Source organism: Amycolatopsis sp. NPDC047767 (assembly GCF_040704195.1).
Taxonomy (GTDB): domain Bacteria; phylum Actinomycetota; class Actinomycetes; order Mycobacteriales; family Pseudonocardiaceae; genus Amycolatopsis.
In genome coordinates this window covers 1-93,949 of record NZ_JBEYSJ010000035.1, presented here as the reverse complement: position 1 = coordinate 93,949, position 93,949 = coordinate 1, and the positions used below count along the sequence as shown (strand labels likewise).

The window sequence follows — 93,949 nt, the reverse complement described above, 5'->3', positions numbered from 1 at the left end:
AGATATGGGCGTCGGCATGCAAAAACCCCTGGTCACTGACGTGACCAGGGGTTTTGTGCCCCCGGCAGGACTCGAACCTGCGACCTAGAGATTAGAAGGCTCTTGCTCTATCCAGCTGAGCTACGAGGGCCCGGGTCGACGACGGTTGCCGATCTCCAGCACCGGCAGCTTAGTCGTCGCCATCCTCTCGATCGTTCGACACCGTCGAATCGTTTCAGGTCTCGTTCGCCGGATTCGCCGGATGCCACGCCCCTGCCCGGTCCCCGCGCGGGTGATCTTGGTCGTCGCCACGGGGACACGCCGGCGGCGCGTTCACCAGGGGTTCATCGGGCGCTCCGGGCTCGCTCGCGGCCGTTGCCCGCCCACGACATCCCGCCCGAATGGGTGGGATCGCCACGACTCCTCGGCGCGGGCCTCGGCCGGGCGGGGAGAGGGGTGGTTTCGGCAGGTCGGTGGGCGGGGGTCGGGGTGCACGGGGAGCTCCTCGTGGGGTTGGGGCCGGGACTTCGGCCAGACGTGATGAATGGTGGTTGATCGGTGCGCCGGGCTGGCGCGCTGCGACGGTCGTGGCGGGTCGAAACCGATCAGGGCGATCGACTGCGGCCGCTGCGGAGGGTGCCGGCTGCGGTGCTATTTCGGGACGGGGCGGAGCGCAGGGAACGAGACGGGCGGAGGTCGGAGCATCGGTGGCTGGGTTTCGGTCGGGACAGTGGCGCTGGGCTGGGCGGTTTTACGGCCGGTGCGAATCTGGCCCGGCGGTGGGCGGGGAGAGCGGTGGGGACCGGGGTAAGGCCCCGTGGGCGCGCTGGACACGGGGAAGGTGGCGCGCCCACGGGGGTGGGGCCGCTCGGGGGACGGCCCCGGGGGCCGGCGATCGGTGTGGCGGCGCGGTGGGGGCCGCGGGATGACCGATCAGCCGGTCCCGGTCGGGTGGTCGAGGTGGTGGCAGGTCAGCGGCACGGTGGTGTGCGTGCTGCTGGGCTTGGTGGCCGGGGTCGGCGGCTCCGGCGAGGGCAAGGCAGGGCGCCGCAGGGTGAGATCGCTGGTTGGAAGTGCCCTGCGGCGGCTGGCTGGGTGAGCTGTCTGGGGCGGGTTCGCTGGTCGCGAAGCCTCGGAGGAGATCGAGGCTGGTGGGCGTGCGGGCGCCGCGGGGTTGGGTTGTTGGTTGGGCGAGCCCTGTGGTGGCTGGTTGGGTGAGTTGTCTGGGGTGGGTTCGCTGGTTGCGAAGTCCCGGAGGAGATCAAGGTCGGTGGGCGTGCGGGCTTAGCGGGGTGGGGTCGCTGGTTCGGAGTGCCGTGTGGTGGCTGGTTGGGTGAGTTGTCTGGGGTGGGTTCGCTGGTTGCGAAGTCCCGGAGGAGATCAAGGTCGGTGGGCGCATGGGTGCGCCGGGGTGGGGTTGTTGGTTGGGCGAGCCCTGTGGTGGCTGGTTGGGTGAGCTGGCCGGGGTGGGCTCGCTGGTTGCGAAGCCGCAGGGAGTGCCTGTCCGGTGGGGCACGGGTGCGGTGGGGTGAGGTTGTTGGTTGGGTGTGCCCCGCGTTGGGCGAGTCGGGTGGGCTGGCCCGAGGTGGGTTCGCTGGTTGCGAAGGCCCGGAGGCGAGCAAGTCCGGTGAAGTCGTCCCCCGGGGAGATCTCGTTGGTGAGGGCGCTGCGGAGTGGGCAAGTCGGGTGGCTGTGTCACGGGTGAGGCGACCGGCGGTGAGCGAGCAGGGAGCGTTCGGCGTGGGGGCGACCGGATGAGGGCGCACCCGGGTGGCAAGCGTGGGGCGGTGGGGCACCCCGGGGTGGCAAGCGGGGGTGCTTGGCGCCCCGGGGTGCGGTGGGGGCGTCAGTTCCAGATTTTGATGGCGCGGACCACGAAGGGGGATTGCGGAACGTAAGTGCCGCCACCCGGATAGGTGGTGAAGTCTCCCTCGGTCGTGCATTCTTCGCTTTGGTAGATGGTGACGTCGCGGGTCAGGCGGTTGACGAAGGAATGCCCCTCGAATCCCTCGGGCAGGGGAATGCAGTCTTCGGGATTGGCGGTGCGGAGGTCGTAGTGCTGAGTGGTGCCGGAGTAGCTTTCGGTGGTCCAGAGGCACAGTTCGCCGACGGTGCAGGACGGGTCCGGAGTGGCGGAGGCGTGGGCAGAAGGCGCAGTGAAAGCTGCCTGCGACGAAGGAACAGCAGAAGCCGCAGAAGGTGCAGCAGGAGTCGCGGAAGGCGCAGCAGAAGCCACCCCCGTCCCGGCCAGCAAGCCTGCCGTTGCCAGCAGGAGTACGCGGGGCAGGCGCGGCGGCAGGCCGGGCAGGCGGGACGGCGTGGTGGGCCGGCCGGAGTGGCCGGGGAACGTGGGCAGCTTCGGCAGCAGGCGTCGGAACATCGTGGGAACTCCCCCCTCGGTGGCGGCCGGAGGGGCCGCCGTGGAATGTGTGAGTTCCACGATGGCGGGTGGGGGTGGGTTTGTCTGCCCGCATTCCTACGTCTGTGGACAAGTAGTATTCCGTCGCTCGAACGGCGCGAGTTGTCCACAGATCGGTGAACGGTATTGCTAAACCGCGGCCGTGCTGTTTCGGCGGATCAACGACACCGGGAGCTCCACCGGCGGAGGCGGATTGTCGCCGGCCAGCAGGTGCAGGATCAGCTCGCCCGCGGTGCGGCCCTTGCCGGCGAGATCCTGGCGGACGGTGGTGAGCGGCGGCTCCGCCCAGGCGGCCTGCGGGGTGTCGTCGAAGCCGACCACGGAGACGTCGTCCGGCACGCGCAGGCCCAGCTGCCGGGCGGCGGCGACGGCAGCCAGCGCGAGCTGGTCGGACATGCACAGCAGCGCCGTCGGGCGGGGCGTGCCGGTGAGGAGCTCCGCGGCGCTCGCCCGGGCGGTGTCCGCCGACAGCCACGGCGCCTCGGCCACGGCGACGTCGGTCACGCCGGCCGCGGACAGCGTCGACAGGTAGCCCGCCAGGCGCTCGCGGGTGCCGTGGAACGAGCTCGCCCGCGCGGACTCCAGGCCGGAGGGGCCGTCGGGCGACAGCCGGGGCGCGGACAGGATCGCGAACCGCCGGTGCCCCAGCTCCAGCAGGTGCCGCGTCGCCAGGGCGGCCCCGCCGCGGTCGTCGCAGCCGACGCGGGCCGTGTCGGCCAGCAGGGGCTGGTCGATGACCACGAGCGGCAAACCGCGGTCGTGCACGGCCTCCAGCGCGGGGCTGCCGTCGGCCAGTGAGTAGGCCACGGCGATGTCGGCCTGCGCCGCCAGCACGCGCTCGGCCGCCGGCCCGCCGTGCGCTTCGCCGCCGGGCAACAGCAGCAGCGCGTGACCGGTCGGCTCCACGGCCTTCGCGAGCGCATCGAGCGTGATCGACAAGGCCGGGTCCGAGAACGCCGCCGACAGCGACGCGTCGAGCAGGAACGCGATCGCGCCCGTCCGGCTCGTGGCGAGGCTGCGCGCGGTCGGGTTCGGGCCGGGGTAGCCCAGCTCCTTGGCCGCGCGCAGCACCTGCTCCCGCAGCTGCGCGGACAGCTGGTCAGGCCGGTTGTAGGCGTTCGAGACGGTCGCGCGGGACACCCCGACCGCCTCGGCGACGTCGTCCAGCGTCGGACGCCGGCGCCGGGTGCTCGTCATCGGCGGAGCATAGCGCGGCCTTGCCTTGCTGAAGCGCTTAAGTCATTCTGGGCCAAGGACTCCCGGCAGAGAGGCGGCGGAGGATGCGCGATCGGACGGCGGTGTTCGCGGTCTTCGCGCTCAACGGGGCGGCCCTCGGTTCGTGGGCCCCGCGCACGCCCGCCATCGCCGCGCACGTGCACGCCGTGCCCGGCGTCTTCGGGCTTGCGCTGCTCGGTGCGAGCGTCGGGATGCTGTGTGCCGCACCGGTTTCCGGCCGGATCACCGAACGCGTGGGTGCCCGCGCGGCCGTCGCGGGCAGCACCGTGGTGGCCGCAGTCGCGCTCGCCCTCGTCGGGTTCGCGCCGAACGTGCCGTTGCTCGCCGGTGCCCTGTTCGTGCTCGGCGCGGGCGTGGGGTCCCTCGACGTCGCCATGAACATCGCGGGCGTCGCCGTCGAGCGTCGCACCGGCCGCGCCGTGATGCCGACGCTGCACGCCGGGTTCAGCTTCGGTGCGCTCGGCGGCTCCCTGCTCGCGGGCCTGGCCGCGGGCCACGGCTGGTCGCCCGCGCGGCACCTCTCCGTGGCCGCCGTCACCGCCCTCGTCGTGCTCGTCGTCGTGGTCAAAGCGGTGCCGGGGGACCGGCCGCCGAAGGAGACCACGCCGCCGCAACGCGGGAAAGCGCCGATCCGCCGGCCCGCCCTGTGGCTGCTGGCGGCCGTCGCCTTGTGCTCGGCGATCGCCGAGGGCGCGAGCTCCGACTGGTCGGCCCTGCTCATGGTCACCGTCCACGGCGTCGGCCAAGGTGCCGCGGCGCTGGCCTACTCCGGGTTCTCGCTCGCCATGGCGCTGGCCCGGCTCGGCGGCGCGTGGAGCCAGGAACGCTTCGGCGCAACGCGTTCGCTCGCCGTCGGCGCGGGCGTCGCGGCGATCGGCCTCGTCTGCACCGCCGTGTTCACCCCGGCCGCCTTCGCGTACGCCGGCTTCGCGCTGGCCGGCGCCGGACTCGCCGCGGCGTTCCCACTGGCGCTGAGCCTGGCCGGCAGCGCCGGCAAACGCGCCGACGGGGGAGGCGGCGAACGCGAGCTGGCGTTCGTCAGCACCATCGCCTACTCCGGCTTCCTCGCCGGTCCGCCGATGATCGGCGGCATCGCGCAGGCGACGTCCTACTCCGTGTCGTTCGTGGTCGTCGGCCTCATCGCGGCGCTGATCGTGCCGGCTGCCCTCGTCGCGGCCCGCGCGCGGCGGCGCGAGGACCTAGCCCTGGGTCTCCCCGTCCGGTGACTCGCGCCACTGCCCGAACGGCCGGTCGAGCGACCACTTGTCCCCGTCGTGCTCCAGCACTCGGTACTCGCACGTGCGCAGGTTCGACAGCGACTCGAACAGGTCCACGCTCCAGCCGAACAGCCGGCGGCACAGCAACCGCAGCGTGAGGCCGTGGGAGACGACCAGCACGCTGCGGGGGTGAGTTCCGCCACTGTGCAGCAGTTCGGCGAGGAAACCGGCCACGCGGTCGTCCACGTCGGCACCCGACTCGCCGAAGGGCAGCCGGTAGAAGAAGTGGCCGAACTCGTGCCGCCGCTGCCGCTGCACCTCCTGGTCCTGAGGGTCCTGGAGGTTGCCCCAGTCCTGCTCGCGCAGCCTCGGTTCCTGCACCACGCGGTCGCAGTCGCTCTCGATGTTCAGCAGCCGCAGCGTCTCGCGTGTACGCAGGTAGGGGCTCACGTACACCGCAGGGCGCTCGCCGCGTAGCAGTTCCTTGATCTCCGGCCCCGTCGCGGCGGCCTCCGCCCGGCCCTTTTCCGTCAGCGGGATCGCGTGGTCCGGGATCCGGGTGTACGCGAGTTGGTCGACGCTCCCGAGGGACTCGGCGTGACGCAGCAGGATGATCCGCACGAAACCATCATGCCTGGCCGCACCCCCGTGCCGCGGAAAACGAGACCGGCCTAATCTCGAACGGTGAGCACCGACGCAGTGACGAAACCCGAACCGGCAGCGCGACGCAGGACCAGTGTGCTGCCGCTGCTCTCGGTGGGCGTGGTGCTCGCCGCCGTCGTCGCGGTCGGGCTCGTGGCGCTCACCGGCGGCGCCGGCTACCTGATCACCGGTCTGCCCGACCCGGGGCTGGTCACGCGCTACGGCATCACGGTCGTCCGGGTGCTCGCCGAAGCCGCGTCCGTGGTCTGTGTCGGCGCGCTGCTGCTGGCCGCGTTCCTGGTGCCGCCGCAGAAGTCCGGCACGCTCGGGCCCGAGGGCTACGCCGCCGTGCGCGCGGCCGGCATCGCCGCCTGGGTGTGGTTCGCCTCGTCGCTGCTGTCGGTGGCCTTCACCGCGGCCGACGGCGCCGGCAAGCCGTTCCTGGAAGTCCTTTCACCCCAAACGCTCCTGGACCTCGTCGACGCGATCGAGCAGCCCAAGGCGTGGCTGTGGACGGCGCTCATCGCGGTGCTGCTCGCGCTCGGCTGCCGGCTCGTGCTCACGTGGGGCTGGACGGCGGTGCTGTTCTTCGTGGCGGTCGCGGGCCTGGTGCCCGTCGCCGTCACCGGGCACTCGGCGAGCGGCGGCTCGCACGACATGGCCACCAACAGCCTGCTGTTCCACCTGATCGCGGCCGCCCTGTGGGTCGGCGGCCTCGTGGCGCTGCTCGCGCTCGGCTGGCGCCGGGGCGCGCACCTGTCGCTGGCCGCCCGGCGGTTCTCCAAGCTGGCCCTGGTCTGCTGGGTCGTGATGGCGATCTCCGGCGTGATCAACGCGCTGGTGCGCATCAACCTCGGCGACCTGTTCACCACCGACTACGGCCTGCTCGTGGTCGCCAAGGTCGTCGCGTTGCTGCTGCTCGGCGTCTTCGGGCACCAGCAGCGCCAGCGCGGCGTGCGCGACCTCGTCGACGGCAAGGGCGGCGGCCAGCTGCTGCGGCTGGCGGCCGTCGAGGTGCTGATCATGTTCGTGACGCTCGGAATCGCGTCCGGCCTCGCCCGCACGCCACCTCCGGCCGACGCGGTCACGCAGCCCTCCACCACCGAACTGCTGATCGGCTACAACCTCGACGGCGCGCCCACCTTCTGGCGCCTGCTCACCGACTGGCGCTTCGACCTGATCTACGGCACGGCCGCGATCGTGCTGGCCGGGCTCTACCTCGCCGGCGTGCGGCGGCTGCGCAAGCGCGGCGACTCGTGGCCCACGGGCCGGATCGTCGCGTGGCTCGCCGGCTGCCTGGTGCTCCTGATCGCCACGTCGTCGGGCATCGGCCGCTACTCGCCGGCGATGTTCAGCGTGCACATGGGCACGCACATGCTGCTGTCGATGGTCGTGCCCGTGCTGCTGGTGCTGGGCGGGCCCGTGACGCTCGCGCTGCGCGCCCTGCCGACCGCCGGTGCCGGCGCGCCTCCGGGGCCGCGGGAGTGGCTCCTGGCGGCCGTGCACTCGCCCGTGTCGCGGTTCCTGACGCACCCGATCGTCGCGCTGCTGTTGTTCGTGGGTTCGTTCTACGCGCTGTACTTCTCCGGCCTGTTCGACGCCGCGCTGAACTACCACTGGGCGCACCTGGCGATGAACGCCCACTTCCTGCTCGCCGGCTACGTCTTCTACTGGCCGGTGATCGGCGTCGACCCGGCGCCGCGCAAGATCCCGCCGGTCGGGCGGCTCGGGATGATGTTCGCCGCCATGCCGTTCCACGCGTTCTTCGGCGTGATCCTGATGAACATGCAGGCCGTGATCGGCCAGGAGTTCTACACGTCACTGCGCCTGCCGTGGGTCGGCGACCTGCTCACCGACCAGCGCCTCGGCGGCGGCATCGCGTGGGCCGCGGGCGAGGTGCCCGTGCTGCTGGTGCTGATCGCGCTGCTGGTGCAGTGGGCGCGCGCCGACGAGCGCGAAGCCAAGCGCAAGGACCGCCGCGAGGAGACCACCGGCGGCGAAGAGCTGGCCGCCTACAACGCGATGCTCAAGAACCTGGCCGACGGCAAACGGGCGGAATGACCACGCGGATGATGTCGTCCGCGTGATGTGGGCATGACCCTCGGTAGCGCGGTGGTGACCGCCGTCAGGGCGCGGATCGGGCCACTCTACGATCGATGGCATGGCCGAGTTCATCTACACCATGAAGAAGGTGCGCAAGACCGTCGGGGACAAGGTCATCCTCGACGACGTCAGCACCGCGTTCTACCCCGGCGCCAAGATCGGCGTGGTGGGGCCGAACGGTGCCGGTAAGTCCACCGTTCTCAAGATCATGGCGGGGATCGAGCAGGCCAGCAACGGCGAGGCGTTCCTGCAGCCGGGTGCCACCGTCGGCATCCTCATGCAGGAGCCGGAGCTGGACGAGACGAAGACCGTCCGCCAGAACGTCGAAGAGGGCCTCGGCGAGACCAAGCAGAAGCTCGACCGCTACAACGAGATCGCCGAGCTCATGGCGACCGACTACAGCGACGAGCTCATGGAGGAGATGGGCCAGCTCCAGGAGGACCTCGACCACGCCGACGCGTGGGAGCTCGACTCCACGGTCGAGCAGGCCATGGACGCCCTGCGCTGCCCGCCGCCGGACGAGCCCGTGACCCACCTCTCCGGTGGTGAGCGCCGTCGTGTCGCGCTGTGCAAGCTGTTGCTGTCCGCCCCCGACCTGCTGCTGCTCGACGAGCCCACCAACCACCTGGACGCCGAAAGCGTGCTGTGGCTGGAGCAGTTCCTCTCGAAGTACGCCGGCGCCGTGCTGGCCGTGACCCACGACCGGTACTTCCTGGACAACGTGGCCGAGTGGATCATGGAGCTCGACCGCGGCCGCGTCGTCGGCTACGAGGGCAACTACTCCACCTACCTGGAGAAGAAGCGCGAGCGCCTCGAGGTCCAGGGCAAGAAGGACGCGAAGCTCGCCAAGCGCCTCAAGACCGAGCTCGAATGGGTGCGGTCCAACGCCAAGGCCCGCCAGACGAAGTCCCGCTCGCGCCTCGACCGCTACGAGGAGATGGCGGCGGAGGCCGACAAGCACCGCAAGCTCGACTTCGAGGAGATCCAGATCCCGCCGGGCCCGCGCCTGGGCAGTGTCGTGGTCGAGGTCGAGAAGCTGCGCAAGGGCTTCGACGACCGCGTGCTCATCGACGGCCTGTCGTTCGACCTGCCGCGCAACGGCATCGTCGGCGTGATCGGCCCCAACGGCGTCGGCAAGACCACGCTGTTCAAGACGATCGTGGGGCTCGAGGAGCCGGACGCCGGCACGGTCAAGATCGGCGAGACGGTCAAGCTGTCCTATGTGGACCAGAACCGCGCCGGCATCGACCCGAAGAAGACGGTGTGGGAGGTCGTGTCGGACAAGCTCGACTACATCCACGTCGGGCAGACCGAAATGCCTTCGCGCGCGTACGTGAGCGCGTTCGGCTTCAAGGGTCCGGACCAGCAGAAGCCCGCGGGTGTGCTCTCCGGTGGTGAGCGCAACCGGCTGAACCTGGCGATGACGCTCAAGCAGGGCGGAAACCTGATCCTGCTGGACGAGCCGACCAACGACCTGGACGTGGAAACGCTGGGGTCGCTGGAGAACGCGCTGGAGCAGTTCCCGGGTTGCGCCGTGGTCATCTCCCACGACCGGTGGTTCCTCGACCGGGTCGCCACGCACATCCTGGCCTGGGAAGGCACGGACGAAGACCCCGCGAAGTGGTTCTGGTTCGAGGGCAACTTCGAGGGCTACGAGAAGAACAAGATCGAGCGCCTCGGCGCCGAAGCGGCGCGGCCGCACCGGGTCACCCATCGCAAGCTGAAGCGCGACTGACGCCGGGGGCGGGAGTGGAAGCCAGCAGGCACAACCGGTCGAGCTCGCCCGCACCCGCGGGCGGGCGGCTCGCTGCTGCCGGCGGGGCGACCCTCTCCGACCTCGGGCGGCTGATCGAGCGGGCGGACGCGCTGCACCTGCGCGCGCCCGAGCTCGCCTTGGTGCTCGGCGAGCGCGCGGCCGCGCTCGCCGAGGCCGCGGGCGCGGACGAGCAGTGGATCCGCGCCGAGAGCCTCGTGGTCGCGGCGCGCGTGCGCCTCGGCGGTCGCACGTCGACCGTCGGGCGCGCCGTCGCCGCCCTGCGGGCCGCGGAGCACGCCGGGTACACCGACACGGCCGCGCGGCTGCGGATCGACCTGGCCCTGTGCGCGCGCAGCCTCGGCACACCGTTGACCGGGCTCGCGGCGCTGCGGCCCGTGCTGTCGGAGCCGGCGGTTTCGGCCGTGCACCGCGCCGAAGCGCTGTGCCACCTGGTGGGCTGCCTCGCGCAGTTCGGCCGCAAGCCGGAGCTCGACCGCGTGCTCGTCGAGGCCGACAAGCTGGTGGTCGCCGACGAGTCGCTCGACGCCGACACCCGCCTGCTCGTGCGGGCGTTGCTGCGCAACGGAGCCGCGGCCCACCGGCGCCGCCACGGTGACCTCACCGCGGCCGCCGACGCCGCCCGCACCGGCCTCGGGTTCCTCGAGAAGCTCGACAACCCGGCCGATGACGGCGGGCTCGTGCGCGTGCGGCTCGTGCTGCAGCTCGTGAGCACGCTGCTCGACCGCGGCGACACCGACATGGCGTACGACATAGCCGAACCCATGCTGAACGAGCCCGTGCGCGCGGCGGGTGTCGCGCCCACGGCGTGGCTGCGGCTGGCCGTCGCGACGCGGATCCACCTGCCCGCCGGTGCCGGCGACGCCGCGTCCGAGCTGGTGCGCGAAGCCGTGGCGAGCACGGACCGCCACGGGCTGTCCGCGATCACCGCGCGGCTGTGGCTGGAGCTGGGGCAGATCGAGGAACGGTTCGGCAGCGCCGAGGAAGCCATCGCGTGCCTGCACCGCTCGCGCGCGGCGGAACACGTCCACTCGCGTGCTCGCCGCCAGGCGTGCGGGCTGCTCGCGGGCGAGTTCGGCGCCGGCACGGTGGCGCCGCTGGACCTCGACGACGTGATCGCGCGGTCGGCGCCGCAGGGTGGCCGTCCGGTGCCGATGGCCGTGGAGCCCCCGGTGCGCGACGTCGAGACGACGGCGCTGATCCGGGCGATCCCCGCCGAGCCGGCTGCTCCGGAACCGGTCGCCGCGAAGCCAGCCGCCGCGAAGCCGGTCGCCGCGAAGCCGGCCGTGGCGAAGGCTCAGCGTCCGGAAGCCCAGCCGCAGAAGGAAACCCGGTCGCGGACGGAAACCCCGGCGCGTGCGGAAGCACCGCCGCGGCCGGCCGCTCCGGCGGAGACGACGTACGTGCGCGCGGCCGGTTCGGTGCCGGAGAAGCCGGTTCGCAAGCCGGAGAAATCCGGGTCGAAGACGCCGACGTGGTCGTTCGGGCGAGCGGCCGCGGAGTCGGAGGCCGAGCGGACGTCGGTGATCCCGGTGATCCGCGACGAGCCGGAGCCCGTGGCGCCTGTCGAACCGAGCGACCAGGTCGCCCGCTTCACGCTGTCGGCGCCGCGCGCCGAGGCTCCGGACCGCCCGCGCGTCGCCGAGCCGCCCGCAGCGCCGGCCAAGCGGCCCGTGAACGGGTCGCACCCGGCTTCCCGCCAGGCTCCCGCGGAGACGGGCCGCCGGGCGGCACCCGAGCCGCCGGCGGCGTTGCCGGGCTGGGTGAAGCCGTTCAAGAAGCCCGGAGCCGTGCGGGCTCCGAAGCCGGAGCCCGTCGCCGAGGTCGTCCGCGAAGAGCCGGCCCCGCCGATCCCGGCCGTGGCCGAGGACCTGCCGCGCCTGGCGCTGCCGGACCTTTCGGACATCCTGCCCGAGCTGCCGATGGCCCCCGCACCCGCGGACGAACCCGCCGCGCCGCTGTGGGAGAGCGACGAGTGGGCCCGCGAGGAACGTGCCCGCCGCGACGAGATCTCGCGCGGCCGCAAGACCCGGCACGACGCGGAACACGGTTCTGTCGCCGCGCGCTCCGTGCTGGACCGCCTCGGGATCTCCGCGGGCGGCGGTGGCGGTCGCCGGCGAGCGGACGAGGCCGGTGCGCGCGAGGAAACCGCGCGCACGGAGGAGCCCGAGGCCGTCTCCGACGTGACGGACCCGCCGTGGAAGCGCGAGACGCCGGACCTGGCACCGGCGCCGCGGGACGAAGAGGTGTCCGAGGAAGCCGTGGACCCGTGGCTGCCGCGGCTGCGGATGCCGCCGGCGCTGGATCCGCTCGAGGACTTCGACTCGTGGACGCCGACGTCGCAGCCCTTCCCGGAGAGCTACGCGCGGGCGATCGCCGAGGACGAGCCGCCGCCGGACGCCGGGCTGGCCGAGCTGCTGGCCCGCGCGCTGGCCGAGCACCAGGCGGGAACGGCGAGCGCCGCCGCGCTGGTGAAGCGGCTGGGCTCCGAAGACGACAAGAAGCGCCGTCCGGTCAACGGGCACGCTTCGGGAGAGCGCAAGCGCAACGGCGACTGAGGCCGTCGCCGAAGCCCCAGCGCGGACAACGCCCTCTTCGACGTACCCGGAAACCGGTGAGCTCCAGCGGGTTTGCCGACGCCGGCTTCGGGGCACCTCCACCTTGGACCGCCCCCGTGCGGTCGCCCGTCCGGGCGGTTTCGGTGTGGGAATCCTCGCAGTGCCGGAAGGCAACCTTTTCCGGTTTGGCCGCGGGCTTCCGTGCGGCCGCGCGCGGACTGAACCGATCACGAACCCGGTCCGGCACCACCGGACACCCCGGGTGACCGCGGGGCGTGCCCGGGGCCAAGGGATTCCCCCCGGAACGGGTATCACCCGACTCCCGGGTAGCTGAACCGATCAACGCCGAAAGTCCTCGTCCTGTAAGGCAAACGTAAGTCTGGACAACTCCTGGTCTTTGTCACGGGTCCGGCGGGGTCGGATTAGTGTGGGGGAGTCCGCCACGTTGTGGTGACGGACGCGTCTCGATCTCGAAACTGGAGAGTTGCCTCACATGAGCTCGACGGGAGTCTCGTCCCCGCCCGGAACAGATGTCGGTGCCGAGGTCGGCGCGTTGCGTCGCTCGGCCAGCCCGGAGCAGCTCCGGGACGAGCTGATCGACGCCGCGGCGGCGTTGGCGCCCGAGATCGGTGACCTGATCCGCCTGTACTACCGCCACATCCCGGCCGAGGAGATCGTCGGCGACGACCCCGTGGCGCTCGTCGGTGCGGTGCGCTCGCACCTGCAGCTGGCCAAGCAGCGCATGCCGGGACGCCCGGCGGTCCGGCTGCTCAACCCCACTGCGGCGCAGGACGGCTGGACCCGTGAGGCCACCGTCGTGCAGGTGGTCACCGACGACATGCCCTACCTCGTCGACAGCGTGGCGGCCGAGTTCGCGCGCGACGGCGTGCAGGTGCACCGCATCGTCCACCCGATCGTCGTGGTCAGCCGCGACGTCACGGGCGAGCTCGCGGGCCTGCACCCCGACGCCGACCCGGCGAACCCGCCGGCGATGTCGGCGGCCGAGTCGTGGATGTACCTGGAGATCGACCTCGTCACGGACCCGAACCGCGCCCGCGAGCTGGACAACCGGCTGGCCTCGGTGCTGGGTGACGTCCGCGAGGTCGTCGAGGACGCCGACAAGATGGCGCAGACGGCGTGCTCCGTGGCGGAGTCGCTGGAGCAGCACCCGCCGAAGCTGCCCGACCCCTCGCAGGTGGAAGAGGGCGCCCGCCTGCTGCGCTGGCTTGCGGACGGCCACTTCACCTTCCTCGGCTACCGCCGCTACGAGCTGGTCGAGAACCCGCACCCCGACTCCGACGAGCCGGCCCTGCGCGCGGTCCTCGCGTCCGGCCTCGGTGTGCTGCGCCAGGACAGCCTCGCTGCTCGCAGCCTCACCGCGGGCCCGGACGACTACGCCAGCGCGCTGTCCCCGACGCTGCTGGTGCTCACGCAGGCCAGCGCCCCCTCGACCGTGCACCGCCCGGTGTACCCGTACTACGTCGGCGTGAAGACGTTCGACGACGAGGGCACCGTGACCGGCGAGCACCGGTTCCTCGGCATGTTCACCACCACGGCGCTGCACGAGAACGTGCTCGACATCCCCGTGGTGTGCAAGCGCGTGCGCGAGGTCATCCACCGCGCCGGCTTCCCGATGGAGTCGTTCTCCGGCCAGCGCATGCTGGAGGTGCTGCAGAACTGGCCGCGCGCCGACCTGTTCTCCGCCGACACGGATTCGCTCTACGCCACCACCACCGGCGCCATCACGCTGTCGGACCGCCGCCGGCTGCGGCTGTTCCTGCGCCGCGATCCGTACGGCCGCTTCTACTCCTGCCTGGTCTACCTGCCGCGCGACCGCTACACGACGCGTTCGCGGCTGGCGATGCAGAAGGTGCTGCTGGAGGAGCTGGAAGGCACGCAGCTCGAATACAGCGCGCGCATCGGCGAGACCGTGCTCGCGCAGGTGCACTTCATCGTGCACACCGACCCTGCGCACCGGATCGAGCCCGACACGCTGCGGATCCAGGAACGCCTCAACACCGTCGTGCGCAGCTGGGACGACCGCATGGTCGAGGCGATCCTCGCCGAGCGGCGCGAGCGCGCGGGCGACGGCCAGCCGATCGGCGTGATGGGCGAGGAGTCCGCCGTCGACCAGGGCCAGCGCTTCGCCGCGGTGTTCCCCGAGGGCTACAAGGAGGACTTCACCGCCGACGAGGCGCTCGCCGACCTGCGCAAGCTCGACACGCTGGCCGACGAGGGCGACCTGGCGCTGTCGTTCTACCTGCCCGCCGACGCCGAGCCGGGCGAGCGCCGCTTCAAGCTCTACCTGCGCGGCGAAGGCGTGACGCTGTCGAAGGTCCTGCCGCTGCTGCAGGCGATGGGCGTCGAGGTCGTCGACGAGCGGCCGTACGAGCTGTTTCGCGAAGACGGCGGCGCCAGCTGGATCTACGACTTCGGCCTGCGCATCTCGGCGAAGTACCTCGACGAGAGCAGCACCGTCGCCCTCGACGCGCTGCGCGATCGGTTCCAGGACGCGTTCCACGCGGCGTGGCGCGGCGACGCGGAGGTCGACGGCTTCAACGGCCTCGTGCTGCGCGCCGGCCTCACCTGGCGCCAGGCGGCGGTGCTGCGCGCGTACTCGCGTTACCTGCAGCAGGCCCGCAGCCCGTTTTCCCAGGAATACATCCAGAACACGGTGCTCAAGCACACCGAAGTGGCCACGCGGCTGCTGAACCTGTTCGAGACGCGCTGCGACCCGCAACTGTCCGATGTGGACCGCAAGACGCGCGAGGACTCGCTCGTCGGCGAGATCACCGCGATGATCGACGAGGTCACGAGCCTCGACGAGGACCGCATCCTGCGCCGCCTCATGGCCGTGATCAACGCGACGCTGCGCACGAACTACCACGTGACCGGCGCGGACGGCGCCACGCGGCCGTACCTCGCGATCAAGCTCGACCCGAGCGGCGTGCCGGAGCTGCCGGAGCCGCTGCCGAAGTTCGAGATCTTCGTGTACTCGCCGCGCGTGGAAGGGGTGCACCTGCGCTTCGGCGAGGTCGCGCGCGGCGGCCTGCGCTGGTCCGACCGGCGCGAGGACTTCCGCACGGAGGTGCTCGGCCTGGTCAAGGCGCAGGCGGTGAAGAACGCCGTGATCGTGCCCGTGGGCGCGAAGGGCGGCTTCGTCGTGAAGCGCCCGCCGGCTCCCACCGGGGACGCGAGCCTCGACCGCGACGCGCAGCTCACCGAGGGCATCGCGTGCTACCGCATGTTCATCTCGGGCCTGCTCGACCTGACGGACAACCGCGTCGAGGGCAAGACCGTGCCCGCGCCGGGCGTGGTGCGCCACGACGCCGACGACAGCTACCTCGTCGTCGCGGCCGACAAGGGCACCGCGAAGTTCTCCGACATCGCCAACGAGGTCTCGGGCCAGTACGGCTTCTGGCTCGGCGACGCCTTCGCCTCCGGCGGCTCGGTCGGCTACGACCACAAGGCCATGGGCATCACCGCCAAGGGCGCGTGGGAGAGCGTGAAACGCCACTTCCGCGAGCTGGGCAAGGACACCCAGACCGAGGACTTCACCACCGTCGGCATCGGCGACATGATGGGCGACGTCTTCGGGAACGGCATGCTGCTGAGCGAGCACATCCGCCTGGTGGCCGCGTTCAACCACATGCACGTGTTCCTCGACCCGAACCCGGACGCCGCGTCGTCGTTCGCCGAGCGGCGCCGGCTGTTCGACCTGCCGCGCAGCTCGTGGGACGACTACGACCGCTCGCTCATCAGCGAGGGCGGCGGCATCTACCCGCGTTCGGCCAAGACGGTCCCGATCAGCCCGCAGGTGCGCGAGGCGCTGGGCATCGACGAGGGCATCACGCACCTGCCGCCGATGGAGCTCATCCAGGCGATCCTGCTGGCGCCGGTCGAGCTGCTGTGGAACGGCGGCATCGGCACGTACGTCAAGGCGGAGACCGAGACCCACGGCGACGCGGGCGACAAGGCCAACGACGCGATCCGCGTCAACGGCAACCAGCTGCGCGTGAAGGTCGTGGGCGAAGGCGGCAACCTCGGCCTGACCCAGCTCGGCCGGATCGAGTTCGCCCGCTCCGGTGGCAAGATCAACACCGACGCGCTCGACAACTCGGCCGGGGTGGACTGCTCCGACCACGAGGTCAACATCAAGATCCTGCTCGACCACCTCGTGGCGACCGGGGACCTCGAGCACACGCGGCGCAATTCGCTGCTGGAGGAGATGACCGACGAGGTCTCCGACCTGGTGCTGACCGACAACTACCGGCAGAACGCGGTGCTCGGCGTGAGCCGGGCGCACGCCGGTCCGATGGTGTCGGTGCACGCGCGGCAGGTGTCGTCGCTCGTCGCGAAGGGCGCGTTCGACCGCAAGCTGGAAGCCCTGCCGACGTCCTCGGAGTTCCGCGCGCTGGAGAAGGCGGGCGAAGGCCTGTCGTCGCCGGAGCTCGCGACACTGCTGGCCCACGTGAAGCTCGACCTCAAGGACGAGCTGCTGGCCAGTGAGCTGGTCGACTCGGAGGTGTTCACGCGCCGGCTGCCCGAGTACTTCCCGAAGCCGCTGCGGGAGCAGTTCTCCGACGCGATCACGCAGCACCCGCTGCGCCGTCAGATCATCACCACGCTCGTGACCAACGAGCTGGTGGACGGCGGCGGCATCTCGTTCGTCTTCCGCCTCATGGAGGAGATGAACGCGACGGCCACCGACGCGGTGCGCGCGTACGCCGTGGTCACCCACGTCTACGACCTGCCGAAGCTGTGGGCCGAGATCGACGCGCTCGACAACGTGGTGCCCACCGCGGTCGCCGACGCGATGGTGCTGGAGACGCGCCGGCTGCTCGACCGCGCCGCCCGCTGGTTCCTCACCAACCGCCCGCAGCCGCTCGCGCCGCTGGCCGAGATCAACCGCTTCGGCCCCGTGGTCGGGGAGCTCGGCCCGAAGCTGGGCGACCTGCTGCGCGGCCGCGAGCTGGAGTCCGTGGAGGAGCACGCCGGCAGGCTCGTGGCCGACGGCGTGCCCGCCGACCTCGCCCGCCGCGTGGCGCTGCTGCTGCACAGCTACGGCCTGCTCGACGTGGTCGAGGTCGCCGAGCTGGCCGAGCAGCAGGTGGGGCTCGACGCGCTGCACAGCCCGGCCGACACCGCCGAGCTGTACTACGCGCTCTCGGACCACCTGGACATCGACAAGATGCTCACCGAGATCAGCAAGCTCGAACGCGGCAACCGCTGGCACGCCCTCGCGCGGCTCTCGCTGCGCGACGACGTCTACGGCTCGCTGCGCGCCATCACGCTCGACGCGCTGCGCCACAGCGACCTGGACGTGGCAACCGACGCGAAGATCTCGCAGTGGGAGAAGACCAACGCGTCGCGGCTGTCGCGCGCTCGCGTGGCGCTCGACGAGATCACCCGCTCCGGGCGCCTCGACCTCGCGACGCTGTCGGTGGCGGCGCGCCAGATCAGGAGCACGGTGCGGTGACCTACGTTTCGCACGTCCGGCCGCGCTGGTCGGACATGGACGTCTACGGGCACGTCAACCATGCCAACATGGTGACGCTCCTGGAGGAGGCGCGGATCCCGGTGCTGTTCGGCGACGCGGTGAAAGCCGGCCTCACCGAGCTGCCCAAGGGCGTGGTCGTGGTGAAGCTCGGCGTGCACTACCGCGCGCCGATCGTCGTCACGCCCGAGACGTCGGTGCGGGTGGAGATCACGCTCACCGAGGTCAAGTCGGCCACCATCACGCTGGCCTACGTCGTGCACACCGGGCCCGAGGAGTCGGATCCGGTGGCGGTGACCGCGGAGACCGTGCTGGCGCCGTACGACACCGTCAAGCTGCGGCCGCGGCGCCTTTCCCCCGAGGAGACCGAGTTCCTCAAGAAGGTGTTCGCCGATGCCTGAGCTGCGCATCCCCGACGCGGGCGACCGCGACACGCTCGGCGCGTTCGTCGCCCGCGCAGTGCGGCTCGACGGCAACACCGCCGTGCGGCTGCGCAACCGCGCTTCCGGCGACGGCGGCGTTGTCGAAGCGTGGACGGCCACGCCGTTCGAGGTCCTCGCCACCCGCGCGGTGGCGGGGACCGTGACCCCGGCCGACATCACCGTGTCGGGCAACGAGCTGCTGGCGGCCCTCACGGTCGCCGGCGGCGAGGTCATGGACCCCGGACCCGCGCGCGACCTGCTCTGGCACGCGGAGCTGCCCGCGCCGGGCCGCTGGCAGCTCGTGGACGACCTGCCGGTCGGCGTGGTGTCCGACCTGGCCGACCGCGGCGTCACGCTGGCCCGCGACAACGTCGGCCCGCACGGCACGCCGCCGGCGTCGCTGATGGACCAGGCCGTGCTCACGGTCACCGGCGGCGAGCTCGAGGTGAAGGTGCAGCTGCGCTGTTTGTTCGCCTTGTCCGGTATGGGGCTGTTCGACTCGTCGATCGACGGCGACGTCGTCCGCGTGACGGCCACGGACTCGTGGCTACGGCTGGATGCCCGATATGGGGCGGTGCTGAAGCGCAGGCATGCGTTGTTGCCCCTTCTGTTCTGAACGGATCTTCGCCATTCCCGGGACGAGCCTCGCCATTCCGCGGGGCTCGTTCCGGTCACATTGTCTGTTCGCTTTGTCTGGAATAAGCGCGCGGAAGGCACGCGCCATTGCCCGTTCGCTTCTGATTTCCTTGCGATTCCCTTGCGGCCGTGGTGCTTTCCCGGCGGCGGTGCGAGGGTGGGGACATGACCGACCCCGACGGTGACCCGACGGCGGATTTCCTCGCCGGCGTACGGGCCGAGCAGACACCGTGGCGCACCGACCGCCCGGTGGCTGCCGAGGGGCCCGAGCAGACGGGCCAAACCGTGCGCCCCGGGCGTTTTTCGCGGGTCGGCCGAGCCGTGGGTGAGGCTGCGCCGTATGTGCAAGCCGCATTGTTCGCGGCGTGGATCGCCACGTCAGTGGCCGATTCCGGCGACGGTTCGGGCGGAATGAACGGAGGCCAGAACGGTTAGGTGGTCCCCGTGGACCGAAACTCCGGGTAGAGTCGGTGCCGGATGAGCCGCCGATGTCCGATTCGGCGCGACCTCGAACACCGCACCGCCGGTTGTCGTGGCTTATTGCGCGCACGCGGTCCGCAGGCCGTTTCCGCCCGCCAGAGCCGAATTGCCGACGGTGGAGGGGAGACCCATGCTCCTGTCCGGTCCCGATCGTCTGACAACCGAAGCCGTACACGAAGACCCACTGGTGCTGAGACGCGCGCTGGTCGGCTACGTACACGCGGTGGCCGAAGCCGTGGACGTCTCCGCGGAGGGGACGTCGTGCGAGGTTGCCGACACAGTCACCGCCTATGTGGCGCTGAGCCGCCGCTCGCCGCGTTACCCCGGCCGTGACCTGATGTTGCTCTGGAACTCCCGGCAGGGCTGGACGCTTTCCGTGGAGACGAGGCCGGCCGAGGCGCCCCTCGTCGTCGCGCGCCTGGGCGGAGACGTCGTGCCGGAGCCCGCCCTCGTGGGCCGGTTCGTCGCCGAGGTCGTCTCGGCCCCCGGCAACAGCTCGTGGACCACGCCGCCCAGCCGTGCCGCCGCCGATCGGGGCGAGCTGGCGGCTCGGCTGGAACGACGTGTCCGTCCCGTCGTCAGGCGGTCTTGAGCTTTCGCGCCAGCCGCTCCCGGCGGGGCCAGCGAACCTGAGACGCCCAGTTCAGCTTCTCGAACAGCCAGATGAGCCGAGCCGAGGTGTCCAGCTGGCCCCGGCCCACGCCGTGGCGGGCGCCGGTCGGGTCGGCGTGGTGGGAGTTGTGCCACGACTCGCCGAACGACAGGATCGCCAGCGGCCAGAAGTTGGCCGAACGGTCCCGCGCCTCGAAGGGGCGCTCACCGATCATGTGGCACAGCGAGTTCACCGACCACGTCACGTGGTGCAGCGCCGCCACCCGCACGAGCCCGGCCCAGAAGAACGCCGTGAGTGCGCCCCACCAGCTCATCGTGGCGAGGCCGCCGATCAGGGCCGGCGCCAGCAGCGTCACGGCGGTCAGCACGGGGAAGAGGCTGTCGACGCGGCGGATGTCCGGATCGTCCAGCAGGTCCGGGGCGAAGCGGCGCGAGTTGGTCTTGTCGCGGTCGAACAGCCAGCCCATGTGCGCGTGCCAGAAACCCTTGGCCAGCGCGGCGGGCGTCGTGCCGTAGCGCCACGGGGAGTGCGGGTCGCCGTCGCGGTCGGAGTACGCGTGGTGGCGGCGGTGGTCGGCGACCCACGAGATCACGGGGCCCTGCATCGCCATGCTGCCCGCCACGGCGAGTGCGATCCGCAGGCCACGGCGGGCGCGGAACGAGCCGTGGGTGAAGTAGCGGTGGAAGCCGATGGTGATGCCGAGGCCGCTGAGGTAGTAGAAGCCGACGGCGAGGCCGATGTCGAGCCAGCTGAGCCCCCAGCCCCAGGCCAGGGGCACCGCGGCGACGACCGCCAGCAGGGGGAGCACGGCGAACAGCTTCACGAGGAAGGCTTCGGTGCCCGTCTTCTGCCCGGCGAGCATGGGCTCGGGTGCGGGCCGTTCACGGACGGCGGTTGCCGTGCTCGATGAGGTGGGGGCAGGGGAAGGAAGGGTGTCGCGAGGGGTGTCGATGCTGGAACGCTCCTGTCGAGCTGGTCCGATCACTGCACTCTGCAGGACCGAGGCCGGTTCGACGGTGTGCCCGGGCGGCATTGCCGTTGCGGGGGCGCACACCGTTCGTGCGGTCCGGCCCCGGAGGGCCGGCCTTGACCTTCTCGGTCAACGAACGGTGCGCCGGCAAGGTTCCCGGCGGATTTCCCGGAACTTCCCCGAGAACGGCCGAAGGGCCGGTGCACGTGGCACCGACCCCTCGGAGAAACCGTTGTGACGTCAGAGAATCGTGACGGCAGTGGCCTGCGGCCCCTTCTGGCCCTGGCCGATCTCGAACTCCACGCGCGCGTTCTCCTCCAGGCTACGGAACCCGTTGCCCTGGATTTCGGAGTAGTGCACGAACACGTCGCCACCGCCGTTGTCCGGCGTGATGAAGCCGAAGCCCTTTTCGGCGTTGAACCACTTCACGGTGCCTTGCGTCATAAATGTCTCCACCACTGAAAACGATCGAGGTACCACTTCGGCACCCGGGTCGAAGACCGACGGTTTGATCTTCCGGTGAGGGAGAACCACTACGCCCGCGCATCTTGCGAGCGTGGCTGCGGGGAGTACCCACCGCACGAACACAAAATATGACCGCGGCCAGTTAACCACGTCCGACGCGGTCGCACCAGCCCACTGATCAGGTGGGCAACCGTGGCCGGAACCAGTCCACACTGTCTGTCCCTTGTGGACTCAAGGCGTGCCGGCGCTGGTGCTGACCAGTGCTTCATTGTGCCCGCGGGTGCACGTCGTGTAGCGTCGGTCACGTCGAGAGAGTTCTTCCGTGCGCCGGCAGCAGAGCCGGCGCCGTCTTCGGCCGACCGCGAGGCCCGAGCCGGCTGCTCGGTCCGGCCGTCGTCCCACCCGTCTTTCGACGACTGCATTTCACAGAGGAGCCTGATGCGCTCGGAACGTCGTCCGCTGTCCCCCGACACCAGTGAGTTCGCCCGAGCCCGCGTCTCCGCGGAGCTGGGCCTGCGCCACCAGCGCGACCAGGCGGCCCGGACCGTCGCCGGCCGTGCCCGCGACGTGGACGACCTGCGTGGCCTGCTGGCCATGCTCGGCCTCGAGGCCGGAGCCCGCGGCTAGCTCCTCCTCATCACCAGGTTCAGACCAGCCACGCCGCCGAGTCCGGCGGCAGCCTGCCGTCCACGAGCGGGCTGCTGGACAACAGCAGCTCGCCGGGCGGCAAGGCGATCGAGCTCGCCGACGTGTTCAGCGCGCAGATCAGCCCGCCCTTGCCGCCGCGGCGGAACGCGAAGCAGCCGGCGGGCGCGCCGTACCACTCCAGCTCGTCGCCGACGCGGAAAGCGGCGTGCGTCTTGCGCAGCTCGACGGCCCGCCGGTACAGCGAGAGTGTGGACGACGCGTCTTCCAGCTGACGTTCCGCCGTCAGCCCGGCCCACTCGGCCGGCATCGGCAGCCACGTGCGCGGGTTGCGCGAGAAGCCGAACGGCGGCAGCGAACCCTCCCACGGCATCGGCACGCGTTCGGGATCCCGGCTGAACTGCGGGCCCTGGCTGCGCGCCCGGGGGTCGGCCATCGCCTCGGGCGGGATCTCGACGTTCGGCAGGCCCAGCTCTTCGCCGTTGTACAGGTAGACCGCACCCGGCAGCGCCAGCTCCACCAGCGCCATGGCCCGCGCGCGCCGCAGCCCGGCCGCGCCGCCGCCGTAGCGGCTCACGGTGCGCCACACGTCGTGGTTGGACAGTGTCCACGTGGCGGGCGCGCCGGCCGCGCGCGGCACGGCCGGCGACCGCTCGATCGACGTGCGCATCGCGTCGGCGTCGAAGTGCGTGAGCACCAGCCGGAAGTTGAACGCCAGGTGCAGCTCGTCGGGCCGCAGGTAGCGCGCGAGGCGTTCCTCGTCGTGCACCCAGATCTCGCCGACGGCCATCGTGTCCGGGTACTCGTCGAGCACCTTGCGGATCATCTGGTGGACCTCGTGCACGCCGTCGTCGTCGAAGCGCGGGTCGAAGTGCTCGCCGCCGCCGAAGCCGGCCGCGCGCGGGTCCATGTCGGGCAGGCCGGGCGGCTTCGCCATGCCGTGGGCCACGTCGATGCGGAAGCCGTCCACGCCGCGGTCGAGCCAGAAGCGCAGCGTGCGCTCGAGGTCGTAGCGCACGTCGGCGTTGGCGTAGTTGAGATCCGGTTGCTGCGGGGCGAACAGGTGCAGGTACCACTGCCCGTCGGGCACGCGCGTCCACGCGGGCCCGCCGAACACGGAAACCCAGTTGTTGGGCGGTTCCGAGCCGTCGGGGCCGCGGCCGTCGCGGAACACGTAGCGGTCGCGCTCGGCGCTGCCGGGCGCGGCGGCCATCGCGGACTTGAACCACGAGTGCTGGTTGCTGGTGTGGTTCGGGACGATGTCCACGGTCACCTTGATGCCGCGCCTGTGCGCCTCGGTGAGCAGCACGTCGAAGTCGCCGAGCGTGCCGAACATCGGGTCCACGTCACGCGGGTCGGACACGTCGTAGCCGTGGTCGGCCATGGGGGAGCGGTAGAACGGCGTGAGCCACAGCGCGTCGACGCCGAGCAGCTCCAGGTACCCCAGCCGGCTGCGGATGCCTTCGAGGTCGCCGACCCCGTCGGCGTCGGAGTCGGCGAACGAGCGCACGTAGACCTGGTAGAAGACGGCGTCGGACCACCACGCCGGGCGGGGCCGGCCCTCCGGGGACCGCCGGTGGCCCGCCACCGGGCGTCTCATCAGACGAAGCTGTTCATCATGCTGTGCGCCGCCATCTCGAGGTAGGCCCACAGCTGCTCGCGGTACGGCTCGGGCAGGTTCTCCTCGTCGACGGCCACGCGGATGGCGCGCAGCCACGCGTCACGCTCGATCGGCCCGATCTTGAACGGCGCGTGGCGCATCCGCAGCCGCGGGTGGCCCCGGCGGTCGGAGTAGGTGTGCGGGCCGCCCCAGTACTGGATGAGGAACAGCCGGAAGCGCTCCTCGGCCGGGCCGAGGTCCTCCTCCGGGTACAGCGGGCGCAGGATCTCGTCGGTCGCCACTTCCTGGTAGAAGCGCGCCACGATCCGCCGGAACGTCGGTTCGCCGCCCACGGCCTCGTACAGGTTCGCGGGTTCGGAGCCACTCACAGTCGACACCCCTCCATCTTGCCCTTACCGCGGCTACTTGTCGGCGCCCGGTGCGGACAGGTACCGCCCGAGCGGCGGCTCGAAGCCCGCCTCCTCGAGCGCGGCGAGCAGGTGCGCGCGCAGCGCCCGCTGCACGGCCCACTGCTTGCCGGGCCGCACCTTCACCGTCAGCCGCAGCTGGATGCCCTCCGGTGTGACCTTCTCCACGCCCAGCATCTCCGGCGGCTCCATCACGTTGACGGCCAGCGCCTCGCTCTCGGCGGCCTTCGTGGCCGCCCCCATGAGCACGGTCGTCGCGAGGTCGACGTCGGCGGAGTAGCCCAGCGGCACGTCGACCACGGCCACGGCGAAGCCCTGGCTGGAGTTGCCGACGCGCAGCACCTCGCCGTTGCGCACGTACCAGACGGTGCCGCCCAGGTCGCGCAGCGTGGTGATGCGCAGGCCCACGGCCTCGACGGTGCCGGTCGCCGGGCCGATGTCCACGACGTCGCCCACGCCGTACTGGTCCTCGATCATCATGAAGATCCCGGACAGGAAGTCGCGCACGAGGTTCTGCGCGCCGAACCCGAGGGCGACGCCGACGATGCCCGCCGACGCGATGATCGGCGCCAGGTCGATGCCCAGCTCACCCAGTACGAGGATGAACGCCAGGCCGTAGATGAGGAACGTGGCCATCGACTTCAGGACCGAGCCGATGGTCGCGGCGCGCTGCCGGCGCCGCTCCACCACGGCCGGGCCGAGCACGTCGGGGGCGCGCTCGCGCAGCGGTCTCAACAGGGCGGGCAGCTTGCCGTTGCCGCCGCGCGGCAGCGTGGTCACGCGGTTGATGACCCGGCGTGTGAGGTACCGCACCACGAACGCGAGGACCAGGATCAGGATGATCCGCAGGGGCTTGGTGACGACCCAGCCCGCCGAACCGGCGAGCCACTCGTTGTGCGTGATCGAAAAGACTTGCGAGCACCACGTGCTGGGGTCGGAGATGCACGCTGGCGGGGCGCTGAGCACGGCGTTCACGGGGTCGAACAGTCCTTCCGTCGCTTCGGTTCACCCAACGGCAAGTGGATGTTGGGTCGCGGGCACGTGACACGTCACGTAACACACGTGCACTTTGGGGCTGATGTGTGGTCGACTATGCCTGCACCGGTGGAGGTGGTCGAGTGCCAGACCGACAACCCGTCCCCCTCGGCGGCGCCGGCCAAGCCATGGCCGAGCAGTCGCCGGAGACGGTCCTGCGCGCCTGCCCGGGAGGTTCCGCACCCGGCGGAACGAACCCGGCCGGGCCGGGGACCCGACCAGGGGGAGTTTCCCGTCCGCCCGGACAGCGTAGAGGCCGGGACCCGGCGACCCCGCCCTGGGGCCGCCGTCGCGTATTGCTGCTGAACGCCACCTTCGAGCCCCTCACCGCGTTGCCCATGCGGCGCGCGGTGGTGCTCGTGATGTGCGGGAAGGCGGAAGTCGTCCACGGCGACCCGGGTGGCGTGGAGCTGCACGCCGCGACCGTGTCGCTGCCCGTTCCGTCCGTGATCCGGCTCAGCACGTACGTGCGTGTGCCGTACCGCGCGAAGGTGCCGCTGACCCGGGCCGGGCTCATGCACCGCGACCGGTACCGCTGCGCCTACTGCGGTGGCCGGGCCGAGACGATCGACCACGTCCTGCCGCGCAGCCGCGGCGGACCGCACAGCTGGACCAACTGCGTGGCCTGCTGCGCCAAGTGCAACCACCGCAAGGCCGACAAGCTCCTCTCGGAGCTGGGCTGGCGCCTGCGCGTGGTGCCGAGGGCGCCCCACGGCCCGCATTGGCGCCTGCTGGCGCACTCCAAGGAGGCCGACCCGTTGTGGCAGCCGTACTTGGGTTCGGCGGCCTGACGGGCCGCTGAGACGTCGGCGCCCCGGCTGCCTGTGCGGCGGCCGGGGCGAGCCGATGAGTCGCTGAGCCGTGCCCGCGCGTGCTCCGCGCGGCGGCTTCCTCTCGCGCGCCCTCCGTCCGGGTGCGCGCGTTCTGCTTTCGTCAGGCGGCCAGCGCGAAGTCGGCCTGCGAGGTCACGCGGGTGCCGTTGGTCACGCGCGTGCCGCGGGTGACTCGCGTGCCCCTCGTGACCCGGGTGCCGCACGTGACGCGCGTGCCGCCGGTGACGCGGGTGCCCCGGGTCACGCGGGTGCCCCTCGTGACGCGGGTGCCGGCCGTGACGCGGGTGCCGCGGGTGACTCGCGTGCCGCGGGTGACCCGGGTGCCGCGCGTGACTCGCGTGCCCCCGGTGACGCGGGTACCGCGAGTAACCCGAGTACCGCGAGTAACCCGAGTACCGCGGGTAACCCTTGTGCCGGACGTCACACGCGTTCCGGTCAGGAATTCGGTCTCGCTGGGTGACGAAATCGGCTCGGTGATCGCCTGAGCGGGGGGCTGGACGCTCTGCATGAGGTGGCCTCCTGGGACCGGTGCGTGACCTGCTGGGGCTGAGGAGCGGACCGCAAGGCCCGTACAGGTGAAAAAGCTACGAGCATTTCAGTGCGCCGACAAGACGGGGGCGACCGGTACGGCCGCCTGTACGTTGAGTTGCAACCTTTCGGCCCGCCCGGCTTCGCCCCAACGTTCCAGCGCGGGCGAGCCAAGCGGCGGACGGACGGTCCCGCACGACGAGCGGTCGCCTTCCGGCGCGGCGCCGCGCGGTGGCCACCAGGGCCATCCGATACGCTCACCGGCGTGAACGTTGTCGAGACGATCCTGGTCTACGCGGTCATCCCCCTGGCCATCTACTTGGTGGTCGGTGCGGCCACCCTGCGGAAGAAGTTCTCGGGGACGCCGCGGTACCGGCCGGGACAGCCGTGGGAGTACCCCGCGATGTGGTGGACCGCCAACCCGGAGGGTGTCGGTGCGGGTCACCACGCCGTCGATCCGGACTCTGTGGTGCCCTCGGGCACCGTGACCGCTGCCGGAGGCGCACGTGGCAAGTGGTGAACTCGCGCACTCGGCCACTGCGGTCGACGTTGCGGAGAAGGACCTGCCCTTTGGTGAGGTGATCACCAACAGCGGCCGCCGTTCGGCGGCCAAGATGTACGAGCCGGCCGAGCCGACCAGCCCGTTCTCGGTGCAGCAGCTCGCTCGCCTGGACGAGGCGCTGACCTTCGCGACGCGCGAGTCCGGCGTCGCCTTCAGCGTGTACCTCGGCGACCTCGGCGAGGACACCCGCGCCGCGGCCGAGAAGCTGCTGGCGTCGACCGAGGACCCGGCCAACGCCGTGGTCCTCGCGGTCTCGCCCGCGCAGCGCGCGATCGAGATCGTGATCGGCGAGCGCTCGCACGTCCGCCTGCCCGACCGCGGTGCCAACCTGGCCGTGGCGAGCATGGTCGCGTCGTTCAAGGAGGGTGACCTGGTCGGTGGCCTCGTCAACGCCCTGCGCATGCTGAGCGACCAGGCCGGGCCGGACCCGAAGCACTGACGTCTTCCTGACGCACCGAAGGGGGCCTCCTCGAGAAGTCGAGGAGGCCCCCTTCGGCGTTTCCGGGTGGGCCGCTCGGGCGTGAGCGGCCCACCGCGGTCAGACCTGGCTGTCGAACTCCCGCGCGGCGAGCGCGCGGACGATGCCGGCGCGACCTTCGGACACGAGCCGGCGCAGCGCGGCCGGGTGCTCGCCCTTGAGCCATTCGTCCGACGCCGCCACCGTGGCGGGCTCGACGGCCCACGACGGGTAGAGCCCGATCACGGTCGGCTGGGCGCGCTCGCTGGAGCGGCGGGCCCACACCTCGTCGATGACCTCGAAGTACCGCGCGACGTAGCTGCCGAGCAGCTGCTTCTGGCCCGGGTGCGAGAAGCCCGAGATGAGGGCGTCGCTGACGGCGTTGGGGATCTCGTCGTCGTAGACGGCGCGCTGCCACGCGTCGGCCTTGGCCTCGGCGGTCGGCTGCAGCGCGCGGCACCGCTCGGCGTGGCGGCGGCCCGCGGCCGTGTCGTCCTTGGCCAGCTCGGCCTCGATGTCCGCGGTGCCGGCCTTGCCGTGGGCCACGAGCGCCTGCAGCAGACGCCAGCGCAGGTCGGTGTCCACGGTGAGGCCGGGCAGCGGCGCGGAGCCGTCGAGCCAGCCCGCGACGACACCCAGCGTCGCCTCGTCGAGCACGCCACCGGCCAGCGAGTTCACGAACGCCAGCTGGTGGTCGGACCCGGCCTCGGCGTTCCGGGCGAGCTCCAGCAGCCGCCCGGTGAGCGCCGGCCAGCCCTGCTCGGCGGCCCACTTCTGGTCCGCGTACGAGTTGAGCGCCGTCTGCGCCTGCAGCAGCAGCCGCTGCACCACGCCGACCTCGCTCTCGGCGTGGATGCCGCGCGCCACCAGCGTCACGAAGTCGCGGGCCTTGAGCTCGGCCTCGCGCGTCATCTCCCACGCGGCCGACCAGCACAGCGTGCGGGGCAGCGGCTCGACGATGTCGGCGATCCGGTCGATCAGGGTGGTCAGCGACGCCGGGTCGAGGCGCATCGTGCAGTAGGTGAGGTCGTCGTCGTTGACCAGCACGAGCTTGCCCGCCGGCTTGCCGACGAGCGCGGGCACCTCGGTGCGGTCGCCCGACACGTCCAGCTCCACGCGCTCGGTGCGCACGACCTTGCCCTCGACGTCGTCGTACACGCCCACCGCGACGCGGTGCGTGCGCAGCTCACCGGCGCCCGGCTTGGCGCCCGTCTGCACCACGGCGAACGACGCGAACGTGCCGTCGGCCGCCACCTCGTAGCGCGGGCTGAGCGAGTTGAGGCCGGTCGTCTCGAGCCACTGCGCGCTCCACCACGACAGGTCGCGCCCGGACGCCTCTTCCAGCGCGGCCAGCAGGTCGGCCAGCGTGGCGTTGCCCCACGCGTGCTTTCCGAAGTAGACCTTCAGGCCGTCGAGGAAGTGCTCGATGCCCACGTAGGCCACGAGCTGCTTCAGCACGCTCGCGCCCTTGGCGTAGGTGATGCCGTCGAAGTTCACCTCGACCGCGTGCAGGTCGACGATGTCGGCCGCGATCGGGTGCGTGGAGGGCAGCTGGTCCTGGCGGTAGGCCCACGACTTCTCGATGTTCGCGAAGCTGGTCCACGCGTTCTTGTACTCGGTCGCCTCGGCCTGCGCGAACACGCTCGCGAACGTCGCGAACGACTCGTTGAGCCACAGGTCGTCCCACCAGCGCATGGTGACCAGGTCGCCGAACCACATGTGCGCCATCTCGTGCAGCAGCGTCTCGGCGCGGCGCTCGTAGGCGTAGCGCGTGACGCGGCTGCGGAAGACGTAGTCCTCCAGGAAGGTCACGGCGCCGGCGTTCTCCATCGCGCCCGCGTTGAACTCCGGCACGAACAGCTGGTCGTACTTGGAGAACGGGTAGGGCGTGCCGAACTTCTCGTGGAAGAAGCCGAAGCCCTGCTTGGTCTCCACGAACAGGCGGTCGGCGTCCATGTGCTCGGCGAGCGAGGCGCGGCAGTAGATGCCGAGCGGAATCGTGCGGTGGGCGTCGGAGAACTCGTCGCGCCACTCGGCGTACGGGCCGGCGATGAGCGCGACCAGGTACGTCGAGATCCGCTCGGACACGGCGAAGTTCGTCACGCGGGCGCCGTCGGGAGTGTCCTCTTCGGTCTCGACGAGCGCGTTGGACACGATCTTCCAGTCGCGCGGCGCGTGGACCGTGAGCTTGTACACCGACTTCAGGTCGGGCTGGTCGAAGCAGGCGAACATGCGCTTCGCGTCCGCGGTCTCGAACTGCGTGTAGAGGTACACGCCGTTGTCGACCGGGTCGACGAAGCGGTGCAGGCCTTCGCCGGTGTTCATGTACCGGCAGTCCGCGGTCACCACGAGCTCGTTGTCCGCGGCGAGCTCCGGCAGCGCGATGCCCTTGTCCTCGACGTAGGTGCTCACGTCGAGGTCGGTGCCGTTGAGCACGGCGGAGCGGACGCCCTCGGCGACGACGTCGATCCACGACGACTCGCCCGGCCGGGTGGCGGAGAAGCGCACTGTGGTGGTGGAGAGGAAGGTCTTCTCACCGGGACCGCCGTGGCCGTCGGTCAGGTCCAGCACGATGTCGTAGGACGCGACATCCAGCAGGCCGGAGCGCTGCTTGGCTTCGTCACGAGTCAGGTTGGGGGCGGGCACGGGCACCTCTGGTCTTCGATTCCGGTTGCGGTTTTCGGGCTGTCGAGCATCCAATCATGCGAAGCGGTCCTCGGGCGACGGGGAACAACCGGGCCTGTCGCGCGCGTTGGCCGTCATTGGGGGATACCCCGCTGAAAAAGGCATGCCTGCCGACGTCGACCCTCGCGAGGAGCTCGTTGAGATGACCGCTGCGTCCCAGCCCACCAAGGTGGACTTCTACTTCGATCCGATCTGTCCGTTCGCGTGGATCACCTCGCGGTGGATCCTCGAGGTCGAGAAGCACCGCGAGCTGGACCTGAACTTCCGGATCATGAGCCTGTCCGTGCTCAACTCGGGCCGCGAAGAGCTGCCGGAGCGCTACCAGGAACTGATGGACAAGGGCTGGCGTCCGGTCCGCGTGGCCACCGCGCTGGCCGCCGCGAAGGGCGAAGGGGTGCTGCGCGACTTCTACACGGAGTTCGGCACGCGCTACCACAACCAGGGCAACAAGGACTTCGACGTCGTCCTCAAGGAGGCCCTCGAGGCCGTCGGCGCGCCGCCCGAGCTGATCGAGGCCGCCGACTCGACCGAGTACGACGAGGCGTTGAAGAAGAGCCACCACGAGGGCATGGACCCGGTCGGCATGGACGTCGGCACCCCGACCATCCACATCGACGGCGTCGCGTTCTTCGGCCCGGTGCTCAGCTCGATCCCGAGGGGCGACGACGCCCTGAAGCTGTTCGACGGCGCCGTCGCGATGGTGAGCTACCCGGACTTCTTCGAGCTCAAGCGCACCCGCACGGGTGAGCTGAACTTCGACTGACGGCTCAGGGGGTCGCGAGTGCGGCCCTCGTGACGCCGGCGGGGTAGGGCGAAGCCGCGATGGCTTCGTCCGCCCCGCGGGCGCCGGCCGCCACGGCGGCCTTCAGCTCGTTGAGCCGGCGCAGCCCGTCGCGGTGCTCCCGGACGAACCCGGGACCCACGGGCTCGCCGTGCCCGGGCACCACGATCCGCGGGTCGAGCGCGAGGATCGCCTCGAGCGCGCCCGGCCATTCGCCCAGGTGCGTCTCGTCGCTGAACGAGTACTCCGTGAAACCTTCGGGCCCGTGCTCCACCACGTCGCCGGCGAAAACGACACCCGCGTCGGGCACGTGCACCACCAGGTCGTGGTTGGTGTGGGCACGGCCGGGGTGCACGAGCGCGACGGTGCGGCCGCCGAGGTCGAGCTCGGCGCGGTCGGTCACGAGCCGGTCGGGTGGCATGAGGCCGGTCCGGTCGAGGGCGTCGGCGGTCTCCGGCTTGCCTTCCGCACGGTAGTGCGCGCTCCACCTCGCTTTCGCGGCTTCGCCGTGGTCCAGCAACTCGCGCAGGCAGCGCTCCTGCGCCCAGACGTCGCACGGCAGGAACGGCGTGGTGCCGAAACTGTGGTCGAAGTGCGCGTGCGTGTAGACGACGCTCCACGGCAGGTCCGTCAGCTCCCGCACGGCCGCGGCCAGCTCCGCGCCCTGGTCGACGTCGCCGCGCGTGTCGATCACCAGGCAGCGCTCGGTGCCGATCACCAGGCCCGTGGTCAGGTCGAGCTCCTCGTAGCGGCGCGCGTGCACACCTTCGGCCACTTCGGTCCAGGTCATTGCGCCTCCAGGATTTTCCCGCGCACGGTGGGCGCGGTGGTGCTGACGTCCGCTTGGGCGGCGAGCTCGACGTCGTTCGCGTGGCCCGCCGCGGCCAGTTCGCGGCCGGACGAACACGTGCGCAAGGCCTGGGCCACGTCGGTGCCCGCGTAGGCGGCGGCAGCGAGAGCGGCTTCCGCCGAGAGCGTGCCGCCGTGGCGGGCGAGTGCCGCGACGATCGCACCCGCGCCCAGCTGGTCCTCCACGCACGGGCGCAGCGGTCCGAAGTGCTGCTCTTCGCCCAGCAGATCGATGCCCCAGCGTTCGCCCGCCGGGATAACGCCGACGGGCCGCCCGGCCGCCAGCTCGTGCGCCTTCGCCGTGACGGCCGAGGCGTTGCGCAGGCAGCCGGCCAGCACGTGCGCTCTTGTGGCGGCGGCCGCGGCGATCAGGGTGGCGCCGTTGGGCGAGGGCAGCGCGAGGAGTGTGCCCGACGGGATGTCCGTCACAGAGGAGGGCCGCAGCGTCCACGCTTTCTCGCCCGCGACGACCGCCCCCGCGGCGCGCGCTTCGGCGACGCCGCGGTCGTCGCGCCAGCGCACCGGCAGCACCCGGCCGCCGCGTGCGATGACGAGATCCGTGGTGGTGCAGAAGGAAAGCACATCGACCACCACGAGCACCGCGCACGCGCCGCCGAGCGCCGTGATGCCTTCGGCGCCCCATTCGAGCCGCACGTCGTGTCCAGGCTGTTTCCATGTGTCCACCCCCAGAGCATGCCCGCCATGGGCGGTGATGGCAGACTCGCCGCTGTGCGTGTCTACTTGGGATCCGACCATGCCGGTTTCGAGCTGAAGAACCACCTGGCCAGCCACCTCGCGGGCCAAGGGCACGAAGTCGTCGACGTCGGTCCGCACACCTACGACCCGGTCGACGACTACCCCGCCTACTGCGTGGCCGCGGCGCTGCGCGTGTCCGGCGACGAAGGCAGCCTCGGCATCGTGATCGGCGGCTCGGGCAACGGCGAGCAGATCGCCGCCAACAAGGTGCCCGGCATCCGCGCGGGTCTCGGCTGGAGCGTCGAGACGGCGCAGCTGTGCCGCGAGCACAACCACGCCCAGGTGCTCGGCGTCGGCGCGCGGATGCACACCGTCGAGCAGGCCACGGAGATCGTCGAGGCGTTCCTGGCGACGGAGCCGTCGCCGGAGGAGCGCCACGGGCGCCGGATCCAGCAGCTGCTCGACTACGAGCGCACCGGCACCCCGCCGCCCCTGCCGGAAGCCTGATGCCCGAAGGGCACACCCTCCACCGCCTCGCCCGTCTGCACAAACGCCGCTACGCCGGCGCGCCCGTCTCGGTGTCCAGCCCGCAGGGCCGGTTCGCCGAGGAAGCGGCGAAGCTCGACGGGCAGGTGCTGGAGTCGGCCGAGGCGTACGGCAAGCACCTGTTCCACGACTACGGTCCACACGGGACGGTGCACGTCCACCTCGGCCTGTACGGCACGTTCGGCGAAACGCCGCTGCCCGAGACCGAACCGGTGGGCCAGGTGCGGATGCGCCTGATCGGCCGCACGCACTGGACCGACCTGCGCGGCCCCACCCGGTGTGAGCTGCTCGACGCGGCCCAGGTCGACGCGATCAAGGCGCGGCTCGGGCCCGATCCGTTGCGCCGCGACGCCAAGCCCGACCTCGCGTGGGACCGGATCTCGCGTTCGCGCACGTCGGTGGCCGCGTTGCTGATGGACCAGGTGGTGCTCGCCGGCGTCGGCAACGTGTACCGCGCCGAGGTGCTGTTCCGCCACGGCGTCGGCCCGATGGTGCCCGGGCGCGCGCTCGACCGCGGGCTGTGGGACGCGATGTGGGCCGACCTGGTGACGTTGATGCGCCACGGCGTGCGCATCGGCCGCATCGACACGGTGGCGCCGGAGCACATGCCGGCCGCGCAGGGCCGCGCGCCGCGCGACGACCGGCACGGTGGCGAGGTGTACGTCTACCGGCGCGCCGGGATGCCGTGCCTGGTGTGCGGTACGCCGGTGGCGCACCAGGAGCTCGTGGGGCGGAACCTGTACTGGTGCCCGTCCTGCCAGCCCGCCTGAGTCACGCGGTGAGGCCGTCCAGCAGCAGGTCGAGCCGCTCGGCCAGCGCGGCGGCCAGGTCGAACGGCGGCGCTTCGTCGGCGAGCCAGCGGCGGAGGGTGTCGCCGTAGATCGCGGTGACCACTTCGGCCACCGTGCGCGGCGGGAGCTCCGCGCGTAGTTCGCCGCGTTCCTGGCCCTGGTGGATCGTGGCGATCGTCGCGTCGGGCACCGGGTGCTGGTGGGCGACGACCTCGTCGTGGCGCAGGCTCACGTGCAGCATGCGGGTGAGGGTGCGTTCGCGCTCGTTGACGGCCGCCAGCGCTCGGAAGTAGCGGTGCAGCCGCGTGCGCGCGGGTTCGTCGGAGTCGTCGACGGTGAGCAGCTGGTCACGGCGATCCTGGCCCCAGGCGACGAGGAAATCGCGCTTGTGGGGGTAGTGGTTGAGCACGGTCTGGCGCGCGACGTCGGCTTCGGCGGCGATGTGGTCGATCGTCGTCGCTTCGTAGCCGTGCGCCTCGAACAGCTCGAGCGCGGCCGTGAGCAGGCGCGCCCGCATCCCGGCCCGGTTCGCTTCCCGCCGTCCAGTCACGGTGCCAGCTTACCGAAGTTTGGTCTTGAGGCTAAACTTAGGCTGGAGACTAAACTTCGAAGGAGCTGACCATGCAGGTGGACATCCGCGACAAGGTCATCGTCATCACCGGCGCGGCGCAGGGACTGGGCCGCACGCTCGCGCTGGGCCTGGCGCGCGAGGGCGCGCGGATCGCGGTGCTCGCCCGCAGTGCGGCGAAGGCGGCGGGCACCGTGGACGAGATCGTCGCTTCGGTGCCGGACGCACCGAAGCCACTGGCCGTCGTGGCGGACGTGTCCGACGAGGACCAGGTCCACGCCGCGGCCGAGGCCGTCGACGCGCACTGGGGCCGCGTCGACGCCCTGATCAGCAACGCCGGCTGGATGCCACCCGCCGGCACGATGCGCGTGCTGGACTTCGAGCTGGCCGACCTGCGGCGCATCCTCGACAGCAACCTCGTCGGCTGCTTCCTCGTCACCAAGCATTTCGCGCCGCTCATGATCCGCGGGGGCGGCGGCCGCATCATCTACGTCGGCAGCATGGTCGGCACCCAGGCCGGCCCCGGCGCCGGCGCGTACGGCGCGTCGAAGGCCGGCGTGCACCTGCTGAGCAACGTGGTGCACCAGGAACTGGCCGACCATGGCATCCGCACCGTCGCGCTGGCGCCCGGCCTCACGGTCACGCCGGGCATGCGCGTGGCCGCCAGCGAGGAGCACATCGCGCGCGTCAGCGCCCGCTACCCGGGCGGCCGCGTCGGCCAGCCGGAGGACATCGTGCCCTTCGCGGCCTTCCTGTGCAGCCCGGCGGCCGAACACCTGTCGGGCACCCTGGTGGGGATCCGGCCGATCACGGGGTGAGTCCGATGTGGACTGGGGTGGGGGAATGGTTGGTGCGCCCCGGGTTTGCGCGGCAACCGGCTGAGCTGGTGCGGGTCGGCGCGCGGTGGTCAGCCGCGGGTTTCCGTTGAGCTGTATCGGAGCTTGTCTGGCCTGGCGCTGTTGCCGGGCGCGGTTTTCCGCGCCCGGCACGGGGCGTCGGGCTGGTGCGGACCGGCGCGTGGTGGTCAGCCGCGGGTTTCCGTTGAGCTGTATCGGGGCTTGTCTGGCCTGGCAGTGTTGCCGGGCGCGGTTTTCCGCGCCCGGCAGGGGGCGTCGGGCTGGTGCGGGTCGGCGCGCGGTGGTCAGCTGCGGGTTTCCGCCGAGCCGTACCCGGGGTTGTCTGACTTGGCGCCGTTGATGGGCCTCGGCTGTTGGCAGCGTCTGGTTGAGTCCTGTCGGGCCGGCGCCGCCGGTCAACTGTGCGCTCAGGCCCGGCGGTGCTGGGCTCGGCTGGTCGGCGCCGTTGCCGGGCCTCGGCTTTCGGCCGTGCTTGGTCGGGCCGGGCCGGGTTGTCGGTCTGGGCGCGGCCTGCTCGAGCCCGGCGCACCCGTGGCTTTGCCGAGTACCCCGAACCGGCCCCGCAGCAGCCCCTGAATGCGGTGAAGGGCACCTCGCGGGAACCGGAGTCCCGCAAGGTGCCCTTCACCGACGTTGCCGCCGGCTAGAAGTCGAAGCCGCCGCCGCCGAAGCCGCCGCCGTCGAACCCGCCGCCGTCGAAGCCGCCGAAGTCCTGGCCGCCGCCGTCGTAGCCGCCGCTGTCGCCGCCGTCGAAGCCGCCGCCATCGCCACCGTCGCCGCCGTCGCCGCCCTGGTCGCCGGACTCGAGGGCGTCCTGCTGGCCGGCGTCGTAGCCCGATTCCCAGGCCGAGGCGCTCGCGATGCCGCTCATGCCGGAGAACATGGCGCTGAACAGGAACATCGAGCCCAGGCCCCACGCGCCGGCCACGAGCGCGGGCTTCCACCACGGCTCGCTGTACCAGCCCTGCGGCACCGGACGTCCCGCGACGCGGCCGCCGGGGTAGTAGTACGGCGTTTCCTGGCCGGGGTCGGGCGAGGCCTCGTAGTGCTGGCCCTCGACGTCGACCTTGCGGTGCTCGGTCACCTTGCCGGCGCGCTCGCGCTCGGCCTCGTCCGGCAGCGCCGGGCCCGGGTCGAGGCCCATGGCCGTGCGGGCGGCGCGGACGTAGTACAGGCCTTCGAGCGCGGTTTCCTTGACGAGCCGGGCCTGCTCGACGGTTTTCGCCTGTTCGAGCTGGGAGCCGGCGGCGTTGTAGCGCTCGCTGGCGTCGGCCATCGCCTGCTGGGACGCCGTGTCGGTGCCGGAGATGTTGAGGACCTGTCCGCCGAGGCGTTCGACGAGGCGGCGCGCGTCGGCCTTCGCGTCGTCGAGCTGCCGCTGCCGCGAAGCGGCCTGCGACCGGGCGAAGTACAGCCCGCCCCCGACGATCACGACGACGAGCACGATCAACAGGATCGCGGTGCCCATGGGTCACTCCACGTGGTGAGCTTGTCTCGGCGGCCCCGCGGCCGCCTTTGAACCGGACAACGCGGACAGTACGCTGAGGGTTCCCGAGAGGTGACGGGGAGCACCTCTGGCCGGGCAAAGTAGAACACGTTACAGTCGGGTCATGAAGTTCTCCCTGTCGATCGCGATGAACCCCCTCGATCAGCTGGGCGAGCTCGCCCGCGCCGCCGAGGAGGCCGGATTCTCCTCGATCGTCCTGCCGGATTCCCTGTTCTACTCGGAGAAGGTGTCGGCGGACTACCCGTACACGCCCGACGGCAGCCGGTTCTGGACCGAGGAGACGCCGTGGGTCGACCCGCTGGTGGCGGCCGCGTCGATGGGCGCGGTGACCGAGCGGCTCGAGTTCTACACCTCCGTGCTGAAGCTCGGCTCGCGCAACCCCGTGCTGCTCGCGCGTCAGGTGAACTCGGTGGCGGCGCTGACCGGCGGCCGGTTCGGTCTCGGGCTCGGCATCGGCTGGTCGCCGGAGGAGTTCGAGTGGTGCGGCGCGCCGTACGAGCGGCGCGGCAAGCGCTTCGACGAGGCCATCGAGGTGCTGCGCCTCATCCTCGACGGCGGCATGGTCGAGTTCCACGGTGAGTTCTTCGACTTCGACAAGCTGCGCATGAGCCCGACGCCGCCGAAGCGCGTGCCGTTCTACATCGGCGGCCACACGGACATCGCGCTGCGCCGGGCCGCGCGCGTGGGCGACGGCTGGTCGTCGGCGATGATGACGCTCGACCAGCTGCGCGATACGATCAAGCGGCTCAAGGAACTGCTCGCCGAACGCGGGCGCGAGGCCGATCCGTTCGAGTTCCAGGCCGTGTGCGTCGACCGCTTCGGGCTCGACGGCTTCCGCGAGCAGGCCGAGGTGGGCGTGACCGACGCGATCACCATGCCGTGGGTGTTCGAGGGTCTCGGCTTCGACGCCGAGGTGGGCCCGAAGGTCGACGCGATCCGCAAGTTCGGCGACGAGGTCATCGCCAAGTTCCGTGAATCGGGGGCGTGACATGAGTGTCGAGGTCAGCTGGGACGTCGACGCGGACCAGCCGCCGGCTCGCCTGGCGTCGTTCCGGTCCATGACGTCCGTCGCGGCGGGCGACAAGGACGCGTGGCTCGCGCTGTTCGCACCGGACGCCGTGGTGGAAGACCCGGTGGGCCCGTCGATGTTCGACGAGCAGGGCAAGGGCCACCACGGCCACGAGGGCATCGGCTCCTTCTGGGACCTGACGATCGCCCACGTGGAGCGCTTCGAGTTCGTCATCCGCGACTCGTTCGCCGCGGGCGCCGAGTGCGCCAACGTCGGCACCATCACCACCTACCTGCCCGGCGGCTACCGCGTCGACACCGACGGCGTCTTCGTCTACCGCATCGGCGACGACGGCCTGATCACCTCGATGCGCGCCTTCTGGGAAACCGAACGCGCGATGGCGACGGCACGCCAGGTCTGAGCCTTTCCGGTCGCTTCAGGACGCGCTCATGCGCTCGTCGGCGTAGGCGCATTGCGTTTCGATGACCTCGCGGAGGTGATCGAGGGCCGCCACCGGGTCGGCGAGCGGCGACGTCGTGCGCAGCCACCGGGCCCAGGCACCGTTCTCGCCGAGGAACGGGGCCGAGTGCCCGGTGCCGAGCCGCGCGTCCAGGTACGCGAGCGCGCCCAGGGCCGAGTCCTGCTCGCCGCGGTCGGTGCTCGGCAGGAACGCGCGGAGGTACTCGACCAACAGGCGCGCGTCTTCGTCCGCGCCGAATCGGGCGAGGGCAAAGCAGAACCCGCGGCCGGCGTAGATGCGTTCGTTCGCGAGGAGCAGCTCGCCGATCCGGTCGCGGTGCGCTACTCGCCGCGCGAAAGCGATGAGCCACGACGCCGTCAGCTGCGCGCGCCATTCGTAGCCGAGCAGCAGCTCGAGCTCGTCGTCGGTGATCCGGAGCGCGTCCTGCGCCAGCGTGCGCCCGAGCGTCTCGCGCTGCGCCGGGTCGCTCAGGAAACAGGTGTTGGCCAGGTGAAAGTACCGGCGGCCCGGCGTCACGTACTTCTCGACGACGGCGTTCAGCGCGGGCTCGTGCCGGTGGTCACGCATGCGGGGATTCTGCCCGCGCTCGCCCCTGCCCGCGACGGTGTTTCCTGGCAAGATCGCCCGTCGGGAGTTGCCGAACACCGGGAGGCGTCATGGTTGCCGGACATCCGCTCGGCCCGCCGGCGCACGAGCAGCACTGGGTGGACCTCGCGGCAAACCTGGCGCGAGAGTTCGCGCTGACGGCCGCCGAGCGGGACCGGACGGGCGAGCTGCCCGTCGGGAACCTCCGGAGGCTGAACGCGAGCGGGCTCGACGTCGCCTTGCTGCCGGCGGAGTACGGCGGCCAGGACCTCAGCTACCGCAGCTACGGTGCGATCGTCCGGGTGCTGAGTGCGGCGTGCCCGTCGACGGCGTGTGTGTGGGTGATGCACATCGGCGCGGCGGCGGGGCTGGTGGAGATGGCCGAGCCGGACGTGGCGCGGTTCTTCGCGCAGCGGCTGGCGGCCGGGGCGCGGTTCGCGAACGCGTTGAGCGAGCCGGCCGGCGGGAACCTGTTCCTGCGGTCACAGCAGCCCGCGGTGGAGGTCGAAGGCGGGTTCAGGCTGAGCGGCGAGAAGCGCTTCTCGTCCGGGTGCGAGATCGCCGATCACTTCCTCGTCAACGCGAAGATCGACGGCATCTCCACGTTCTTCGGGCTCGACGCCGACCCGGCGACGATGACGTTCCGACCGAGCTGGGACGCGATGGGCCTGCGCGCGAGCGGCAGCCAGCTGATCCGCTTCGACGGCACGCTCCTGCCCCACGAACGCCGCTGCCCGCCGTCGAAACGGCGGCGCCCCAACCACATCGGGGCGGGGGTGGCGGCGTTGTCGCTGGGGGTGGCCGACGGTGCGCTGGCCGCGTTGCGGGAGCACGCGCGCGCCCGGCAGGTGGTGCCCGGCGGCGGGACGCTGGCGGAGCAGCAGTGGGTGCGCTTCGGCGTCGGCGAGCTGGAGAGCCGGCTGCAGGCGGCCGCGATGTTCGCGCAGCACATGTGCTGGCTCGCCGACGAGAACTCGCCGGAGTTCCTGCCCGCGACGATGCGCGCGAAGCTGCTGGCCAACGACGTCGCGCGCGAGATCGCCGACCTCGGCGTGCGGGTGGGCGGGGGATCGGGCTACCTGAAGACGTCGCCGATCGAGCGGTGGTTCCGCGACGCGCAGGCGGGCTGGCTGATGGCCTACTCCGCCGAGGTCTGCAAGGACGTGATCGGCTCGCAGGTGCTGGGCGACGATGCCTGAGCGGATGCTGTTCAACGCGTTCCACATGTTCGCGGTTTCACACCACGCGCAGGGACTGTGGGCCGAGCCGGACAGCCGCCAGCTCGGCTACACCGACCCTTCGACGTGGCTGGACCTCGCGCGGACGCTGGAGCGCGGCCGGTTCGACACGCTCTTCTTCGCCGACGTCCTCGCCCCCTACGAGACCTACCGCGGCTCGCGCGACGCCGCGGTCCGCGAGGGGATGCAGTTCCCGACCGGCGATCCCTCCGTGCTGATCCCGCTGCTCGCCTACCACACGGAACACCTGGGGTACACGTTCACGCAGAACATCCTGCAGGAGCACCCGTACCCGTTCGCCCGGAAAGTGTCCACTCTGGACCACCTGACGGGCGGGCGGGTGGCGTGGAACATCGTCACGTCGTTCCTGCCGGGCGCGGGCCGCAACCTCGGGTACGGCGGGCTGCCGGGCCACGAGGAACGCTACGGCCGTGCCGAGGACTTCACGCAGGCGGCGCTGAAGCTGTGGCTGCACAGCTGGGAGGACGGCGCGGTGCTGCGCGACCGTGTGCGGCGCGAGTTCGCGGATCCGGCCAAGGTGCACGCCGTGGTCCACAATGGACCCTACTACCAGCTCGACGGACCGCACCTGAGCGAGCCGTCGCCGCAGCGGGTGCCGGTGCTGTTCAACGCCGGCGTCTCGCCGGCCGGCCGCGCGTTCGCCGGGCGGCACGCGGAGTGCCTGTTCATCAACTCCCAGGACCCCGCCGAGGCGGCCCCGATCGTCGCCGACGTGCGCCGGGCGGCGGCCGCAGCGGGCCGGAACCCGGCGCACGTCAAGGTTTTCGTGCCGCAGTCGTACCTGCTCGCCGGCACTGAGGCCGAAGCCCGGCGGCGCCACGCCGAGCTGCTGGAGCACCAGACGGTGGAGGGGAACCTGGCGCGGGCGTCGGTGTTCGCCGGCCACGACTTCGGCCTCGACGACCCGGACGCGCTCGTCGGCGACCTGCGCGGGCGCGAGGTGTCGGAGCCGGTGCGCAAGCTCCTCGCCACGACCACGCGGGACGACTGGACGCTCGGCGAGCTGATCCTCAGCCGCACCAACAACCGCGTCGTCGGGAGGCCGGAGCAGATCGTCGAGAACATCGCGCGCTGGCGCGACGCGGGCGTCGACGGGATCAACCTCGAGTACGTGATCTCGCCGACGAGCTTCACCGAGTTCGTCGACCACGTTGTCCCGCTGCTGCAGGCGCGTGGTCTCATGCAACGCGAGTACCGGCCGGGCACGTTGCGGGAGAAGCTCTTCCCCGGCGCCGGCCCGGTGCCGCCGCGCGATCACCCGGCGTGGGCGCTCAGGCCGCGCTGTGGGCCAGCCAGTGGTCGACGAGATCCCGGTCGCCGGTGATCGTCACGTCGTCGGCCGGCCGGCGACGGGTGAGCACGAGCAGGAGGTCGGTCAGCGGGCCGGAGAGCGTGACGTCGGCGGGGGTGGTGGCGCGCGTCCACTCGATGCCGTCCGGGGTGCGGGTGACGTGCCAGCCCTCGGCGTGGTCGGGGAGGAACCGCAGGGTCTGCCCGGTGCCGCTGAGCCCGGCGACGTCGGGTTTGAGCGTCCGCGTGGCGGGGTTCGCGAGCAGGCCGAACCAGTCGCTGATCACGTCCTCGGCCAGGTCCGGGGCGACTGAGAACGCGGGGCCCGCCGCGTCGGCGTGGTGCACGACGGTGTCGTTGACCAGGCGGCGCAGCCAGAACCCGGCCGGCCCCTGGCCGAAGAACGTCCACACGGGACTGTCGCTGGTGGACACCGCGTCGATGAGATCGGCGGCTCCGGCTTGCAGCCAGCCGGACCAGCCGGCCGGGTCGCCGGGGTCCGCGTCGAACGGGTCGGGCACCGGCGAGGGGCCGGAGCGCACGATGCTCGCCGCCCAGCGGTGCGCCTGGCCGACGTGGCCGACGAGCACGCGCAGCGGCCAGTCGGGGCACGTCGGCACGCGGGCTTCGGGGTCGGCGCCGGCCGTGGCTTTCGCGAGGGCGGCGGTGTGGTGGTGGAGCGCGTCGGCGAGTCGGGTGGTGTCCATGGGCCGTACCGTAGGAACTCCATCCGGCTGGAGGTTCTACCGATGGTGACCGGGGTCACACTGGGGATCGGCGACCTGGCGCGACGGACCGGCGTGCCCGTCCGCACGATCCGCTTCTACTGCGACGAAGGCCTGCTCGAACCCACCCGCAGCGCGGGCGGCCACCGCCGCTTCGCCGAGGAGGCCGTCGAGCGGCTCACGCTCGTGCGCCGGATGCGCGGCCTGGGCCTGGGGCTGCCGCTGATCACCGACGTCCTCGCCGGCCGCCGCTCCCTGGCCGACGCCGTGGCCGCCGAACGCGCCGCCCTGGACCGCGAAGTCGCGACGCTCGCCTGGCGCCGGTCCGTCCTGCGCGCCGTCGAGGACGCGACCCCGCTCGACCGCCCGGCGCGGCTGGAGCTGCTGTCGGCCGTGGAGGACGGGTACGCCGCCCACGACGTCCTCGTCCGCCTCTGGCACCCCATGACCTCCGGCCCCGTCCCCGCCGACTCGGCTCGCATGTTCCTGGCCATCAGCGCCCCGCCGCCCCCGGAGCTGCCGACGCCCGCACAGGTCGTCGCCTACGCGTCGCTGGTGCTGCTCGCCTCGGACCGCTCGTTCGTCGACGCCCTGCGCACCAGCACCCTCGTCAACCACGACCGGATCCCCGACCTCGCCGCCCTGCACGCCGAGGTCGCGCAGGCCTGTGAGCTCGCCTTCCCCGCCGTGACGTCCGGCACCCGCCCGGCGCCGGGCCCGGCCCTCGACCGCTTCGTCGCCGCCCACGCGGCCGCCCTGCGCACCACCGACACCCCGGCCTTCCGCCACGCCCTCAACCACCGCACGGCCCCCGACCGCGACCCGCGCGTGCGCCGCTACTGGACCCTGGCGGGCGAGGTCACGGGCGAACCGGCCCCGATGGGCGTCACGCACACCTGGCTGCTGGACGCGCTGAACGCTTCGGCCGGCTGAACGGAGCGAGTTCCGGTGAAGGTGAACCCGAAGGCCGTGCTGCTCGCGCCGGTTGTCGTTCTGCTGGCCGCGTGCGGCCCGACGGCGAAGGCGATCGATCCGCTCCAGCCGGGGTGGGCGCCGTCCGCGTTGCTCGCCGGCGCGGGCGGCTTCTACGTCAATCCTGACAACCCAGCCGCGAACTGGGTGCGGACAGCGCCGCCCGGCCCGCGCACGGACTCGATCCGGGCGCGGATCGCCACGAGGCCCGCGGCCACGCTGATTGCTGAGCCCGCGGCGACCGCCTCCTCGCACGTCCGGGCCGTGGTGACCGCCGCCGCGGCGGTGCGGCGGCAGCCGATCCTGCTGCTCGACGCGGATCGGGCCGGTGCGTGTGCGGACGGGGGCGCGGGGTGGTTCGGCGAGGTGGCGCGAGGACTGGGGGACGACCGCGCGCTGGTCGTCGTCCGGGGGCGTGAGTGCCGACCGGGTGCCGCTGCCCACGCTCTGGCGGCAGCGGCCCACACGACCGTGCTGCTCGACGTGTCCGATGCACCGTCGCCGGACGTTGCGGCGCAGCGGGTCGCGGTGGGCGGACCGGACGTCGACGGGTTCGCCACCAACGTCGGCGGCTACGCGCCCGAACGCGTGGCCCTCGCGACCAGCCGCGCGATCGGCCAGGCCCTCGCCGCGAGCACCGGGAAACGCGACTACCTCGCCGTGATCGAGAGCAGTCGCAATGGCCGGCCGGTGTCCGGTGCGTGCAACCCGGCCGGTGCGCAAATCGGGCTGTACGAGTCGCTCTCCGCCGACGGCGCCCCGCAGCAGCTGTGGCTCACCACGCCCGGCATTTCCGACGGGCCGTGCGGAACCGCCCTGGCCGGCCGGGCCGGCGACTTCGTCCCGGACCTCGCCGCCGCCCTCGCTCAGCGGTGAGTCCCAGATCTTGGACAGACTCGCCAGACGTCTGACGTCCAACCTATTCTCGCGGCGGACGAGGGCGAGGAGTGGTGCATGTCCGAACGTGATCGGGCTCGGTTGGCGGAGCCGGCGCAGCCGCAGGATTTCCCGGACAGCCCGTTGAGCCGGGTGTTGCGGCAGCCGTTGCTGCTGGGGGTGTTCCTGCCGCTGCAGACGGGTGGATGGTCGCAGTCGACGTTGCCGCGCGGGACGGACTGGACGTTCGACTACAACCGCGCGCTGACGCAGCAGGCGGAGAAGTTCGGGTTCGACATCGCGTTCGGGCTGTCGCAGTGGCTGCCCAAGGGCGGGTTCGGCGGGGAGACGCACTACCGCGAGAACTTCCTCGACCCGTTCGTCTCGGCGATCGCGCTCGCGTCGGCGACGGAGTCGATCCTGTTGCTGGGTACGGTCCACGTGCTGTACGGGCCGTGGCATCCCTTGCACCTGGCCAAGTTCCTCGCCACGGCCGACCACATCTCGGGCGGGCGCTTCGGGGCGAACATCGTCACCGGGTACGCCGACACCGAGCCCGCGATGTTCGGCCAGCTCAAGCCCGAGCACGACAAGCGGTACGCGATGGCCGACGAGTTCGTCGCCGTGTGCAAGGACCTCTGGGCGGGCGAGGACAACCTCACGTTCCACGGCGAGCACTACTCGCTGCAGGAGGCCTACGCGTCGCCGCTGCCGAAGTACGGGCGGCCGATCCTGGTGTCCGCCAGCGGTTCCCCGGCGGGTTTCGCTTTCGCGGGCCGCAACTCCGACCTCGTGTTCATCTCCAGCCCGGCGGGCGAGAACATCGACCGCGCGCTGGAGGCGTTGCCGGCGCACGTGGAAAAGGTCAAGCAGGCCGCGCGGGACCAAGGTCGCGAAGTGCGCGTGGTGATCAATCCCACGGTCGTCTCCGCGCCCACGAGCGCCGAGGCGCACGCGCGGTACCAGGCGATCATGGACCACGCCGACCTCGGGGCGATCGGGGCGTTCACCGACCGCCACACCGCGGGCGACAGCCAGTCGTGGCTCGAGCACTCCGCCCGTGGCCGCGCGGTCGGCGGGCACCTGCACATCGTCGGCTCGCCCGAGGAGGTCACGGACAAGCTGCGCCGCCTGCACGAAACGGGCATCGACGGCGTTCAGCTGACGTTCTACGACTACCAGCCCGAACTCGACTTCTTCGGCACGCAGATCGTGCCGCTGCTGGAAGAGGCCGGGCTGCGCAAGAGTGTTACGAATCCCTGACTGTCCACGCGGGACCGGTCGCCGCGGCCGGTCCCCCGCCTACTCTGTGCGAAGACAGAGGAGGTCACCCTGATCACGTTGGTGCTGATCGGCTTGGTGGGCGGGCTGATCACCGGCATTTCGCCCTGCGTTCTCCCGGTTCTGCCGGTGTTGTTCATGACGGGCGGGGCGAGCGGCGCGCGCAAGACCGGCACGGCACCGACGCGGCGCCGGCCGTTCCTCATCGTCGCGGGGCTGGCGTTGAGCTTCAGCCTCGTCACGCTCCTCGGCACGCTCGTGCTCGCCGCGCTGCACCTGCCCGGTGACGTGCTGCGCTGGGCGGGCCTCGTGGTGCTGGTGGTCCTCGGCGTCGCGATGATGTTCCCGCGCGTGCAAGACCTCCTGGAACGCCCGTTTGTCCGCCTGGGCCGCAAATCCGTGCCGGGTGACCGCGGTGCGTTCGTGCTCGGGCTGGCGCTCGGCACCGTCTACGTGCCGTGCGCGGGGCCGGTGCTCGCGGCCATCACGGTGGCCGGCGCGACGCACACGATCGGCGTGTCGACGGTCGCGCTCACCGTCGCGTTCGCCGTCGGCACGGCGATTCCGCTCCTGTTCTTCGCGATGGCCGGCAACCGCGTCGCCGAGCGGGTGAAGGCGTTCCGCGACCGGCAGCGGCAGGTGCGCATCGCCGCGGGGATCGTGGTGATCGGGCTGGCCGTCGCGCTCACGTTCAACGTCACCGACGCCCTGCAGCGCGCCATTCCCGACTACACCGCCGGGCTGAACCAGGCCCTCGGCGCGGACAAGGTCGGCGGCGGCGGCCTGCAGGCGTGCGACCCGTCCGACGAGCTGCAGGACTGCGGCACGGCGCCGCAGCTGGCCGGGATCAGCCAGTGGCTGAACACACCCGGCGGCAAACCCGCCGCGCTGCAAGGGAAAGTCGTGCTCTACGACTTCTGGGCCTACTCGTGCATCAACTGCCAGCGCGCCATCCCGCACGTCGAGGCGTGGTACCAGCGCTACCACGACGCGGGCCTGGAGATCGTCGGCGTCCACACGCCGGAGTACGCGTTCGAGCACGTCCCCGCCAACGTCGCGGCCGGCACCGCCCGCCAGCACATCACCTACCCCGTGGCGATCGACAACGACTACGCCACCTGGAACGCGTTCAAGAACGAGTCCTGGCCCGCCGAGTACCTCGCCGACGCCACCGGGCACGTCCGCCACGTCTCCATCGGCGAAGGCGACTACGACGGCACCGAGTCGCTCATCCGTGAGCTGCTGACCACCGCCAACCCGAGCCAGACGCTGCCGCCGCGTACCGACGTCGCCGACGACACCCCCACGAACCCGTTGCAGAGCCCCGAAACCTACCTCGGCTCCGAGCGCAGCGGCGCCGGCGGCGCGCCCGTCGAGCTCCACGGCAAGTGGACCACCGCCCCCGAATACCTGACGGCCGGCGACGACGCCTCCCTCACCCTCACCTACGACGCCTCTGCGGTCTACCTCGACGTCGGCGGCACGGGCACCGTCACGGCCACCGCCGGCGGCGTCACGAAGACGATCCCGGTGTCCGGCAGCCCGGACATCCACGCCGTCGTGCAAACCCCGACGCCGCAACAGGGCACGGTGACGCTGAAGCTGAGCCCGGGGCTGCAGGCCTACTCGTTCACGTTCGGCTGACGTTCCGCAGCAGACCCGAGCCGAGGTCGGTGAGGCAGTGGCGCACCATCGTGCCCTCGCGGTGGCTGGTCAGGAGGCCCGCCGAGCGCAGGATGGAGGCGTGGTAGCTGGCCGACGCGGGGGAGACGCCGACGCGCCGGCTCAGTTCCGTGGTGGTGCGCCCGCCCGCGGCGGCGGTGAGCAGGTGGGCGCGGGTCTTGCCGAGGAGGGTGGCGAGGGCGGCCGAGGGGTCCGTCGCCGGGGCGTGGCCGAAGGGGTATTTCCGCGGGTCCAGGGCCATCGGGTAGACGATCACGGGCGGCAGCGCGGGGTCGGCCAGCACCGTCGGCGCGCCGTGGCAGAAGAACGACGGCACGAGCCGGACGCCGCGGCCGTCGAGGTGCAGGTCGCCGGTCACGTGGGTGCCGTGCAGGACCAGGGCGTCGCCGGAGCGCGTGAGCAGCGGGTGCAGGCCGGTCAGCAGGCCGTCGACGCCGGAGTCCAGCAGGGCGCGGGCGCGCAGGCGGCGGTCGTTCTGCTCCGTCGCCTTCGCCCCCGATGGCAGCCGCCTCGCCACCGCCGGCGCCGACCACGCCGTGCGCTTCTGGCTCACCGACGCCGCGGCCGCGGCGCGGACGATCTGCGCGTCGTCCGCGCCCGGCATCGGACGGCGCGCGGTCAGGCGCCATGGTCGAGCGGTCACGGGGCGGTCGCCGCGGCACCCATCCTGGGGACGCCACGGCGGGGGGACAAGCTTTTCGAGCGTGCTCGAAACGGTCACCACCGGCCGCGGTGCACGACCTCGTCGAACGGGCGGCGAGTGGGGTTCTTGATGGGCCGCAGCGGCCGGTCGGCGGGATAGCCGATGGCCAGCATGAGCGACACGACGTGGTCGGCCGGAACCCCGAGGATCTCCCGCGCCCGGTCCTGGTCGCCGATCGAGGAGTGCCCGGTGCCGATGCCGAGGTCGGCGGCCGCGAGCATCATGGCGTAGGTGGCCTGCCCGAGGTCGTACTGGTCGAGCACGCGTGTGCGGTCGTCGGCCGGTTCGGGCACCACCAGCACGATCGCGGCCTGGGCGCCGGCGAGGTGCCCCGCGCCCTGCCAGACCGTGGAGAGCTCACGCAGCTGCTCGCGGTCGGTCACGACCACGAAGTCCCAGTGCTGGCGGTTCGACGCCGAGGGCGAGCGCCAGCCGGCCTCGGCGATCCGCGTGAGGTGCTCTTCGGCCACCGGCTCGCCGGTGTAGCTGCGGACGTTGCGACGAGCGCGGATGGCGTCCCAGGTCTCCATGGCGTTCTCCTCTTCACGCGGCGGGCCGGTGCCGGACCAGGCTGTCACGGCGGGGTCGGAGAAGCCAGACGGCCGTTCGGCAGGACGACGCTGCCGGAGAACCGGTGCGGCGGTGCGAGGTGCGTCCGGCTCACGGCCTGCTGGAGAATGCGGTGGGCCGGCGTGGTCTCGCGTGGTCGGGCGGATTTCCGGCGACGGCTTTCTTTCGCGTGTGGACTGTCCGCTGTGGACGCGGGAGCTTACTTCGCCGCGTGGCGCTCGATGATCGCGATCATCGAGTCCAGGCCCGCTTCCAGTGCCTTCGTGGAGCGCTGCGCCTGGGCCAGCACGAGACCACCCTGCAGCGCGGCCAGCATCGCCAGCGACAGGTGCTCCGCGTCGGTGTCCGCGCGCAGCACGCCGTGGTCGATCATGTGCCGGAGCCCGTCGCGGATGGCCTCGGCCCAGAGGGTGAAGCTGTGGGCGAGGGCGGCGCGCGCGCCGGCGTCGTGTTCGGCGAGCTCGCCCGAGAGGGTGGCGAGCGGGCAGCCGCCCTGGCAGTGCAGGTCGTGTTGCAGCTGCACGAGCGCGTCGCGCCAGGCGCGCAGGGCGGCGAAGCTGTCGAGCCGGGACAGCAGGGCGTGCTGGCCGCCGACGATGCGCGTCGTCTGGAACTCGATGACGGCCCTGGTCAGGGCGCCTTTGTCGGCGAAGTAGTGGTAGATCTGCGACGAGCTGACCCCGGCGGCGTCGCGTACGTCGGGGGTGCTGGTGCCGGCCACGCCGCGTTCGGCCATCAGCTGGGCGGCCGCGGACACGATCCGGTCCCGGGTGGCCTGCCCACGTGCGGTCAGGCGGGCCGTCGCCGTCTCTGTCATGCCCCCAGTCTACGGAAAACCCGGCTAACTGGATTTGACTATCCAGTTCGTGGCCGGTACTACTGGATCGAGCTATCCAGTTCTGCCGGCCGGCGGAGCTGGCGGGGACGTCGAAAGGCTTGATGTGACCACCACCAGCAGCACCATCGCCGAACGGGTCGAGGCCCTGCAGGAGGGTCTGGCGGGCAAGATGCCGGCCGGGGCCGTGGCCGCGTTCGGCGGTGAGCAGGCCGCGCTCGATGCCGCCGGCGTGCCCGCGGGCGTGCTGTCCGCCGGCGCGCCCATGCCCGACGGCGACCTGCTCGACGCGCACGGTGCCGCCACCACGCTGACCGCGGCGCGCGGCGGCAAGCCCGCCGTGGTCGTGACCTACCGGGGTGCCTGGTGCCCGTTCTGCAACGTCGCCCTGCGCACCTACCAGGAACAGCTCGTGCCCGCGCTCGCCGGCCGCGGCATCGAGCTCGTGGCCATCAGCCCGCAGAAACCGGACGGCTCGCTGACCATGGCCGAGAAGAACGAGCTCACCTTCACCGTGCTGTCCGACCCGGGCAACCAGATCGCCGCCGGCCTCGGCGTGCTCACCGCCCCGACCGACGAGGTCCGCGAAGCGCAGCAGTCCCTGGGCCTCGATCTGGCCGACATCAACGCCGACGGCACCCGCGGCATCCCCATGCCCACCGTCGTCCTCGTCGACGCCGAGGGTTTCGTCCGCTGGATCGACGTGCACCCCAACTACACCACCCGCACGGAGACCTCGGACATCGTCGCGGCTCTCGAACTGCTCTGAACGGCGGCATGCGCCCGCTTTCCCGATGCGGGAGCCGGGCGCACAGCCGTCCGCCGAAGACCGAAGGCACCGGGTTCGCCCGGTGCCTTTGTCGTCCCCGGCGCGGGCGAAAACCGTTGCGCCGCGGCGGTTATTGTCCCTCCACCCGCCGTCCTTTGACGGTGGCTCCCGCCCTGGCGGCGGCCACAGATCGTCTTTCGGGTCCACCACCCGGATCGCCGGATCCGGGGTGCTCGACCCGACTGTGCGTTTAATCCCCTGTGAACGGTTGGAGCACGTCCGCGCTGCCCGTTGTTCGGCTGGCGTATACCGACGTGGGTGAGCCTGAGCGCGTCGGTCGGGGACCGCTGGAATAAAGGAAAACGATGGCCGAGCCTCGGTTCGAGATGGTGTCCATCTCGGTTGCTGGACTGAATGGACGAGCGCATTCCGATTCGGGGTGGGCCGTCATGTGGCGTTTTCTCTCAGCCAACAACCGCAGCATCGCACAGTCGGTTAATTCCTTCCCTGACGGTGATTCCTGCGCCCACGCGGTGCAGACGCTCAAGGCCGGCCTCAAGCTCGCGCAAGTTCTGACCGTGCGCGACGAGCAGGGGATGTGGCTCTGGCAGCTGCGCCTGGACGGAACGCCGGTCGGCGTGTCCAGCCGCAAGTACCGCCGTCGTCTCCACGCGATCAATTCGGGTAGTTCTTTTCATCAACTGGCCGAATCCAGCCGCGAGATCAACCGAACGCGTGTTCGTCCGTAGTTAATGTTTTTGCCCGGCCTGCGACAGCTGTCCGGGTAAAGCTGCGCGAGCGTGATTCGGAGAGGAGGGGACATGACCGGTGTGCTCGAACACGCCGGCGGGGAAACTCAGGCCCGCCGGAAGACCGGAAGACCCGGCGGCGCCGACCGTTTCTTCCGCCTGGCACTGCTGGGTGCGGGGCTGCTGGTGCTCACGATCATGGTGGTGGTGGGCGGTTTTCTGCTGAAGAACGGAAGCCAGGCACTCGGCCGGGCCGGACTGTCCTTTCTCACCACGCAGGCGTGGCAGCCCGACTCCGGCAACTTCGGCATCGCCGCGGTGCTCGTCGGCACGCTGCTCATCGCCGCAACCGCGCTGTGTGTGGCTTTTCCGCTGGCCTGCGGGGTGGCGCTGTACATCTCGGAGTACGCACCGCCGCGGCCGAAGCGGGTGCTGATCAGCCTGGTGGACCTCATGGCCGCCGTCCCGAGTGTGGTCTACGGCCTCTTCGGCGCGGTGTTCCTGCAGTGGAACCTGCTTGACGTGCCACGCTGGCTCTCGATCCACCTCGGCTGGTTCCCGCTGTTCACAGTGGACGGTTACGACGCGAACGACCCGCTGAGCAGCCAGACGGTGTTCGCCAGCTCCACCTTCTTCGCCGGCCTGGTGGTCGGGATGATGGTGATGCCGATCACCTGCTCGGTCATGCGGGAGTCGTTTTCCCAGGCCCCGCCCGGAGAACGGGAAGGCGCCTACGCGCTCGGCGCCACGCGCTGGGGCATGATCCGCAGCGTCGTGCTGCCCTACGGCCGCGGCGGGATGATCGGCGGCACCATGCTCGGCCTCGGCCGCGCGCTCGGCGAGACCATCGCGGTGTACATGATCATCGCGCCCGTCTTCACCATCCAGCCGCACGTGCTGCAGAGCGGGGCGAACTCCGTGTCGGCGCTCATCGCCCAGCAGCGGGGCGCGGCCAGCCCGTTCGGCCTCTCGGCGCTGATGGCGGCCGGTCTCGCGCTGTTCGCCCTCACGCTCGTCGTCAACTTCGGCGCGTCCGCGATCATCGCGCGCAGCCGCTCCGGACAGGGGAGTGAGGCATGACCGCCCTGGACACCCGGGAAACCCCGGAAATCCCCGAGCTCCCCGAGTTCGACGACGCACCCGAGGCGCCCGAACGCCGCCGCGTCACCCGGCCCGGCCGGCGCGCCGACACGGTGAACGTGGTGGGCGCGCTCGTCGCGGCCATCGCGCTGACCGCGATCGTGTTCACCCAGCTCGCCCCGTTCGGCGGCGCCATCGGGTTCCTCGCGATCGCGTGGGTGCTGTTCCTCGGCCTCTACGCGCTGCTGGTCTCCTTGACTGACAACGCCTTGACGGTCCGCGACCGCCTGGTCTCCGCGGTCGTGCACAGCCTCGCCGCGTTCGCCTTGCTGTCGCTGATCACGATCGTCGGCTACCCGCTCGTGCGCGGCATCGACGCGTTGAGCCACTGGAACTTCTTCACCGACGACATGGCCAACGCCGGCCCGCTCGACCCGCTGAGCCAGGGCGGGATCATCCACGCGGCGGTCGGCACCTTGGAGCAGATCGCCATCGCGCTCGTGCTCACCGTCCCCTTGGGACTCACGTGCGCGGTGTTCCTCAACGAGACCCGCGGCTTCTTCTCCCGGCTGGTGCGCACGATCGTCGACGCGATGACCGCGCTGCCGTCCATCGTGGCCGGCCTGTTCGTCTACGCGGCGCTGATCCTCTCGCTGGGCCTGGAGAAGTCGGGGCTCGCCGCGGGGTGCGCGATCAGCGTGATGATGCTGCCGATCGTGATCCGGGCCTCCGACGTGGTGATCCGGCTCGTACCGGGCTCGCTGCGGGAGGCGTCGCTCGCGCTGGGCGCCGGGCAGCTGCGCACGGTGTGGCACGTGGTGCTGCCGACCGCGCGCTCGGGCCTGACCACGGCGATCCTGCTCGGCACCGCGCGCGGCATCGGCGAGACGTCCCCGGTGCTGATCACCGCCGGGTTCACCGCCTACCTCAACGCCGACCCGCTCTCGGGCCCGCAGATCTCCTTGCCGCTCGCGACTTTCTCACTGGTCACCTCGCCGGAGGAGGCCATGAAGGCCCGCGGGTTCGGCGCCGCCGCCGTGCTGATGCTGCTGGTGCTCGTGCTGTTCGTGATCGCCCGGCTGGCGGGCGGCCGCCCGGCCGGGGAGCTGACCCGCGGCGGACGCCGGCGCCGCGAACGTGCCTCGGCCGCCGACCGCGAACGCTTCATTCGGAGAATGCAGGGGGAACAGCAGTGAGAAGCCGGATCTTCCGCTGGGTCGGGCTCGCGCTGGCGCTGGTGCTGCTCGGCCAGAGCACCGCGTTCGCGCAGGGCTACGTGCCCATCAGCGGCGCGGGGTCCACGTGGAGCTCGAACGCGCTGGACCAGTGGCGCAAGAACGTCGGCCAGTACGGCATGCGGATCAGCTACGCCGCGACGGGTTCCACGGACGGGCGCAACCAGTTCAAGGCGGGCCAGGTCGACTTCGGTGTGTCGGAGATCCCGTACGGCCTGACCGACGCCGGCGTCACCGACGCCGCACCGACCAACCGCGGCTTCGCGTACATGCCGATCGTCGCCGGTGGCACGGCGTTCATGTACAACCTGCACATCGGCAACACCCGGGTGACGAACCTGCGGCTGTCGGGCAAGACGCTCACCCAGATCTTCACCGGCGCCATCACCACCTGGGCCGACCCGGCGATCAAGGCCGACAACCCGGGCCTGACCCTGCCGGCCCGCAAGATCATCCCGGTGGTGCGCTCGGACGGTTCGGGCACCAGCGCGCAGTTCACCACCTACATGGCCCGCCAGTACGGCTCGCTGTGGGACGCCTTCTGCCGCAAGGCCGGGCGCTCGACCCCGTGCGGGTTCACCTCGAACTACCCGCTCGTGCCACCGATGATCGGGCAGTCGGGCTCGCTCGGCGTCACCAACTTCGTGCGCCAGGACCAGAGCGAGGGCGCGATCACCTACGTCGAGTACTCCTACGCGCGCAACGCCGGGTTCCCCATCGCCAAGGTGCTCAACCAGGCCGGGTACTACATCGAGCCGAAGGCGCCGAGCGTCGCGGTCGCGCTGCTCTCGGCCCAGATCAAACCGGACCTGACCCAGGAGCTCGGGAACGTCTACACGAACCCCGACCCGCGCACGTACCCGTTGTCCAGCTACAGCTACATGATCCTGCCGACCACGCCGACGGCGCCGTTCACCGTCGAAAAAGGACGGACGCTGTCGGACTTCGCCTACTACTTCCTGTGCGAGGGCCAGCAACAGGCCGATCAGCTGGGCTACTCGCCGCTGCCGATCAACCTGGTGCAGGCCGGCCTCAACCAGGTGGCCCGGATCCCCGGTTCGACGAAGAAGCCCACTGACATCACGAAGTGCCACAACCCGACCTTCTCGCCGGACGGCACGAACCTGCTCGCCAAGAACGCCCCGCAGCCCTCGCCGTGCGACAAGATCGGCGTGGTCCAGTGCACCACCGGCACCGGCGGCGCGAAGTCCTCGACGCCGAACAACGGCGCGGGCAGCCACTCGAACACCACTGGCGGACCGGGCGGCACCGCCGGCAACGGCCCCGGCGGGACGGCCGGCACCCCCGGGAACACGAGCTCGACCCCGGGCGCGCCGGGCACCGCCAACGGTCCCGGCGGCGGCGCGATCGACCCCGACACCGGCCTGCCCGTCGGCACGCAGAACCTCGCCGACGGTGGCTCGTCGGTGCCCGTGTCGCTCGCCCAGCGCGACGACGCCACGGCGGCGCTGCTCACGTCCGTGGCCGTCGCGCTGCTGCTCGGGCTCGTGATCGGCCCGCCGTTCCTCGCCCGCCGCCTCACCAAGGACAGGGACCGGTCGTGAAGTACCTCAGACTCCTGCTGGCCGCCTTGCTCGCCCTGGCCGCGCTGCTCGTGGCCGCCCCCAGCCAGGCCGAGACCGGATCCGCGGTCACCGTGTCGGGCACCGGCGCGTTCTCCTCGCTGAAGGTGACGGTCAGCCAGACCACCGACCTGATCAACCAGACCGTGCGGGTGACCTGGACCGGTGGGCAGCCGACCGGCCCGTCGGGCAACTTCGCCACCGACTACCTGCAGATCATGCAGTGCTGGGGCGACGATCCGGCCGGTCCGAAGCGGGAACAGTGCCAGTACGGCGGTCTCGCCGCGCAGGGCTCGCCGGTCGCGGGCGCGTGGACGCGGCTGCGGCAGGTCAGCTACGGCACCCTGAAAGACGGGCTGGAGACGATCAAACCCGCGGACGGCAAGCAGGCCGTGGTCCCGTTCACGTCCGTCTCCGGCGTCACGACGACCTCGACCGGAGAGTTCTTCACCGCCGGCACCACCAACGAGGTCCCGCTCGCCAAAACCCGGCTCGACGGCGGCGGCGAGGTCGACTTCGAGGTGCAGACCGCGCTCGAGGCCGACGGCCTCGGCTGCGGCACCGTCGTCAACGGCGCGCCGCGCGGGTGCTGGCTGGTGATCGTGCCGCGCGGCGACCGGGAGGTCGACGGCACCGAGGTCGGTGTCGGAGACAACCGGCCGCAGCTGGACTCGTCGCCGTTGAGCCAGACGAACTGGAACAACCACATCTCGGTGCCGCTGAAGTTCCAGCCGGTGGGCGACTCGTGCCCCCTGGGCGCGGCCGAGCGGCAGACCTCGGGTGACGAGTTCCTGTCCGAAGCCGTGCTGCGCTGGCAGCCGACGCTGTGCGCCGGCGGCGGCACCGTCTACGGCTTCACCCAGGTGCCCGACGGCGTCGCTCGCCAGACCGTGGTGTCGGACAACCCCGGCCTCGCGTTCATGACCGATCCGGTGCCACAGGACCAGGTCACGAAACCATTGGTGTACGCGCCGATCGCGTTGTCCGGGTTGAGCATCGCGTTCATCACCGAGCGCCAGTCGGCCGGCGAAGGCGTGGTGCCGCCCGAGGTGTGGCAACGCGACGGCGAGCAGATCACCGAGATGAACCTCAACCCGCGGCTCGTGGCGAAGCTGCTCACCCAGTCGTACGTGCTGTCTTTGCCCACGCGCCAGGACTACCTCAAGGGCAACCCGGACTCGCTCACGCTCGATCCGGAGTTCCTCCGGCTCAACCCCGACTTCAAGGACTCCGGCCGGCTGATGTCTGCCGTGGACGCTCTTGTGCCCACTGTGGACATGGACGCCACCACCATGCTGTGGAACTGGATCAAGGCCGACAAGGACGCGTCCGACTTCGTCAACGGCGTGCCCGACCCGGACGGCATGAAGGTCAACCCGTCCTTCCGCGGCACGAGCCTGCCGGTGTCCAACTTCCCGCGCTCCGACCTGACGTGCGCCGGCACGGGGCTGCTGGCCAGCTGCGCGCTCGACCTGCGCCCGCTCGCCAACGACATGCACGAGGCCGGCCGCGCCATCAGCCGCGGTGACACGCTCGGCAAGGCCCCCACCGGCTTCGCGACGCCGACGGGCGCGCCGGAGCTCAAGGCCGTCGACCGCGAACCCCAGGGCCAGCGCAGCCTGCTGGCCGTGGTCGACACCCCGACGGCCGAGCGTTACGGCCTGCCCACGGCCAAGCTGCGCAACTCCTCGGGCGCGTTCGTCGCGCCGACCGACTCGGCGATGCTCGCCGCCGTCGCGGCCGCGAAACCCGGCGCGGTCAAGGATGTCCTGCACCTGGACCCGACGACGACCGCCGCCGACGCGTACCCGCTCACGAACCTCGCCTACGCCGCGACCGCACCGTCCGCTTTGGACAAACAGGCCGGGGCCGACTACGCCGCGTTCCTCAAGTACGCGGTGGGGAACGGCCAGAAGCCGGGAATCGAGGCGGGCACCCTGCCGGCCGGTTACGTGCCGCTGCCCGAGGCGATGCGCGCGCAGACCGTGGCCGCTGCCGACACGATCGCGGCCCAGTCCGGCCAGACCACCCCGCCGCCCCCGTCCGGCGACCAGACGTCCGGTGCGGGCGCGGGTGGCGCCAGCGGCGGCGACCTGCCCCCGGCGTCGGACGGCTCGGGCGGCACCGGCGGCGTGGGCGGCACGCCCGGCACCGGCGCCGGACCTCCGCCGAACGCACCGGGCGGTGCACCCCTGGCCGTCAAGGCACCGCCGACTTCCACGGCCGACCAGCAGAACGTGGCGCAGACACGGCCCACCCCGGGCTCGCCCGTCGGGTTCGTGCGCTACCTGCTGGTGATCCTGCTCGCGGCGGGCGCAGTCGCCGTCGCCTCCGGGCCCGCGCTGACGCGCCTGAGCAAGCGGATGGGGAGGTGATGTCCGCGGCCCGCCGGCCCGGGAGTTGCCGCTCCTGAGCTCGACGGGCCGGGTGCAACCGGCAAGACCGGCGTCACGACCGCAAAACGGCGACGCCGGCAGGTCCGGACGACGAGTCCGGGCATTCCTGCTGCGAAAAGGATACCTGAAGTGAGCAGAAGAAAAACCCTCGTCACGGTCGCCGCGGCGGCCCTGGTGCTCGGCCTGAGCGGGGTGGCGCAGGCCGACCCGAGCGGCACGCCGACCTTCCGCCAGCTCGCGGGTGTCGGCTCCGACACCACGCAGGGCGTGGTGAACGGCCTCGCCGACGCGATCACCGTCGGCGGCACCAAGATCATCGCCTCCTACGACGCGGTGGGCTCGGTCACCATCACCACGAAGGACGCGTCGACGCCGAACTGCACCATCCCGCGCCCGGCCAACTCGGGTGAGGGCGTCAACGCCCTGGTCGCCTCGCTCGACAACGGCACCAACTGCGTGCAGTTCGCGCGGTCCTCGGCCAACAACTCGTCGAGCTACGCCGGCAAGAACCTCACCTACGTGCCGTTCGCCGTCGACGCCGTGACCTACGCGGTGCGCTCGGACAGCTCGATCTCGAAGAAGCTGACCACCGCGCAGCTCAAGAGCATCTACAACTGCACCGCCCCGGGCGTCGGCACGACCTACAAGCCGCTGCTGCCGAAGTTCGGTTCGGGCACCCGCGCGTTCTTCCTGTCCTCGCTGGGCCTGACGAACGCCGCGAACTACACCACCACGTTCCCGTGCGTGCACGACACCGACCCGACGAACGCGCCGATCGAGGAGAACACCGGCACGTTCCTGACGGACCCGGCGAACGTCGCGCCGTACTCGATCGCCCAGTACCAGAGCCAGATCAACGGCGTGGTCCCGGCCGTGCAGGGCAAGGCCGTGCTGGCCACGCTCAACGGCATCTCGCCGACGTCGCTGAACACCTCCTCGTCGTTCAAGCGGGACGTCTACAACGTCATCCCGAGCGCCCAGGTGGGCAACGCGCCGTACGCCGGCACCTTCGTCGGCCCCGACTCCGCGATCTGCGCCGCCGGCGACGTGATCACGAAGTACGGCTTCGGCAAGGCCGCCAACTGCGGCGACACCAGCATCGTCACGCCCTGACCCGGAAAAGGACCTCTTCCATGAGCACCAGATCCCTGCTGCGCCGCGTCGCCGTGGGCGGTGTCATCGTCACCGCCGCGCTGGCGGCGATGGGCACGCTCTCGACGGCCTCGGCCGCCGTTGCGCCGGGCACGCTCGGCACCCTGACCCTGAGCCCGGCCACGGGCGTCGACACCACCGCGGGCGTGGCCACCACGTCGGCGGGCTGCCCGGAGACCTCCGACGCGTACTACCTGTACGTCTTCGGCCCCGGCGGCTTCACCAACGGTCTCATCGCGACGACCACCACCGACGTCGGCCTGTCCCACACGGACGGCTTCCCCGTCCAGCTGGGCCTGTCGATGAAGGACATCGCGCTGGACAACAGCACCACCGTCCAGCCGGGCCGCTACGACCTGGTCGCGAGCTGCATCGACTCGTTCTCGCAGGAGGTGCAGGGCACCTTCACCCAGGCGATCTACTTCACCGACGCCACGCACTACCAGAGCACCGACCCCGACGCGCCGGTCTCGACCAGCACGTCGCTCGCGGTCTCGCCGGCTTCCCCGGCCACGCAGGGCAGCCCCGTCACCCTGACCGCCACGGTCACCCCGGCCTCGGCCGGCGGCACCGTGCAGTTCAAGGACGGCGCGGCGAACCTGGGCAACCCGGTCGCCGTCAACGGTGGCACCGCGGTGCTGACCACGTCGGCGCTGACCGCCGGCAGCCACTCGCTGACCGCCGTCTTCACCGGTGGTTCGCAGAACGTCGGCGGCTCGACGTCGGCGGCGGTGACCTACCAGGTCAACGCCCCGGTCGCGACCCCGACCACGACCGCGCTCTCGGTCACGCCGAGCGGCACGGCCCAGCAGTTCAGCACGGTGACGCTGAACGCGTCGGTCAACCCCGCGGGTGCGGCCGGCTCGATCCAGTTCACCGACGGTGGTGCGAACCTGGGCAACCCGGTCGCGCTGTCCGGTGGCACCGCGACGCTGAACACCTCGACGCTGGGCGTGGGCGACCACACCTTCACCGCCAAGTTCGTCCCGGCCAACCCGGCGGCGTTCGTGGCCTCGGAGTCGGCCGGTGTGCCGCTGTCGGTGACCGCCTTCGCGGGCGTGGCCACCTCGGAGAACATCACCACGACCGTCAACGCGGGTGAGCTGCTCATCAGCGTCGACAACGAGAACGTGACCCTGCCGTCGCCGACGATGCTCCCCGACGCCTCGATGCTGCAGACCTCGGGCCAGCTGAACCCGGTCACGGTCACCGACACCCGCGCCGGGAACCCGGGCTGGAACGTCTCCGGCCAGGCGACCGACTTCGGTGACGGTGCTTCGCACGCGATCAACGCCGCCAACCTCGGCTGGACCCCGGTCCTGGTCGACAAGGTGGCCGCGCAGAACATCACCGCGGGCCCGGCCGTCGGCCCGGCCGCGGCCGTGGAGCCGGGCGCGGCCGCTCCGGCGGGCCTCGGCCTGGCGGGTTCCCGCACCCTCGCCACCGCCGCTTCGAACGGTGGCAACGGCACGGCGCACCTCGGCGCCGGGCTCTCGCTGAACGTGCCGACGTCGACCGTCGCCGGCACCTACACCGCGGTGCTCACGCTCACCGCCATCTGATCACCGGGTCTCCGGCGGCGCGGTGCCGGCCGCCCGCCGGAGACCCGGCCCCCAGTCGTTCTTCCGTCCGAAGGGAAACGCCGATGCGCCTCGTGGCACTGGCCGCCGCGCTCCTGCTGGGTTTCGCGCCCGCCGCCACCGCCTCCGCCGCTCCCGCCGAGGCGCACCCGTCTTCTCACCTCGGTGCCGAGGCCGCTTTCCGCCCGGCCGCCCAGCCGCCCGCGGGGGACCGGCGCGTGACGTTCGGCGTGCGCCCCGCCACCGCGAAGGCGCCGGACAACCGGCCGAGTTTCGGTTACGGCGCCACACCCGGCGCCGTCGTCAAGGACTACGTCGCCGTCTCCAACGTCGGCACCACCCCGGTGACGCTGAAGATCTATGCGAGCGATGCGTTCAACACCCCGGAGGGCGGGTTCGACCTGCTCGCCGCCGGCAAGAAGTCGGTGGACGCCGGGGCCTGGACCAAACCCGCGCAGACCAGCGTCTCACTCAAGCCCCGGTCGGTCTCGATCGTCCCCTTCAGCCTGACCATCCCCGTGAACGCGACCCCCGGTGACCACGCGGCGGGCCTCGTCGCCGCGCTGACCACCGAGCAGACGGGCGCGAACGGGCAGCGGGTCTCGGTCGAGCAGCGCGTCGGCGCGCGCATCTACCTGCGCGTGACCGGGCAGCTCACGCCGCGGCTCGCGATCACCGGCCTCACCGGCACCTACGACCCGACGCCGTTCGGCCGCGGCGACGCGACCGTGAGCTACACCGTGCGCAACACCGGCAACACCCGCCTTTCGGGCACGCAGCGCGTGGGCGTGAGCACGCCGTGGGGGACCACTGTGGACAGTGCCGCGCTGCCGCCGATCCCGGAGCTGCTCCCGGGCGGGCTGTTCAAGGTGACCACGAAGGTCTCCGGCCTGCTGCCCGCGGGCTGGCTGAACGCGACCGTGCACGTCGACCCGCACCCGGTGGCCGGGTTCACCGACCCGGTGGAGCCCGTGGAGGAGACCCTGACGCTGAGCGCCGTGCCGTGGGCGTTCCTCGGCATCCTCCTGGTGCTGGTCCTCGGCGTGCTCGCCGTGGTGTTCACGCGGCGCAGACGTCGGCGCGGTGGCACGACCGAAGCCCCGCCGGCGGAGGAGGTGGCCGAACATGCGGCTGCGCACTGAGCTCCTGCTCGTCGCGGGCGGGCTGGTCCTGTTCGCGGCGCCCGCCCAGGCGGCGCCGATCGGCGGCCTGGTCGTGACGCCCGGCGAAGGCCAGGACGCGTCTTCGATCCGCATGCACACCAGCGCCGGCTGCCCGGCCGACGCCGACGCGTACTACGCGAGCCTGCGCGGCAAGGGCATGCCCGCGGCGGGGCAGGTGGTCGTCGCGAACACCGACGTCGGCCTGTCGCACACGGGCGGCTTCGACGTGTTCCTCGCCCAGACGCTCAAGGACTTCGCCGCGGACAACGGAACCTCGCTTTCGGGCAAGTACGACGTGACGCTGTACTGCATCGACTCGTTCAGCCAGGAGAGCAAGGGTGAGTTCACCGCGTCGCTGAAGTTCGACAGCCCGGTGAAGTACGCGGCGCTCGGCGCGGCGAAGGGCCCGAACCGGGCGCCCGAGACCACATCTTCCGCGCCGCCGCCCTCGTCGCGCGTCGTGCCGCCGACGTCGGCCGTGCCGGCCGGGCCCGGCGCGGGTTCGACCCCGGTCCCGCTCCCGGGATCCGGCAGCAGCGGCGGGCCGCGGACGAGCGCTCCGGCGCCGGAAAACGCGGCCGCACCGCCGGAACCGTCGACGACGCTGATCGGCGCGTTCGCCCTCGTGGCGGGCGTGGGCCTGGTGGTCGCCGCGGTGGCGCTCGCCGCGTGGGTGGTGCGCCGGCGTGCCCGGTGAAGTGCGGTTGTCCCCTGAACAGCGGAAGGAAAGCTTTCATGCGTAAGCGTCAGCTCGTGGTGGCGGGTGCCTCGGCGGCCGCGGCGGCGATCGTCGTGGTGACCCTGGTGACCTCCACCGCCTCGGCCGCGCTGCCCCCGCCGGGCAGCCTCGGCACCCTCACCCTCGAACCGCCCAGGGGCACCGGGGCCACGGCTCCCGTCGTGCGCACGTCGCAGGGCTGCACCCCCGACTCCGACTCCTACATCGCCCACGTCTTCGGGCCCGGCGGGTTCGCGCCCGGGCTGGTGGCGACGTTCGGGCTGCAGGACGTGGACTTCTCCACCACGCAGCCCTTCCCGGTGCAGTTCACCAAGGGCATGACCGACATCGCCACGGACAACCAGACCGAGGTCGTGGCCGGCACCTACGTGGTGCAGGTGTCCTGTATGGACTCGTTCTCGCAGACGTCGACCGGCACCTTCACGACGAACATGTACTTCACGGACGCGACGCACTACCAGTCGACGGACCCGAGCGGGCCGCCCGTGTCGACGACGCCGACCACACCGACGTCGGTGAGCACCTCGCAGCCGACCTCGACCTCCACCACGACGTCGACGTCCACGGCCACCTCGACTTCTACGACGACTTCGAGCCCGGCGTCGACCACGACCACGCCGTCTACTTCGGACACTCCGACGACCACGGCGACCACGACGTCGCCGACCACCACGAGCACCACCACCACTGGCGCCACGGGCACGCCGACGTCGACCACGACCACGGGCACCACGAGCACGAGCGCCACGACCACGACCACGACAACTTCGACGGGTACCTCGACGCCGACTTCCACCTCGACCCGCACGTCCACGAGCTCGCCCACCTCGACGACCACCACCACCCCGCGGACGTCCACGACTTCGCCCAGCACCACCACGCCGGCTTCCACGACCGCCACGACGACGTCCTCCGGCACGGTCTCCGACACCGAGACGACCTCGGCGACGGACATGTCGTCGAGCACGTCCACAAGCGACACTTCGGTGACCGTCCCGCCCGGCGACACCGGCACTCCCGGCTCGGGGGGCAGCGCGGGGGAGAACGTCGGTACCGACGTGCCGGGCCGCACGCTGGCCTACACCGGGTTCGACCTCGGGTTCTTCGTCCTGGCGGCGGCCGTGCTGATCGGGCTGGGCGCCGTGGCGCTCATCGCGGTCCGCCGGCGCAGGGCGGATGCCCGCCGCACATGGTGACCATCGAGACGGACGTCGCCGCACCGCCGACGGGGAAACCCGCGGCGGTGTGGGTGACCGGGCAGGCGCTGTCGATCGTCGGCGCGCTCATGCTGTGCCTGGTCGTGCAGATCGCCGTGATCGGGCAGCTGGCGCACAACCGCGACCAGGACCGGGCGTACGCGGCGTTCCGCGACCAGCTCGCCAACGCCACCGCGCCGGCCGGCGGCTACGACCCCGACGGGCACCCGCTGGAGCCGGGGACGCCGGTGGCGGTGCTGACGGTGCCGCGGATCGGGGTGCGCGAGGTCGTCGGCGAGGGGTCGACGTCGGAGGTCCTGAAGTCCGGGCCGGGGCACCGCCGGGACACGGTGCTGCCGGGCCAGGCGGGCACGAGCGTGGTGCTCGGCCGGCGCGCGGGGTACGGCTCGCCGTTCCTGGATATCGGCAAGCTCAAGCGCGGTGACCTGATCAGCGTCACCACCGGGCAGGGCAAGCACGAGTACGAGGTGCTGGGCGTGCGCCACAGCGGCGACCCGCAGCCGGCCCCGCCCGCACAGGGCCAGGGGCGGCTGACGCTCGTCACCGCCGACGGCCCGCCGGGCCTGCCCGCCGACGTCCTGCGCGTCGACGCGCGGCTGCTCACCCCGGCCGTCGGGATCGGGGGCGTGCTGCCGGCGTCGGCGATGAGCGAGTCGGAGCAGGCGCTCTCGGGCGACCCGGCGGCGATGGTGCCGCTCGTGCTGTGGGGGCTGCTGCTCGTGGTGAGCGCGGCCGGAGTCGTGTACGTCCACCAACGCGTCGGCAAGTGGCATTCGTGGGTGATCGGGGTGCCGCTGCTCGGCGCGCTCGGCGTCACGGTGGCCGACCAGGCGGCTTCGCTGCTGCCGAACCTGTTGTGAGGAGACCAGGATGACCATGCTGCTGCCGTCGGTCGAGGAGACCACGTCGATCGAGGCGCGCGCGGTGTCCGCGTGGTTCGGCGACCGCAAGGTGCTCGACCGCGTGTCGCTGACCATGCCCGCGCGGTCCGTCACCGCGCTGATCGGCCCGTCGGGGTGCGGGAAGTCGACGTTCCTGCGCATCCTCAACCGCATGCACGAGCTCGTGCCCAGCGCCACGCTCGCCGGTGAGGTCCTCCTCGGGGGCGACGACATCTACGACCCGTCGTGGAAGCTCACCGACGCGCGCCGCCACATCGGCATGGTGTTCCAGAAGCCCAACCCGTTCCCGGCGATGTCCATCTTCGACAACGTGACCGCCGGCCTGAAACTCACGGGCACCAAGGTGCGCAGCTCCGAAAAGGACGATCTCGTCGCCGAGTGCCTCATCAAGGCCGGCCTGTGGAAAGAGGTCCGCGACCGCCTCCGCCAGCCCGGCGGTGCGCTGTCCGGCGGCCAGCAGCAGCGCCTGTGCATCGCCAGGGCCCTCGCGGTCCGCCCGAAGGTCCTGCTCATGGACGAGCCGTGCTCGGCGCTCGACCCGACGTCGACGCGCCGCATCGAGCAGACCATCGAGGACCTCAGCGGCGAGGTGACCATCGTGATCGTCACCCACAACATGCAGCAGGCCCAACGGGTTTCCGCGCAGTGCGCCTTCTTCCTCGCCGAAGAGGGCGCGCCCGGCGGCATCGTGGAGGCCGGCCCGACCACCACGATCTTCGAGTCACCCCACGACGACCGCACCGCCGACTACGTCCACGGCCGCTTCGGCTGAGCCCTACTCGCCGTCGTCGTTGAGGATGACCGTCGGCGGCGTCCCCTTCGCCTTCACGTAGAACACGGCCAGCTTCGCCGGCTCCGTGGTGCTCGCGTTGCGACTCACGACGTGCACGTCGGTGGGGGACTCGAAGAAGACGCCCCCGGTGTTGACGGTCTGCAGCTTGCCGCCTTTCACCTGCGTGACAACACTTCCCTGGAGGACGTAGACGAACAGGTCGCAGTTGTGCCGGTGCACCTGGGAGGCCTCCCCGGGCGCGAAGTCGACGATCTCGATCATGCCCTCCTTGCCCGGGATGTCGGGCAGGGCCTGGGTCATGAGCCGGGTGACGGCACCGGCTTTCGTCTGGTGCTCTGCCGGGCCGCCGCTGCTGGGGCTGCCGGCGGCCGGCGCCAGGTCGGCCGCTCGACCCGAGCCGCACGCTGCCACGCCGGCCAGTGCCAGCAGGGAAACCAATGTTGTCTTGACTGTCCTGTTCATGGTCCGCACTCCCGCCCGGTAGTTGATCTCCCTCTCGACCGTAAGGTCGGGACGGCACCGGAACGCGGGTCACTTCGGCTCAAGATCATTGGGCCACTTCGCAGGGATCGTTTCGCTCCTGGGACCCGCGCACTCCGGCGCAGACTTTGCGGCTGGCGGGTCTGCGCCGGAGTGCCACGCTTCAGGCTCGGGGGTCCCCGATCGAGCGAAGGCCGAGCGGGTCGTGGATGACGGCGCCGGGATCGTAGTGCCGGGCGATCTCGCCCAGGCGTGCGGCGACATCGGGCGCGAAGAACCGGTCGACGGCGCGGTCGTCGGCGCTCGCGAAGGTGCGGAACGTCCGTCCCGTCGCGGCCGGCTTGAGCGCATCGAGGACGCGCCCCTGCTCCTCGGCCAGGGCGGCCACGTCCTCGGGCCGGAAGATCAGCCCGACGCTCTCGAGGAAGTACTCGCCCTCGACCCGGTCGAGGGCGGCGGGTGCCTCGGCCGGCCGGTTCAGGGCTCCGCCGAGGCGGCGGAACTCGACGACGGACAGCGGGCTGCCCTGCGGACCGAGGTCGGTCACCGCGCTCAGCGCCGACTCCGGCAGGTCGTCCAGAATCTCGGTGCGGATCACGACCGGCGCGCCGTCGGCGGGGACGCCGGCCAGGTCGAGGTCGTCGGGCGTGCGGGGCCGGGTGGAATCGAGCATCGGCTGGGCGACTTCGAGCATCGGAAGCAGCAACCGCCGCGCCTCGTCCGCCGTGCCCAGGTGGCAGACCGTCAGGGTGACCGCGCGCTGCCCGCGAATCGGCTCCGGCACCGAGGGCAGCGGCGGGAACTGGTGCACGCCGATCGCCGTCGTCATTTCCTCCGGCAGCGTCGAGGACCACGTCCGGTAGGCGGCGAACAGGTCGAGTGCCGCGTCGACCGGCCAGATCAGGTCGCCCGCGAAGAGCTCGGGAACCGGAGCGAGCTCGATCTCCAGCTCGGTCACGATGCCCGGCGGGGTGCCGCCCCCGCGCAGCGCCCACCACAGGTCGGCATGGTGCTTGGCCTCCACGCGCAACCGCTGCCCTTCGCCGGTGACCAGCTCGGCGGAGACCACTCCGTGCGCGGCGAGGCCGTGCCGCCGGGCGAACAGCCCGAGCCCTCCGCCCAGGGTGTACCCGGTGACCCCGGCGCTGGGGACGTTCGTCGCCAGGCCGCTGAGGCCGTGCGGGGTGCACGCTTCCTGCAGATCTTGCCACCGCACCCCCGAACCGACGCGGGCCCGGCGCCGGGCCGGGTCGATGGCGATCGCGTTCAGCTCGCCGGTGCGCAGCAGAAGGGCGCCGTCGTAGGAGTCGATCGCGCCGTGGCCGGTGCCCTGCGGTGCGACCCGGATGCCGTGCTCGGCGGCGAACTTCACCGTGGCCACCACGTCCTCGACGCCGGTGGCCGCCACGACCGCGGCCGGACGCTGCTCGACCGTCAGGTTCCACGGCTTGCCGGCGCGCTCGAACCGTTCGTCATCGGTCCCGATGACCGCGCCCTGCACATTTTGCGCCCATTGCGCCAGATCTCTGATAACCATGTGCGCGATGCTGACATGCGAATCCGGCGGAGCGGAATCCCATGAACAGGGGATTCGAACGGGAATCCGTCCGGAACAGCCGGACACAGTGGACGGTGGTGCCGGAAATAAACCTCGATCAAAGTATAGGGGTGTCGGGAGTCACTTTGCCCGGCGGTCATTTTCCGCATTATTTTGGTGGCGGGTACCTGGGGCGGGGAAAGGACTCGGATGACGCCGGTGACCGCCGACGCGTACGCGGCGATCGAGCGGATGGCGGGCACGCGGTCGACGTGCGAGGCGTTCCAGTGGTCCGCGGTGCCCGAGCTGCGCCGGATCGTGGGCTTCGATTCGATGTGCTGGAGCCTGATCGATCCGATGACCTGGGCTCCCTCGTGGACCGTGGGTGACAACTCGGTCCTCGGGTTGCAGCAGCGCCGGTTGCAGACTTCCTGGGCGTCGTCGGGCGAGTACCGGGAATTGACCGGCCGGGGCTTCGCCTTCACGAGCGTCGACGCCGAAGGGCTGCCACGGCGCGAGTCGTACTGGTGGGAAATGGGTGAGCCGGGCGGACTTCGCGACGGGCTCTCCGTCGCCCTCGGCGCGGACGGCGCCTGCTGGGGGATTTTGCATCTGTTCCGCGATCACGACGGTCGCCGGTTCTCCGCGGCCGACGTTGACGCGGTCCTGAAGATCGCGCCGACCCTGGGCCGCCGCCTGCGGCGGAGCACGATCGATCCGGCGGGGGAGCGCCCGAGCGGCGACGAGGCCGGAACGCTGATCCTCGATCGCGGCCTGGCCCCGGTGGCGTCGACGCCGGAGGCGGACCGCTGGCTCTCCCGCCTTCCGCAGCCCGCCCCCGGGGGTGATCCCCTCCCCGGGTTCGTCTACGCGATCGCGGCCCGCCTCGGTCCCGATGTCCTGCCACCCTCGACACCCCAGCTGCGCATCCGCGCCGACGACGGAACCTGGCTTCTCCTGCGCGGCGAGGCTGTCCGGCGGCTCGGCACTGGGCGACGGGGCCATCGCGGTGACCATCGAACCCGCCTGCCAGGCGGATTTACGACCGCTGTTGATGCGGGCCCACAAACTGTCCGCGCGCGAACGGGAGGTCGCGGCCCTGGCCGCGAAAGGCCTCACGAATGTCGAGCTGGCGAGCGCCTTGTTCATCACCCGCCACACCGTCGCCGACCACCTGAAGGCGATCTACGACAAACTCGGGGTCAACAGCCGAGGCGAACTGACCTCGGTGCTCGGCGGATTCCGCTGACCTGCCGAAGGTGAGCCCGAGCGGATGAAGTGGGGAATTTCGGCACCGTTCTCGGATCCTCGATCGGCGGTGAACGGGGCGTGCAACCTGGACGCGATGCCCTTCACGAGGATCAGCGTGCCGGACCGGATCCGCTTCGACACACCGGATCCGATCGTGCTGGCACTCCGTTGTCCGTCGGGCCGGCACTTCTGTTCCGAATCCCCGGATCGCACGGCCGCATTGTTCGACCTCGTGCGCGACAACTGGGCTTCGGCGCGACGGGACGGGGCGCCGTTGCTCATCGCCGAGATCCACGTCGCACTCGGACGACGCCGAATAGTCGATTCCGCTCGGGCCCGGCTGTAACACTATTTCCGGTTGGGCCCCGAACTCGCGCGAAACGCGTTGGCTTGAGGTGACGCGGCCGGATCGCTCCGGCCGCGTCACACCGGCGCGGGTCAGGCCGGGCGGACGGCCGCGATCGCGCTGACTTCGACCCGCAGGTTCGGCGGGACGAGGCGTGACACCTCGACGGTCGTCGAGGTCGGCATCCGCTTGAAGTACTCGCGCATGACCTCGACGACGATCTCATTGTCCCGGTCGACGTCGACGAGGAACTTGCCGACGTTGATCACGTCCGCGATCGTCGCTCCCGACAGGGCGAGGACGTGCTCGAGATTGGCGAACAGCCGGTGCATCTCGGAGCGCAGGTCCGTCGGGTCGTCAGGGTTCTTCGGGCCGCCGAGGACGCCGGAGACGTAGATCAGATCCGCGCCGGCCGGAATCCGGATCGCCGGGACCAGGGGCAGGCCGGAGACGCCGGTCTTCTCTCCCGTTTCGTCGATCACGGTGAAGGGCTTGTCGTCGGTGGTCATTCGTGAACCTGTGTCCTTTCTCGTGGGGTGAATGGGAACCGCTCAGATGGGCATGACGAACTCGTCGTCGCCGAACAACGCCCGGCCGTAGATCTCCGTCGCGATCTCGGGCTGGATGAGGCCGTGGCGGCTGGCGGCCTCGGAATCGCGCCAGATGCGCTGCAACGGGTTGCCCGTCGCGAAGCTGCCGGCGCCGTTCATCGTCAGCGTGCGGTTGATCGCACCGCGGCTGTAGGTGATCGCGAGCCCGGTGTCCATCCGGATGCGAGCGCGGACGACCAAGCCGGGCTTCGCGCCTTCGTGAGCGAGGCGCACGATGTCGTCACACGCGCGCCGGGCGACCATCGTGGCGATGTCGACCGACGACACCGCCTCGGCGATCCCGGTCCGGTTGGCCGGCGCGTCCACGGCGTGGTCGTACTTCGAGTACATCACCGTCCGCCGCGGCAAGTTCGCGAGCGTCAGGTCGACGGCGGCCTGCGCGAGGCCCAGCTGGGCACCGCACAGCACAACGCCGAGGACCGGCAGGAACGACTCGCGGTGAACGGGTGCCTCGGACGAGGTCGCGTAGACGTCGGCGGCGAGGTCGTCGTACCGCTGGACGCGGTGATCGGGAACGAAAACGTCGCGGGCGACGAGCGTGTTGCTGGCGGTGCCGCGCATCCCCACGACGAACCAGGTGTCCACGATCTCGAGCTCGTCCATGGGGAACAGCGCCAGGCTCTGCACGCGATTTCCCTCGTCGTCGGGCGTCATCACGCCGAGGTGCGCCCACTGCGAGTGCGCCGAGCCGCTGGCGAAGGGCCACTTGCCGCTGACCACGTAGCCACCGTCGACGCGGCGGACGTCTTCCACCGGGTTCAGGACGGTGCACAGGCGCGCGTCCGGGTTCGTGCCCCAGACGTCCTGCTGGGCCTGTTCGGAGTAGGTGGAGGCGATCCAGGCCGCCGAGTTGATCAGCGCGTGGACCCAGCCCGCGGAGCCGTCGCCGCGGGCGACCTCCGCCGTCGTCTCGACGAGGGTGCGGACATCCGCCTCGAGCCCGCCGAACCGCTTCGGAACGCAGAGACGGTAAAGGTCCGCGGCCTGCAGCGCGTCGACAACCTCGGGGGACAGGGTCCGGTTGTCGTCGGCGAACTGCCCGCCTTGCCGCAGCACGTCCCGCAGTCCGGCGGCGCGCGCGACGAGCTCGTCGGACAGCCGGCGCGAGTCGGGAATGACGTCAGAATCGATACTTGTCGCCATCAGTACCTCTCAGGAGGGTGCCGCTCCTGCTATCCGAGCGACTTGAAAGTTCAATTGCAAACGTTAGCAGAAATATCCGCCGGATTTGCAAGTAAGATGGATGGAAACGATTGCAGTCGAACGCGTATCAGTCTTGCCCGATTGATCGCAGGCTTCGAACCGGCGGCCCTGGGAAGTGGTCAGGCGGAGACGCGGTGCAGGACCACGACCGGGATGACGCGAGTGGTCGTGCCGTGGTCGGGGAAGCCGGTGGTGCCGGCGGTGAGCCGGGCGAAGTTGTCCGCGAAGCGAGCGAACAGGGCGTCGCGTTCGGGGCCGGATTCGAGGGGTTCGGCGGTTGCCTCGAAGGTCTCGGCGCCGACTTCGACGGTGACGGCCGGGTTGGCCTTGACGTTGTGGAACCAGGCCGGGTTGGTGTCGGCGCCGCCGTTGGAGGCGATGACGACGATCCGGTCCCCGTCGGCCAGGTGGCTGAGCGGGGTGGTGCGCACCGTGCCGGTCTTGGCGCCCGTGGTCGTGATCAGCGCCATGTCCATGCCGGCGAACATGCCGCCGACCTTGCCGGCGTTGGCGCGGAACTCGTCGATGACGGTGGAGTTGAAGTCGGCGGCCGAAGTCATGACCGGTCCTTCCGGTTCGGGGGTTCTCGGGGCGCCGTGATCTTGGCACGCCGGCGTCCACATCGGACGATTCGCGTCCCGCGGTACCGGACACCGAGCGGCGTCACCGGGCACGGTGACGGGGCGCGGTCGGCGGCGGTCGACTTCCGAGCGGGTTCCTCTTGTGTCGGTTCCGCCCGGAGCAGCGCGGGTGAACTCCGGGTGGGTCTCCGAAGTCTGTGCCTGGAGGCCACGGTGAACACCTTGCCGCAATCCGGCGGGCGCACCGCTTCGGTGAGCGAGAGCTACACCGTGACCGTGTTCGCGAAGTCGGCTACGGCCTGTGCGCGGGTCACCCGGCACCACCGGGTCGGCGCTGATGTGGCGACGGTCCGCGACCGAGGTAAAACGACGTGCGAGGCCCCGTCCGCCGCCAAAGGCACCTGTCGGGCCCTCTTCGGCCTGGAATTTCGCAGCGGCCCCCAACAGCCCCGGCGAGGTTCGTGGCGGCCTGAGTTGACTAGCCCTCCGCAGCGTTTTACGGTTTCGGTAGCCAGAGTTTGCTTTCTGTAGCTCGGAAAGCCGTCCGTATCCGCAGTCAAGCGGGCCGGGAGGGCGCGCATGACGACCTACGAACCCCGAGACGTGCGACCAGGGATCGCGGCGCTGGCCGAGCGCCTGCGGGCGGCGTTGGGTCGCGATTCGGTCATCGACGATCACCAGCGGCTGCGCACCTACGAGTGCGACGGCCTCGCGCACTACAAGGTCACGCCCGCGCTCGCCGTGCTCGCGCGGGACACGGCCGCCGTCGTGGAGACTGTGCGCGCCTGCGCGGAGGGCGGCGTGCCGTTCGTCGCGCGCGGGTCCGGCACGGGCCTCTCCGGTGGCGCGCTGCCGCGCGCCGACGGGGTCCTCATCGTCACCTCGCGGATGCGGCACATCGTCGAGATCGATCGCGAGAACCAGCGTGCGGTGGTCGAGCCGGGGGTGATCAACCTGGACGTCTCCCGGGCCGCGAAGCCCGAGGGCTACTACTACGCGCCGGATCCCTCGAGCCAGCAGGTGTGCTCGATCGGCGGCAACGTCGCGGAGAACTCGGGTGGCGCGCACTGCCTGAAGTACGGGTTCACCACCAACCACGTCACCGGGATCACCTTCGTGACCGCCGACGGCGAAGCCGTGCGACTCGGTGGCAAGGCGCCCGACCCCACGGGGTACGACCTGCTCGGGGCCATCGTGGGTTCGGAAGGCACGCTCGGCATCGCCACCGAGGTGACGGTGCGGCTCACCCGGCTGCCGGAAGCGGTCCGCACGCTGCTCGCGGCCTTCCCGAGCACCGACGACGCCGGCGCGGCGGTTTCGGAGATCATCGGTGCCGGAGTCGTGCCCGCGGCGATCGAGATGATGGACGCGCTCGCGATCGAGGCGGCCGAAGCGGCCGTGCACTGTGACTACCCCCGTGGTGCGGGTGCGGTGCTGATCGTGGAGCTGGACGGACCGGCCGACGAGGTCGAGCGGCAGTTCGAGGAGGTCGAGCGGCACTGCCGCACGCACCGGGCCTTCGAGATCCGCATCGCCGAGGACGACGTGGAACGCGCGTTGTTCTGGAAGGGGCGCAAGTCGGCGTTCGCCGCCGTCGGGAGGATCAGTCCCGACTACATCGTCCAGGACGGTGTCATCCCACGCACGGCGTTGCCCGAGGTGCTGCACCGGATGACGGAGCTCTCGCGCAGCAGCGGCGTCCGGGTCGCCAACGTCTTCCACGCCGGGGACGGCAACTTGCACCCGCTGGTGCTCTTCGACGACGCGGTGCCCGGCGAAGCCGAGCGCGCCGAGGAGGTTTCGGGAGCGATCCTCGACCTCTGCATCGAGTACGGCGGATCGATCACCGGCGAGCACGGCGTCGGTTCGGACAAGGCGAAGTTCATGCCGCGGATGTTCACCGAGGCGGACCTCGACACGATGCAGCTGGTGCGCTGCGCGTTCGATCCGGCCGGACTGGCCAATCCCGGCAAGGTGTTCCCGACGCCGCGGCTGTGCGGCGAGGTGCCGGGCCGGCACAAGGGCGCGCATCCCTTGCAGGAAGCCGGAATCGCCGAGGTCTTCTGATGAGCGGGCCCGATCCGGCGGTGCTGGACGCGCTGTGTACGGCGACTGCGAAGCACGCCCGGCCCGCAGAGGCAGGCGACGAGGTCGACGGGATCGCACCGGCCTTCGTCGCGGCACCGGGCAGCACCGCGGAAGCGGCGGAGGTCATGCGGATCGCCGCCGGCAACCGCCTCGCCGTCGTCGCCCGAGGCTCGGGCACGAAACTCGGCTGGGGTCAACGGCCCGCGAAGGCCGACCTGGTCGTGGACACCGGCCGCATGGACCGCGTCGTCGAGCACCGCGCCGGCGACCTCGTCGTCCACGTGGACGCCGGCCTCCGCCTCTCGACGCTGCAGGAGCGCCTCGCCCCCGCGGGCCAGCGGCTCGGGCTCGATCCGGTGCTGCCGCCCGGTGCGGCCGGCTCCGGAACGGCAGGCGGGCTCATCGCGACCGCCGCGTCCGGCCCGCTGCGCTTCTCCCACGGCGCGGTGCGCGACCTGCTCATCGGCATCACGGTCGTCCGAGCCGACGGCGTGGTGGCGAAGGCCGGCGGAAAGGTCGTGAAGAACGTCGCGGGCTACGACCTCGGTAAGCTGTTCGCCGGCTCCTGGGGCACGCTCGGCCTGGTCACCGAGGCGGTGTTCCGGCTGCACCCGCGACCGGTGCTGGCCCGCTGGGTCGTGGTGCCGGTGGACTCGACAGGCGTCGCGTACGAGCGTCTGCGCCGGGTTCTGCACGCCCAGCTCGTGCCGAACGCGGTCGAACTCGACCGCCCGGCCGGCGCGACGGGGACGCTCGCGGTGCTCGTCGAGGGCTTCCCGCAGGGAGTCGCCGGCCGGGTCGGGAAGTTCCTCGAACTGCTCGGGGCCGGCGCCGAACCGCGCGACGCCGCGCCGGAGTGGTGGGGCCGAGCCCCCTGGCAGCGAGACGGCGTGGCCCTGCGCCTCACACACCAGATCACCGGCCTGCCGGCCCTGCTGAACACACTCGACGAGCAGGCGCGGCGCCACCGTCTGCCGATCTCGGCCCGTGGCTCGGCCGGCGTCGGTCTCCTGTACGCCGCGGTGCCGGGTGCCGCCGAGCCCGCCGTGATCGCCGAGCTGGTCCAGGTCTTGCGCGACCGGTCGGCCACCTGGGGTGGGGATGTCGTCGTGCTGGACGCTCCGCCTGCGGTGAAAGCGGCGCTCGACCCGTGGGGGCCGGTACGGGGGTTGAGCTTGATGCGTCGGGTGAAAGACCAGTTCGATCCGGAGCACCGGCTCGCTCCCGGGCGTTTCGCAGGAGGGATCTAGATGTCCGAACCTGCCTTCGATGACCACCACCCGCCGTCCGCGGCGCTCATCGGTGACTGCGTGCACTGCGGGTTCTGCCTGCCGACCTGCCCCACGTACACGTTGTGGGGCGAGGAGATGGACTCGCCCCGCGGGCGGATCTACCTGATGGAAATGGGCCTCGGCGGCGAGCCGATGACACCCGAGATGGTGCAACACTTCGACGCCTGCCTCGGCTGCATGGCCTGCGTGACCGCGTGCCCGTCCGGGGTGCAGTACGACAAGCTCATCCAAGCCACCCGCGCGCAGGTGGAGCGGCGTCACCACCGCCCCGCCCGCGACCGGCTGATCCGCCGCGCGATCTTCAGCGTCTTCCCCTACGCCAAGCGGCTGCACGCCCTGCGCGGCCCGTTGCGGGCCTACCAGGCCACCGCGCTCAGTCGCCGGTTGCGCCGCGGCGGCCTGCTGCGCAGGACATTCCCGGCGCTGGCGGCGCTGGAGTCGCTGGCACCGGAGCTCGAGCCGTTCGAGCAGGTTCCGGAGCGGTCTTCCGCCCAAGGTGCGAAGCGAGGCACCGTCGGCATGCTCCTGGGCTGCGTGCAGCGGGAGTTCTTCCCCGGCGTCAACGCGGCGACCGCCCGCGTGCTGACCGTGGAAGGCTTCGACGTGATCGCGCCCGCCGGGCAGGGGTGCTGCGGTGCGCTGAGTGTCCACAACGGACGGGAGGAAGAGGCGCAAGCATTCGCCCGCAAGCTGATCGACACGTTCGAGGCCGCCGGGGTCGATCAGGTCGTGGTCAACGCCGCCGGCTGTGGTTCGGCGATGAAGGAGTACGCGGACCTCCTCGCCGACGATCCCGCCTACGCCGAGCGCGCGAGAGGATTCGCCGACGGAGTCCGTGACATCACGGAATTCCTCGTGGAGCGGGGAACGGTGGCGACCCGCCACCCGCTGCCGGTCATGATCGCGTACCACGACGCCTGCCACCTCGGGCACGCGCAGGCGATCCGCACGCAGCCCCGCGCGCTCTTGCGGGACATCCCGGAGCTTCTGCTGCGGGAGATCGCCGAAGCCGAACTGTGCTGTGGTTCCGCGGGGATCTACAACATCCTTCAGCCCGAGGCCGCGGGGGAACTGGGCGATCGCAAGGCACGCAACGTTCTCGCCACCGGCGCACCCCTGCTGGTGACGGCCAACCCGGGCTGCCTGATGCAGCTGGCCGCGTCCGCCGAGCGGCTCGGCGCGCAGCTGAAGGTCGCCCACACCGTCGAGGTCCTCGACGCTTCGATCCGTGGCCTGGCAGCGGACGCTGTCGGGCGGTCCCGCTCCGGGGCGTAAGCCGGCAAATCCCCCGTTGTCGTCCTCAACGATGAGGTGACGCATGTACACGCAGATTCTCGATCCCGTTGCGGGTTCACTCGCTTGGTCGTCGCTCGTGGCGGCCATCCCGCTGATCGTGCTGTTCGTCCTGCTCGGCATCCTCCGCATGACGGCGTGGCTCGCGGCGCTGATCTCACTCGCGGTCGCGCTCGCGATCGCGATCTTCGTCTACCCGATGCCGGCCGGCCCGGCGTTCCTCGCGGCGGCAGAAGGTGCGGCGTTCGGGTTCTTCCCCATCCTGTGGATCGTCATCAACGCGATCTGGATCTACAACATGACTGTCCACACCGGACATTTCGACGTGCTGCGTCGCTCGTTCTCGCGGGTCAGTGACGACCAGCGGATCCAGGGTGTGATCGTCGCGTTTTCCTTCGGCGCGCTGCTCGAAGCGCTGGCCGGGTTCGGCACCCCGGTCGCCATCACCAGCGTCATGCTGATCGCGCTGGGCTTCCGGCCCTTGAAGGCCGCGGTGGTCGCACTCGTCGCCAACACCGCACCCGTCGCCTTCGGCGCTCTCGCCGTGCCGATCACCACGCTGGCCACCGTCACCGGCCTGCCGCTGCACGACCTGTCCGCAATGGTCGGACGCCAGACCCCGCTGCTGGGGTTCGTCGTCCCGCTCGCGCTCGTGTTCATCATCGACGGCACCCGCGGCGTCCGCCAGACCTGGCCGGTGGCGCTCGTCTGCGGCGTGGTCTTCGCGGTCGCGCAGTTCGCGATCTCGAACTACGTGAGCGCACCGCTCACCGACATCATCGCCTCGCTGCTGAGCGCCGGCGCGGTCGTCCTGTTCCTGCGGGTCTGGCAGCCGGTCGAGCGGTTCACCGAGACCGGCGCCCCCGAGGTCACCCGCACCGGCGCCGGCACGGACAGGTCCGCGGAGGCGAAGGCGACCTCGACGGCTACGATCGACCGGCAGGCTCCCCGGGCGGGCCGCGACGGTCCACCGCGCGGAGGCGGCGACGGTGACACCGAACCCGGCCGCCGCGACAGCGGCGCCGAGGTGTTCCGCGCCTACTCGCCCTACCTGATCATCATCGCGGTGTTCGGGCTCGCGCAGATCCCGGCGATCCAGCACGCGCTGACCAGCGTCACGCGCACCTTCGCCTGGCCCGGGCTGCACATCACATCCGCGAGCGGGAAGATGTCGACGCTGCCGATGTTCAAGTTCGACTGGCTCGCCGCGGCCGGCACACTGCTCATCATCGCCGGGCTGCTCACGATTCCCGTGATCCGCATCCGGCCCGTGACCGCGCTACGCACCTACTTCGCCACGTATCGCCAGCTCGCTCCCGCGATCGTGACCGTGATGGCCGTGCTCGCACTCGCCTACGTCATGAACGCGAGCGGGCAGACCACGACGCTCGGCACGTGGATGGCCGGCGCCGGCGGGATCTTCGCGCTCATTTCGCCGATCCTGGGTTGGCTGGGCGTCGCCGTGACCGGCTCCGACACGTCGTCGAACTCGCTGTTCGGCGCGCTGCAGGTGGTCGCCGCGCAGAAGGCCGAGCTGAGCGCCACCCTCCTCGCCGCCGCGAACTCCTCCGGCGGGGTGCTCGGCAAGATGATCAGCCCGCAGAACCTCGCCATCGCCGCGGCGGCCGTGGGCATGTCCGGACGGGAGGGCGACCTCTTCCGCAAAGTGTTCCTCTGGAGCGTGGTCTTCCTCGCGGTGATGTGCGTGCTCGTCTACCTGCAGTCCAGCCCTGTGCTCTCGTGGATGGTGCCCTGAACGCGGATGGCGTCGGGTGTGGCCGACCGGTCTTGTCACTGTCGCGCCCGACATGACCGGTGTGGCATTCGTAGGTGGTAAGGCACTGGGCGTTGCGGGGCGGCCTGCGCGGCGCGCTCGTTCCCCTTTTTGTAGTGACGGATGTCCCGCATCAGTCCGTCGATCAGCTCGTCGAACTTCGCATCGTCCGGCCGAAGCCGTTCGAACTGCTTCAGCTCGTCGCCGTTCCAGAGGTACTTCCGCTCCGCCGGGTGCATGAACTGCTCCTCGGCGACCGAGTGGCGAATGAGCTCGCGGAGCGCCGGACGAGAAATCGGTTCACCTTCGCGTGAGGGGGGTCGAAATCGGGCCGGAACAGGTGTAGGCAGGAGTCGCGGTGGGTCGTGGAGGTGTCGGATGGACACTGGTGGGCTGCCGGGGCGGGGTTCGTCCGCGCAGGTGGCCGTGCTGAGCGAGACCGGGCGCACGCGGGTAAGCCGGGTGTTCCTCGGGAAGCGGACTGTGGTGTGCAAACAGCCGCTGGGCCCGGACGCACCCGAGCGGCTGCGGCACGAGCGGGCGATGCTGGAGCGGCTTCGCGGGGTTCCGAATGTCGCCCAGCTGCTGGACGCGCCGCGCTATGCGGGGTCGATCGTGCTGGCGGACGCCGGCGGCCGAAGCCTGGCCGGACGGGCGGAGCCACTTCCCGTCGACGTCCTGCTCGGGGTCGGGCTCGGGGTGGCCCGAGCCGTGGCGGCCATGCACCGGCGCGGGGTGCTGCACCGCGACATCACCCCCGCGAACATCGTGCTTTCCCCCGAGGGCACCCCGTGCCTGCTCGACTTCGCGCTCGCCGCCTCCCTCACCGACCCCGGCCCACCCTTCCCCGGCCACAGCGACATCGTCGGGACACTGGCCTACCTCGCGCCCGAGCAAACCGGGCGGACCGGCCGTCCGCTGGATCAACGCAGCGACCTCTACGCGCTGGGTGCCACGCTCTACGAACTGGCAACAGGCGCGCCGCCGTTCGGCTCCGACAACCCGCTGCGACTGGTCCACGACCACCTGGCCCGGGTACCTGCGCCCCCGGCCGAGGTGAACCCGGCCCTCCCCGCCCCGCTGTCCGAGATCATCGCGCACCTCCTGGAAAAGGAACCCGACCACCGCTACCAGACCGCGGAGGGTGTGGCGCACGACCTGGAACGGTTGCGTGACGCCCGGACCGGGCGCGCGTCGGAACCGATCCCGATCGGGCACCACGACTTCCCGCGCCGGCCCTTCGCCCCGGCACGGCTGGTGGGGCGCGACATCGAGGTGGCCGCGTTGCGGGCGGCGTTCGAGGACGCGCTGACGGGCCGGTGCCGGGGAGTGCTGATCGGCGGTGCGGCCGGAGTCGGTAAAACGGCCCTGGCCCACGAGCTACGGCCGGCGGTCACCAGCCGGGGCGGCTGGTTCCTGGCCGGCAAGTTCGACCAGTACCGGCGCGACCTGGAATTCGACGGGGTGTTCCAGGCGTTCCGCTCGCTCGGCAGGTTGCTCCTGGCCCAGCCGGAGAGCGAGCTGGCCCAGCTCCGGCTACGGATCACCGACGCAGTCGGCCCGAACGCGGGCCTGCTCACCGCCGTCGTGCCGGAGTTCGCCGCCCTGCTGGCCGTGCCGCCCGATCCCGGCGATCTCCTCACCGCACGAGTGCGCGCGCAACACAACAGTGTTCGCATCCTGCGCGCGGTCGCCTCCCCGGACCGGCCGCTGGTGCTGTTCCTCGACGACCTGCAATGGGCCGGCCCCGGCCCGCTCGGCTTCGTCGACCTGTTGCTCGACACCGACCCGATCCCCGGCCTGCTGGTGGTGGGCGTGCACCGGGACAACGAGGGGGAAACGGCACAGCCACCGACGCTGTCGCGGTCACGCGACCGGGCCGGCGTGCGTTACGTGCAGCTGGAGAACCTGCCCACCCCCAGCCTGATCGCCCTGGTCGCCGACATGCTGCACGCCGAAGCAGCCGCCGCGACCGGCCTGGTCGGGGTGATTGCACCGCACACCCGCGGCAACCCCTACGAAACCGTGCAGCTGCTCACCGCGCTGGCTCACCACGGCGTCCTCACCGCGACCTCCGCGGGCTGGCAGTGGGACCCCGCGGTAGTGCGCGCCCGCCTGGGCCCGGCGGAGGGCGGCGACCTGCTGACGTCGCGGATCCGGGCCCTGCCGCCGCCGTCGCGGCAGCTGGTGGAGGCGATGGCCTGCGTGGGTGGGCAGGTCGAGACCGAGGTGCTGCAGACCGCCACCGGCGAAGCGGCCGACGTGGTGGCACAGCGCCTGACTCCGCCCGCCGACGAGGGCCTGCTCGTCCTGGAGCGCGACGCCGTGCGGTTCCGCCACGACCGCATCCGCGAGGCCATCCTGCGCGGGCTCAGTCCCCAGCGGCGAAGCGCCTTGCAACTGGCCATGGCACGACGGCTGGCCCGAGCACCTGACCTGTTCGCGGTCGCCGCCGAGCAGTACCTGGCGGTGCTCGACGCGGTCGAAGACCTCACCGAGCGGCGAGAGGTGACCGAGCTGCTGCAGCGCGCGGCCGGCCAGGCCGCGCTGATCGGCGATCACGCGCTGGTGAACGCGCTCCTGGTGGCCGCGTTGCAGGTGGTCGACCCCGCGCAGACCGCGGTGGCGCTCGAGCTGCGCAGGACCCGGCAGGCGGCGCTGTTCAGCTTGGGCCGCCTGGGAGAGGCCGACGACGAGTACCGGGAGATCGAACGGCTCTGCCCGAGCACACCGGACCGCACGAGCGCGATCGCGATCCACGTGCGCAGCCTCAGCTACCAGGGCCGGTTCGGGGAGGCGATCAGCCTCAGCCTGCAGTCGCTGCGGGAGTGCGGGCTCGACGTCCCGTCGGCGGAGCGGCTCCCCGCCGAAATCGACCGGGGGTTCGCGCTCCTCCACCACTGGCTGGAGCACAGCGACCCCGCCGACGACCTGGCCCGGCCGGATCTCACCGACTCCGTGCTCCTGGACGCGACCGACGTGCTCGACGCGGCGTTCCTGGCGGCCTACTTCGCCGCCGATTTCGCCTCGGTCGCGTGGATCGGGCTGGAAGGCTTGCGGATCTGGATCGACCACGGCCCCGGCCCCACCTTGCTCGGGCCCGCCGGCGCCGCCGCCTACTGCGCCGTGGCGCAGCGCGGCGACTACGTCGGGGGATACCGAGCGGCACAGCGGCTCCTGGCGTGGGCCGAGGCCCGCGGCGCCGAGCCCGGCATGTCGCGGGCGCGCCACCGGTCCGCCCTCTTCAGCTGCTGGCTGGAGCCGATCGAGAACGGAGTCCACGAAGCTCAGCGGGCCCGGGACGGGTTGATCGCCGAGGGCGACCTGACGAACGCCGGCTACACCTTCCTCTTGACAGTGCGGTCCCTGGCGGACTGCGCCCCGTCGCTGGAAAGCCTCCTCGCCGAAGTCGACAGTGGACTGAACTTCGTGCACCGGACCGGCAACGAGCAGACCGGACAGGTGCTCGAGACCTACCGCTGGCTGGCCGACGTGCTCCGCGGCGACAGCCCTGCCGACCCGATCACCCTCGACCGGTTCACCGACAACCCGCTCGCGCTTCTCCACGCGCATCTCGCTCGCGCGATCGCCGCCGCCGTCTCGGGGGATCTGGACAGTCTGATCCGGGAGAGCGCGGCGGGAATGCGGCTGCTCCCGGTTGCCGCCGGCTTCTACCCCACCGCCGTGGTCCGCTCGCTGCACGGGCTGGCCCTCGCCGAGCGCGCCCGCGCGGCCGACGGCGACGAACGCTGCGCGCTGCTGTCCGAACTGGACGAGGTGACGGGCTGGCTGGCCGCCCGGGCCGCGGACGCCCCGGACAATTTCCTGCACCTGCTGCGGTGGATGGAGGCCGAGCGGGCCTGGGCGGCGGGTAATGTGCAGGCCGCCGAGCTGGCGTTCGACGCGGCCCGCAGCGAGGTCTCCCGCCGCGCCAGGCCCTGGCACCGTGCGTTGATCACCGAGCGCGCCGCGCGCTTCCACCTGGCCCGCGGTCTGGACCACGCCGGTCGCGAACTGCTCGCCCAGGCCCATCGGCACTACGCCGCCTGGGGCGCGAGCGCCAAGGTCACCCAACTCGACTGGGCCTACCCCACGCTGCGACGACACTTCGAGGCCAGCCTCGGGCCGGCCCTGAACCAGCCCGGCGAGCTGCTGAATCAACCCGGCGCAGTCACCACGGGCACCCTCGACCTGCTCGGCATTCTCTCCGCGTCCCAGGCACTGAGTTCCGAGACCAGCATCGAGCGCCTGCACGCGCGCGTCGTCGAGGTGCTCAGCGCGATGACCGGGGCCACCGACGTCCGCCTGCTGCTGTGGAGCGACGACCAGCAGAACTGGCTGCTGCCCGAAACCACGGGCACCCCCGGTCACGACCGCGCGGTGCCGATGTCGGTGCTGCGTTACCTCCGCCGGACCGAGACACCACTGGTCGTCGATGACGTCACCCACGATGAACGCTTCGCCCACGACCCGTGCTTCACCGACCTCTCCGGCTGCTCGCTGCTCGCCGTACCCATCCTCAGCCGCGCCGTCCTGCGAGCCGCGCTGCTGCTGGAAAACCGCCTGATCCGCGGCGCGTTCACCGCCGACCGGCTCGACGCCGTCAAACTCATCGCCGGCCAACTCGCCGTTTCCCTCGACAACGCCCAGCTCTACACCCAGCTCACCGCCTCCCGAGCCCGCATCGTCACCGCCGCCGACCAAGCACGCCAACGCATCGAACGCGACCTGCACGACGGCGCCCAGCAACGCCTGGTCACCCTCACCCTCCGCCTGCGCGCGATCCAAGCCGAGATGCCACCGGACACCGGCCACCTCGCCATCGAACTCGACAACCTCGCCGGCGAAACCATCGGCGTGCTGGACGAGCTACGCGAAATCGCCCACGGCCTCCACCCCGGCATCCGGGCCACCGGCGGAATCGCACCGGCCGTCCGCGCTCTCGCCCGCCGCTCGCCGATCCCGGTCGAGCTCGACCTCCACCCGCTGCCACCTCTGCCCGAGCCCATCGAAGTCAGCGCCTACTTCATCATCGCCGAAGCCCTGACCAACGCGGCCAAACACGCACGCGCGTCCTCGGTCGCCGTCACCATCGATCCCGACCCCGCCACCGGCGTCCTGCGCATCACGGTCCGCGACGACGGCGTCGGTGGCGCCGACCTCACCCGGGGCACCGGGCTGCTCGGCCTCAAAGACCGCGCCGAGGCCATCGGCGGCCAGCTCCACCTCGAAAGCCCACCCGGCGCGGGCACCGCCCTGCACGTGACCCTTCCCCTTGCGGGACCGGAGCAGAGATCACCCCGGCCAACCAAGGCACCGTCGTCACCATGACCGGAGCTGACCTGCGGCGGGCGCGGGACCATCCGTGAACCAGCACGTCCGCGACAGCTGCGAAATCAGCCCTACCGGACAAACCGAAGTGGGCCTCTTGGTGAACACCTGATCATGGCTTCAGGCAAGGTTCGCGATCCGATCCGTCCTTCTTCACGAACCGGCCAGACGCCTTCGAGAGCGTCGGCCCATGAGAATCTTCCCCACCAGGTCCGCTGCGGCGCACCCGAGCTCGCGCCACGGCAATCGCACGCGTCTCGCTGTCATCGCGTGCGCGTCCCTCGCCGTGGCCGGCATCGCCTCCACCGCTGTCGCCGCGACCCTGGCCGACCCGGCTCCGATCGAGGTCCAGGCCGGCCCGGCGGCGCAGTCCCCGAAGGACAACGTCAAGACCCCGGGCGCCGACCACCGCGACGCTTCGCTGGTGGCTGCCTTCGAGCAGGTCGACCAGAACACCGTCTGGACCAAGTCCGGCTCCATCCCGCAGACCTGGCAGCCTGCCGGCGTCGACTACGAGCAAGAGGGCTTCAAGTACTACAACGGCCGTTACTACATCTCGGTCTACGACCACACCGCCAACGACGGCCACCTCGTCATCCTCGGCAAGAACGGCACCCTCATCAAGGACATCGCGTTCGTCGACGGCGCCCGCACCCACGCCGGCGGTTTCGAGGTCTACGGCGACTACGCGTATGTCCCGCTCGCGGTCGACTCGCCGCACAGCTCGGCCGACATCCTGCGGATCAACATCAAGACCTACCAGGTCACGACCCTCTTCACGGTCGACTACGACCACGTCGGCGGCGTCGTCTACGACCCGGTGAAGAAGACCCTGGTGGGCCAGAGCTGGGACTCGCGGACCTTCTACGAGTGGACCCTGAAGGGGAAGCTCGTCGGCACCTGGAAGAACCCCTCGGACTACGTCGGCTACCAGGACTGCCAGTACGTGCCGTACGAGAAGATGCTCTGCTCCGGTGCCGCTGAAGGCATCCAGTCCCACGGCGGGTTCGACCTGATCGACCTCGAGGACCCCGACCACGCGATTCTCAACGGCTACCCGACGAAGATCGGCGGCGGCAACGCCAACGAAATCCTCGCCACGCCCACCCCGGACGGTGTCGTGTTGACGCAGTACGCCGCGGGCGATTCGATCGACACCTACACCACCACGGTCCACGAGGCAGGCTAGACCGTGTGCTGCACGGAGGTGGTTGTCGCGTGGCGGATCACCGCCGAGCGGCAGACGATGGCCAACGTGCCGTAACGAGTGGCAGGCTTGGGATGGGTGAGCCCGCGGTCAAGTCCCCGATGGCGAAAATCCCGTACCTCATGGACAGGTCCGCGGTCTCTGTCCACATTGGCTCGTTCATGCGCCCGCCCATCGCTGTCCCCGCCCAGCGATTGCCGGACGCCGCGATGGGGTAGGCGGCGAGCCCGGATGACGACGAATCATCCGGCCTGCGTATAACGGCTTGTACTGAGACGAAAACCGAGACGGCGGGGTCTCTCCACCCGGAGAAGCCCCGCCGTCTCGCTGGTCGAACCAATTGCCTGAGTCGGGATGACAGGATTTGAACCTGCGACCCTCCGCTCCCAAAGCGGATGCGCTACCAAGCTGCGCCACATCCCGATGCCCGCCACCCGCCGGAACGTGGTCCGGAGGGGGTGTGCGGCACCAGCCTAGCCCTCACGCTAAGCTGGGCCAGCCTCCGGGTCCACTGGGTCCCCGAGGGGCGCTGCGGGTGTAGCTCAATGGTAGAGCCCTAGTCTTCCAAACTAGCTACGCGGGTTCGATTCCCGTCACCCGCTCCATATCCGTTCACCTGCGAAGACGAGGCCGCGTCGGCCTCGAGGCGGGTCGCGATCACGTCCAGGAGCAGGTCGGTGTCCACCGGCTTGGTGATGTAGTCGTCGGCGCCCGAGGCGAGGGTGCGTTCGCGGTCCTCGGCGGTGGCCTTGGCTGTGACGGCAATCACGGGCAGGTCCTCGTGCGCAGCCTCGGCACGGATGGCCGCGATGGTGGCGTTGCCGTCGAGCTCGGGCATCATCACATCCATCAGCACCAACGCGGTGTCCTCGTGGCGTTCCAGGGCGCGGATGCCCGCGACGCCCGTGTCGGCGTAGATCACCTCGAGGCCGGCCTGTTCGAGCACCGCGGCGAGGGCGAAGACGTTGCGCAGGTCGTCGTCGACGATGAGGACCTTCTCGCCGTTGAAGCGCTTCGGGGCGCTGTCCGGTTCGGTCACGGTGATCGTGCTCGGCAGGACCGGAAGCTTCGGCTTGGGCCGCACCGGGACGGCGGGCGCGATGAGGTTCGCGGCGCCCACGGGCAGGTACAGCGTGAACGTGCTGCCCTTGCCTGGTTCGCTGCGCACCCGCAGTTCGCCGCCGATGAGTTCCGTGAGCTGCTGGCTGATCGAGAGCCCGAGGCCGGTGCCGCCGTACTTGCGGCTGGTGGTGCCGTCGGCCTGGCGGAACGCGTCGAAGATGATCGCCAGCTTCTCCTCGGGGATGCCGATGCCGGTGTCCTCCACGGCGAACGCGATGATCCCCGCCGCCGACTGCAGCGCCTCCTGCTCGACCTCCTCGGCCGACGCCATGCGGATGTGCAGCCGCACGCCGCCCTCGTCGGTGAACTTGGCGGCGTTGGACAGCAAGTTGCGCAGCACCTGCTGCAACCGGTGTTCGTCGGTGTGCACGCTGCCGGGCACGGGCGGATCGATGCGGACCGCGAACTCCAGCCCCTTGTCCGCGGTGAGCGGGCGGCACAGGGACTCGACGTAGTTCACGAGCTCCGGCAGCGTCACGTCCGACATCTGCAGGTCCATGCGCCCGGCCTCGACCTTCGCGAGGTCGAGGATGTCGTTGATCAGCTGCTGCAGGTCGCTGCCCGCCGCGTAGATCGTGCGGGCGAACTGGATCTGCTTCTCCGTGAGGTTGCCCTCCGGGTTCTCCGACAGCAGCTTCGCGAGGATCAGCGCGCTGTTGAGCGGAGTTCGCAGCTCGTGCGACATGTTCGCCATAAACTCGGTCTTGTACTGCGACGCCACGGTGAGCTGCCCGGCGCGCTCCTCCAGCTCCTGGCGCGCCTGCTCGATCTCGATGTTCTTGACCTCGATGTCGCGGTTCTGCTGGGCCAGCAGCGCCGCCTTCTCGGCCAACTCCGTGTTGGAGCGCCGCAGCTCGCCCTGCTGCGCCTGCAGCTGCTCCGACCGCGCGCGCAGCTCCTGGGCCAGCCGCTGCGATTCGGTCAGCAGCGCCTCGGTGCGCGAGTTCGACAGGATCGTGTTCACGTTGACGCCGATGGTGTGGCGCAGCTGCTCCAGCAGATCCAGGTGCACGGCGGAGAACTCGTTGACCGACGCCAGTTCCAGCACACCGAGCACCTCGCCCTGGAACAGCACGGGCAGCACGATCACGTTCACCGGCGGTGCCGAGCCGAGGCCCGAGGACACCAGCGCGTACTCCGGCGGTGCCTCGCGCACGAGGATCGTCTGCCGGTCGACGGCGGCCTGCCCGATCAGCGACTCGCCGAGCGTGAACCGCAGCCCGGCGCGCGACTGCGCGAGCCCGTAGGCGGCGATGCAGTCGAGCACCTTGCGGCCGGGGTCGCTGCCGTCGTCGTGGGCCAGGAAGAACGCGCCCTGCTGCGCGCTCACCAGCGGCGCCAGCTCCGACAGGATGAGCGTGGCCACGGACGCGAGGTCGCGGTGGCCCTGCATCCGCCCGCCGAGGCGCGCGAGGTTGGTCTTCAGCCAGTCCTGCTCGCGGTTCGCCGACGTCGTCGACTTCAGGTTCGCGATCATCTGGTTGATGTTGTCCTTGAGGTCCGCCAGCTCACCGGACGCGTCCACGGTGATGTGGCGGGTCAGGTCGCCCGCGGTCACGGCCGTGGCGACCTGGCCGATGGCGCGCACCTGGGTGGTGAGGTTGCCGGCCAGCTGGTTCACGCTCTCGGTGAGCCGCTTCCACGTGCCGGACACGCCCTCGACCTCGGCCTGACCACCGAGCTTGCCCTCGGTGCCGACTTCGCGCGCGACACGCGTGACCTCCGACGCGAACGCGGAGAGCTGGTCGACCATCGTGTTCATCGTGGTCTTGAGCTCCAGGATCTCGCCGCGCGCGTCGACGTCGATCTTGCGCGAGAGGTCCCCTCGCGCGACCGCCGTGGTCACCTGCGAGATGTTGCGCACCTGGCTGGTCAGGTTGTGCGCCATGAAGTTGACGTTCTCGGTGAGGTCCTTCCACGTGCCGGCCACGCCGGGCACGCGCGCCTGGCCGCCGAGGATACCTTCCGTGCCGACCTCGCGCGCCACGCGCGTGACCTCGTCGGCGAACGCGCGCAGCGTCTCGACCATGCTGTTCAGCGTGGCCGCGAGCGCCGCGACCTCACCGGCGGCGTCGATGGAGATCTTCTTCGACAGGTCGCCGTTGGCCACCGCGCTCGCCATGGTCGCGATGCTGCGGACCTGCTCGGTGAGGTTGTCGGCCATGCCGTTGACGTTGTCGGTGAGGTCCTTCCACGTGCCGGCCACGCCGGGCACGCGCGCCTGGCCGCCGAGCTTGCCCTCGGTGCCGACCTCGCGGGACACCCGCGTGACCTCGTCGGCGAACGCGGAAAGCTGGTCCACCATCGTGTTCAGCGTGTTCTTGAGCTCCAGGATCTCGCCGCGCGCGTCGACGCTGATCTTCTGCGTCAGGTCGCCCTTCGCGACCGCGGAGGTGACCTGCGAGATGTTCCGCACCTGGTCGGTGAGGTTGTTGGCCATGAAGTTGACGTTGTCGGTGAGGTCCTTCCACGTGCCGGCCACGCCGGGCACGGTCGCCTGACCGCCGAGCTTCCCCTCGGTGCCGACCTCGCGCGCGACTCGCGTGACCTCGTCGGCGAACGCGGAAAGCTGGTCCACCATCGTGTTCAGCGTGGTCTTCAGCTCGAGGATCTCGCCGCGGGCGTCCACCGCGATCTTCTTGGTCAGGTCGCCGCGCGCCACGGCCGTGGCCACCTGCGCGATGTTGCGGACCTGCGCGGTGAGGTTGTTGGCCATGAAGTTCACGGACCCGGTCAGGTCGCGCCAGATGCCGGCGACGCCGGGGACCTGTGCCTGGCCGCCCAGCATGCCTTCCGTGCCGACTTCGCGCGCCACGCGCGTGACCTCGTCGGCGAAGGCGGAGAGCTGGTCGACCATCGTGTTCATCGTCGTCTTGAGCTCGAGGATCTCGCCGCGCGCGTCGACGGTGATCTTCTGCGTCAGGTCGCCCTTCGCCACGGCGGTGGTCACGTGGGAGATGTTGCGGACCTGGTCGGTGAGGTTGTCGGCCATCTGGTTGACCGAGTCGGTGAGGTTGCGCCAGGTGCCGGCCGCGCCCGGCACCTCGGCCTGGCCGCCGAGCCGGCCGTCGCTGCCGACCTCGCGGGCGACGCGGGTGACCTCGTCGGCGAAGGCGGAGAGCTGGTCGACCATCGTGTTGAGCGTGGTCTTGAGCTGCAGGATCTCGCCGCGGGCGTCGACGTCGATCTTCTTGGTCAGGTCGCCCGCCGCGACCGCCGTGGCGACCTGCGAGATGTTGCGGACCTGGTCGGTGAGGTTGTCGGCCATCAGGTTCACCGAGTCGGTGAGGTCGCGCCAGGTGCCGGCGACGCCGGGCACCCGGGCCTGGCCGCCGAGCCGGCCCTCGCTGCCGACCTCGCGCGAGACGCGCGTGACCTCGTCGGCGAAGGCCGAGAGCTGGTCGACCATGGTGTTGATGGTGGTCTTGAGCTCGAGGATCTCGCCGCGGGCGTCGACGTCGATCTTCTTGGTCAGGTCGCCGCGCGCCACGGCGGTGGTGACCTGGGCGATGTTGCGGACCTGCTCGGTGAGGTTGTCGGCGAGGAAGTTCACGGAGTCGGTGAGGTCGCGCCAGGTGCCGGCCACGCCGGGGACCTCGGCCTGACCGCCCAGGCGGCCCTCGCCGGCGATCTCGCGCGAGAGGCGGATCACTTCGGCGGCGAAGCGCGAAAGCTGGGCGAGCAGGCCGTTCACGGTCTTCGCGAGGTCGGCGTACTGACCCTGCAGCGGCTTGCCGTCCAGCTGCAGCGCCATCGGCTGCGACAGGTCGCCCTCGGCCACGGCGCCGAGCACCCGGTCGAGCTCCACCACGGGCTTGCTGACGTCCTCGATGAGCCCGTTGACGGTCTCGACGGCGGTGGTCCAACCACCGGGGCCGATCTCCGCGCGCACGCGCTCGGTGAGCCGGCCCTCCTGCCCGACGGCGCCGCGCACACGCATGAGTTCCGTCACGAGCCGCTGGTTGCGCTCGGCGATGTCGTTGAACGCGCCCGCGAGCTGAGCTGCGATCCCGTCGCCGCTCGCCACGAGCCGACGGCGGAAGTTGCCTTCGCCGAGGTCACGGACGGCGGCCAGGAGCCGCTCCAGCGCGGCCGCCTCACCGGCGGGGATGCCCGTGCCACCGGTGATCTCGTCCCGCTCGGAACCGGTTGTCATCTGTGCCGACCCTCTCCACCACGCGTGTGCCAGCCATGGTCGTCGACCCAGCGTGCCACGGTTCGCCCTACACTTCGAGCCAGTCCGCCCGCTCACGCTGTGCCAACCTTGTACTGACGACAAGTCGGTCGACCCGGAGGCAGGAGGTTCGTGCATGGTGTCACGGCCCGCTCCGGCGTCGGCCCTGCCACCCGGCGCCGAGCTGCCCGAGTACGGGGGGTTCTGGCGTTCGGTGCTCGAAGACGTGCGGGACCCCGTGTTCGTCCAGGACCCGGCCGGCGCTGTGCGCTGGGCCAACGCGGCCGCGCGCACGCTGGCCGCCGAAGGCCCGCCCGTGCTCGACACCGTGACGGAGACCACCGGCCGCATCGACCTCGGTGAGGTCCGCCGCGCCGCGCACGTGCGTGCGCTGCCCGAGGGCTGGCGCGTGTGGACCGTGGTCGACGACAGTCCTCGCCGTCCTGAGGAGTTCCTCGCGGAAGCCGGTCCGAAACTCGCGGCGGCCCGCGGCCGCCACGGCACGGCGCGCGTGATCGCCGAGCTGGCCGCGTCGGCGCTGGGCGACTGCGTGTTCGTGCTGCTGCCGACCACCCGCGGCCGCTGGGAGTGGTGGAGCTGCGAGGACCACGGCGCGCCCGGCCACGGCCGCATCCGGCGGGTGCCGGCGCAGCACGCGCCGGCCGTGGCCGAGACCTTCGCGGCCGTCGGCCCGCCCGAGGTGCGCGTGGTGCCGGCCGCGGAGGTGGCGACGATGCCCGCCGCGGTGGCCGAGCGGTTCTCCGGCCACGCCGAGGTTTCGGTGGTGTCGCTGGGCGTCGACGAGGGCGGCGTCACGGGCGCGGTGCTGATCGGGCGGCGCTCGGAACCGGCGTTCGGCGCCGGGCAGCCGCGGGCGATCGAGGCGTTCGCCACGGCCGCGGGCACGGCGCTGGCCAACGCGCAGCGCTACGCGCGTCAGGAAGAAGCGACGCGCGGCCTGGAGACCACGCTGAAGCCGACCCCGCCGGCCGAGGTCGAGGGCGCCACCTTCGAGCTCTGGTACGAGCCGGCCGGCGGCGTTCTCGGGGTGGGCGGAGACTTCTACGACGTGCTCGCCCGCGACGACGGCAGCGCGTTCGTGGTGGTCGGCGACATCTGCGGCAAGGGCGCCGAGGCGGCCGCGCTCACCGGCCGCGTGCGGCATTCGCTGGCCGCGCTGCAGCTCGTGGAACGAGACGGGCGCACGATGCTGCGCCTGCTCAACGAACTGCTCATCGCCGGCGGCTCCAACCGCTTCGCGACGCTCGTGCTCGGCTCGGTGGTGCCGGCGGAGTCGGGGCTCGACGTCACGCTCGCCTCGGGCGGGCATCCGGCGCCGCTCGTGCTGCGCCGCGACGGCGGGGTCGAGGAGGTGAGCGTGCCGGGCACGCTCGTCGGGATCTCGCCGCAGGCCCGCTTCGCCGAGGCGACGGTGCACCTCGACGAGGGCGACGTCTGCCTGCTCTACACCGACGGCGTCACGGAAGCGCGCAACCGCACGGAATCGGCCGAGCTGTTCGGCGACGAGCGGTTCCACAGCGTCCTCGCCGACTGCGTCGGACTCCCGGCGCACCGGGTCGTCGCGCGGCTGCGCGAGGCCGTGCGCGCGTGGCTGGGCAACTCCGGCCACGACGACATCGCCGTGCTCGCGATCGAAGCCGCGACACGCGCGGATTGAGCGGTCCGCCACGCGGGTAGCCGGGGACCAGTCACTTGGACCCGGATGGAGGGAAACCCGATGGGGAACGCACTTCAGGGCCGCAAGGTGGCCATCCTGGCCGCCGACGGCGTCGAGCAGGTGGAGCTGGAACAGCCGCGCAAGGCGGTCACCGCCGAAGGCGCGACGGCGGACCTGGTCTCGCTCGCCGACGGCGAGATCCAGGCCATGAACGGCGACATCGACAAGGGCGCCACGTTCCCGGTCGACCGGCTCGTCGCCGACGTCTCCGCGGACGACTACGACGCCCTCCTGCTGCCCGGCGGCACGATGAACCCCGACAACCTGCGCCGCGACCCGGCGGCCGTGCGATTCGCGGGCGACTTCGTGCGCGCGGGCAAACCCGTCGGCGTGATCTGCCACGGACCGTGGACGCTCGTGGAGGCCGACGTTCTCCGCGGTCGCACGCTGACGTCGTTTCCCAGCGTGCGCACGGACATCCGCAACGCGGGCGGCACTGTCGTCGACGAAGAAGTGGTGGTGGACAACGGTCTCGTGTCCAGCCGGAACCCGGACGACCTGCCGGCCTTCTGCGCGAAGGTGATCGAGGAGTTCGCCGAGGGGCGCCACCCGGTCGGCTGAGGCTTGTCATCGACACGCGCAAAGCAGTGGCGCTCTTCCGGTCCGCGGGGGACCCTTGATGGGTCCGAGCCGTGCGATCCGGGAGGAGGTGACGCGATGACAGTGCATTCGAGGCGATACGGCCGGTGGTGCCGGGAGCACTTCGACACGCCCGCCCCTGCCGGGGACAAGGCCGTGAAGGAGGTTCAGGTTCCTCAGCCGGAACCTCCGGGGCCACCCGCGCCTCCGGCGCCGCGGAAGCCGAAGGGCTGAATTCCGCGCCGTCCGGGGGCAGGCGGGCAACCTGGGTGAGAGCCGGACGTCTGCCGATCATGAAATCCACCCGGTGCGCCGCCGTCGTCGCGGCCGCACTCGCCGTGCTGGCCCTCGTCCCTGCCTCCGCCACCGCCGCTCCTGCCGTTCCCGCCGGCTTCGCGCCCGCGTCCACGAGCTGGACCGGGCCGGAGCACGGCTTCGTGCTCGGCTACACCGACTGCGGCGAGCCGGGCTGGTGCCCGGTCCTGCTCGCCACGACCGACGGCGGCGCGCACTGGCGGCGGCTCGGCGCGCCGCCGATGTCGTTGCCGGACAACCACAACCACGTCCGGCTCGTCGCCGCGAGCACTGAGCATCTGTACGTCACCGACGGTTCCCGCATCCTCGCCACCCGCGACGGCGGCCGTCACTGGTTCACCGTCCTGGTCGCCGGCGGCGGGCAGCGGTACGTGTCGGCGCTGGCCGAGACGGGCGGGCGGATTTTCGCCGTGGTCACGAGCAATTCGTACGGCAACACCACGTCCGTGTACTCGGGCCCGGCGGGCGGGCCGGTGCTGGCGCCGCTGCCGGGGTTCGAGGTCACGGGCGGGATCACCTACGGCGATGTGGCCACCGCGGGCGGGGTGCAGATCGCGCTGGGCGCCGACTACCGCACCGAGGAGTACTGGACTTCGCGGGACGGTGTCGTGTTCACGCCCGCTTCGCCGCCGTGCCCGTCGGGGACCACGGCGTCGCTGGGCGGGGTGCGGGCTGGGCAGGTGATCGCGTTGTGCAGCAGCAGCCCGGGTTCACCGCAGCCGGGTTCGTCGGAGCGGCGGATGTGGCGCGCGCCGAGGCTGGGCGGCACGTTCAGCGGCACGGCCTACGCGCCGGCCGTCGGCATCACGCAGGGCTTCGGCGCGGCGACCGCCGACACCGCGACCGTCGCGGCCGAGGGCGGCGGCGACGGCTTCCTCCACCACACCACCGACGGCGGCCACACGTGGACCACCGCGGTGCTGTCTGATCGGGGCGTGGGGCTGTCGGATCTGGCCTTCGTGGGCGACGGCGTCGGCGTGGTCGTCGACGGCCTGCCGGACGCCGAGAGCGGCTCCGCTGTGTATCGGACGACCGACGCCGGGAGCACGTGGGTAGAACTCTCGTTCTCCTGAGCGTTACTGCAGGTGGAGCAGGCTGCGGGGAGTGGGTTCCCGGGGTGAACCCGGTGTCGTACCCTGTGCACTGTCCGTGGCGCGAAGGGGGCAGTGGTGGTTTCGGGGACCTCGACGCGCTTCGACCACGACCGGCCCAGCCTGGCCCGCCTGTCCGACGCTCTGCTCGGCGGCTGCGACCACTACGAAGCCGACCGCGTGATGCTCCAGCGCCTGCTCGCCGTCGCCCCGGGCGCCCAGGCCATGGCGCGCGAGCACCGCGAATGGCTCATGCGCGTGGTCCGCCACCTCGCCGCCGACCGGGGCATCGACCAGTTCCTCGACCTCGGCTCCGGCATGCCCACGGCGGAGAACACCCACGAGGTCGCCCAGCGCCACAACCCCGACGCACGCGTGGTGTACGTCGACAACGACCCGGTCGTCCAGGTCCACGGCCGCGCCGTCCTGGAGACCAACGACCGCACCCACGTCTCCGGCGCCGACCTCACCGACCCCGGCGCCACCCTCGGCGACCCCATCGTCTACCGCCACCTCGACTTCGACCGCCCGATCGCCCTGCTGCTGTGCTCGATCGTCCACCACATCGACAACCTCGACCGCGCGCAGTTCATCGTGCGCAGCTACGTCGACCAGCTGGCCCCCGGCTCGTACCTCCTGCTCACCCACCACTACACACCCCCCGCGGACCCCCCTCGCCAGGCCCTGGCGCACCTCATCGACTCGACCTTCCAGGGCACGGGCCTCGGCACGGTGCACCGCTCGCGCGAGGAGATCGAGTCGTTTTTCACCGGGCTGGAGCTGCTGGAGCCGGGCCTGGGCCCGCTGCACGAGTGGTGGCCGGACGGTCCGAGGATGACTCCGTTGGGGGATCTGAACTACCTGACGTTGGGTGGCGTGGCGAGGAAGCCGGAGTCTTCCTGACGGTTTTCCCTGGCGTAGTGGACCACCGGCCAGACCTGGCCACCGACCTCCTTCGTGGGCGGGCCTTCGACGCGGCCGAAGTCGGCGTGCTCGGCCACCCGCCGCGAAGCGACGTTGTCGGCGTGCGTCCAGAGGCGGATCTCGGTGCCGGGCCACGCGGCGCTCACCCGGCGGCACAGCTCGGCGAGCGCGCGCCGTGCGACTCCGCGGCCTCGCGCGGAGGCTGCCACCCAGTAACTGACCTCGGCGACGGCACCTCTGCGCTCCGCCGCGACGTTGGCCAGCCGTTCGCCGGACCCGGCGGCGATGGCGACGAAGCCGAGGGCGTTCTCGTTGTGGCGCAACGCCTCCAGCGCGCGCCGGAACTCCGCGACCGTCAGCGTCGCCCGTTCCGTGGTGAAGCGCAGCGTGTCGGGGTCTTGCACCTGCGCGACGTACCACGCCGCGTCGTCGGGCAGCCAGTCCCGCAGCTCGATCTCCATACCGCACCGTAGAACGAAAAACGGGCGGCTCCCACGTGGGAAGCCGCCCGTTTCAACACGATCTCACGCCACGTCGAACGTGTCCGGGTCCGGACCCGTGCGCAGGCCGCGGTCGAGCGCGGACAGGCTCGCCACCTCGGCGTCGGTGAGGGTGAAGCCGAAGACGTCGAAGTTCTCGGCCACGCGGGAGGGCGTGACGGACTTCGGGATGACCACGTTGCCCAGCTGCAGGTGCCAGCGCAGGACGACCTGGGCCGGGGTGCGCCCGTGTGCGGCGGCGACGTCGGCGACGGCCTGCTCGCCCAACAGGTCGCCGCCCTTGGCCAGCGGGCTCCAGGCCTCCGTGGCGATGCCGTGGTCGGCGTGGAAGGTGCGCAGTTCCTGCTGCACGAGGTACGGCGACAGCTCGATCTGGTTCACGGCCGGCACCACGCTGCCCTCGTCGAGCACGCGGCGCAGGTGCGCCGGCTGGAAGTTGGACACGCCGATGGCGCGCACGCGGCCGTCGGCGTAGAGCTTCTCCAGCGCCTTCCACGTGGCGACGT

Annotated in this window: 80 protein-coding genes and 3 tRNA genes; 51 read left to right on the top strand and 32 right to left on the bottom strand. The window is 71.3% G+C overall.

What is annotated here, in order from left to right; translation table 11 throughout:
* Positions 1-56 precede the first annotated feature (56 nt).
* The 3 genes from AB0878_RS40375 to AB0878_RS40365 all read right to left on the bottom strand — a co-directional run bounded on the left by AB0878_RS40375 (position 57) and on the right by AB0878_RS40365 (position 3,595).
* Positions 57-130: transfer RNA gene (locus AB0878_RS40375), tRNA-Arg, on the bottom strand.
* Positions 131-1,825: 1,695 nt separating this feature from the next.
* Positions 1,826-2,287: a peptidase inhibitor family I36 protein gene (locus tag AB0878_RS40370; RefSeq protein ID WP_366586694.1), complete on the bottom strand. Its 462-nt coding sequence runs from the start codon at positions 2,285-2,287 to the stop codon at positions 1,826-1,828.
* A gap of 240 nt (positions 2,288-2,527) precedes the next feature.
* On the bottom strand, positions 2,528-3,595 hold the full coding sequence (locus tag AB0878_RS40365; protein ID WP_366586681.1) for a LacI family DNA-binding transcriptional regulator: 1,068 nt from the start codon (positions 3,593-3,595) through the stop codon (positions 2,528-2,530).
* A gap of 83 nt (positions 3,596-3,678) precedes the next feature.
* On the opposite strand from AB0878_RS40365, the gene AB0878_RS40360 reads away from it, so the two are divergent.
* Positions 3,679-4,860 carry an MFS transporter gene (locus tag AB0878_RS40360; protein ID WP_366586679.1) on the top strand — a complete coding sequence of 394 codons (1,182 nt, stop codon included), beginning with the start codon at positions 3,679-3,681 and terminating at the stop codon, positions 4,858-4,860.
* Here the strand turns inward: AB0878_RS40360 and AB0878_RS40355 are convergent.
* Entirely contained in the window at positions 4,834-5,472 is a 639-nt protein-coding gene (locus AB0878_RS40355) for a histidine phosphatase family protein (RefSeq protein WP_366586677.1), read from the bottom strand. The genes AB0878_RS40360 and AB0878_RS40355 overlap by 27 nt on opposite strands.
* Before the next feature lie 63 nt (positions 5,473-5,535).
* Here AB0878_RS40355 and AB0878_RS40350 point away from each other — a divergent pair, with 63 nt between their 5' ends.
* From AB0878_RS40350 to AB0878_RS40315, 8 genes are all read left to right on the top strand, one after another.
* A complete protein-coding gene (locus AB0878_RS40350) occupies positions 5,536-7,554 on the top strand; it encodes a cytochrome c oxidase assembly protein (protein WP_366586674.1) in 2,019 nt (672 codons plus the stop codon).
* A 100-nt stretch (positions 7,555-7,654) separates the two neighbouring features.
* Positions 7,655-9,331 carry an energy-dependent translational throttle protein EttA gene (ettA, locus tag AB0878_RS40345; RefSeq protein ID WP_366586672.1) on the top strand — a complete coding sequence of 559 codons (1,677 nt, stop codon included), beginning with the start codon at positions 7,655-7,657 and terminating at the stop codon, positions 9,329-9,331.
* Positions 9,332-9,345: 14 nt separating this feature from the next.
* On the top strand, positions 9,346-11,928 hold the full coding sequence (locus tag AB0878_RS40340) for a hypothetical protein (RefSeq protein WP_366586669.1): 2,583 nt from the start codon (positions 9,346-9,348) through the stop codon (positions 11,926-11,928).
* Positions 11,929-12,421: 493 nt separating this feature from the next.
* Positions 12,422-17,407: an NAD-glutamate dehydrogenase gene (locus AB0878_RS40335; protein WP_366586667.1), complete on the top strand. Its 4,986-nt coding sequence runs from the start codon at positions 12,422-12,424 to the stop codon at positions 17,405-17,407.
* On the top strand, positions 17,404-17,826 hold the full coding sequence (locus tag AB0878_RS40330; protein ID WP_366586665.1) for a thioesterase family protein: 423 nt from the start codon (positions 17,404-17,406) through the stop codon (positions 17,824-17,826). Before AB0878_RS40335 ends, AB0878_RS40330 begins: the two co-directional genes overlap by 4 nt.
* A complete protein-coding gene (locus AB0878_RS40325) occupies positions 17,819-18,463 on the top strand; it encodes a hypothetical protein (RefSeq protein ID WP_366586663.1) in 645 nt (214 codons plus the stop codon). Before AB0878_RS40330 ends, AB0878_RS40325 begins: the two co-directional genes overlap by 8 nt.
* A 185-nt stretch (positions 18,464-18,648) precedes the next feature.
* The gene (locus AB0878_RS40320) at positions 18,649-18,918 is read left to right on the top strand and encodes a hypothetical protein (protein WP_366586660.1); all 270 of its coding nucleotides are present in this window, start codon (positions 18,649-18,651) and stop codon (positions 18,916-18,918) included.
* 232 nt (positions 18,919-19,150) lie between these two features.
* Complete coding sequence (locus AB0878_RS40315) at positions 19,151-19,555, top strand: DUF6292 family protein (protein ID WP_366586657.1); 405 nt, start codon at positions 19,151-19,153, stop codon at positions 19,553-19,555.
* On the opposite strand, the gene AB0878_RS40310 is transcribed toward AB0878_RS40315, so the two are convergent.
* The gene (locus AB0878_RS40310) at positions 19,542-20,438 is read right to left on the bottom strand and encodes a fatty acid desaturase (protein WP_366586655.1); all 897 of its coding nucleotides are present in this window, start codon (positions 20,436-20,438) and stop codon (positions 19,542-19,544) included. The genes AB0878_RS40315 and AB0878_RS40310 overlap by 14 nt on opposite strands.
* Before the next feature lie 348 nt (positions 20,439-20,786).
* Positions 20,787-20,990: a cold-shock protein gene (locus AB0878_RS40305; protein ID WP_366586653.1), complete on the bottom strand. Its 204-nt coding sequence runs from the start codon at positions 20,988-20,990 to the stop codon at positions 20,787-20,789.
* Between the two features lie 459 nt (positions 20,991-21,449).
* Here AB0878_RS40305 and AB0878_RS40300 point away from each other — a divergent pair, with 459 nt between their 5' ends.
* Entirely contained in the window at positions 21,450-21,638 is a 189-nt protein-coding gene (locus AB0878_RS40300; RefSeq protein ID WP_220242999.1) for a hypothetical protein, read from the top strand.
* Positions 21,639-21,657: 19 nt separating this feature from the next.
* Here AB0878_RS40300 and AB0878_RS40295 read toward each other — a convergent pair whose 3' ends face one another.
* Genes AB0878_RS40295 through AB0878_RS40285 form a run of 3 tightly spaced genes read right to left on the bottom strand, consistent with a single transcriptional unit; the run spans position 21,658 to position 24,659 of the window.
* Entirely contained in the window at positions 21,658-23,256 is a 1,599-nt protein-coding gene (locus tag AB0878_RS40295) for a glycoside hydrolase family 13 protein (protein WP_366586650.1), read from the bottom strand.
* Positions 23,256-23,645 carry a globin gene (locus AB0878_RS40290; protein WP_360608026.1) on the bottom strand — a complete coding sequence of 130 codons (390 nt, stop codon included), beginning with the start codon at positions 23,643-23,645 and terminating at the stop codon, positions 23,256-23,258. Before AB0878_RS40290 ends, AB0878_RS40295 begins: the two co-directional genes overlap by 1 nt.
* 33 nt (positions 23,646-23,678) lie before the next feature.
* Positions 23,679-24,659, bottom strand: a complete 981-nt coding sequence (locus AB0878_RS40285; protein ID WP_366586647.1) for a mechanosensitive ion channel family protein — start codon at positions 24,657-24,659, stop codon at positions 23,679-23,681.
* A gap of 398 nt (positions 24,660-25,057) precedes the next feature.
* On the opposite strand from AB0878_RS40285, the gene AB0878_RS40280 reads away from it, so the two are divergent.
* Complete coding sequence (locus tag AB0878_RS40280; RefSeq protein ID WP_366586692.1) at positions 25,058-25,510, top strand: HNH endonuclease; 453 nt, start codon at positions 25,058-25,060, stop codon at positions 25,508-25,510.
* A 142-nt stretch (positions 25,511-25,652) separates the two neighbouring features.
* Here AB0878_RS40280 and AB0878_RS40275 read toward each other — a convergent pair whose 3' ends face one another.
* Positions 25,653-25,796: a hypothetical protein gene (locus tag AB0878_RS40275; protein ID WP_366586645.1), complete on the bottom strand. Its 144-nt coding sequence runs from the start codon at positions 25,794-25,796 to the stop codon at positions 25,653-25,655.
* A gap of 549 nt (positions 25,797-26,345) precedes the next feature.
* Here AB0878_RS40275 and AB0878_RS40270 point away from each other — a divergent pair.
* Both AB0878_RS40270 and AB0878_RS40265 read left to right on the top strand, forming a co-directional pair.
* On the top strand, positions 26,346-26,600 hold the full coding sequence (locus tag AB0878_RS40270) for a hypothetical protein (RefSeq protein WP_220242995.1): 255 nt from the start codon (positions 26,346-26,348) through the stop codon (positions 26,598-26,600).
* A complete protein-coding gene (locus AB0878_RS40265) occupies positions 26,587-27,081 on the top strand; it encodes a DUF5130 family protein (protein ID WP_366586642.1) in 495 nt (164 codons plus the stop codon). The genes AB0878_RS40270 and AB0878_RS40265 overlap by 14 nt, the downstream gene beginning before the upstream one ends.
* A gap of 99 nt (positions 27,082-27,180) precedes the next feature.
* On the opposite strand, the gene pepN is transcribed toward AB0878_RS40265, so the two are convergent.
* Positions 27,181-29,745: an aminopeptidase N gene (gene pepN / locus AB0878_RS40260; RefSeq protein WP_366586640.1), complete on the bottom strand. Its 2,565-nt coding sequence runs from the start codon at positions 29,743-29,745 to the stop codon at positions 27,181-27,183.
* Positions 29,746-29,926: 181 nt separating this feature from the next.
* Between pepN and AB0878_RS40255 the strand changes: the two genes are divergently transcribed.
* Positions 29,927-30,547, top strand: a complete 621-nt coding sequence (locus tag AB0878_RS40255) for a DsbA family protein (protein ID WP_366586638.1) — start codon at positions 29,927-29,929, stop codon at positions 30,545-30,547.
* Between the two features lie 4 nt (positions 30,548-30,551).
* Here the strand turns inward: AB0878_RS40255 and AB0878_RS40250 are convergent, their stop codons facing one another.
* Complete coding sequence (locus tag AB0878_RS40250) at positions 30,552-31,355, bottom strand: MBL fold metallo-hydrolase (RefSeq protein ID WP_366586636.1); 804 nt, start codon at positions 31,353-31,355, stop codon at positions 30,552-30,554.
* Complete coding sequence (locus AB0878_RS40245; protein ID WP_366586634.1) at positions 31,352-32,098, bottom strand: 2-phosphosulfolactate phosphatase; 747 nt, start codon at positions 32,096-32,098, stop codon at positions 31,352-31,354. The genes AB0878_RS40250 and AB0878_RS40245 overlap by 4 nt, the downstream gene beginning before the upstream one ends.
* 45 nt (positions 32,099-32,143) lie before the next feature.
* On the opposite strand from AB0878_RS40245, the gene AB0878_RS40240 reads away from it, so the two are divergent.
* Together AB0878_RS40240 and AB0878_RS40235 are read left to right on the top strand one after the other, a co-directional pair.
* The gene (locus tag AB0878_RS40240) at positions 32,144-32,617 is read left to right on the top strand and encodes a ribose-5-phosphate isomerase (protein WP_364173345.1); all 474 of its coding nucleotides are present in this window, start codon (positions 32,144-32,146) and stop codon (positions 32,615-32,617) included.
* Entirely contained in the window at positions 32,617-33,426 is an 810-nt protein-coding gene (locus tag AB0878_RS40235) for a DNA-formamidopyrimidine glycosylase family protein (RefSeq protein WP_366586631.1), read from the top strand. Before AB0878_RS40240 ends, AB0878_RS40235 begins: the two co-directional genes overlap by 1 nt.
* Position 33,427: 1 nt before the next feature.
* On the opposite strand, the gene AB0878_RS40230 is transcribed toward AB0878_RS40235, so the two are convergent.
* Positions 33,428-33,997 carry a TetR/AcrR family transcriptional regulator gene (locus AB0878_RS40230; protein ID WP_366586629.1) on the bottom strand — a complete coding sequence of 190 codons (570 nt, stop codon included), beginning with the start codon at positions 33,995-33,997 and terminating at the stop codon, positions 33,428-33,430.
* A 71-nt stretch (positions 33,998-34,068) separates the two neighbouring features.
* Here AB0878_RS40230 and AB0878_RS40225 point away from each other — a divergent pair, with 71 nt between their 5' ends.
* Positions 34,069-34,833 carry an SDR family oxidoreductase gene (locus tag AB0878_RS40225; protein WP_366586627.1) on the top strand — a complete coding sequence of 255 codons (765 nt, stop codon included), beginning with the start codon at positions 34,069-34,071 and terminating at the stop codon, positions 34,831-34,833.
* Between the two features lie 682 nt (positions 34,834-35,515).
* Here the strand turns inward: AB0878_RS40225 and AB0878_RS40220 are convergent.
* A complete protein-coding gene (locus AB0878_RS40220) occupies positions 35,516-36,340 on the bottom strand; it encodes a hypothetical protein (protein ID WP_366586625.1) in 825 nt (274 codons plus the stop codon).
* Positions 36,341-36,482: 142 nt separating this feature from the next.
* Between AB0878_RS40220 and AB0878_RS40215 the strand changes: the two genes are divergently transcribed.
* Positions 36,483-37,367, top strand: a complete 885-nt coding sequence (locus AB0878_RS40215) for a TIGR03619 family F420-dependent LLM class oxidoreductase (RefSeq protein WP_366586623.1) — start codon at positions 36,483-36,485, stop codon at positions 37,365-37,367.
* 1 nt (position 37,368) lies between these two features.
* A complete protein-coding gene (locus tag AB0878_RS40210; protein ID WP_366586620.1) occupies positions 37,369-37,809 on the top strand; it encodes a nuclear transport factor 2 family protein in 441 nt (146 codons plus the stop codon).
* A gap of 15 nt (positions 37,810-37,824) precedes the next feature.
* Here the strand turns inward: AB0878_RS40210 and AB0878_RS40205 are convergent, their stop codons facing one another.
* A complete protein-coding gene (locus tag AB0878_RS40205) occupies positions 37,825-38,436 on the bottom strand; it encodes a DUF6000 family protein (protein ID WP_366586617.1) in 612 nt (203 codons plus the stop codon).
* Positions 38,437-38,525: 89 nt separating this feature from the next.
* On the opposite strand from AB0878_RS40205, the gene AB0878_RS40200 reads away from it, so the two are divergent.
* Together AB0878_RS40200 and AB0878_RS40195 are read left to right on the top strand one after the other, a co-directional pair.
* Complete coding sequence (locus AB0878_RS40200) at positions 38,526-39,653, top strand: acyl-CoA dehydrogenase family protein (RefSeq protein ID WP_366586615.1); 1,128 nt, start codon at positions 38,526-38,528, stop codon at positions 39,651-39,653.
* Entirely contained in the window at positions 39,646-41,037 is a 1,392-nt protein-coding gene (locus tag AB0878_RS40195; protein WP_366586613.1) for an NtaA/DmoA family FMN-dependent monooxygenase, read from the top strand. The genes AB0878_RS40200 and AB0878_RS40195 overlap by 8 nt, the downstream gene beginning before the upstream one ends.
* Here AB0878_RS40195 and AB0878_RS40190 read toward each other — a convergent pair.
* Entirely contained in the window at positions 40,985-41,710 is a 726-nt protein-coding gene (locus AB0878_RS40190) for a maleylpyruvate isomerase family mycothiol-dependent enzyme (protein WP_366586611.1), read from the bottom strand. The two genes, AB0878_RS40195 and AB0878_RS40190, sit on opposite strands and share 53 nt — an antisense overlap.
* A gap of 42 nt (positions 41,711-41,752) precedes the next feature.
* Between AB0878_RS40190 and AB0878_RS40185 the strand changes: the two genes are divergently transcribed.
* The 4 genes from AB0878_RS40185 to AB0878_RS40170 all read left to right on the top strand — a co-directional run bounded on the left by AB0878_RS40185 (position 41,753) and on the right by AB0878_RS40170 (position 46,501).
* Entirely contained in the window at positions 41,753-42,661 is a 909-nt protein-coding gene (locus AB0878_RS40185; RefSeq protein WP_366586608.1) for a MerR family transcriptional regulator, read from the top strand.
* Positions 42,662-42,676: 15 nt separating this feature from the next.
* On the top strand, positions 42,677-43,576 hold the full coding sequence (locus AB0878_RS40180; RefSeq protein ID WP_366586606.1) for a glycoside hydrolase family 6 protein: 900 nt from the start codon (positions 42,677-42,679) through the stop codon (positions 43,574-43,576).
* 78 nt (positions 43,577-43,654) lie between these two features.
* A complete protein-coding gene (locus tag AB0878_RS40175) occupies positions 43,655-44,839 on the top strand; it encodes an LLM class flavin-dependent oxidoreductase (RefSeq protein WP_366586604.1) in 1,185 nt (394 codons plus the stop codon).
* Positions 44,840-44,920: 81 nt separating this feature from the next.
* Positions 44,921-46,501 carry a cytochrome c biogenesis protein CcdA gene (locus AB0878_RS40170; RefSeq protein ID WP_366586689.1) on the top strand — a complete coding sequence of 527 codons (1,581 nt, stop codon included), beginning with the start codon at positions 44,921-44,923 and terminating at the stop codon, positions 46,499-46,501.
* On the opposite strand, the gene AB0878_RS40165 is transcribed toward AB0878_RS40170, so the two are convergent.
* The 3 genes from AB0878_RS40165 to AB0878_RS40155 all read right to left on the bottom strand — a co-directional run bounded on the left by AB0878_RS40165 (position 46,488) and on the right by AB0878_RS40155 (position 48,630).
* Positions 46,488-47,183, bottom strand: a complete 696-nt coding sequence (locus AB0878_RS40165) for a winged helix-turn-helix domain-containing protein (protein WP_366586601.1) — start codon at positions 47,181-47,183, stop codon at positions 46,488-46,490. The genes AB0878_RS40170 and AB0878_RS40165 overlap by 14 nt on opposite strands.
* A gap of 74 nt (positions 47,184-47,257) precedes the next feature.
* On the bottom strand, positions 47,258-47,773 hold the full coding sequence (locus AB0878_RS40160) for a nitroreductase family protein (protein ID WP_366586599.1): 516 nt from the start codon (positions 47,771-47,773) through the stop codon (positions 47,258-47,260).
* 239 nt (positions 47,774-48,012) lie between these two features.
* Positions 48,013-48,630: a TetR/AcrR family transcriptional regulator gene (locus AB0878_RS40155; RefSeq protein WP_366586597.1), complete on the bottom strand. Its 618-nt coding sequence runs from the start codon at positions 48,628-48,630 to the stop codon at positions 48,013-48,015.
* Positions 48,631-48,754: 124 nt separating this feature from the next.
* Here AB0878_RS40155 and AB0878_RS40150 point away from each other — a divergent pair, with 124 nt between their 5' ends.
* The 10 genes from AB0878_RS40150 to AB0878_RS40105 all read left to right on the top strand — a co-directional run bounded on the left by AB0878_RS40150 (position 48,755) and on the right by AB0878_RS40105 (position 61,052).
* Positions 48,755-49,417, top strand: a complete 663-nt coding sequence (locus AB0878_RS40150; RefSeq protein ID WP_366586594.1) for a peroxiredoxin-like family protein — start codon at positions 48,755-48,757, stop codon at positions 49,415-49,417.
* Positions 49,418-49,782: 365 nt separating this feature from the next.
* Positions 49,783-50,166 carry a hypothetical protein gene (locus tag AB0878_RS40145; RefSeq protein ID WP_366586591.1) on the top strand — a complete coding sequence of 128 codons (384 nt, stop codon included), beginning with the start codon at positions 49,783-49,785 and terminating at the stop codon, positions 50,164-50,166.
* 72 nt (positions 50,167-50,238) lie between these two features.
* Positions 50,239-51,246, top strand: coding sequence for a phosphate ABC transporter permease subunit PstC (gene pstC, locus AB0878_RS40140; RefSeq protein ID WP_366586589.1), 1,008 nt, complete (start codon positions 50,239-50,241; stop codon positions 51,244-51,246).
* Complete coding sequence (gene pstA / locus AB0878_RS40135; RefSeq protein WP_366586586.1) at positions 51,243-52,442, top strand: phosphate ABC transporter permease PstA; 1,200 nt, start codon at positions 51,243-51,245, stop codon at positions 52,440-52,442. Before pstC ends, pstA begins: the two co-directional genes overlap by 4 nt.
* Entirely contained in the window at positions 52,439-54,046 is a 1,608-nt protein-coding gene (pstS, locus tag AB0878_RS40130; protein ID WP_366586584.1) for a phosphate ABC transporter substrate-binding protein PstS, read from the top strand. The genes pstA and pstS overlap by 4 nt, the downstream gene beginning before the upstream one ends.
* Entirely contained in the window at positions 54,043-56,439 is a 2,397-nt protein-coding gene (locus tag AB0878_RS40125; protein WP_366586581.1) for a hypothetical protein, read from the top strand. Before pstS ends, AB0878_RS40125 begins: the two co-directional genes overlap by 4 nt.
* A gap of 150 nt (positions 56,440-56,589) precedes the next feature.
* On the top strand, positions 56,590-57,573 hold the full coding sequence (locus AB0878_RS40120; RefSeq protein WP_366586579.1) for a hypothetical protein: 984 nt from the start codon (positions 56,590-56,592) through the stop codon (positions 57,571-57,573).
* A 20-nt stretch (positions 57,574-57,593) separates the two neighbouring features.
* Entirely contained in the window at positions 57,594-59,174 is a 1,581-nt protein-coding gene (locus AB0878_RS40115; protein ID WP_366586577.1) for an Ig-like domain-containing protein, read from the top strand.
* Positions 59,175-59,257: 83 nt separating this feature from the next.
* Positions 59,258-60,334, top strand: a complete 1,077-nt coding sequence (locus AB0878_RS40110; RefSeq protein WP_366586574.1) for a DUF916 domain-containing protein — start codon at positions 59,258-59,260, stop codon at positions 60,332-60,334.
* Positions 60,318-61,052 (top strand): hypothetical protein, encoded by a 735-nt coding sequence (locus tag AB0878_RS40105; RefSeq protein ID WP_366586571.1) that lies wholly within the window; start codon positions 60,318-60,320, stop codon positions 61,050-61,052. Before AB0878_RS40110 ends, AB0878_RS40105 begins: the two co-directional genes overlap by 17 nt.
* Before the next feature lie 241 nt (positions 61,053-61,293).
* Here AB0878_RS40105 and AB0878_RS40100 read toward each other — a convergent pair whose 3' ends face one another.
* Both AB0878_RS40100 and AB0878_RS40095 read right to left on the bottom strand, forming a co-directional pair.
* Entirely contained in the window at positions 61,294-61,458 is a 165-nt protein-coding gene (locus AB0878_RS40100) for a hypothetical protein (RefSeq protein ID WP_366586568.1), read from the bottom strand.
* Positions 61,459-61,548: 90 nt separating this feature from the next.
* On the bottom strand, positions 61,549-62,076 hold the full coding sequence (locus AB0878_RS40095; protein WP_366586565.1) for a hypothetical protein: 528 nt from the start codon (positions 62,074-62,076) through the stop codon (positions 61,549-61,551).
* A 4-nt stretch (positions 62,077-62,080) separates the two neighbouring features.
* On the opposite strand from AB0878_RS40095, the gene AB0878_RS40090 reads away from it, so the two are divergent.
* Genes AB0878_RS40090 through AB0878_RS40080 form a run of 3 tightly spaced genes read left to right on the top strand, consistent with a single transcriptional unit; the run spans position 62,081 to position 63,985 of the window.
* Complete coding sequence (locus tag AB0878_RS40090; RefSeq protein WP_366586563.1) at positions 62,081-62,290, top strand: hypothetical protein; 210 nt, start codon at positions 62,081-62,083, stop codon at positions 62,288-62,290.
* Positions 62,284-63,171 (top strand): class E sortase, encoded by an 888-nt coding sequence (locus tag AB0878_RS40085; RefSeq protein WP_366586560.1) that lies wholly within the window; start codon positions 62,284-62,286, stop codon positions 63,169-63,171. The genes AB0878_RS40090 and AB0878_RS40085 overlap by 7 nt, the downstream gene beginning before the upstream one ends.
* Before the next feature lie 10 nt (positions 63,172-63,181).
* Complete coding sequence (locus AB0878_RS40080) at positions 63,182-63,985, top strand: phosphate ABC transporter ATP-binding protein (RefSeq protein ID WP_366586558.1); 804 nt, start codon at positions 63,182-63,184, stop codon at positions 63,983-63,985.
* 3 nt (positions 63,986-63,988) lie between these two features.
* On the opposite strand, the gene AB0878_RS40075 is transcribed toward AB0878_RS40080, so the two are convergent.
* Together AB0878_RS40075 and AB0878_RS40070 are read right to left on the bottom strand one after the other, a co-directional pair.
* Positions 63,989-64,468 carry a cupin domain-containing protein gene (locus AB0878_RS40075; RefSeq protein WP_366586556.1) on the bottom strand — a complete coding sequence of 160 codons (480 nt, stop codon included), beginning with the start codon at positions 64,466-64,468 and terminating at the stop codon, positions 63,989-63,991.
* A 181-nt stretch (positions 64,469-64,649) separates the two neighbouring features.
* Positions 64,650-66,023, bottom strand: a complete 1,374-nt coding sequence (locus tag AB0878_RS40070) for an FAD-binding oxidoreductase (protein ID WP_366586554.1) — start codon at positions 66,021-66,023, stop codon at positions 64,650-64,652.
* An 895-nt stretch (positions 66,024-66,918) separates the two neighbouring features.
* Between AB0878_RS40070 and AB0878_RS40065 the strand changes: the two genes are divergently transcribed.
* Positions 66,919-67,272 (top strand): helix-turn-helix transcriptional regulator, encoded by a 354-nt coding sequence (locus AB0878_RS40065; RefSeq protein WP_366586687.1) that lies wholly within the window; start codon positions 66,919-66,921, stop codon positions 67,270-67,272.
* Positions 67,273-67,368: 96 nt separating this feature from the next.
* The gene (locus AB0878_RS40060) at positions 67,369-67,620 is read left to right on the top strand and encodes a hypothetical protein (protein WP_366586552.1); all 252 of its coding nucleotides are present in this window, start codon (positions 67,369-67,371) and stop codon (positions 67,618-67,620) included.
* Positions 67,621-67,712: 92 nt separating this feature from the next.
* On the opposite strand, the gene AB0878_RS40055 is transcribed toward AB0878_RS40060, so the two are convergent.
* The 3 genes from AB0878_RS40055 to AB0878_RS40045 form a co-directional block, all read right to left on the bottom strand.
* Positions 67,713-68,129, bottom strand: a complete 417-nt coding sequence (locus AB0878_RS40055; RefSeq protein ID WP_366586549.1) for a Rid family hydrolase — start codon at positions 68,127-68,129, stop codon at positions 67,713-67,715.
* A gap of 42 nt (positions 68,130-68,171) precedes the next feature.
* Positions 68,172-69,374, bottom strand: a complete 1,203-nt coding sequence (locus AB0878_RS40050) for an acyl-CoA dehydrogenase family protein (RefSeq protein WP_366586547.1) — start codon at positions 69,372-69,374, stop codon at positions 68,172-68,174.
* Positions 69,375-69,553: 179 nt separating this feature from the next.
* Complete coding sequence (locus AB0878_RS40045; protein WP_366586545.1) at positions 69,554-69,994, bottom strand: nitroreductase family deazaflavin-dependent oxidoreductase; 441 nt, start codon at positions 69,992-69,994, stop codon at positions 69,554-69,556.
* Positions 69,995-70,594: 600 nt separating this feature from the next.
* Between AB0878_RS40045 and AB0878_RS40040 the strand changes: the two genes are divergently transcribed.
* The 4 genes from AB0878_RS40040 to AB0878_RS40025 are packed head-to-tail and all read left to right on the top strand — an operon-like array spanning position 70,595 to position 76,444.
* Positions 70,595-72,082, top strand: a complete 1,488-nt coding sequence (locus tag AB0878_RS40040; RefSeq protein ID WP_366586542.1) for an FAD-linked oxidase C-terminal domain-containing protein — start codon at positions 70,595-70,597, stop codon at positions 72,080-72,082.
* Entirely contained in the window at positions 72,082-73,353 is a 1,272-nt protein-coding gene (locus AB0878_RS40035) for an FAD-binding oxidoreductase (RefSeq protein WP_366586540.1), read from the top strand. Before AB0878_RS40040 ends, AB0878_RS40035 begins: the two co-directional genes overlap by 1 nt.
* A complete protein-coding gene (locus tag AB0878_RS40030; RefSeq protein ID WP_366586538.1) occupies positions 73,354-74,670 on the top strand; it encodes a heterodisulfide reductase-related iron-sulfur binding cluster in 1,317 nt (438 codons plus the stop codon).
* Between the two features lie 43 nt (positions 74,671-74,713).
* On the top strand, positions 74,714-76,444 hold the full coding sequence (locus tag AB0878_RS40025; protein ID WP_366586536.1) for an L-lactate permease: 1,731 nt from the start codon (positions 74,714-74,716) through the stop codon (positions 76,442-76,444).
* A gap of 35 nt (positions 76,445-76,479) precedes the next feature.
* Here AB0878_RS40025 and AB0878_RS40020 read toward each other — a convergent pair whose 3' ends face one another.
* Positions 76,480-76,701: a hypothetical protein gene (locus AB0878_RS40020; RefSeq protein WP_366586534.1), complete on the bottom strand. Its 222-nt coding sequence runs from the start codon at positions 76,699-76,701 to the stop codon at positions 76,480-76,482.
* Between the two features lie 139 nt (positions 76,702-76,840).
* Between AB0878_RS40020 and AB0878_RS40015 the strand changes: the two genes are divergently transcribed.
* Together AB0878_RS40015 and AB0878_RS40010 are read left to right on the top strand one after the other, a co-directional pair.
* The gene (locus AB0878_RS40015) at positions 76,841-81,793 is read left to right on the top strand and encodes an AAA family ATPase (protein WP_366586531.1); all 4,953 of its coding nucleotides are present in this window, start codon (positions 76,841-76,843) and stop codon (positions 81,791-81,793) included.
* Between the two features lie 190 nt (positions 81,794-81,983).
* Positions 81,984-82,982: a DUF6454 family protein gene (locus tag AB0878_RS40010; protein WP_366586529.1), complete on the top strand. Its 999-nt coding sequence runs from the start codon at positions 81,984-81,986 to the stop codon at positions 82,980-82,982.
* Between the two features lie 367 nt (positions 82,983-83,349).
* On the opposite strand, the gene AB0878_RS40005 is transcribed toward AB0878_RS40010, so the two are convergent.
* Positions 83,350-83,423: transfer RNA gene (locus AB0878_RS40005), tRNA-Pro, on the bottom strand.
* 108 nt (positions 83,424-83,531) lie between these two features.
* Here AB0878_RS40005 and AB0878_RS40000 point away from each other — a divergent pair.
* A tRNA-Gly gene (locus tag AB0878_RS40000) sits at positions 83,532-83,605 on the top strand.
* Here the strand turns inward: AB0878_RS40000 and AB0878_RS39995 are convergent.
* Positions 83,557-88,278 carry a HAMP domain-containing protein gene (locus tag AB0878_RS39995; protein ID WP_366586684.1) on the bottom strand — a complete coding sequence of 1,574 codons (4,722 nt, stop codon included), beginning with the start codon at positions 88,276-88,278 and terminating at the stop codon, positions 83,557-83,559. The two genes, AB0878_RS40000 and AB0878_RS39995, sit on opposite strands and share 49 nt — an antisense overlap.
* Before the next feature lie 154 nt (positions 88,279-88,432).
* Between AB0878_RS39995 and AB0878_RS39990 the strand changes: the two genes are divergently transcribed.
* From AB0878_RS39990 to AB0878_RS39975, 4 genes are all read left to right on the top strand, one after another.
* Positions 88,433-89,974 carry a PP2C family protein-serine/threonine phosphatase gene (locus tag AB0878_RS39990; protein ID WP_366586525.1) on the top strand — a complete coding sequence of 514 codons (1,542 nt, stop codon included), beginning with the start codon at positions 88,433-88,435 and terminating at the stop codon, positions 89,972-89,974.
* Positions 89,975-90,034: 60 nt separating this feature from the next.
* The gene (locus AB0878_RS39985; RefSeq protein WP_366586523.1) at positions 90,035-90,595 is read left to right on the top strand and encodes a type 1 glutamine amidotransferase domain-containing protein; all 561 of its coding nucleotides are present in this window, start codon (positions 90,035-90,037) and stop codon (positions 90,593-90,595) included.
* Between the two features lie 311 nt (positions 90,596-90,906).
* Entirely contained in the window at positions 90,907-92,001 is a 1,095-nt protein-coding gene (locus AB0878_RS39980; RefSeq protein WP_366586520.1) for a hypothetical protein, read from the top strand.
* Positions 92,002-92,097: 96 nt separating this feature from the next.
* On the top strand, positions 92,098-92,922 hold the full coding sequence (locus AB0878_RS39975; protein ID WP_366586517.1) for an SAM-dependent methyltransferase: 825 nt from the start codon (positions 92,098-92,100) through the stop codon (positions 92,920-92,922).
* Here AB0878_RS39975 and AB0878_RS39970 read toward each other — a convergent pair.
* The gene (locus AB0878_RS39970; protein ID WP_366586514.1) at positions 92,877-93,404 is read right to left on the bottom strand and encodes a GNAT family N-acetyltransferase; all 528 of its coding nucleotides are present in this window, start codon (positions 93,402-93,404) and stop codon (positions 92,877-92,879) included. The genes AB0878_RS39975 and AB0878_RS39970 overlap by 46 nt on opposite strands.
* Before the next feature lie 63 nt (positions 93,405-93,467).
* On the bottom strand, positions 93,468-93,949 hold a 482-nt coding region (locus tag AB0878_RS39965), incomplete at its 5' end, for an aldo/keto reductase (protein WP_366586511.1).

Coding starts and splice junctions, on each gene's coding strand:
- AB0878_RS40365 (WP_366586681.1), bottom strand. CDS start 3,595: ATGACGAGCACCCGGCGCCGGCGTCCGACGCTGGACGACGTCGCCGAG.
- AB0878_RS40360 (WP_366586679.1), top strand. CDS start 3,679: ATGCGCGATCGGACGGCGGTGTTCGCGGTCTTCGCGCTCAACGGGGCG.
- ettA (WP_366586672.1), top strand. CDS start 7,655: ATGGCCGAGTTCATCTACACCATGAAGAAGGTGCGCAAGACCGTCGGG.
- AB0878_RS40335 (WP_366586667.1), top strand. CDS start 12,422: ATGAGCTCGACGGGAGTCTCGTCCCCGCCCGGAACAGATGTCGGTGCC.
- AB0878_RS40325 (WP_366586663.1), top strand. CDS start 17,819: ATGCCTGAGCTGCGCATCCCCGACGCGGGCGACCGCGACACGCTCGGC.
- AB0878_RS40320 (WP_366586660.1), top strand. CDS start 18,649: ATGACCGACCCCGACGGTGACCCGACGGCGGATTTCCTCGCCGGCGTA.
- AB0878_RS40310 (WP_366586655.1), bottom strand. CDS start 20,438: ATGCTCGCCGGGCAGAAGACGGGCACCGAAGCCTTCCTCGTGAAGCTG.
- AB0878_RS40305 (WP_366586653.1), bottom strand. CDS start 20,990: ATGACGCAAGGCACCGTGAAGTGGTTCAACGCCGAAAAGGGCTTCGGC.
- AB0878_RS40300 (WP_220242999.1), top strand. CDS start 21,450: ATGCGCTCGGAACGTCGTCCGCTGTCCCCCGACACCAGTGAGTTCGCC.
- AB0878_RS40295 (WP_366586650.1), bottom strand. CDS start 23,256: ATGAGACGCCCGGTGGCGGGCCACCGGCGGTCCCCGGAGGGCCGGCCC.
- AB0878_RS40280 (WP_366586692.1), top strand. CDS start 25,058: ATGCGGCGCGCGGTGGTGCTCGTGATGTGCGGGAAGGCGGAAGTCGTC.
- AB0878_RS40255 (WP_366586638.1), top strand. CDS start 29,927: ATGACCGCTGCGTCCCAGCCCACCAAGGTGGACTTCTACTTCGATCCG.
- AB0878_RS40250 (WP_366586636.1), bottom strand. CDS start 31,355: ATGACCTGGACCGAAGTGGCCGAAGGTGTGCACGCGCGCCGCTACGAG.
- AB0878_RS40235 (WP_366586631.1), top strand. CDS start 32,617: ATGCCCGAAGGGCACACCCTCCACCGCCTCGCCCGTCTGCACAAACGC.
- AB0878_RS40225 (WP_366586627.1), top strand. CDS start 34,069: ATGCAGGTGGACATCCGCGACAAGGTCATCGTCATCACCGGCGCGGCG.
- AB0878_RS40220 (WP_366586625.1), bottom strand. CDS start 36,340: ATGGGCACCGCGATCCTGTTGATCGTGCTCGTCGTCGTGATCGTCGGG.
- AB0878_RS40215 (WP_366586623.1), top strand. CDS start 36,483: ATGAAGTTCTCCCTGTCGATCGCGATGAACCCCCTCGATCAGCTGGGC.
- AB0878_RS40210 (WP_366586620.1), top strand. CDS start 37,369: ATGAGTGTCGAGGTCAGCTGGGACGTCGACGCGGACCAGCCGCCGGCT.
- AB0878_RS40205 (WP_366586617.1), bottom strand. CDS start 38,436: ATGCGTGACCACCGGCACGAGCCCGCGCTGAACGCCGTCGTCGAGAAG.
- AB0878_RS40200 (WP_366586615.1), top strand. CDS start 38,526: ATGGTTGCCGGACATCCGCTCGGCCCGCCGGCGCACGAGCAGCACTGG.
- AB0878_RS40195 (WP_366586613.1), top strand. CDS start 39,646: ATGCCTGAGCGGATGCTGTTCAACGCGTTCCACATGTTCGCGGTTTCA.
- AB0878_RS40190 (WP_366586611.1), bottom strand. CDS start 41,710: ATGGACACCACCCGACTCGCCGACGCGCTCCACCACCACACCGCCGCC.
- AB0878_RS40185 (WP_366586608.1), top strand. CDS start 41,753: ATGGTGACCGGGGTCACACTGGGGATCGGCGACCTGGCGCGACGGACC.
- AB0878_RS40175 (WP_366586604.1), top strand. CDS start 43,655: ATGTCCGAACGTGATCGGGCTCGGTTGGCGGAGCCGGCGCAGCCGCAG.
- AB0878_RS40160 (WP_366586599.1), bottom strand. CDS start 47,773: ATGGAGACCTGGGACGCCATCCGCGCTCGTCGCAACGTCCGCAGCTAC.
- AB0878_RS40155 (WP_366586597.1), bottom strand. CDS start 48,630: ATGACAGAGACGGCGACGGCCCGCCTGACCGCACGTGGGCAGGCCACC.
- AB0878_RS40145 (WP_366586591.1), top strand. CDS start 49,783: ATGGCCGAGCCTCGGTTCGAGATGGTGTCCATCTCGGTTGCTGGACTG.
- pstC (WP_366586589.1), top strand. CDS start 50,239: ATGACCGGTGTGCTCGAACACGCCGGCGGGGAAACTCAGGCCCGCCGG.
- pstA (WP_366586586.1), top strand. CDS start 51,243: ATGACCGCCCTGGACACCCGGGAAACCCCGGAAATCCCCGAGCTCCCC.
- AB0878_RS40115 (WP_366586577.1), top strand. CDS start 57,594: ATGAGCACCAGATCCCTGCTGCGCCGCGTCGCCGTGGGCGGTGTCATC.
- AB0878_RS40110 (WP_366586574.1), top strand. CDS start 59,258: ATGCGCCTCGTGGCACTGGCCGCCGCGCTCCTGCTGGGTTTCGCGCCC.
- AB0878_RS40105 (WP_366586571.1), top strand. CDS start 60,318: ATGCGGCTGCGCACTGAGCTCCTGCTCGTCGCGGGCGGGCTGGTCCTG.
- AB0878_RS40085 (WP_366586560.1), top strand. CDS start 62,284: ATGGTGACCATCGAGACGGACGTCGCCGCACCGCCGACGGGGAAACCC.
- AB0878_RS40080 (WP_366586558.1), top strand. CDS start 63,182: ATGACCATGCTGCTGCCGTCGGTCGAGGAGACCACGTCGATCGAGGCG.
- AB0878_RS40075 (WP_366586556.1), bottom strand. CDS start 64,468: ATGAACAGGACAGTCAAGACAACATTGGTTTCCCTGCTGGCACTGGCC.
- AB0878_RS40070 (WP_366586554.1), bottom strand. CDS start 66,023: ATGGTTATCAGAGATCTGGCGCAATGGGCGCAAAATGTGCAGGGCGCG.
- AB0878_RS40065 (WP_366586687.1), top strand. CDS start 66,919: ATGTCCTGCCACCCTCGACACCCCAGCTGCGCATCCGCGCCGACGACG.
- AB0878_RS40060 (WP_366586552.1), top strand. CDS start 67,369: ATGCCCTTCACGAGGATCAGCGTGCCGGACCGGATCCGCTTCGACACA.
- AB0878_RS40055 (WP_366586549.1), bottom strand. CDS start 68,129: ATGACCACCGACGACAAGCCCTTCACCGTGATCGACGAAACGGGAGAG.
- AB0878_RS40050 (WP_366586547.1), bottom strand. CDS start 69,374: ATGGCGACAAGTATCGATTCTGACGTCATTCCCGACTCGCGCCGGCTG.
- AB0878_RS40045 (WP_366586545.1), bottom strand. CDS start 69,994: ATGACTTCGGCCGCCGACTTCAACTCCACCGTCATCGACGAGTTCCGC.
- AB0878_RS40040 (WP_366586542.1), top strand. CDS start 70,595: ATGACGACCTACGAACCCCGAGACGTGCGACCAGGGATCGCGGCGCTG.
- AB0878_RS40035 (WP_366586540.1), top strand. CDS start 72,082: ATGAGCGGGCCCGATCCGGCGGTGCTGGACGCGCTGTGTACGGCGACT.
- AB0878_RS40030 (WP_366586538.1), top strand. CDS start 73,354: ATGTCCGAACCTGCCTTCGATGACCACCACCCGCCGTCCGCGGCGCTC.
- AB0878_RS40025 (WP_366586536.1), top strand. CDS start 74,714: ATGTACACGCAGATTCTCGATCCCGTTGCGGGTTCACTCGCTTGGTCG.
- AB0878_RS40020 (WP_366586534.1), bottom strand. CDS start 76,701: ATGCACCCGGCGGAGCGGAAGTACCTCTGGAACGGCGACGAGCTGAAG.
- AB0878_RS40015 (WP_366586531.1), top strand. CDS start 76,841: ATGGACACTGGTGGGCTGCCGGGGCGGGGTTCGTCCGCGCAGGTGGCC.
- AB0878_RS40010 (WP_366586529.1), top strand. CDS start 81,984: ATGAGAATCTTCCCCACCAGGTCCGCTGCGGCGCACCCGAGCTCGCGC.
- AB0878_RS39995 (WP_366586684.1), bottom strand. CDS start 88,278: ATGACAACCGGTTCCGAGCGGGACGAGATCACCGGTGGCACGGGCATC.
- AB0878_RS39990 (WP_366586525.1), top strand. CDS start 88,433: ATGGTGTCACGGCCCGCTCCGGCGTCGGCCCTGCCACCCGGCGCCGAG.
- AB0878_RS39985 (WP_366586523.1), top strand. CDS start 90,035: ATGGGGAACGCACTTCAGGGCCGCAAGGTGGCCATCCTGGCCGCCGAC.
- AB0878_RS39980 (WP_366586520.1), top strand. CDS start 90,907: ATGAAATCCACCCGGTGCGCCGCCGTCGTCGCGGCCGCACTCGCCGTG.
- AB0878_RS39970 (WP_366586514.1), bottom strand. CDS start 93,404: ATGGAGATCGAGCTGCGGGACTGGCTGCCCGACGACGCGGCGTGGTAC.